Raw genomic sequence first — 115343 nt, forward strand, 5'->3', positions numbered from 1 at the left:
TCCATGCCTCGACGCCCGCGGCCATGAACTGGCACACGAGCTGGCCGCGGCCGCCTTTCTCAACATCACCGCTGTCTTCGATGTAGTAGTCGACGATCAGGCCCGGCAGGCCGTCGGCCTCGCCGAAGATCAGGCGCACCGCGCCCGTGCCGCTCACCATCGCGCGGCGGTCGGCCACGGCGCGCTGCACGCGGCGCTTGAAGAACGCGTGGTCGATCGGCTCGTTTTCGTCGAAGCTCCATACGCGCGCGCGGATCTGCGAGTGCGGGCTGTAGGCGGCGCGCCCGAGAAAGCGGCCGTCGGCCGAGCGCACGATGACGGTCGCGCCGGGCGCGGGCTTGCCCTCCACATGGTCGATCGCGTTGGCATAGACCCACGGATGACGGCGCAACAGGGATTTTTCTTTCGACGGCTTGAGGGTGACGATATTCATGATGACTTCGATACAGGGTGACGGCGCGCGCCGCATGACGTTGCATGCCGCGTGCGCCGTGGCGTTTCAGTCGCGCTTTTTCGCGCGCGGATGCGCGGTGTCGTAGACCTTCGCGAGATGCTGGAAGTCGAGCGACGTATAGACCTGGGTGGCCGAAATGCTCGCGTGGCCGAGCAGTTCCTGCACGGCGCGCAGGTCGCCGCTCGATTGCAGCAGGTGCGTGGCGAACGAGTGCCGCAGCACGTGCGGGTGCACGTTCGCCGGAATGCCCGCCGCGATGGCGGCGCGCTTCACGCGCTCGCGCACCACGCCCGGCGCCATGCGGTTGCCGCGCACGGAGAGAAAGAGCGGCGCGTCGTCGTGCTTCACGAAGGCGCCGCGCGCGGCGAGCCACGCGTCGAGCGCATCGAGCGCCTTGCGCCCGACCGGCACGGCGCGGTGGCGGTTGCCCTTGCCGTGCACTTCGACTTCGGCGGCGTCGCGTTTGAGCCAGCCCGCCGATTCGTAGCCGTCGCGCTTCACGTAGCGCACGTCCAGGCCGACGAGTTCGGCGAGGCGCAGCCCCGACGAGTAGAACAGTTCGAGCATGGCGCGATCGCGCAGCGCTTCGGGGCCGCCTTCCTGCGCGCCGGCGATGGCGGGGGCTTCCATGAGTTGCGCGGCGTCGTCGACGGAAAGCGCCTTGGGCAGCGTTTTCGCGCGCTTGGGCGCGCGCACGGCGGCCACCGGGTTTGCATCGAGTTCGATGTGGCCCGCGAGCCAGCGATAAAACGCGCGCCACGCCGAGAGCCGGTGCGCGATCGAGCGCGCCGAGAGGCCGCCCGCGTGCGCGCGCGCCACGGCGCCGCGCACCTGCGCGGCCGTGACCGTTTCGAGCGGCTTGCCGTTGGCGAGCTTCTTGAGCTCGTCGAGCTCGTACGTATAGCCGCGCAACGTGTGCACCGAGAGCCGCCGCTCGTGTTCGAGCATCGCGAGGTAGGTGGCGATCGGATCGGTCAGGTTCACGTTGGGCGGCTTCGGTTTCGGCTTCGGTCAGTGCGGCAGCAGGCGCGAGAGCGCCGCGCTCGCGAGCGCGCCGATCTGCGTGAGGAAATCGGTGGCCATGCCGTCGTGGAAGCGGCGCGAGTCGGGCGAGCCCATCACCAGCAGGCCGAAGGCGTCGCTTTGCGGCGCGTCGTTCGAGGCTTCCACAGGGGCGCGCAGCGCGATGATCGCGACCGACTGCGCCGCGCCGTCGCTGGCGTCGAGCCATTGCGCGGCCTCGAAGCCGGTGTTCGCGCCGCAATAGGGCGTGTCGAGGCTGCTCGCGAAAATGCGTACTTCCTCGCCCGTGTGGCGCGCGAAATCCGCCTGGGCGTAGGCTTCGGCCACGTCCCACACGCGCAGCGCGGCCTGCGGCATGTCGAACACGTCGCGCAGATTCTGCGTGATCGAGCGCGGCAGGGCGTACGGGTCGCGCTCGGCGATCATGCGCGTGGTCCAGCGGTTGAACTTCGCGGCGATCGAGTCGTTCTCGTGCCCGTAGCGCAGCAGCTCCGAAAGACGCCGTTCGAGATGCTTGTTCTTCTCGCGCAGCATCTCCATCTGGCGCTCCTGGAGCGACACGGCGGCCTTGCCGTGCGGATTGCCGAGCTTGATCGTCGCAAGCAGTTCGGCATGCTCAACGAAAAAGTCGGGGTGGGCGAGCAGATAGTCGGCAACTTCGCGATCGTTCATGTTGTGGACGCGTTGTAGTTGTGAGGCGCGCGCAATGCAATGAGAAACGCGCAGTCTGTCATGCGATTCAGTATGCGTGCGGCGCGACGGCTGCTGCATCGGTCGCGCCGGCGAAGGCCGCCTGTCCCTTCAGGACTCAGTCGGCCAGCTCGATCTCGCCTTCGAACACGGTCGTGGCCGGGCCTGCCATCGTGAGCGCGGCGGACTCGTCGCGCGCGCCGTCCCAGGCGATGGTCAGCACGCCGCCGTGCGTATGGACCTTCACGGGCGAGTCGAGCAGCCCGCGGCGGATACCGGCCGCCACGGCCGCACACGCGCCCGTGCCGCACGCGAGCGTTTCGCCCGCGCCGCGCTCGAACACGCGCAGCTTCACTTCGCTGCGCGAGACGACCTGCATGAAACCGGCGTTCACCTTGTTCGGGAAGCGCGCGTGCGTTTCGATGATCGCGCCCTCGGCCTTCACCGGGTAGGCCTCGACGTCGTCCACCACCTGCACCGCGTGCGGGTTGCCCATTGAGACGACCGAAATCCAGCGCGTCGCGCCATTCACGTCGAGCGGCCAGAGCGTGTCGTTGCCCTCGCGGCGGCCTTCGAGGCCCTGGGCGTCGAACGGCACGAGCGCCGGTTCGAACTCGGGGCGGTCCATGTCGACCACGACTTCACCGTTTTCCTGCACGACGAGCGTGATCGTGCCCTTCTGCACCTGCACGCGCACGCGGTTCGAGTCGGTGAGCTTGCGTTCGCGCACGAATTTCACGAAGCAGCGCGCGCCGTTGCCGCAGTGCTCGACCTCGCCGCCGTCGCAATTGAAGATGCGATAGCGGAAGTCGACGCCATCCACGGTCGGCTTCTCGACGATCAGCAGCTGGTCCGCGCCAATGCCGAAGTGGCGGTCGGCGAGCGCGCGCACGCGCTCGGGCGTGAGCGCGAGGTCCTGGCTGTAGCCGTCGAGCACGACGAAGTCGTTGCCCGCGCCGTGCATCTTGGTGAATTTGAGTTTCATGCCGTTATTGTAAGCGAGGCCAGGGCGAAAACCCGGGCCTCGCTTGTGGGTGCATTCGTGGGCGCATCTTTCAGCGCATCTTTCAGCGATACACGCTCGGTTCGCCCGGCGGCCGCGTCTTGAAGCGCTTGTGGACCCAGTAGTACTGCTCGGGAATGCGCGGAATCTGTTCTTCGAGGAAGGCGTTCATCCGGCGCGCGTCGAGCTCGTCGTCGCCGGTCGGATAATTTTCCCAAGGTTTGAACACTTTCAGCCGATAACCCTTGTAATTGGGCAGCACCTCGCCGATGAACGGCACGACCTGCGCATGCCCTACTTTCGCAAGACGCCCGACGGCCGTGAGCGTGCACGCGGGCACGCCGAAGAAGGGCACGAACGCGGAATTGCGCATGCCGTAGTCCATGTCCGCGCCGAGCATCACGGGCTTCTTGTCGCGCAGCCAGCGCAGCACGGCGCGCGCGCTGTCCGCGCGGCTCACCATCTCGGCGCCGAAGCGGCTGCGGCCGGCCTTCGCGGCCGCTTCGAACTCGGGGTTCGAAAACGGCTGGTAGAGCGAGCCGCACGGGCGGTGCAGCGAGTAGTTGAGAAACATGGAGCCGGCCTCGATGCCCACGAAATGCAGGCCGAGGAAGAGGGTGGGCGGCAGGTTCGGATCGGTGAGATCGATCTCGCTGTCGAGCTCCACGATCTTTTCGAGCTTCTTCGCCGAGCCGAACCATTGCACGCTGCGCTCCATGTAGCTGCGAATGGCGTGACGGAAGTGCAGCCCCGCTACTTCCTCGCGCTTTTCGTCGCTCCATTCGGGAAAGCACAGGCGCAGGTTGGTATGCACGACGCGCTTGCGGCTGCTCGGGATCTTGTAGAGGAGCCAGCCGAGCCCGTCGCCCAGGCGGGCGACGAAACCATAGGGCAGGATCGCGAACAGCTTGAGCAAGCCGATGGCGAAGCGGGAGCCGAGCTTGCCTAGCATGCGGCGACTCCGCGGCAAGGCTTGCGAACTGTGGGGAAGGCGACGGACGGCACGCGGGGGGACTCTGCGACAATTTAAGGAAGTCGCTATAATAAGGGCTTCGCCGAGTTAATAGACAACTTGCGGGGCGAAGCCGGAGGTCGGTCACTGGGTCTTATAGACAGACGCAGACTGACAACCGGGCAGCAAATCCGCTAAAGCGTCGCCGCTTCAAAGCTCCCGAAGCTGGCTACGTGAACATCAACCGTCACCAGCTACAGGAGCCTGACACGTGGCAAACGACTATTTCTTCACTTCCGAATCCGTTTCCGAAGGCCACCCGGACAAGGTCGCTGACCAGATCTCGGACGCGATCCTCGACGCCATCCTGACGCAAGACAAGTACTCGCGCGTTGCAGCGGAAACGCTGTGCAACACGGGTCTCGTCGTGCTCGCCGGTGAAATCACCACCACGGCAAACGTCGACTACATCCAGGTCGCGCGCGACACGATCAAGCGCATCGGCTACGACAACACCGACTACGGCATCGACTACCGCGGCTGCGCGGTGCTCGTCGCTTACGACAAGCAGTCGCCGGACATCGCTCAAGGCGTGGACCGCGCGCACGATAACAACCTCGATCAAGGTGCAGGCGACCAGGGCCTGATGTTCGGCTATGCGTGCGACGAAACGCCCGAGCTGATGCCGCTGCCGATCCACCTTTCGCACCGCCTGGTCGAGCGCCAGTCGAACCTGCGCCGTGACGGCCGTCTGCCCTGGCTGCGCCCGGACGCCAAGTCGCAGGTCACCGTGCGCTACGTCGACGGCAAGCCGCACGCCATCGACACGGTCGTGCTCTCCACGCAGCACTCGCCGGACATCGATCTGGCCACGCTGCGCGAAGCGGTGATCGAGGAAGTCATCAAGCCGGTTCTCCCGTCCGAACTCATCAAGGGCGACATCAAATTCCTCGTGAACCCGACCGGTCGCTTCGTGATCGGCGGCCCGCAGGGCGATTGCGGTCTCACGGGCCGCAAGATCATCGTCGACACGTACGGCGGCGCAGCCCCGCACGGCGGCGGTGCGTTCTCGGGCAAGGACCCGTCGAAGGTGGACCGTTCGGCTGCCTACGCCGGCCGTTACGTCGCGAAGAACATCGTGGCCGCCGGCCTCGCGTCGCGCTGCCTGATCCAGGTGTCGTACGCGATCGGCGTGGCCGAGCCGACCTCGGTCATGGTCAACACGTTCGGCACCGGCAAGGTCTCGGACGCGACCATCACGAAGCTCGTGCGCGAACACTTCGATCTGCGTCCGAAGGGCATTATCCAGATGCTCGACCTGCTGCGCCCGATCTACGAAAAGACCGCCGCTTACGGCCACTTTGGCCGCGAAGAGCCGGAATTCTCGTGGGAAGCCACGGACCGCGCGCTCGCACTGGCCGAAGCCGCCGGCACGGAGCCGGTGGGCGCGCTGGCCTGAGCCTGCGCAAGCACGCATCGCGATGACCGGCGGCCACGCCGGTCGTTGCGAAGAAAAACCCCGCAGGGCGCAAGCCCGTGCGGGGTTTTTTGTTTTGGGACTGCGCCCGGCCCTGCTGGTTTTAGTGGGCTTTATCGGGCTCTAGCGGGCCTTAGTGGGCTTTAGCGCATCGCGAAGCCGAACCAGCCTGCGCTGCCGGACGTCATGCGGCGCGGCCGGCGCGGATTGCGCGCGGTATGAACCGTGGAAGGCGCCGCGAGCGAGCGCAGCGTGGCATTCGGACGATACAGCAGCGTGCGCAGCGAGAAGTGGCGCGAGCCCGAGCGCAGGCGCAGCACGGCGAAGAACGAGTGGAACCACGTGCGCATGTTGTCGACGGGCTTCACTTCCCGCACCTGTTGTGCGAGCGCGCGCGTGCGGGCGGCGTGGTGGCGCAGGGCGCGCACCACGTGGCGACGGGCGGGGCGGGCAGCCTTCAGGGCAGTGTGGGCGGCGTGGGTCATGCGATGGGTATCGAAAAGGGTATGCATGGCGGTTGCGGAATCGGGTTCGAGGTGCGCCTTGCGCGACGCTTTGCATCGAGCAGCAAACGTGCCTGTCTTCGAGGTCGTCACGATATGGGCGGACGGCAGACGGGCCGCAGGGCGCGGCGTAAGACGCGACGGGACGGATTCTTCTGTTGGAGCGCCTTGTGCGGCAAGGCGTTCACGGCGATCCGCACGTGCGATGAGCGTTCAGCGATTGGAAACAACATGCGCGACAGACTACACGCGATTGATGACGGCAGAAAGTCGGTTAATACCCGCCCCCGCGCCGCTTTGATGCAGGCGATCGCGCCCTTTGTCCTCATGGCGGTGCGCGCGCGCCATTGACGTGCGCGGCCAGGGCCACGCGGCGCGACCCGGTGGCGCTTCCCGGCGTGCCTGCACGCTTTACAATCGGAACGTCGGCGCGCGCCGACGCCGTGGCGGTATGGTCGGAGAAAACGACGCACGAAAGCCGCGGCCCCCGCAGGCATCGCATAACGGAAGTCCCATGTCAGTCCATTCAAAGAAAGAACAGGTGCAGGCGCTGCGCGAACGCGGTTTCGTGGTGGTGCCGGGGCTCGTCTCACCTGAGCGCTGCGAGGCGATCAAGCGGGTCGCGCAGGAGCAGTTGGAGGCGGCCGCCGCGCCGCTGGAATTCGAAGCCGACTTGCGCTACCCCGGCGCGCCCGAATCGAAGGACGCGCCCGGCGGCCATACGGTGCGCCGCCTGCTCGACGCGTACTCGCGCCACGCGCTGTATCGCGAGTGGGCCACCTCGCCTGAGATTGCGGGCTGGATGGAGCTGTATTTCGGCGAGGAGCCCTTTCTTTCGCGCGCGCATCACAACTGCATGATGACGAAGCACCCGCACTACGGCAGCCTGACGGGCTGGCACCGCGACGTGCGCTACTGGTCGTTCGAGCGCGACGACCTCGTTTCGGTGTGGCTCGCGCTCGGGCCGGAGAAAATGGAAAACGGCGGCCTGTGGTTCGTGCCGGGCTCGCACGATGCGCCGTTCACCTCGGAGCGGTTCGACGCGGCGAAATTCTTCCGCGCGGACCTGCCCGAGAACCGCGCGTGGATCGACCAGGCGATTGCGCCGACGCTCAACGCGGGCGACGTCGTGTTCTTCCACTGCAACACGCTGCATTCGGCGGGGCAGAACCAGAGCGACCAGGTGAAGTTCTCGCTCGTCTTCACCTATCACGGCGCGAGCAACGTGCCGCTGCCGGGCACGCGCTCGGCAGCGAAGCCTGAAGTGAAGCTTTGAGGCGACGCTGCGTTGTCCGAACGACGCCTGATTAACGTTGGATCAACAGCGGTGGATCAACAACGGTGGATCAACTAAAGGCGGATCAACGCCGCCGCCCCGACATCGTGAGTCCGGTGACGCCCGCGAGCGTGGCGGCGATGCCGCCGCCGATCAGGATGATCGTGCGATTGGTGGGCGCGCCGGTAAAGAGGCGCGACATGTCGTTCGCGAACGAATGGAGCGACTGGCCGCCGAAGTACAGCAGGACGACGCCGCAGGCGATGAGCGCGATCGAAACCACTTTAACCATGAACAACCCCTCGCAAAGGATGGACGCCGCAGTGTAGGCGAGTGGCTGCGGCGCGTCCAGGGGGCGGCTTTTCAGGCACCGTTCCCACGCCCTTCCCGCGCATTTCCCGCATAGTGGGCATCTGCGCAACCGGGGCGGATTGGCTAACATAGCTGCCTCACGAGCGCGGCGCGCCGCACGGCGCGTTGCGCACCTCCTACGCCCACTACCCGTTTTTGCCGAGGATCCAGACCATGGCCTACGAAGCAGCATCTGAACGCTATTCGGACATGCAGTACCGCTTTTGCGGCAAGTCGGGGCTCAAGCTGCCCGCGCTTTCACTCGGTCTGTGGCACAACTTCGGCGACACCACGCCGATTTCCACCCAGCGCGAGATCCTGCGCACCGCCTTCGATCTCGGCATCACCCACTTCGACCTCGCGAACAACTACGGCCCGCCGTACGGCAGCGCCGAAACCAACTTCGGCCGCATCTTCAAGGACGACTTCCGGCCTTACCGCGACGAACTGCTGATCTCGTCCAAGGCGGGCTGGGACATGTGGCCGGGCCCGTACGGCCAGGGCGGCGGCTCGCGCAAGTACGTGCTCGCGAGCCTGGACCAGAGCCTCAAGCGCATGGGCCTCGACTACGTCGACATCTTCTATTCGCACCGCTTCGACGTGGAAACGCCGCTAGAGGAAACGGCGGGTGCGCTCGCCACGGCCGTGCAGCAGGGCAAGGCGCTCTATGTCGGCATCTCGTCGTATTCGCCCGCGAAAACGCGCGAAATGGCGAAGCTGCTCGCCGAATACAAGGTGCCGCTGCTCATTCACCAGCCGTCGTACAACATGCTGAACCGCTGGATCGAGCACGGACTGCTCGACACGCTCGACGAGGTGGGCGCGGGCAGCATCGCGTTCACGCCGCTCGCGCAGGGGCTGCTCACGAACAAGTACCTGAACGGCGTGCCGGAGGATGCGCGCGTGAACCGTCCGGGCGGCGGCTCGCTCAAGGGCGAGCACCTGAGCCCCGAGAACATCGGGCACGTGCGCAAGCTCAACGACCTCGCGCTGCGCCGCGGCCAGAGTCTTGCGCAGATGGCGATTGCCTGGACGCTGCGCGGCGGCCGCGTGACCTCGGCGCTGATCGGCGCGAGCCGCGCGGAGCAGGTGCGCGAGAACGTCGCGGCGCTGAAGAACCTCGAATTCTCGGCGGAAGAACTCGCCGAGATCGACCGCTATGCGACCGAAGGCGGCGTGAACCTGTGGGAGAAGCCGTCCACCGATCAGCACATCTGAGCGGCCGGTTTCGCCACCCAACCGCCTCCTTCGCGAGGCGGTTTTTTTTCGTCCGGGGCTTTGCCTGCCGGGCGGGCGCAAGCGGGGCACCGTTCTTCGCTTTGTCATGTGGCCCTGCTAACGTCGCGGCAGCCTTTGCCGCGAGGAATCACCATGGAGTCCATGAGCGCCGAACGCGCAGCGCGTTCCCCGTCCGCCACGCGAGCGCCCAGGCCCGCTGAGGCCGCCCGCGCGAACGCGGTGCTGATCGCCTTCGTGCTCGCGGCGCTCGGCTACGAACTCATCGGACTGCCGCTCCTCATCGACGCAACGGGCGGCCCGACACTCGCCCTGCTCGCGACGCTCGTGCCCGTGGTGCTCGCCACGCCGGCCCACTGGGGGCTGATCCACGAAGGCATTCATGGGCAACTGTCGCGGGAGCGCCGCCCGAACGAGTGGCTTGCCCGTGCGCTCGCCATCGGTTTGGCCATGCCGTTCGATGCGGTGCGTTTCGGACACCTGATGCATCACCGCTTCACGCGCGAGCCCTTCGACCGTCCCGATGTGCACGAAATTCACGATGGGCACGACGCTCGCACAGGGTCCGGCGCGCGCTGGCGCCGCCGCATTGCGTATTACGCGCGCCTGCTGGGCGGCCTTTACGTTGCCGAACTGCTGCTGCCGCTCGTGGCGTTCTTGCCGGTGCGGCTCGCGCGCAAGATCGTCGCGCGCGGCGTGGGCGCGCACGGCCGCGAGGGCGTGCAGGTGCAGCGGCTTTTCGCGAACCATGCCGCCGACCCCGTGCGCCGCCGCCGCGCGCGGCGCGACTGGCTCGTCTCGGTCGCGCTATACGCGGCGTCGTTCGTGCTTTACGGCAAGGCGTGGCCGGTGCTGCTCGCGGCGATGTATCTGCGTGGCGTATGGCTCTCGGTGGCCGACAACCTGCCGCACTACGGCGTCGCGCTCGACGAACCGGGGCGCGCGCGTGACTTTCGCGTGCCGCGCGTCCTGGGCGTGTTGCTGATGAACCACCATCTGCATCGCCAGCATCATCTGCATCCGACGCTGCCTTGGACGGCGCTGCCCGCGCTCGTGCAGGCTCATCAGGAAGCGGCGAGCGCGGACTATCTCGCCGCTGCGTTGCGGCAGTTCAGGGGTTTGCAGCCGGGTGTCGGGGCTGAGTGAATGAGAGGGCGCGAGAGGGTACGTGCGTGTGACGTCGCGCACGGCGTTTCGCGCGCCAGGCGCGACGCCATGCAACGTCACGGCGAACGCGGAAGCAGCGCATCGCGCAGGCGGCTCGTGGGCCACCATGCGCTAAATGAGCCCGTACGTTACATCAGCGCAGGCAGCGTCTCGACGAGCGCGACAGCCGCGAGAACGCCGATCAGCGCACCGATCACGCGCAGCGTGTTGTGCCTGAATTCCGTTGCGCACGGCACCGCGCCGAGAAAAAGGGCGCCGGCGAGGGCCATCGGGATGATCATCACGAAATCGCCGATCGTGAAATAACCTTCCATGCTCGTCTCCTTATCGTGTTGGCAACGAAGGCGCGCGATGCTTGTTGTTCTGATCGTCATGCCGGCGGCGTGACGCGGCGGCTTCGGGCCTGCAATCGAGTATAGGTGAGGGTGGCGAACATGGCGGCACGCATGCGTGCCGCCGTGCTGTCCTCCGGTGCGTGCGCCGCGCCGCAAAAGCCCGCCAGAAGCGCTTCGGCGTGGCACAGCGGCTCGCGCGGCCCGCAAAGCGTCAGTCGTCTTAATATTACGGATGCCTTTCTATTGCGGGCTTGTGCGGCGCACAGAAGTACAAGCGCGCATGCTGCGTGCCCGGTCGCCCCTCATGCCTGCTGAATGCCCGCTACATGCCCGCCTCATGCCGCTCCGGCGTGTTCACGCTTGCGCAGCGTCACCGCGAGCGCGAGCCCGGCGACGAGCAGGACGATCACGAGCCCCGCCACGCCGCTCCAGCCCGCGCCCGCCCAGAAGTGCCCGCCGACCGAGCCCATCACGCTCGAGCCGAGGTAATAGGCCAGCAGATACAGCGCGGCGGCCTGGCCTTTCGCTTCGCGCGCGAGCCGGCCGACCCAGCTGCTCGCCACCGCATGCCCGGCGAAGAAGCCGATCGTGAGGCAGGCGATGCCCGCGGCGATAGCGGCAAGCGGCGAGAACAGCGTGAGCACGACGCCTGCGAGCATCATCGCGAGGCTGGCGATCAGCACGCGGCCGCGCCCGAAGGTGTCGGCCATGCGGCCGGACCACGGCGACGCGACCACGCCTGTGAGGTAGACAAGGAAGATCGCGCCGATGGCCGCCTGGCTCATGTGATAGGGCGCGGCGATCAGCCGGTAGCCGATGTAGTTGTACAGCGTGACGAAGCTGCCCATCAGCACGAAGCCCATGGCGAACAGCATGGGCAGGCCGGGCCGCGCGAAATGGCGCAGCAGCGCCGCGCGATGATGCGCGAAGCCGAGGCCGCTCTTTGGCGAAAAGTGACGCGAGGGCGGCAGCAGCGCGCGGAACGCGAACATTGAGGCGAGGCCGAGCAGACCGATCACGGCCACGGCCGCGCGCCAGCCGAACAGGTCGGTGACGATGCCGGTGATCACGCGCCCCGCCATGCCCCCGATGGCCGTGCCGCCCACGTAGAGCCCCATCGAAAGGCCCAGCCCGTCGGGGTGCATTTCCTCGGCGAGCCAGGCCATGGCGACGGCGGGCACGCCGCCGAGCGCGATGCCTTCGAGCGTGCGCAGCACCAGCAACTGGTGCCAGTGCGGTGCGAAAGCCGTGGCGAGCGTGAGCAGCGACGAGGCGCACAGCGAGGCGGTCATCATGCCGCGGCGGCTCCAGCCTTCGGAGACGAAGCCCGCGACGAAGATGGCGATGGCGAGCGCGGCCGTGGTGAACGAGAGCGCGAGGCTGCTTTGCGCGGGGCTCACGCCGAAGGTCTGCGAGAACGCGGGCAGTAGCGGCTGCACGCAGTACAGCAGCGAAAACGTGGCGTAGCCGGCGAATAGCAGCGCGAGGCTCGCGCGCCAGAATTCAGGAGTGCCGCGTTCGATGTACGGAACGGCGGCGGGCGCGGAATTGCGCGTGGCGCCCGGTGAAGCAGTCACGACAGGTTCTCCAGAAGTGCGGATTATTGCAAAGCCGCAACGATACGCCTGTTATGCGATTGGTGTTGGCCAGCGCCGCAGCGCGGCCGGTATGCGTCTTCAAGCGTTAGCCGGTCATCGGTCAGCCTGGCGCGGGCGAGGTGACCGGCGCGCTGGCGGGCCGCGCGCCGCCGGCTTTGTCCGGATGCACGAGCGCATCGTCGCCGGGCAGGTCGGCCGCGTTCCAGCCGCCGCCCAGCGCCTTCACGAGCGCGACGCTCGCGGCCATGCGCCGGCGCGAGATCGCCACGGCCTGGCGCTCGTTGGTGAGCGTCGTGGTTTGCGCGACCACCACGTCGAGATAGGTGATCGCGCCGCTGCGGTAGCGGCTCTCGATCGTCGCCAGCGTGCGCCGCGCCGCGTCCACGGCGCGGTCCTGCGCGAGCGCTTCCTGTTCGAGCACGCGCAGCGTGGCGAGGTTGTCCTCGACTTCGCCGAACGCGTCGAGCACCGTCTCGCGGTACTGCGCGACGTTCTCGTCGTACTGCGCGCGCGCCGCGTCGCGCACCGCCTCGCGGCCGCCGAAATCGAGCAGCGTGCCCGCGAGCGTCGGCCCGAGCGACCAGAAGCGCGCGGGGGCGACGAGCCACTGGCTGAAGTTGGTCGCCTCCAGTCCGCCCGTGACCGCGAGCATCAGGCTCGGAAAGAACGCCGCCGTCGCCACGCCCACCTGCGCGTTCGCGGCCGCCACGCGCCGCTCGGCGGCGGCGATGTCAGGACGCCGCTCCAGCAGCTTCGACGGCACGCCCGGCGGGCTCGCGATCGCGCGCACCGTGTAGGCCGCCTTCGGCGCGACCGGCAGCGAGAAGGTGGAGGGCGACTGGCCCGTGAGGATGGCGATCGCGTGTTCGAGTTGCGCGCGCTGCACGCCGAGATCGATGGCCTGCGCCTCGGTGGTTTGCAGCTGCGTTTGCGCCTGGCCCACGTCGGCGTCGGTGGCGATGCCGCCCGCGTAGCGGTTCTGCGTGAGTTCGAGCGATTCGCGGTAGGCCTGGAGAGTGTCGTCGAGCAACTGGCGCTCGCGGTCCACGCCGCGCAGCTCGAAGTAGTCGGTGGCGAGTTCGGCCTGCATCGAGAGCAGTACCGCCTGCATGTCGGCGGCGCTCGCCTGCGCGCCGGCCTTCGCGGCCTCGACATTGCGCGCCACGCGGCCCCAGATGTCGGGCTCCCATGTGGCGTCGATGCCCACGGCGTAGTCGTTGATCGTGAGACCGGCCTTCGACGTGTACTGGAGATTCTGCGAGGTGCGGTAGCGCGAGTAGTCGCCGCTCGCGGTCACGAGCGGGAAAAAGCTCGAACGCTGCTGGGCGACGTTCGCGCGCGCCGCGCGAAAGTGCGCCTGCGCGGCCTGGACGTTCTGGTTCGCGGTCTCCACCTGCGCTTCGAGCGCGTCGAGCGTGGCGTCGCCGTAGATCGTCCACCACGCGCCACGCGACGCCTGGTCGGCGGGCTGCGCGAGCGTCCAGCCCGTGCCCTCCAGTTCCTTGTACGTCGCGGCCACGGGCATCGCCGGGCGCACGTAGTCGGGGCCGACCGTGCAGCCGCCAAGCGCAGAAAGCGCCGATACCACAGCTAGCGTGGTGAAAGCGACAAGTCGCGCGCGGGCTGGCTTCATCATTCGCCCTGCGCTTGCGCGCTGTCGCTTGCGCTTTGCGTGGCACCGGCAGCACTTGCAGCACTCGCGCCGCTCGCGGCATTCGCCGCGCCCGTCTTGTGCTCGCCGTGCGCGGGCACGATGCGCACCGGCGTGCCGTCGACGATCGCGTCCTGCGGATTGACGATCACGCGCTCGTCGCCCGTGAGCCCGGCAGCCACCGCCACGCGCGTGCCGAAGTCGGTGCCGAGCGTGACCTTCACGAGCTTCACGCGGTTGTCCGCATCGACGGTCGCGACCTTCACGCCGTCGGGGCGGAACAGGAACGCATTGCCGGGCAGCGTGATCGGCGTGGCCGCGCCGTCGAGCGCGAAGTGAACCTGCGCATACGCGCCGGGCAGCAACTCGCCGCTGCGGTTGTCCACGTCGACCTCGACGAGCATCGTGCGCTGCGTCGCATCGACCGCGCCCGCCGTGCGCGCGACGATGCCCGGAAAGCGCTTGCCCTGCGCTTCGTTGAGCGTGAGATACGCGTGCTCCTGCACGTGTATCTGCTGCGCGTAGGCTTGCGGCACGTTCGCGTACACACGCAGCCGGTCCGCCTGCGCGAGGTGGAACAGTTCCTTTTGCGCCGTGCCGCCGTTGCCGGCGTCGATCAGCGCGCCCACGTCCACGTTGCGCGCCGTGACGATGCCGTCGAAGGGCGCCGTCACGCGCTCGTACGATTGCAGTTGCGAGAGCCGCGAGACGTTGTAGCGCGCGGCGTCGAGCGTGGCTTTTTTCGCGAGCATGTCGCCGACCTTTTCGTCGGTGTCCTGCTTCGCGACCGAGCGGTTTTGCAGCATCTGCGTCCAGCGGTCGGCCGTTGTTTTCGCGAGCGCGTAGTTCGCTTCGGCATTGGCGAGATCGGCGCGCGCGGCGCGCAGCTGGTCGTCCACCTCGGGCGCGTCGATTTCCGCGAGCAACTGGCCCGCCTTCACGTGCGCGCCGATGTCGAAGTACCACTTGCGCAGGTAGCCGTTGGTGCGCGCGTAGATCGGCGTGTCGAGAAACGCCTGCACGTTGCCGGGCAGCACGAGGTCGAGCGCGCGGGTCGAGCGCTGCGGCGTGACCACCTGCACGGAGAGCGTGCTGGCCGATTTCGCTTCGCGCTCGAGCGCTGCATGTGCGCTATAACGCGACCAGATGCCTTGCGCCGCGAGCCCGAGCACGACGAGCGCGGCAAGCACGACAGGCCAGCGCCGCGCTGTGTGCGGCGATTGCGGATCTTGCGGCGACGGCGTTTGCGAATGATTCGTCATGACAGGAGATTCATGATTTGGGCACCACGTTTTCGATGGCGCGCTGGCGGCGCTCGCCGAGCTTGCGGTAGATGAGCGAGAACACCACGGGGACGAAGATCAGCGTGGCGAGCGTGCCCACCGCGAGGCCGCCGATCACGGCGCGCCCGAGCGGCGCATTCTGCTCGCCGCCTTCGCCCAGGCCGATGGCCATCGGCACCATGCCGATCACCATGGCAAGCGCGGTCATGAGCACCGGCCGAAAACGCGTGTAGCCCGCTTCGATCGCGGCGCGCGCGGCGTCGCCGTGCAGGCGCAGTTGCTCACGCGCGAAGCTGATGACGAGAATGGAATTCGCCGTGGCGATGCCGATACACATGATCGCGCCCGTGAGCGCGGGAATGGAGAGCGTGGTGTGCGTGAGGAACAGCATCCAGACGATGCCCGCGAGCGCGCCCGGCAACGCCGTGATGATGATGAACGGATCGAGCCACGACTGGAAGTTCACGACGATCAGCAGATACACGAGCACGATCGCGAAGATGAGCCCGCCCAATAATCCGGAGAACGAATCGTTCATCGTCTGCACCTGGCCGCGCAGCTTGATGCTCGACGTTTTCGGCAGTTCGGCGCGCGTGTCGTCGATGATCTTCGCGATGTCGTCGGACACCGCGCCCAGGTCGCGCCCGTCCGCGGTGCCATAGATGTCGATGGTGGTCTGCGCGTTGTAGTGCGTGACGACCGCGTTGCCCGCCACGCGCTGCATGCTAGCGAGCGAGCCGAGAATATTGCTGCGGCCATTCGCGGTGAGCGGAATGTTGGCGAGCGATTGCAGCGAATCGATCGTGTATTGCGGGGCTTCCGTGACGACGTTGTAGCTCACGCCGTTGACCGGATTGAGCCAGAACGTGGGCGTGGTCTGCTGGCTGCCCGAAAGCGTGATGAGCAGGTCGCTTGCCACGTCCTTCTGCGTGAAGCCGGCCTGCTGCGCGCGCGTGCGGTCCACGTCGATGAAGATGCGCGGAAGATCGGCGGGCTGCTGGATGCGCGCGTCGGCGAAACCGGGCACGCCGCGCAGCCGCGCGAGCAGTGTGGCCGCGAAGGCGCGGTTGCCCGCCACGTCGCGGCCCACGATCTGGATGTCGATGGGCGAGGGCATGCCGAAGTTCAGCGTCTGGCTCACGATGTCGGCGGGCAGGAAGGCGAACTGCACGCCGGGGAATTCGTCGTTGAGCGTGCGGCGCAGGAGGCGCACGTAACCCGCGGTGGGATGATGGTCCTCGTTCAGCGAGAGCAGCACGTCGGCGTCCGAGGTGCCGATGGTGCCGGTGTTGCTGTACGAGAGGTTGATGCCCGAGACCGGCAGGCCGATGTTGTCGATGATCGAATGTAGCTCGCGAGGCGGAATCAGCTCGCGAATACGCTTGTCGATACGGTCCACGAGCACGGCTGTTTCTTCCACGCGCATGCCGGTTTTCGCGCGCACGTGCAGCGCAATCGTGCCGGCATCGACCTGCGGAAAGAAGTCGCGCCCGAGAAACGGCATGAGCAGCAGCGAAGCGCCGCAACAGGCGAGAAACGCCACGACGAACCACACGGGATGCGTCACGCGCGCGGCGAGAAACACGCGATAGCGCTCGCGCAGCCGCTCGAAGCCGCGCTCGAACGCGAGGTGAACGCGCATGAACGGGTTGCGCGTCGCGCCATGCACGTGATGCAGGTCGGCGGGCTTGTGATGATGGCGCATCAGGTACTTCGCGAGCGTGGGCACGAGCGTACGCGAGAAGAAGTACGACGCCAGCATCGCGAACACCACGGCTTCCGCGAGCGGGATGAAGAGATAGTGCGCCACGCCCGTGAGCAGGAACATCGGCACGAACACGATGCAGATGGAGAGCGTGGAGACGAGCGTGGGAATGGCGATCTGGTGCGCGCCGTCGAGAATCGCCTGCTCCAGCGTCTTGCCTTGTTCGAGTTGCTGGCTGATGTTCTCGATCGCGACCGTTGCGTCGTCAACGAGAATGCCCACCGCGAGCGCGAGGCCGCCCAGCGTCATGATGTTGATGGTCTCGCCGAGCGCCGAGAGCACGATGACTGAGGTGATCATCGAAAGCGGAATCGACACCGCGATGATGAGCGTGGCGCGCCAGTTGCCGAGAAAGAGCAGGATCATGAGCGCCGTGAGCGCGGCCGCGATGAGCGCTTCGCGCAGCACGCCCTGCACCGAGGCGCGCACGAACAGCGACTGGTCCGCGACCGGATCGATATTCAGCGAAGGCGGCACGAGATTGCGCAGCGTGGGCATCATCTGCTTGATGCGATCGACGATCTCCAGCGTCGAGGTGTTGCCGCTCTTGTTGATGGTGAGCAGCGACGCGCGCTGGCCGTCCACGCGCACGATGTTGGTTTGCGGCACGAAGCCGTCGCGCACGTGCGCGACGTCGCGAATGTAGATCGTGCCGCTCGCCGTGGTTTTCACGGGAATGTCGTTGAGACCCGCTAAGGTGTCGGGACTTGCGTTCATCGTGACCGAATACTCGGTCGCGCCGATCTTTGCCGTGCCCGAAGGCAGGATGAGGTTCTGCGCGCTGATCGCCGTCACCACGTCCATGGGCGAGAGGTTGTGCTGCTGTAGCGCGCGCTGGTCGATGTCGACCATGATCTGCCGCTGCTTGCCGCCATAGGGCAGCGGCGCGGACGCGCCCGGCACGGTGGCGAGCTGCGTCTTGAGGAAGTTGTTGCCGTAGTCGAACAACTCCTGTTCGGTGAGCTGCGGCGAGGAAAGCGACAGGCGCAGGATCGGCACCGTCGAGGCGTTGTAGCGCAGGATGAACGGCGGATTGATGCCGGGCGGCAGCGAGCGCAGCTGCGCCTGCGACAGCGCGGTGACTTCAGCGAGTGCTTCCTGGATATTGGCGTGCGGCTGGAAGAAGATCTTCACCACCGCAATGCCGTTGAGCGACGTGGATTCGGTGTGCTCGATATCGTTTACAGCCACCGAAAGGCCGCGCTCGTAATTGAGCACGATGCGCTTTTCCATTTCGTCGGCGGGCAGACCCGTGTAGGTCCAGATGACCGAGAGCACCGGGATGTCGATGTTCGGGAAGATGTCCGTGGGAGTGCGCAGGATCGTCAGCGGTCCTACGATCAACAGCAGCAACGCGAGTACGACGAACGTGTACGGGCGCTTGAGCGCGAGTCGAACGATCCACATGGAACGGCGGGTTCCTTCGCTGGTGTCGGGATATCTGGCTCGCGGGGCTGGTCCGGCCGTGGTGGCGAGCGTCTCGGTTATCGGTATCGTGGCCGGTTGCGGCTTGTGCGCGCGAGGTCTCTTGCCCGCTGCGCACAGCGACTGGATCTGGCCCGGATGGGACAGGACTATAGCGCCAGTCAACGTGCATCAGCGTACTTTTTCGGGTGCTGCGCAAGCAAGGGCGCGGGGGGCGGGGTTTACCATCTGTTACAGTCAGGGTTTCGTAAGTCGTGCGCGCAGCACGAGCGAAGATGGGGCGGCGTATGGCGTAGCGCCGGTTCGGCTGCTGATGCACCCCTGTATTTTTTCGCTTTGCGTGTGCGCGCAAAAAGGCAACAATGGGTATGCCAAGGGTCGCACCGCGAAAGCGCGGTGAACAAGCAAGTGGCCCGCGGCGGGTTTGGATGCGCGCGCAACCGATGGTGCGCATCGGTTTTTTGTCAGCATTACCGACCGGACTTCCTTCGAGGAAGCCGGCGAAGGTAACGGGGAAACATCATGCAAATCGGTTCTATCGTCCGTTCCGTTCATATCGCCGTGCCACAGGGCGCGCGCGGCATCGTGATGCGCCTTCTCGGCGACATGGCGATGGTGACCTGGTATGCCGGGGAGCCTGGCGCGTCGGCGCAACTCAACACCGAGCCCTTTTTTCTCGAAGATCTGATCGATACGGGCGAGCACGTCATGCCCGCCGGCGCGAAGATTCACTGAGGAGGCACGAGGGCGCGGCTGCGAGCGTGTAGCGCGCCGCGCGCGCCTTGCACGGCGGCTCGCCTGCGCCGCCCGCAAGAGGCACAATGCGGGTATGAATTACGATCCCTCTCCGATCCCGGGTGAGCCGTCCAGCCCCGGCGATCCGCTAGCCGCGCCGTACGCGCGTCTCACGCCCGAGTGCGTGCTCGACGCGCTGGACAGCGTGCTGATACCGGCCAACCGCCGCACGGATGGCCGCATGCTCGCGCTCAACAGCTACGAGAACCGGGTGTACCAGGTGGGCGTCGAAGACGGCCCGCCGCTCGTCGCCAAGTTCTATCGCCCCGGGCGCTGGAGCAACGAGGCGATACTCGAAGAGCACACGTTCGTCGCCGAACTCGCCGTGCGCGAGATTCCGGCCGTGCCCGCGCTCACCTTCGAAGGACGCACGCTCCACGAATTCGACGGCTACCGCTTCGCGCTCTTCGAGCGGCGCGGCGGCCGCGCGCCCGACCTCGACCGCAGCGACACGCTCGAATGGCTCGGCCGCTTCATCGGCCGCATTCACGCGGTGGGCGCAACCCAAGCGTATCGCGCGCGTCCCACGCTCGACATCGAGACCTACGGCTACGAGCCGCGCACGTATCTGCTCGAACACGGCTTCGTGCCCGCCGACGTGCGCGCCGCCTGGCAGACGGCGGTCACGCTCGCGCTGGAAGGCGTGGAGGCGGCGTTCGAGCGCGCGGGCGACTTGCGTTCGCTGCGCGTGCATGGCGACTGCCATCCGAGCAACGTGCTCTGGACCGACGCCGGTCCGCATTTCGTGGACTTCGACGACAGCCGCATGGGTCCCGCTATCCAGGATTTGTGGCTGCTGCTGCCCGGCGACCGCGCGGGCGCGTCGCGCGCGCTCGCGGATCTGCTCGCGGGTTATGAGGACTTCTGCGAATTCGAGCCGCGCGAGTTGCATCTCGTCGAAGCGCTGCGCACGCTGCGCCTCATCCACTACTCGGCGTGGCTTGCGCGCCGCTGGCACGATCCCGCGTTTCCCGTGGCGTTCCCGTGGTTCAACACGCAACGCTACTGGGAAGAGCGCATTCTCGAACTGCGCGAGCAGATCGGCGCAATGCAGGAAGGGCCGCTCTGGCCGGTTTGAACCGCGCGCGCGGACTCACTGCGCGCTAGGCGGACTATCGGGCACCGAGCCCGGCGCAGACGGCTTGACGATCAACTGCGCGCGCAGGTCGCGCGCCATCGTCTCGAAGGCGGGGCGCATCTGCGTGAAATCGTCGGCGCTGCACACGTCGCTCGCGAAATGCGTGCTCCCGGTGCGCGTGACGCGCAGCACGTTCGAAGCGGTGTCGAGCGCGTACTGCGAGTTGAAATCCACAAAACGGTTATCGACGTGCTGCGGCATCGGCACGTCGAGCACGCGCATGCCCGGCGGGAGGGCAATGCGTGTGCGCTCGGTCACCACCACATTGCGGCACACGAACGGCTGCGTGCGGCGCGATTCGCCGAGCCAGTAGCGCAGGTTCGCATCGAGCCCGCCCACGAAGCTCGTGAGCGTGGGCACGGGTGTGGTCATCTCGGGATCGACGAAGCCGTCGAAGGTGCCCGTGAGCGTGAGCACGAGCGGCCCGGCGGTGGCGTCGAGCGAGCTGGAGGCGAGCGTGGCGTTGCCGCGCAGGTTGGCGTTGCGCAGCTCCCATTGCAGCGATTCCTCGCGCTGCGCGGGCGTTTGCAGGCGCAGCACGCTGCGCGTCTGCTCGGCGGACCAGCCTTGCGCCTGCAAGCGGTAGATGAAGCGCGCGGAGCCGTCGGGGGCGACCGTGATGTCGAGATCGCTCTCGCGCGTGGTCGTGGCGGTGGCGGGCGTGCGCACCTGGCTGCCGTCGCCGGCGAGCACGGCCACGCGGTCCATGTCGGTCGAGGGCAGATAGCCGAACTCGATGTTGCTCGCCGTGGAGTCGGCGAACATCTGGAGGTCGGGCAGCCACGTGATGACGTGGTTGATCACGCCGAAGCCGGGCACGCTCGGCAGCGTGTAGACCGTGCCGCTGTTCACGAGCGCCGGCGTGTTGCGCACGCCCACGGCGTCGAGCAGCGCGCCGAAAAGCGCGACATGGTCCTTGCAGTCGCCATAGCGATTGGCCAGCACTTCGGTTGCGCGGTGCGGCACGATCTCGCCGCGCCCGATGTTGATCGCCACGTAGCGGATGTTGCGGCGCACCCAGTTGTAGAGCGTTTGCGCCTTCGCGCGCGGCGTGTCGTCGTGCGCGGTCAGCGTTTGAGCGAGGCGCACGATCGCCGCGTCGCCCGCGCTCGGGTCCACCGAGGCCTCGCGATAGACCTTCGCGAACGCCGCATAGTCGGGGAACGTGGACACCATCAGGCGGTCGCCGTAGCTCACGTAGGCAATCGAGCCATATTCGAGTCGCTCGAAACTGGACTTGTCGTAGCGGTACTCGTAGCGCGTGCGGCCGTTGAGCGTGACGGGCGGCAGCACGATGAAGCCGCGCGCGTCGGCGTAAAGCGGCACCTTCTCGGGCAGGTCGTAGATCACGCGAAAATTGTGCGTGGGCGCGAGGTCCGGCGGCGTGAAGTCGCTGAACCAGCCGGGCACGATGGGCACATGCTGGGTCTTGCGCCACGTGAGATGCACGCGCGCGCCCGGCTCGACGGCCGGGAACACGATGACCTTGTCCTGCACGTCCTGAAACATCGGGGCGTCGAACGAGCGCACTTCCTGCACGTCGCGAATCTGCTCGGGCCGTACGTCATGGCGGCCGCCCTGGGCGTCCTCGGTCCAGGCCTCCAGCACCTCCACGTGCGCCATCTCGCGGTTGAACCACACGTAATACTGGCCCGCGCGCGCGATGCCGGCCTCCGTGTTCACGCGCAGCGTGAGCGTGTCGAGCTTCGTATAGGAGCCGTCCGCGTTGACGGTAAACGTCTGCGTTTCCGACTCGTTGGTATAAGGCGCCTGCGCCGCGCTGCCGGCGGGATTCACCGCGCTCGCTTCCATGGGCACGGGCGTGAGTTGCGCCACCCCTGCGCGCAGGTCGGCGGCCAGCGCTCCGGTGGCCGGGCCGAGAACGGTGAGGCAAAGAGCGAGAGCGAGGCGCATGAGGGGGCTCGGCAGGTGTCGGGTCTCGGGTGAGCGCTACTTCCGTCACTTAAAAGTCATGTTATTGGCTTGTCAAGCGGATGTCGCTCACAGGGAGCGTCGCGGGCCCTGTATCGAGTATTGAGTCTAGATTCGGGGGCGTGCAATAGCAACGGTTCTCATCTGTTGCCGTGCGATGGCACGTGTCCCAGGGGCCTGGATCGTTCTCCCAGGCGTTATACGGCGCTGCCGCCGCTTTGCTGCGCGCGCAACAATCTGCCCCGAGCGGGCCGCGCGGTCCCATATGCATCTCCGTCTCATATTGCCAAGGCCGCGCCTGGGGACTAACGTTCGGGGCAGCCGCACACCGGCACATCGTGTTCCGTGCGTTTGCACACACAAGAACACACAAAAACCACGCCTACCAACAGCCATTTCGGATGGAACCGGAGCGAGTGCCCCGCTCGCATTCCGGTTGACTCAGGAGACCCCATGAGCAGCGTTGCAGATTCGACGCGCGGTGCGCAGCCCGTACCATTTTTTTCCAAGGAGGCGACTGTCGCGCCGCCAGGCTTTTCACGCTGGATGGTGCCGCCCGCGGCGCTGGCCGTGCACCTGTGCATCGGCCAGGCCTATGCATTCTCCGTGTTCAACGCGCCGCTCACGAAGGTGATCGGCATTACGGCGTCCGCGCCCGATGACTGGTCGCTCACCACGCTCGGCTGGATCTTCTCGCTCGCCATCGTATTTCTCGGGCTTTCTGCCGCGTTCGGCGGCAAGTGGCTCGAACGCGTGGGCCCGCGCCGCACCATGTTCACGGCCGCGTGCTGCTTCGGCGGCGGCTTTCTGGTTTCCGCGCTCGGCGTGTATCTGCACCAGATCGCGCTGCTGTATCTCGGCTATGGCGTGATTGGCGGCATCGGCCTCGGGCTTGGCTACGTGTCGCCGGTTTCCACGCTGATCCGCTGGTTCCCCGACCGCCGCGGCATGGCCACGGGCCTGGCCATCATGGGCTTCGGCGGCGGCGCGATGATCGCGGCGCCCCTCTCGGTCATGCTGATGAAGCATTTCGCGAGCGAGACGAGCGCGGGCGTCGCGCAAACCTTCGTGGTGCTCGGCATTGCCTACTTCATCTCGATGACGATCGGCGCCATCGCCATTCGCGTGCCCGCGCCCGACTGGAAGCCCGCGGGCTGGACGCCGCCTGTCGTCGCGAAGAAGCTCGTGTCGAACCAGCACGTGCACATCGACCAGGCGCTCAAGACGCCGCAGTTCTACCTCATCTGGCTCGTGCTGTTCCTCAACGTGACGGCCGGCATCGGCGTGCTGGGCCAGGCCTCGGTGATGATCCAGGAAAGCTTCAAGGACACCGTGAGCGCAGGCGCCGCAGCGGGCTTCGTCGGCCTGCTCTCGCTTTTCAACATGGGCGGGCGCTTCGTGTGGGCCTCGGCTTCCGACTGGGTGGGCCGCAAGAACACGTACTTCATTTTCTTCGTGTTCGGCGCGCTGCTCTACTACGCGGTGCCGCAGTTCGCGCAGAGCGGCAACATCGTGCTCTTCGTGCTGGCGTTCTGCCTGATCCTCTCGATGTACGGCGGCGGCTTCTCGACCGTGCCCGCGTATCTCGCGGACATGTTCGGCACGGCGTTCGTGGGCGGCATTCATGGCCGCCTGCTCACGGCGTGGGCCGCGGCGGGCGTGGCGGGCCCGGTGCTCGTGAACTACGTGCGCGCCTATCAGGTCGCGCATGGCGTGGCGAAGGCCGACGCCTATACGATGACCGTGCACATCATGGCCGTGCTGCTCGTGGTCGGCTTCATCTGCAATCTGCTCGTGCGCCGCGTGCACGAAAAGCATCACATGAGCGAGACGCAACTCGCCGCCGGTAAATAAGGAGGAACGCATCATGTCTAACCAGGCAGCGACGAAATCGTCGAACAAGACGCTCTTGGCGATCTTCTGGCTCTACGTGCTGGTGCCGCTCGTGTGGGGCGTGACCAATACGCTCGCGCAGGCCATGAAGCTGTTCGGCTGACAACACCTTAACCATGCGCCTCATGCTGCGGGCCGCCGACGGGAGTCGCGGCCCGCGGCGCTTTTGGGGGTTCGCAAAGCGCCCGGACAAATTCCGGGCACAGCTTCGCCGCAGCGCAGTACGATGCTTTTTTCGTACGATGTTCCGGAGACGGCCGATGGTGCGGCTCATGATGATCCTGCTGGGCGTGGAGTATCTGCGCGCGCGCTGGCGCGGCGTGATGGTCGCGGGCGTGGTGAGCGTGCTCGTGGGCGCGGCGCTATTTATCGACGCGCTGGACGGCGTGCTGTATTTCCCCATCGCGCCGTTCGCCTGGCTGCTGCTGCTCGAAGGCCTCGCCACCCTGGCGGTGGCGTGGACGGGCATGGGCGGTCAGCGCACGCTGCGCTACGTGAAGGGCGTTGGTTTTTGCATCACGGCGGCGCTCGTGCTTTCGGGCTTCCGTCACGCCTCGTTCATCCTGTCGATGGTGTTCGCCACGCTCTTTCTCGCCGACGGCCTCTTGCAGATCGCCTCGGCGTGGGTCGTGCGCTATCGCACCTGGCGGCTCGCCGTGGCGGGCGGCGTGTTGCAGATCGCCATCGCGATCTTTCTCTACCAGCCCTATCCTACGCACTACAAGGGTACCGTGCCCTATTGCCTCGGGCTCGTGCTGATGTTCGCGGGCTGGAATCTGCTGCTGCTCGCGTATCGCGCGCGCCGTCTCGCCGTCAATCCGGCGGTGACGCAGGGCGGCGCGGCGGCGCTCATCGCGAGTGCGGTGGGCGCGGCCCAGGGCAAGGCGGCGAAGCTCGCGCAAACCGTGTTCGACGGACCGCCCGCGCCGCACGAGCGCGCGATCACGGTGCACGTGTGGACGCCGGTGGGCAGTTCGAGGGCCGAGGCGCGGCGCCAGCCGATCATCGACCGGTATATTGCCGCCGTGGATCGCGACGGCGTGATCTCCACGGGCCACGCCGCGCTCGAATCGCCCGAGCGCGTGTACATCAGCCTGTATCCGGCGGTGGAAATCGATCGGAATCCCGACGAATTCGCGCGCACGCTGCGGGCGACGCGCGAAAACGACGTGCCGGGCCTGTTCCAGCCCGACTACGCGACGGAGTCGAAGGCATGGTGCGCGTCCACGCGCCAGGTGCGCATTCGCAACTACGATCCGCTGCGGCTGGACAGCTTCTGGCAGCGCTATCGCGAGGATACGACCTACAACCTCACGCACCGCAACTGTTCGAGCACGGTTTCGCACGCGCTGGAGGCGGCGCTCGAAGGCGCGACGCCGCGCGTGTGGGGCCACGGCTGGCTCGCGTTCGTGCGCATGCTCTCGACGCCGGAGCTATGGGTGGCCGCGCAACTGCGCAAGCGCGGGCAGACCATGGCGTGGACGCCGGGGCTCACGCTCGACTATGCGCGCGCGCTGAGCATGCTGGCGGACCCGCGGCCCACGGGCTGGGCGCGCATGCTGCGCGTGCTGCGGGTGCGCATGCTAAGACGCGAGCGGCGGCGCGAACGCGAGCGCGCCCACCGCGGCGAGGGCTCGCCGCACGCGTGAAGCACCGGGTGTGCCCTCACACGTCGCAGGTCGAGCCCGCGCCCGCCGCCTGCTCGCGCGCGGCCTTGGCGCCTTCGACCTGGAGGATGGTGGGCAGCGACACGCCGTTCTTCGCCGCCGTCACTTCCGCGAGAATCGACACCGCGATCTCGGGCGGCGTGCGGCTGCCGATATAGATTCCCACCGGCCCGTGCAGCCGCGCGAGCTCGGCCTCGCTCAAGTCGAACTCCTTGAGACGCTCGCGCCGCGCCGCGTTGTTGCGCCGCGAGCCCAGCGCGCCCACGTAGAACGCGCGCGTTTTGAGCGCTTCCATGAGTGCGAGGTCGTCGAGCTTGGGGTCGTGCGTGAGCGCGATCACGGCGCAGCGCTCGTCGAGCTTCATGTCGAGCACGGTGTCGTCGGGCATGGTGCGCACGAGCGTCGTGCCGGGCACGTCCCACGTGTCGGTGTATTCCTCGCGCGGGTCGCACACGGTCACCTGGTAGTCGAGCCCCGCCGCGATCTGGCACAGGTAGCGCGAGAGCTGCCCCGCGCCGATCACCAGCATGCGGTAACGCGGGCCGTGGATCGTGAGCAGGCGCGCGTCGTCGAAGTCCACGCCGTCGGTCGCGTTCGCGGGGCCGAGCGTGGCCTTGCCCGTGGCCATGTCGAGTGTGCGCGCAACGAGTTCGCCGCGCTCGACGCTCGCGAGCAGCGCGCCGATGTTCGAAGCCTCGCTGAGCGGTTCTAGCACGAGCTGGATCGTGCCGCCGCATGGCAGTCCGAAACGATGCGCTTCTTCCGCCGTGATGCCGTATTTCACGGCTTCCGGTTTGGCGATCGTCACGCCTTCGCGGCGCACGCGGTCGATGAGATCGTCCTCGATGCAGCCGCCCGAAACGGAGCCGACCACGAGGCCGTCGTCGCGCACCACGAGCATCGCGCCCTCGGGGCGCGGCGACGAACCCCATGTCTTCACTACCGTGACGAGCATCGCGCGGTGGCCCGCTGCGAGCCAGCGCACGCTCGACTTCAGAACTTCGAGATCCACGCTGTCCATGATCGTTTCCTCTTTTGCTGATCTTCCGCGCCTTCACCTTCGCCTTCGCCTTCGCTCGCGGCTTGCGTGTCCGCCTCGGCGTTCGCTGCGCCCGCGTCCTCTTGCGCCGGCTCCTGCGCGGCGCCCCCGCCCAACTGCTCGCCGAAGCGCTTGAAGAACTCGGCGGCGATCTTGCGCGCCGCGCCGTCCACGAGGCGCGAGCCGATCTGCGCAAGCTTGCCGCCCACCTGCGCGTTGGCCGTGTAAGTGAGCGTGGTCGATTCGTCGCCGGCGGGTTCGAGCTTCACGTGCGCGTCGCCCTTGCCGAAACCGGCCGCGCCCCCCTGACCTTCGAAGACGATCGTGTAGCTGTTCGGGGCGTCGATATCGGCGAGCTGCATGCGGCCCTTGAAGCGCGCCTTCACCGGGCCTACGGAGGCGGTGAGCGCGACAGCATACGCGTTCTTGCCGTCGGCTTCGATGCTTTCGCAGCCCGGTATGCAGGCCTTGAGGATGGCCGTGTCGTTGAGCGCCTCCCAGGCGCGTTGCTGCGGCACCGGCAGCGTGTGGCTTTCGGTCAGCTCCATCGTGTGGCTCCTTGTGCCGGGCGCCCGGGCGGCGTGTGCAATGCGCGCGATGCTTGCCGCGCCGCGGGCGCATGCGCAATCGGCGTGGCTTCGCACAGGCTGCGCGCGAACGCTTCCAGGCTGTCGAGATTGTGGACGGGGTAATGCGCGTCGACGTGCGGCAGCATTGCCTGCACGCCGCGCGCCTTGGGCGCGAAATCGCGGTAACGCAAGAGCGGATTGAGCCAGACCACGCGGTGCGCGAAGCGGTGCAGGCGCGCCATTTCCTCGCCCAGCACACCGCAAGCGTCGTGGTCGAGCCCGTCGGTGACGACCAGCACGGTGGCGCGGCCGCCGAGCATGCGGCGCGCCCAGCGCCGGTTGAACTCCGCGAGCGTCGCGCCAATGCGCGTGCCGCCCGACCAGTCCGCGACCTGGGTGGCGAGCTGCGCGAGCGCGATGTCGGGGTCGCGTTCGCGCAATGCGCGCGTGGCGTGCGTCAGGCGCGTGCCGAACAGGAACACTTGCAGGCGCTCGCGCGATTGCAGCAGCGCGTGGCAGAAGTAGAGCACCGCGCGCGAATAACTGCTCATCGACCCGGAGATGTCGAGCAGCAGCACGAGCGGCAGCTTGCGCTCCACGGGCGCGCGATATTTCCACACGGTCCAGTCGCCGCCCGCGCGCACGGCGTGGCGGGCGCTTGCGCGCAGGTCGGCGTGCGTGCCGCGCGACGAGGCTTTCAGGCGGCGCGTGCGAACGGTGGCGAGCGGCAGGCGGCGCGCGCGGATCAGGTGGCGCAGCGCGCGCCATTCGTCGGCGGAAAGCGTGTCGAAGTCGCGCTGGCGCAGGCGTTCTTCGGCGCTGAAGGTGGCGTGCGCGCGCAACTCGTGTTCTTCGTGCGAGGGCGGCGGCTTTGCGCCGGGGCGAGTGGCGGGGCGCGCCGCGAGTGCATCGGCGAGGCGGTTGTTGCGGCGTGGCGGCGGCACGCCGCCTTGCACTTTCGGCAGCAGCAACGCGCGCAGCTTGCCTTCGAAATCGGGATCGCGCCAGAAGAGGGCGAAGGCCGCGTCGAAGATCTCGCGCTCGTCGGGCGCGCTCGTGAGGAGCGCGGCGAGCGCCGCATGCACGTCGTCGCGGCGGCCGAGGTCGATATGGCGCAGCGCTTCGATCGCGTCGACGGCGCGCGAGGGCGACAGCGGCAGGCCCGCGCCGCGCAGCACGCGCACGAAGTGCACGATGTTGCGCGCGAATGTGGGTGCGAGGGTGGGCGCGAGCGTGGGCACGCCCGTGGTCGATGTTGCGTGCGTCAAGGCGGCGGCCATCGTGCTCACTCCGCGAGCGCGAGCGTTTGGGCGATGCGTTGCGCGTCGAGCTGCGCGAGATCGTCCTGGTACTTCAGCAGCACGCCCAGCGTGTCCTGCACCGATTGCGGATCGAGCTCTGTCACCGCAAGCGCGGAAAGCGCGCGGCACCAGTCGATCGTCTCGGCAATGCCGGGCGCCTTGAAGAGATCCATCGTGCGCAACTGATGCACGAACGCCACCGCGCGCTGCTGCAATTGCGCGGCGGTTTCCGGCGCGCGCGCGGCCACGATTGCGAGTTCGCGCGCGCGGTCCGGGTAGCCGAGCCATTGATAGAGGCAGCGCCGCTTGAGTGCGTCGTGCACTTCGCGCGTGCGGTTCGAAGTAATGACGACGAGCGGCGGCGTACTCGCGCGCACGGTGCCGTACTCGGGTATCGACACCTGGAAGTCCGAAAGGAGTTCGAGCAGGAAGGCTTCGAACGGTTCGTCGGCGCGATCGATCTCGTCGATCAGCAGCACGCGGCGCGCGGACGGATTCTGCGCGTCGGGCTGCAAGGCCTGGAGCAGCGGGCGCTTGAGCAGGAATTCGTCGCGATACAGCGTGTCGTTGCGCGGCGTTTCACCGGCGGCCTCGGCAAGACGCAGCGCCATGATCTGGCGCGGATAGTCCCACTCGTAAAGCGCGCTCGCGGTGTCGAGCCCTTCGTAGCATTGCAGGCGCAACAGCGTCGTGCCGAGCATCGCGGCGGCGGCTTTTGCGAGTTCGGTCTTGCCCACGCCCGGCTCGCCTTCGAGAAACAAGGGGCGTTCCATGCGCAGCGCGAGAAAGAGCGCCGTGGCGAGCTCGCGGCTCGCGAAATAGCCGCGCGCTTCCAGTTGCGCGAGGGTGTCGTCGATCGAGGCGGATTGCATGAGTCTCTTTGCGAGCGCGGATCAAAGGCGGCCGGCACGCCCGCGTTTGCGTCAACGCGGGCGTGCCGGCCCTCGGGATGGCCTCAGCCGTTGGCCTTCGCCACCGCGCGCGCCGCGAGCACCGGGATCAGGTGCGCGCGATATTGCGCGCTCGCGTGCAGGTCGGTGTTGAGGTCGTCGGCGGGGATCGTCACCGCGCGTGCGGCTTCGGGCGCGAAGTTCGTCTTGAGCGCGCTTTCCAGCGCGCCCGCGCGGAACACCGAAGCCCCGGCGCCCGTGACCGCCACACGCACTTCACCCGCGAACTTCGCGACGAACACGCCCGTGAGCGCGAAGTGCGAGGCCGGATTGCGAAACTTCTCGTAGGCCGCGCGTTCGGGCACCTGGAATTCGACGGCCACGATCAGCTCGTCGGGTTCCAGCGCCGTCTCGTACATGCCGAGAAAGAAGTCGTCGGCCGCGATGCGCCGCCGGTCCGTCACCACCGTCGCGTTCAGCGCGAGCACCGCTGCCGGATAGTCGGCGGCGGGATCGTCGTTGGCGAGCGAGCCGCCCAGCGTGCCGAGCGCACGCACCTGGCGGTCGCCGATCATGCCCGCGAGGTCTGCGAGCGCGGGCAGCGTGTTGCGGATCTGCGCGTTTTCGGCGACGTCGGCATGGCACACGGCCGCGCCCACTTTCACGACTTTCGCGTCGACCTGGACCGCCTTCAGCTCGGGTATGCGCGTGACGTCCACGAGCGTGGAGGGCTGCGCGAGGCGCAGCTTCATCGCCGCGAGCAGGCTCTGGCCGCCGCCCAGGAACTTGGCGTCGGCGTCGGCCGCGAGTGTCTTCACGGCGCCTTGCGCGTCGCTTGCGCGCTGATAGTTGAATGCGTACATGGAGCGCCTCCGCTTAAGGGTGTGAAGAAGATTGCGCGGCCTGGATGGCCTGCCACACGCGGTGCGGCGTGGCGGGCATTTGCAGGTCCTTCACGCCGAGGGGAGCAAGCGCGTCCAGAATCGCGTTGATGACGGCGGGCGGCGAGCCGATCGCGCCCGCTTCGCCGCAGCCCTTCACGCCGAGCGGATTGTGCGTGCACGGCGTGCCTTTCGCGGTTTCCACCGTGAACGAAGGCACATCCGACGCATGCGGCATGGCGTAGTCCATATACGAGCCCGAGAGCAACTGGCCGCTCTCGTTGTCGTACACGCAGCGCTCCAGCATCGCCTGGCCGATGCCCTGACCCAGGCCGCCGTGCACCTGGCCTTCGACGATCATCGGGTTGATGACGTTGCCGAAATCGTCCACGGCGGTGAAGCGCTCGATGCGCGTTTCGCCGGTATCGGGATCGACTTCGACTTCGCAGAGATACGCGCCCGACGGATAGGTGAAGTTGGTCGGGTCGTAGAATGCGCTTTCGTCGAGGCCGGGTTCGAGCGTCTCCAGCGGATAGTTGTGCGGCACGTAGGCGGCGAGCGAGATTTCCGCGAAGGTCTTGGTGCGGTCGGTGCCGGCCACACGGAACACGCCGTCGGCGAACTCGATGTCCTCCACGCCCGCTTCGAGCATGTGCGCGGCGATCTTCTTCGCCTTCGCCTCGATCTTGTCGAGCGCCTTCATGATGGCCGAGCCGCCCACGGAGATCGAGCGCGAGCCATAGGTGCCCATGCCGAACGGAATGCGGCCCGTGTCGCCGTGCACGATCTCGATCTGCTCGATCGGCACGCCCAGGCGGTCGGCCACGACTTGCGCGAAGGTTGTCTCGTGCCCCTGGCCGTGGCTGTGCGAGCCCGTGAACACGGTGACGGAGCCGGTGGGGTTCACGCGGACCTCGCCGGCTTCGAAGAGGCCCGCTCGCGCGCCGAGCGCCCCCGCGATGTTCGAAGGCGCGAGACCGCATGCCTCGATGTAGCACGAGTAGCCGAGGCCGCGCAGCTTGCCCTGCGCCTTCGAGGCGTCGCGCCGCGTGGCGAAGCCCTTTACGTCCGCGAGTTCGAGTGCGCGCGAAAGGCACGCTTCGTAGTCGCCGGTGTCGTAGGTGAGGCCCACGGGCGTGGCGTACGGAAAGGTCGTGATGAAGTTGCGGCGGCGGATTTCGGCCGGATCGAGCTTCATTTCGCGCGCGGCCGTTTCCACCAGGCGTTCGACCACGTAGGTGGCCTCGGGCCGGCCCGCGCCGCGATACGCGTCCACGGGCACCGTGTTCGTGAACACGGCCTTCACCTCGGCGTAGATCGCGGGCGTGGTGTACTGGCCCGCGAGCAGCGTGGCGTAGAGGATGGTCGGCACGCTGGAGGCGAAGGTCGAGAGATACGCCCCCATGTTCGCCGTGGTGTGCACGCGCATGGCGAGGAACTTGCCGTCCTGGTCGAGCGCGAGTTCGGCTTTCGTCACATGGTCGCGGCCGTGCGCGTCGGAGATGAAGGACTCCGAACGTTCGGCCGTCCACTTCACCGGGCGGCGGATTTTCTTCGCGGCCCACGTGAGCGCGACATCTTCGGCGTACAGAAAGATCTTCGAGCCGAAGCCGCCGCCCACGTCGGGTGCTACGATGCGCAGCTTCGTTTCGGGCAGCCCGAGCACGAACGCGGCCATGAGCAGGCGCTCGACGTGCGGGTTCTGGTTCGCCACGTACACGGTGTAGCTGTCGTCGTGCGGCGAGTAGCTCGCGTTCACTGCGCGCGGCTCGATGGCGTTCGGCACGAGCCGGTTGTTGACGATGTCGAGCGTCGTCACGTGCGCGGCTTGCGCAAAGGCGGCGTCGGTCGCGGCCTTGTCGCCGTGGCCCCACGTGTAGCAGGTGTTGTCCGGCACGCTGTCGTGCACGAGCGGCTGGCCTGCGTCGGCGGCGTGCGCCGTGTCGACGGCGGCGGGCAGTTCCTCGTAATCGACTTCGACCAGCTCGGCGGCGTCCTTTGCGGCCTTGACCGAATCGGCGATCACGAGCGCAACCTGGTCGCCCACGTGCAGCGCCTTTTCATGCGCGATCACGGGATGCGGCGGCTCGTGCATGGGCGTGCCGTCGATGCTGTGGATCAGCCACCCGCACGGCAGGCCGCCCACGTTTTCGGCGGCGAGATCCGCGCCGGTGAACACGGCCACCACGCCGGGTGCGGCCTTCGCGGCGCTCGTGTCGATGCTTTTGATGCGCGCATGCGCGTGCGGCGAGCGCACGAACACGGCGTACGTTTGCGCGGGCAGGACGACGTCGTCGGTGTACTGGCCCGCGCCGGTGAGGAAGCGGAAATCTTCCTTGCGCTTCACCGGCGCGCCGATCATGCGATTGGGTTCGGGGGCGTTCATGGCGGGCTCCCGGATCACGCGGCAGTGGTCGTGCCGGCGCGCATTTCCTGCGCGCCCGCGACCACCGCCTTGACGATGTTGTGATAGCCCGTACAGCGGCAGAAGTTGCCGTCGAGGCCTTCGCGCACGTCGCTTTCCGTGAGGTCGGGCTTCGCGGCGGCGAGCGCGGTCGCGCACATCACCATGCCGGGCGTGCAGAAGCCGCATTGCAGGCCGTGGCATTCGCGAAACGCGGCCTGCATGGGATGCAGCGCGCCGTTTTTCGCGAGGCCTTCGATCGTCGTCACCTCCATGCCGTCGCACTGCACCACGAGCTGGTTGCACGACTTGATCGCGCGGCCGTTCAGGTGGACGGTGCAGGCCCCGCATTGCGCCGTGTCGCAGCCGACGTGCGTGCCGGTGAGACGCTGCTGTTCGCGCAGGAACTGGACGAGGAGCGTGTGAGGTTCGACCTCGGCGGTCACGGGCGAGCCGTTGACCGTGAGGCTAATACTGATCGCCATTGATTGTCTCCAATGTCGACCGGAGCCGGCGCTGCGTGTGACTCCGGTCCCATGCCGCGTGATGGGATAGAGACCTGCCTGGGCCCGCTTATCGCACTGAATCGACCGCCATAACCGCCCGCAATCCAACTCGCCCGTCCAACGCATTGCGCCTCATTGCGCGCGCAACGCATGGCGCCACGCAAACAACGCGAGGCGGGGCGGATCGAACAACTACGGGTGGAGCGGAATCTGGGTCCGGCTGGTGCCTTGCTGTTCAGTGAAGCCTGGGGGTGACGCCCGGACAGTAAAGCACAATTCGCCGGTTTTCGCTGCGCGGGGTTTTACCCTCCGGAAGGCTTGCGGTCCGCGATAAAAATGCGAAAAAAACGGCCCGCCTCGATGACTCGTGGCGGGCCGTTGCGTTGCAGTGCAGCGATTGTCAGCGCGCGATCGCACGCCGACGGTGGCGCGATGATCGCTCAGTGATCGTGATGCGCGTGCTCGTGCGGCGCGTGTGCGAGGCGCGAACGATGGCGCGAGTAGCCGAAGTAGACGATCAGGCCCAAACCGGTCCAGACGAGGAACGCGATCCACGTGAGCGCCTGGAGGTTGAACATGAGGAACAGGCACGAGGCCACCGCGAGAATCGGCACCACGGGCACGCCGGGGCAGCGGAACGCGCGCGGCAGGTGCGGGTGGGTCTTGCGCAGGACGAGCACGGCGATCGACACCATCGAGAACGCGGCGAGCGTGCCGATGTTGATCAGTTCGGCGAGCACGTTGAGCGGCACGAGCGCGCCGATCAGGCCGAAGAAGATGCCCACGAGCCAGGTCGTGAAGAACGGCGTGGCGAAACGCGGATGCACCTTCGAGAGCTTCGCGGGCAGGAGGCCGTCGCGCGACATCGCGTAGATGATGCGGGTCTGGCCATAGCTCATCACGAGGATCACGGTGAGCATGCCGAGCACGGCGCCCAGATCGATGAAGCCCGCGACCCAGTTTTCGCCCGCCACCTGAAGCGCGAACGAGACCGGGTGGCCGACGTGGGCGAAGCGCTGCGAGGGCACGATGCCGGTGACGACGGCCGCCACGGCGACGTAGAGCACCGCGCACACGGCAAGCGAAGCGATGATGCCCACGGGCAGGTCGCGCTTGGGGTTCTTCACTTCCTCGGCCGCGGAGGAAACCGAATCGAAGCCGATGAACGCGAAGAACATCACGGCCGCCGCGCCGAACACGCCGTTCCAGCCGTTGGGCATGAACGGGTGCCAGTTCGCGGGCGTGACGTGGAACGCGCCCACGGCGATCACGAGCAGCACCACGGTCACCTTGATGGCGACCATGATGTTGTTGATGCGGGTGGATTCGCGCACGCCCACCGAGAGCAGCGCGGTGATCGCCATCATCACGAGGAAGGCGGGCAGGTTGAAGAGCGTGTGCACGCCGGGCACGGCGCCGGGCGCGGCGGAAAGCGCGGCGGGCAGCGTGAGGCCGAAGCCCGAAAGCAGCGATTGCAGGTAGCCCGACCAGCCCACCGACACCGCCGAGGTGGCGAGCCCGTATTCGAGCATCAGGTCCCAGCCGATCACCCACGCGGCGAGTTCGCCGAGCGTGGCATACGAGTAGGTGTAGATCGAGCCCGCCACGGGAATGGTCGAGGCAAATTCGGCGTAGGCGAGCGCGGCGAAGCAGCAAGCGACGGCGGCGATCAGGAACGCGATCATGAGCGCGGGGCCGGCTTGCACGGCGCCCGTGCCGGTCAGCACGAAAATGCCGGTGCCGATGATCGCGCCGATCCCGAGAAAGGTGAGGTCGAGCGCGCCGAGCGCCTTTTTCAGGCCGGCGCCCTGGGCGCTCGCCTGCAACATGTGCTCGACGTTTTTCTTGCGAAAGAGGGACATTTGGCGGGGAACTCCACGTAAAACGCGCGAGAGCGGCAGCCGGCCTGGTGATTACCAACGCCTGCTTTCGCCGGCTTCGCGTGCCGGATGTCTGGGGGAAACCTTAAATTTTAGCGGATATGGCGTGTTTGCCGGCTTGAGCAGGGTCGCAAAGACGCCGATTGCGCGGGGGATTCCGCCGCAAACCGGGGGCGGCGCGCGCGATCCTTGCCAGGACCCGCGCGGACGGCGAAATTCATTTCCGGATCAACGGCTTATGGCGAGAAGGCCGCCTCGATGCCGCAGCGGCGCGCGCCGTTCAGACGCTGACGGTGGGCGAGAGGTCGACGAGCCGGTTGCTCATCACGTAGAAGGTCAGCTCGGCGTTGTTGCTGAGCTTCATTTTTTCGAGCAGGCGCGTGCGGTAGACGCTCACGGTTTTCACCGAAAGCGAGAGCGCGTGCGCGATATCGGTCAGGCGCTTGCCCGAGGCGAGCATGCACAGCGTCTGGTATTCGCGATCGGAGAGCTTTTCGTGCGGCAACTGCTCGCCGTCCACCAGCACGTAGTCCGCGAGGGCTTCGGCCATCGCCGGGCTCACGTACTTGCGGCCCGCGGCGACTTGCTGGATCGCGGCGATCATCTGCGCGGCGTCCACCGTCTTCGAAAGATAGCCCGCAGCGCCCGCCTTCAAGGCGCGCACGGCGTATTGATCCTCGCGATACATCGAAAACATAAGCACGGGCACGCGCGGGGCCTTCTTCTTCGCTCGCTTGAGCACTTCCACGCCGTTCATGTCGGGCAGCGAGATGTCGAGCAGCACGACGTCGCAAGCATGCTTCGCAATGGCGGCGAGCGCTTCGGCGCCCGTTTGCGCCTCGATCACTTCGCTCGCGACGCCGCGATCGAGCAGCAGCTGGCGGACGCCCTGGCGCACGACCGCATGGTCGTCGACGAGGAGGATGCGATAGGTCATGGGCGTGCGCCCTTTGCCACGATGATGGGCGAGGCGGGGGAGGCGAGCAGCGCGTCCCAGGCGAAGCGCGCGCGCACCGTCGTGCCGCGTGTCGCGGCGTGACCGGTTGCGTCGTGCGCTTGCGTGTGTGCTTGCGTGTGTGCTTCGGTGTGCGTTGCGTCGAGCGGGCTCGCGACGCCGCCGCTTGCCGTGCGCAGCGAGCCGCCGAAGGCGGCGCAGCGCTCGCGCATGCCGGCAAGACCGTAGCGGCCGCCGTGGCTGTTGTGCTTGCCGCCTTCACCATTGCCTTTGCCAGGGGCGCGGCGCGCGAGGCCGACACCGTCGTCGGCGACGGTGAGCGTGAGGTGGCGCGCGGTGCATTCCAGACGCACCTCGGCGCGCGTGGCTTGCGCGTGGCGCGCCACGTTCGCGAGCGCTTCCTGCGCCACGCGAAACACGGCGAGCGCGGCGTCGGCGGGCAGGCGCGCGAGGCGCGCGTCGTCGCTGGCGCCGGCAAAGCGCGCGGCGAGCCCGGTGCGCGCCGCAAAGCCGCGAATCCAGTTCGCGAGCGCGGGCGCGAGGCCCTCGTCGAGGTGCGGCGCGTGCAGGCCGTCGAGCACGTGGCGCATCGCGCCGGTGGCCGCTTCGAGCGAACGGGCGACGAGCGCGAGCGCCTCGGCGCATTGCGGCGGCGCGTTGGCGGGCAGCCAGGTGTGGACATTGGCGAGCGCGAAATGCGTGGCCGCGAGTTCGGCGCCAACGCTGTCGTGCAATTCGCGCGCGAGCCGGTTGCGCGCGGCTTCGTCGGCGTGGATGGAGCCGGAGGCGGGGCCGCCGGCGGGCGCACGTGTGGCGCGGTCTGCGCGCCGCGCCGCATTGCGCGCGGGTGCCGACGCGGCGATTTGCCGTTGCGCCGCCACGAGGCTTTCCAGCGCGGCCAGTGTGGCCGCTTCGGCGGCGGTGGACTGAGCGAGGTAGGCGAGACCGTCGGCGGCATGGGCGCCGCGCGGTGCAGCGGCACCCGGCGTGCAAGCGTTCGGTGCGGCGTATCTCGACGTGTCCATCGTTCTCCCGTTCAGGAACCGGTTTCGCTGTCAGCTTCGGACCGACACCGGACCTTTCCGGAGTCGCGGCTGACGGCACGGCGCAGCGTAACGAATTTTACATCCGGTAACAACCTGGCTCTGGCCCCGATGTCGTCCCGGCGTATCGATTGTTGCGCTGCGATAATATCTTAAAAAAAGAAAAACTTCAGCGTGGACAAGGCTTAGCGGTCAATCTTCAGGTGCAGCATGAAGTCGCGCGGCTTTGTCATGTAGGAAAAATACTGACAGGAAAGGTATCGACGTTGTGTGACAACTGTAACCACTCCGGGTCAGAAAAAATGGGGGCAATGCGCACTGCATGGACGAAAAAAAACCGGAGCATGAAGCTCCGGTTTTGCGTGTCGGGCGAGGCCGCGGCGCGTTAGCCGACGAACGCCTTTTCCACCACGAAGTGGCCCGGCTCGTTGTTGCTGCCTTCCTTGAGGCCGGCTTGTTCGAGCAGTGTGACGGTGTCGCGCAGCATGTGCGTGCTGCCGCACAGCATGATGCGGTCGCGCTCCGGCGTGAACGGCGGCAGGTCGAGGTCTTCGAACAGCTTCTTCGTGTCGATCAGCTCGGTGATACGGCCACGGTTGTCGAACACTTCGCGCGTGACGGTCGGGTAGTACACGAGCTTCTCGCGCACGATCTCGCCGAGGTACTCATGCTCGCGCAGTTCCTGGGTGATGAAGTCCTTATACGCGAGTTCGTCGACGAAACGGCAGGTGTGCGTGAGCACGATCTTGTCGAAGCGATCGTAAATGTCCGGGTCCTTGATGATCGACATGAAGGGCGCGAGGCCCGTGCCGGTCGAGAGCAGCCACAGGACCTTGCCGGGCAGCAGGTTGTCGGCCACCAGCGTGCCGACGGGCTTCTTGCCGATCAGAACCTTGTCGCCGATCTTCAGGTGTTGCAGGCGCGACGTGAGCGGGCCGTCCGGCACCTTGATGCTGAGAAACTCGAGATGTTCTTCGTAGTTCGCGCTCGCGAGCGAGTACGCGCGCATCAGCGGCTTGCCGTCCACTTCGAGGCCGACCATCGTGAACTGGCCGTTGTCGAAACGCAGGGCCTGGTCGCGCGTGCAGGTGAAGCTGAAAAGCGTGTCGGTCCAGTGATGGACGCTCAGAACGGTTTCTTCGGTGAATTTGCTCATGGTTCCTGAATTGCGAAACAAGGGCCGTCTGACTTCGGCGGTCCTGTCGGCCTGCTGTCCAGTACAGCGTAGCTTTGACGATATGCTCGGACCCGGCTGCCCGGCGCGACGCCGGAACAGGCAAGCCCATGGGGTGCCAGTGTTGCCTGTTCGCCCCGCTGCGAACGAAGCGCAATCCGCTATTTTACCGCGCTCGCGTCCCAAGATCCCGCCTGGGCCACGCGGCGCTGCAAAAGAGGATGGCTCGCTGCGGCGATGTGCTGGCGCCCGCACGGGACGGGCATGGCTGGCGTTGACAGCAAGGTGGCGGCCGGTAAGCCGCACCCGGCCTGGCGGGCCGGTCCGGATTCGGGCCCGGATCCGCAGGAGCGGATATTCGTCCCGTAACGCAGAGGCGCAGATGCGCCACACACACGACACGCGCCAAATGACGACGCGCGCGTGCGAATTTTCGGCTAGATGATACCCGAAGGTCTGAAGGCTCGCAGCATTGACCCTGGTGGCGGGGCAGTTTCGGAATGCGCTTTTGGGGGCCGGGTTCGGCAAAAACCGTCCCGAATCGTGCGAAATCGCGCCCGATCGCGCAAAACCGCCAGGTGCGGCGCTGTGCCGCGCCGCCGCCGCTAGCGGTCGGCCGCGAGTTTCACGCCCAGGCCGATCAGCGCGGCGCCGCAGAACGCGTCGATGGGGCGGCGCAGGCGCCGGTAGCCACGCTGGGTGCGGTCGTCGGCGAACAGGAAGGCGAGGCTGCAATGCCAGCCGAACGACATCGTGGCGACCGTGGCGAGCGCGACGCCGTAGAACCACAGCGGCGGGTGTGCGGGAAACACGGCGGCGAACACGCTGGTCCAGAACACGCACGACTTGGGGTTCGTCAGGCACGTGATGAGCCCCGCGCGCCAGGTGCGCACCCACGCGCGCCGGTCGGCGGGCAGGGGCGGCGCGGCGAGCGCTTGCGCCGCGGCGGCCAGCTCGCGGCGCACGCCCGAGCGTAGCAGCTTGAGACCGAACCAGACGAGATAGAGCGCACCCGCCACGCGCACGCCGTTGTAGAGCCAGCCGATGTGCTGGAGCACGGCGGCGAAGCCCAGCATGGCGAGCGCGGCCCACAGCGTGGAGCCGACGCCCACGCCCGCCGCCGAAGCCACGCCCAGCCCGCGCCGCCCCGCGAGCGAGAGCTGCGTCACCATGAAGAAGTTGGGGCCGGGGCTGATGAGCGCGAACAGATAGACGACTACGATCTGTAGCAGCGTGGCGAGGTAATGCATCTGAGGAGACCTGACGAATTGGGGGATGGTCGGCGCGGCGCGCGACGCGACATATTAGCGCGTGCCTGCGCGCGCCGCTCGCGGCGATCAGGGGAGTGTCGCGCGGATGCTTCGGCCGGGCGGCGTGCCGCCGCTCAATGCGTCAATCTTCGAGTCGCAGGCGCGCCATGTACGGCAGGTGGTCGGAAAGCCACGCCGTTTCCTGCGCGGGCTGGATCAGCTCGACGGGCTTGAGACCCCGCACGAACATCTTGTCGAGCGCGAGCGCCGGGGAGAAGGCCGGGAACGTGCGCGCGGGCTCGCCGAGCAGCGTCGCCACTTCTTGCAGCCCGTGCTCGGCAAAGAGCGGCACCGAGTCGTTGCGCCAGTCGTTGAAGTCGCCGGCCAGCACGAGCGGGCCTTGCGGGGCTTCCTTCACGATCCAGTGCGCGATCCAGTTCATCTGCCGCAGCCGCGCGCTGCGCGTGAGCGCGAGGTGCGCGCATAACAGCGTGACGGACTGCCCGGCGACGTTTGCGCGCGCAACGAGCAGCCCGCGCCGCTCGAAGCGGTGCGCGGAGATGTCCCAGCGTCCGCCCAGATCGAGCGGGTGCGGCGAGAGGATCGCATTGCCGTGCCGCCACGAGGGCTTGAACACGTTGGGTCCCAGGGCGATCTGGAGTTCGAGCGCGTTGGCGATTTCGGTGGCCTGGCAGTGCCAGACGTCTTCGAGCGGGTCGCCCAGCTGCGCGCCGAAGGCGGAGGCGAGCACCGGCCGCGGCAGGCGGCGCGCCATCGCTTCCTGGAGAAACCAGGCGTCGGCGTGGGTGGACTGGACCCAGCGCCGCATGGCCTGCCAGGCCTCGAAGCCGAGCGGCGAGCGGCCCTTGTGCAGGTTCCAGCTCACGGCGACGAAGTCTTTGCTCAATGACGTGTCGATGAGCGGTTGTTCTGGATTTCGCATGCGTTTGTCTAACGGATTGGGTCACAAGTCGATCATTGCCCGGCCGCCGGCGCGAGGCTTGCGCGCACCCGGTACGCAAGCGAAGGGTCCTTGTTGACGATCTGCCAGTTCACCGACTCGCCCTCGGGCACCACGAGCCCCGGATGGCTGGCGTTCACCTGACGCGGCTGCGGTGGAAGCTTGCAGCCTTCGGGCGTGGCGGGCGCCGTGTCGTTTTCGAGCGTTTCCTGGGTATCGATCGCGAGGATGATCTGGTTCGCCCGCACCTGCAACGGCGACACGGTGATCGTGCGCGACAGGTCGATGCTGCCCGCCGGCTGGTCCTTGCAGCCCACGTTGTGCGAGACGACCTTGTGGTGCGTATCGGTGCGCGCCTGGCCCACCGTCGTCGTGCCGTCGAACGAGTCGATTTGCTGGCCGTCGCGCAGCACCTCCAGCGTCCAGTGGACGGCGGCCTGCGTGACCGGCGCGGCCGTTGATGCGGCTGCGCCCGGCGGCGGCGGCACCGTCATGGGTGCCGTTGGCACGGGTTCCATCGCGGGCTGCGCCGCGGCGGGCCCCGATGCGGGCACAGCAGCCGGCTGCGCCGCGCCCGGCGCCTGCGCGCATGCGGCCGTCACCGCCAGGGCGGTGAACAGCGCAACGGCAAGGCAATGTTTCCACAACGACATATAGGCGGCTCCGTCCACAGGCGCCGCGCGAGGCGACGGCGTCGGCAACGCTACGGCGGGTAGGTTCTGACCATCGATCCTATACCGGGTTCGCAAACTCTGGACCGCAACGCACCTTCTCTGACATGGAGACGATACTGCGCCCTTCAACTGCCGCGTGTCGGGGCAGTCGTGAAGCGCGGCCGCATGGGCAGCCGTGGGTTCCGGACTGATCAGAGCGTTGTCTGCGGTCGGTCAGAGTCGGCCTGGCCGGCTTCGAATACAGTGACCTCCCTTCGGGCGTCTACTGTTCGAACGAAGCGAGGGTGATGGCCGGGCGTGCGCACGTCGCTTTTTTCGGGGCGCGCGCCGGTTGTCATGATAAGTGCCAGATCAACCGGAAATGACGTGAAAAAACTGAACAACGTGCTCGTGCCGACGCCGCATGGATTGATGGTGGTCAACCGGAACGAAGCGGCTTTCGCCTTCGGGACGGGCGTCGCGCTTCTGGAGGAGGGAGGCTACGACCCGCTCGAAATCGGACTCATGCGTGAGATCGTCGGGATTCTGCCGCCCGGGTGCGTGATACTCGACGTGGGCGCCAATATTGGTGTTCATACCCTTGAATTTGCCCGCGCGTGCGAGGCCAAGAGTGGCGTTGTCCACGCGTTCGAGCCGCAACGGATTCTGCATCAGATGCTCGCGGGCAACGTCGCCATCAACAATTACCAGAACGTTTATTGCCATCTTGCTGCCGCAGGGGCGCAACCGGGCAAGGTCAAGATGCCCCGGATCGACTACTCGATACCTTCGAGTTTCAGCGGCATCGAGCTTGGCGAAGGGCGTCAGCGCGAATTCATCGGACAAGCGCCTGAATGGAACGGCGCGGAGGAAACGGTGCCTGTCGTCAGCCTCGACAGTCTCGATCTGCCCCGCGTCGATTTCATGAAAATCGACGTGGAAGGCATGGAATGCGAGGTGCTCGCCGGGGCGCAAAAACTGATCGATAAATTTCATCCGCCGATCTATATCGAACACGCGAAGAGTGACCCGAAAGCGCTGGCTCAAGCCTTGTGGGAGCACGGTTACGAGATATTCGTCTTTAGCCACCTGGACTGGGTCGCCGTTCCCGAAGCGAACTCGCCAGTCCAGATCAATGGGCTGGAACGCCTCGCCAGATGGGATTGAGCGCACGCATGCACTGGGCGAAGGCGCTTCATCCACGTTGCTTTCCTCTCGGGTTGTTCGCCAGCGCGCGTTCGTTCGCATGAGCACCGTGAACGCGGGTTGGCGTGGCGTACAATTTTCCTCATGAGACGGCGCGCGACGCGCGCCGCCAATCCCATGGCAGAGAGGAGCGCGACGCGGCCGTCTTGACGCCCGCGCCGCGAAGGCGGGACGCAGGGACATGGACCAGATCGAATGCGCAGTAATCGGCGCGGGCGTGGTCGGCCTCGCCGTGGCGCGCGCGCTCGCCGCGCGCGGGCGCGAGGTGATCGTGCTCGAAGCCGCCGAAGCCATCGGCACGAGCACCAGTTCGCGCAACAGCGAAGTCATCCACGCGGGGCTCTACTACCCGCGCGGCTCGCTCAAGGCCACGCTGTGCGTGCGCGGGCGCGAGATGCTCTACGACTATTGCGCGTCGCGCAACGTCGCGCACGCGCGCTGCGGCAAGCTGCTCGTCGCCACCGCGCCGAACCAGATTCCGCAACTCGAGGCGATCCTCGCGCGAGGCAAGGAAAACGGCGTGTTCGACCTCACGCGGATCAGCGGCAGCGAGGCGCTCGCGCTCGAGCCCGCGCTCGAATGTGCCGCGGCCGTCTACTCGCCGCAAACAGGCATTGTCGACAGCCATCAGCTCATGCTCGCGCTGCAAGGCGACGCCGAGCGCGACGGCGCGGTGATCGCGCTCAAGTCGCCGGTCGAGTCGATCGATGCGCTTGGCAAGGGCTTCGTCATCCGAACCGGCGGCGACGCGCCGATCGACATCCGCGCGACCTGCGTGATCAACAGCGCGGGCCTTTACGCCACGCAGCTCGCAAGGCGCATGCGCGGGCTCGACGCGCGCCACGTGCCGCCCCTGTATCTCGCACGCGGCAACTATTTCAGCGTATCCGGGCGCGTGCCGTTCTCGCGCCTCATCTACCCGATGCCCAACGACGCGGGCCTTGGCGTGCACCTCACGCTCGACCTGGGCGGCCAGGCGCGCTTCGGCCCCGACGTCGAATGGATCGACGCGATCGACTACGACGTCGATCCGCGCCGCGCCGATGCGTTCTACGCGCAGATCCGCAGCTACTGGCCCGCGCTGCCCGACGGCTCGCTGCAACCGGCCTACGCGGGCATTCGCCCGAAGCTTTCCGGTCCGGGCGAGAGCGCCGCCGACTTCATGATCCAGGGCGCGGCCTCGCACGGCGTGCGCGGGCTCGTGAACCTGTTCGGCATCGAGTCGCCGGGGCTCACGGCGTCGCTCGCGATTGCCCAGCGGGTGTGCGAGATGGTGTCGTTCGACTGATCCGGGCTTGCGCCGTTCTTGCGTCCTTCACGCGCCTTTCCTGCGCGGGGCGGCACCATGTCGCTCACTTATCTCCGGCATTGCAGCCTCACCGGGGCTGGCTTCGTTGTTAAGCTTCTTCGCGACGCCGCCGCCAGAGCGGCTCAGAGGCATGCGCGGCGCGCCACACCCAAGCGCCGCGCGAAAACCCCAGCGAACGAATCGCCACAATACTGGAGTGAGTCACATGAAATCTTCCCGCCGCAGCTTTCTGATCACGAGCATCGGCGTCGCATCGACGCTCGCGCTTTCGCGCCAGGCGTTCGCCGACGCGCCCAAAGCTGCCGAATCCGATCCCACCTCCCAGGCGCTCGGCTACAAGCTCGACGCGACCAAGGTCGACAAGGCGAAGTTCGCGAAGTACGCGGCCGGCCAGGATTGCAGCAACTGCACGTTCTACCAGGGCAAGGCCACCGACGCGTTCGCGCCGTGCCCGATGTTCGCCGGCAAGCAGGTCGCGGGCAAGGGCTGGTGCAGCGCCTATAACAAGAAGGCGTGATGAAGCGGCGCGGGCGGCCGCCCGCGCCACAAGAAGCTGGACGCGCGTTACAGCCGCGCCTGCAACAGCGGCGGCCGCCGGTCGAACCACGGGCGCGCCGCCTCCAGTTGCGCGGCGAGGCGCAGCAACAGCGCGTCGTTGCCTTCGCGTGCGGCGAACTGCACGCCCACCGGCAGCCCGCGCGCATTCCACGCGAGCGGCACCGACATCGACGGCTGGCCCGTCAGATTGAACAACTCGGTACAGCCCGCCCACGCGAACGCCTTGTTCGAGGCTTCGGTCAGCAGCTTTCTCATCAGCACTTCCACCGGCATGGCAGTGACCGCGCGCATCTGCATGCGCTCGCTCTGGCTCGGCTTCAGTTCGCCGATCTTCACCGGCGGCGCGGCGAGCGTCGGGCAAAGCAGCACGTCGTAGCGCTTCATCAGGTCGGCGAGTTGCGCCGTGATGCGCTGTTGCACGTCGAGCGCGGCGGGCAACTCGCGCTCGCCGAGCTTGCGGCCGATGTGCGCCATCGCCCACGTCGCGATCTCGAAGTCCTGGCGGCGCGGCTTCGTGCCCGTGATGTCGTCGGCGTTCAGCACGTACTGCTCGGCCACCACCGACCACAGCATCAGAAACGCTTCGCGCGCCGACGCGAAATCCACCGGCAGCGAATAGGGCTCCACGCGATGGCCGAGCGAGGTGAGCAACTCGGCGGCGTCGTCGAGCGCGCCGCGCACTTCGGTCGAGAGCGTGTCCGCGAACATCGGCTCGCGCAGCAGCGCGATGGAGAGCGGCTTCGGGCCGTCGAGCGGCGCGCGCGCGGCCGCGAGAAAGGTGCCGGGCGCGCCGGGCGGCAACGCCGGGTCGCCGGCGATCAGGTCGAGCATGAGCGCGCTGTCACGCACGCTGCGCGACACCGCGAGATCGACGCCCAGCGCGCCGGGCGGCGCCGGCACATTCGAGGCGGGCTGAAACGCGCGCGAGGGCTTCAGGCCGAAGAGTCCGCAGCACGACGCCGGAATGCGGATCGAGCCGCCGCCGTCGGAGGCGTGCGCGAGCGGCAGGATGCCGGCCGCGACCGAAGCGGCTGCGCCGCCGCTCGATCCACCCGGCGTGTGATCGAGGTTCCACGGGTTGCGGCACGGGCCGAACAGATCGGGCTCGGTGTAGGGCATCTGCCCGAGTTCGGAAGCACTCGTCTTGCCGAAGATGTTCAGGCCCGCGGCGCGAAAGCGCTCGACCACGGGCGCGTCGGCGTTGGGCACGTAGTGGCGGTAATGGCGGCTGCCCAGTGTCATGCGCAGACCGGCCACCGCCGCGCCGAGATCCTTCACGAGAAACGGCACGCCCGCGAGCGGGCCGTCGCTCAGCGCGTCGACGCCGTTGCCGCCTGCCTCGATGCGCAGCGCGCGCTGGCGGGCGGCCTCGTAGTCCTTGAGGACGATGGCGTTGATCGCGGGATTGGCGGCCTCCGCGCGGGCGATGGCGGTGTCGAGTAGTTCGCGCGCGCTCACTTCGCGGCGGCGCACGAGATCGGCGAGGCCAATGGCGTCGTATTCCAGGTAGTCGGACTGCAAGTCGCGCACTCCTCGTCGTCGGGTGGGGGGCAGGCGTGGAAGCGAAGATGAAGCGGTGTCGCTGCCGTATTGAAGATCGTACGGCAGGAACGCAAACGGGCGGCGGCGAGACCGCCGCCGCCCGCGTGACGACGCTACGACAGAATTACAGGTGTTCGGCGAGGAACGTCAACGTGCGGCCGTGCGCGAGCGCCGACGCATGCTGGTTGTACGACGCGCGTACCGAGCAGTTGAAGCCGTGATCGGCGTTCGGGTACAGGTGGAACTCGGCGTTCGGTCGGCCCGTGAAGCGCTCCTTCACCTGGCCCACGGCCGACAGGGGAATGCCGTGGTCGAGTTCGGCGTAGTGGAACTGGATCGGCTTGGTGACCTTGTCGGCCAGATCGAGCTGGTTCTGGATGCCGCCGCCGTAGTAGGACACTGCTGCATCCAGCGAGCCGGATGCAGCCGCGAGGTAGGCAAGGCGGCCGCCGAAGCAGTAGCCGATCGCCGCGACCTTGCCCGTGCACTCGGGCAACGCGCGCAGCGCGGCGGCCGTCGCGCCGATGTCCTCGACGACGAGGTTGACGTCCGTCTTCTGCATGATCTCGATGCCGCGGTCGCGGTCCGCGCCCACGTATTCGAGTTCGACGCGCGGGGCCGTGCGCCAGAACACGTCGGGCGCGATCGCGACGTAGCCGTCGAGCGCGTACTGCTCGACGACGTCACGAATGTGGCCGTTCACGCCGAAGATCTCCTGCAAGATGATGATGCCCGGGCCCTTGCCGCCCTTGGGCAGCGCGAGGTAGGCGCCGAAGCTGTCCTTGCCGGCGGGAATGTCGATCCATCGAGTCGAAACGCTCATGTTGTTCTCCGTCTTCATTAATCTGTCATGCAATGAGCCGGGGCGCGGCCAGTGCGTTGCCCACGGCGCATCGCGAAATCGGGGAGCCAGTTTGCCATAGGCACGGAACCTCGGCAGCGCGCGACGTATACGCCTTGCTTGTCTGTCATTGCCGAAAGCCTGGCGTAATGACTTCGTCGGGCACGGCTATTTCTGTCACACGCACGTGGTGGATTTGAACGCCCGGTGAATCGCCCGGTGATGAGGCATGTGGACGCATGAGATCGAAGCGCGCACAACGGATCGGAAAACGGATCGGCAAACGTATCGGGATCCGAAATTAATCGAATGCTTACTTGAACAATCGATTGAACTGTCACGCACGAAATCGATGTGCTGCATGACAGCATGACTCGCAAACGTTATCGCCATCACAGCGCGATTTCATACTGCTGGATTTGATCCTGGTGTATTCCCGGAATGCGTGCGCTAACACACCAATATTTGCCGTCAAAAATCTCAAAAAAGAATCTCGCGCGTCTGCATCAGGGTTTTCCCATTAATTGGATCCAAAGTCAGAATCCCTTATTACACAAGGCTTGCGAGCGATTGTTCAGGGTTTCGAACTGTTCTTGCGGACGGCATATTGGTACTCGCACCAATATCTGAAAAAAGTCCCCCAAATTAATTTGATCACCTACACTTGCGCGCAAGTATGGACGGGCGGCTCGCCATGAACGGGCTTTCTCGCCATGCTGGCCAGGTGCATCAAGGATGCATCCTGCGTGGTCGTCCGCACGGGGAGCGACACGTTCGGGGCGCGGGAGCACTGGGCGATTACGTAGCTTTTGGGTTCGAAACTGGAGACTTACATGAATATCAAGCTTCACAAGCTGTTGCCGATCAGCGCGGCGGCCATGTTGTTCGCGTCGTTCGCAACGGTGGCGAGCGCTGACGTGACGATCAAGATCGGCCACGTCGCACCGCTGACGGGGGGCATTGCTCACCTCGGTAAAGACAACGAAAACGGGGCACGTCTCGCAGTTGAAGAGATCAACGCGAAGGGTCTCGTGATCGGCGGCCAGAAGGTCACGCTCGTGCTCGACGCACAGGACGACGCGGCTGACCCGCGTACGGCCACGCAGGTTGCGCAGAAGCTCGTCGACGACAAGGTCGTCGCCGTGGTCGGCCACCTGAACTCGGGCACGTCGATCCCGGCATCGAAGATCTATAGCGATGCAGGCATCGTGCAGATCTCGCCGTCGGCCACGAACCCGGCCTACACGCAACAGGGCTTCAAGACGACCTACCGTGTCGTCGCGACCGACGCCCAGCAAGGTCCGGCGCTCGCGAACTACGCCGCCAAGAACCTGAAGGTCAAGACGGTGGCCGTGGTCGACGACTCGACGGCTTATGGCCAGGGTCTCGCGAACGAATTCGAGAAGACCGCCAAGGCGCTCGGCATGAACGTGGTGTCGCATGACGCGACCAACGACAAGGCCGTGGACTTCCGCGCAATTCTGACGAAGATCAAGGGCGAAAACCCCGACGCGATCATGTACGGCGGCATGGACGCCACCGGCGGCCCGTTCGCGAAGCAAGCCAAGCAGCTTGGCCTGCGCGCGAAGGTGCTCGCGGGCGACGGCGTCTGTACCGACAAGCTGGCCGACCTGGCCGGCGACGCGACCGACAACATCGTGTGTTCGGAAGCCGGCATGGCGCTCGAAAAGATGCCGGGCGGCAAGGAATTCGAAGCCAAGTTCGAGAAGCGCTTCGGCCAGCCGATCCAGATCTACGCACCGTTCACGTATGACGCTGTGTACATCATCGTCGACGCCATGAAGCGTGCGAACTCGACGGATCCGGCCAAGATCCTCGCCGAAATGCCGACCACGGACTACAAGGGCGTGATTGGCGAGACGACCTTCGATTCGAAGGGCGACCTCAAGCACGGCGTGATCTCGCTGTACAACTACAAGTCGGGCAAGAAGTCGCTGCTCGACGTCGTGAAGATGTAAATCGCGCTTAGCGATTTTCGCTCACGCGATTGGAAAAGCCCGCGGGTTTCGATCCGCGGGCTTTTTGTTTTGGGGGGGCGGAAATCGATGCGCCTCAAATCCCCAGCCGCCGCAGCACCTTCGGCCCCGCGAACGCCACGAGCGCCGCGCACAGCGCCACGACGGCGAGCCCGATCGTGAGATTGGTCACCTGCGTAATGGCGCCGATCACCACCGGCCCGAACAGCAAGCCGAAATACGCGATGCCCGCCACATGCGCGAGCCCTTCGGCCGCGTGGATGCCTTTGACGCGCGCGGCGGCCGCGAACAGCACGGGCATCATGTTGGCGAGGCCGAGGCCCATGAGCGTGAAGCCCGTGAGCGCCGTGAACGAGTAAGGCAGCAACAGCGCGCCGATCATGCCCGCGCAGGCAAGCGAGGCGCTCGCCATCACAAGCTGCGGCGCGCCGAAGCGCGCGCGCACGGCGTCACCGGCGAAGCGCGCGAGCGCCATGCCGCCCGAGAACGCGGCGTAGGCCGCGCTCGCGAGCGCGGGCGTGGAAAGCACCACGTCGCGCATATAGACCGTGGCCCAGTCGTACATCGCGCCTTCGGCGATCAGCGCGATGAGCGCGATGGCGCCGAGCGCCCACAGCGCGGGCGTGCGCCAGCGGTTGCCGGTTTTCGCGTGCTCGCCGTGCGTGGCGTGCGGCACATGCGGCAGTACCGCGGGGCATGAGACGAACAGCACGAATGCCGCGAGCGCCGACGCCAGAAAGAGATGCAGCGCAGGCGCCATGCCGCGCGCGAGCAGCGCGCCGCCGATCGCCGCGCCCGCCATGCCGCCCAGGCTGAACATGCCGTGCAGCCCCGACATGATGGGCTTGCCCACGGCTTCCTCGACGGCGCTCGCCTCTGCGTTCATGGCGACGTCGAGCGTGGCCATGCCCACGCCGAAGAATGCGAGCACGACGATCAGCATCCAGTAGTACGGCACGACCAGGATCAGCGCGCCGCACACGCTCATCGTGATGCCGCCGGCGAAGCAGGCGCGGCGCGAGCCGACGCGCGCGATCCAGCCGCCGATCGTCGTCATCGCGGCGATCGAGCCGCCCGCCACGGCGAAAAGCGCGTAGGAGAGCAGCGCCGGGCTCAGATGAAACTTGTCGCGCACGGTGGGCACGTGCACGCCCCACGAGGCGTACATCATCCCGGCGACGAAGAAGAGCGCCATCGTCGCGATACGGGCGCGGTGGCGCCGCGCGGCGGGCAGCGCGCGATGATGGGTGGCGGGGCTGGCGACGGCGAGGGCCGGATCGGTCGGGCGGTCGGACACTGGGTATTCCGGGACGGGACGGCGGGGACAATGGGAGGCGGCGGAAGCCACCTGAAAGGAGTCGATTCTAGCGAAGGCGCGCGACGGCTGCCCGGTCTCGCATGCTGCTCTAATATCCAGGAGCGGCCGTTCGCGCCGCGCTCACCCGCTCACCGCCCACAGCCGCTTTCGAGGACGCACCTTGAAGATTCCCGCCCACGCTCCGCTGCATCTGCTGCACCAGGCGCCCACCGGCACGCTCGCCACGCACTCGCGCGAGCCGCGCGGTTTTCCGTATCCCACGCTGCTGCCGTTCGCGCCCGACGCGCGCCACCGGCCTGTGATCCTCGTGAGCCGCCTTGCCGAGCACACGCGCAATCTGCTAGACGACCCGCGCGCCGGCTTTCTCGTTGCCCACGCACCCGACGCGGACGTGCTGAACGCGCCGCGCGCCACGCTGCTCGGCCGTTTCGAGCCGCTCGACGCGGCCGCCCAGGAGGCGACGGCGCGCCGCTACGTGCGCTATCACCCGGACGCCGCGCGTTATCTCGCGCTCGGCGACTTCACCTTTTATGTCATGCAGATCGAGCGGCTGCGCTATATCGGCGGCTTCGGCGCGATGGGCTGGATGGACGGCGCGGATCTCGATGCGCTCGAACCGCTCGCCGCCACCGACGAAGCCGCCCTGATCGACTTCTTCGAAGCGCACCCGGCGCGGCGTGCCGGACTCGACCTGGCGGGCGTCGATCGCTACGGCGCCGATCTCGTGATCGACGGTGCGCGCACGCGCTTCGTTTTTGACTCGCCGCAATCCGGTCAGCAATCCTTGCATGCAGTGCTAGCCGATTGCATCGAGCGCCATGCATCCTGATTTGTTTTCCCGCGCATGCGTGCGGCGGCGCCGAGGGTTTTAGAGCGATGACTCATGCTGCGGTGCATCAATCGACCGGTTCAAACCAAAGTTATCATGCGATGAAATGTTTGACCTATTTCAAGGCATTTAATTTTCATCATTTGACAATTATGAGATGTGGATTTATCTGGCGAAAGTGAGATTTAGTAAAAATACCGATTTGCACCAAATGGCAATGAGTTAGAACCTTGCAGGAAGGATGTCGGATTCAAATCGGTCTTAAATTATTTTTATTGCTGTTGCGCTTCCCGGCATTCGATTTTGTGTTAATCTCGCCACCGATTTCCGAGGCACGCAGCGATCAATCGGCATACTGACGTGAGATCAGTAGCCATTATCTTTGAACCACAAGGGCACCTATGTCTTCCTACAAGGAACTCCTCGCTCAGCGAGAAAAGCTGGAAAAGCAGATTGAAGAGGCGAAGGCACGCGAATATGCCGAGGTCCTCGACGAAATCAAGCAAAAAATGGCCGACTACGGCATTACGCTCGCAGAACTGGGTGGCGGCCGCGCAGCCGGCAAGATCGCCAAGGCGGCAAGCCGCTCGCGTGCGAGCGTCGCTCCGAAGTACCGCGACCCCGACAGCGGCAGCACGTGGTCGGGCCGTGGCAAGCCGCCGCGCTGGATTGCCGGCCAGGACCGCGATCGCTTTCTGATTCAGAAGTAAGTTAATGCCGTCCCGCCGTGCAGCTTGATCGGTCGATCAGTTTGGCGGCGCCGCGCAGAAGGTCGAAGGGCGAATCTGCGGATTCGCGAAGCAAGGAGCCGCGCAGTCGGGGGACGCGCGGCTTTTTGTTTTTCTGATCCCTTGCGAAGCCGCCAGAGTATTGTCCGTTGAATGCGAATGCTTCGTGTTATTGTAGGCAACTGATTTAAAAGAGATTTTTAGGGGTATCCATAAAATCGTCGCATGCAGGCCCTACAATTGCGGTTATTCCCTAATTTGTAGATTCGCCGCGCATGACTTCTTCCGCCACCGCGCCGTTATCAGATAAACACGAGGTCGCGCGCCGGACCACGTGGGTCAGCGTCGCCGTCAATTCCGTGCTGGTGGTGCTGCAAATCGTCGTGGGCGTGTTTGCGCATTCGCAGGCGTTGATCGCCGACGGCATTCATTCATTGGCCGATCTCGTCTCGGATTTCGTCGTGCTGCTCGCCAACCGGCATAGCGGCGCAAAACCGGACGCCGATCACAACTACGGCCACAGTCGTTATGAAACGGTCGCGTCGTTATTCCTCGGCGCATTATTGATTGCCGTGGGCGTTGGCATGCTCGTGCGCGCGGGCACGCGCATCATGAATCTCGGCGATATTCCGCCACTGCACATGAGCGCGCTGTTCGTCGCGCTGCTCGTGCTCGTTTCCAAGGAAGGGCTTTTTCGCTACATGCTGCGCGAGGCGCAGCGCGTGCGCTCGGCCATGCTGATCGCCAATGCGTGGCACGCGCGCTCGGACGCGGCCTCGTCGCTCGTGGTGGCGCTCGGCATTGTGGGTAGCCTTGCGGGCGTGCGGCTGCTCGATCCGATCGCGGCGGCCATCGTCGGCTTCATGGTCGCGCGCATGGGCTGGGTGTTCGGCTGGGACGCGTTGCAGGACCTCTCCGACCGCGCGCTCGACGAAGCCGCCGCCGCCGACCTGCGCGCGCTTCTCATGGGCACGCCGGGCGTGCTCGACGTGCACGAGATGCGCACGCGCAAGACCGGCGACCTCGCGCTCGTGGACGCGCATATTCTCGTCGATCCGCTGATCTCGGTTTCGGAAGGGCACTACATCGCGGAGACGGCGCGCTCGCGCCTGCTCACCGACTCGCGCGTGCTCGACGCGCTGATCCACGTCGATCCCGAAGACGACATGCACGTGCGCTCCGTGTCCAACCAGCCGCCGCGCGACGAGGTGGCGGCGCGCCTGCGCGAAGCGCTGGCGGAGCATGACGTGCATGTGGAAGCCGTGACGCTGCACTACTTGAGCACGGGGCTGGAGGTTCAGGTGGTGCTGGCCGCCGCGGACGACGCGCGCCGCGTGGCCGCGGTGGATCTGGAAGCGCTACGCACGCGCCTTGGCGCGAGCAAGCTGGACGTGATGCAGTCGCTGGACGAGCATGGCGCGCTGGCCATGCATGGCAAACCGCGCGAGGCGAACTGAACCGCGCGGCTTTGCGGCTGCTTTCACCGCGCCGTTCGCCATATCAAAGCGGCAATTCAAAGCGGCAACTGCGTATCGAACTTGATTTCGCGCAGCACGACGCTCGTGCGCACCTGCGCCACGGCGGGAATGCGGAAGATGCGCTCGTGCAGGAAAGCGTCGTAGGCCTTGATGTCGGGCGCGACGATCTTGAGGATGTAGTCCGATTCGCCCGTGGTGCTGTAACACTCGGTGACTTCCGGGCAGGTGGCGATCTCGCGCTCGAAGGCTTCGACGCCGCCCTCGGTGTGCCGCGTGAGATGGATATGCGCGAGCGCGCAGACGTGCAGGCCCAGCTTTTCGCGATCGAGCAACGCCGTGTAGCGCTGGATCACGCCCGACTGTTCCATGTCCTTGATACGACGCCAGCATGGCGTGCTGGAGAGCCCCACCTGGTCGGAGATTTCCTGGACGGAGCGGCGCGCGTCGAGTTGCAGAAGGCGCAGGATCTTCTGAGAGAACGTATCGAGTGTCAACTGCGCCTCCATTGCGTCGCGGTATCCCTCAATGTTAGAGGTCGGGAAAACGAAACGCAATGAAAAGCGCCGATGATGAGGGAGATTACCTAATCTGCCGGTGTGCTCGCGGTATTTTGCCCTGACGCGTCCCCATCAGCGGCAAGCGCCGCCTGCTGGGCGCGCAGCTCGGCCAGCATGTTGCAGAAGAGGGCGCCTTGTTCGATGGCGTCGTCGAGCGCGACGTGCGTGTGCGGATGGTCGTCGAACCAGTGCTTCGGAAAGCGCGGCTTGATGCACTTGCGGTACGGCAGGCCCGTCATCGCGAACGCGAGCGTCTTGATGTCGAGCGCCGACCACGAGAACGGGCAGCGCCCCGCGAAGCGCATCATGTACCAGAACATGAAGGTGAAATCGAAGCCCGCCGGCATCGCCACGAACACGGGCTTGCCGGGCAGCGCCTCCACCCATTCCACATAGGCGACGAGCGCCGCGGCCGGGTCCTGGAGGTCCTTGCGGCAGGCGGCCCACGCCTCGGGCTGCGTCTCCCACCAGGCGGCCTGCACCGGGTGCGGCGCCGCGCCTTCGAGCGTCGCGAGGTTCGCCGAGAACGTGGCGATCAGACGCTTGTCGGCGGTGTAGGCCGCCGAAGCGAAGCTCAGCATCGAGTGCGGGCCGGGAATCGGACCGTCGGCTTCGACGTCGGTGCTGACGTAAATCTCCTCAATAGCGGCTTGATTCATCGTACGTTTCACTCTCATCCAGGTACGCCATCTGCTACATACGGGTTGGAGCGACGCTCTTCGCCGAACGTCGAAACCGGGCCATGACCCGGCACGAACGTGACGTCGTCGCCCAGCGGCCAGAGCTTCTCGCGGATCGAACGGATCAGGTCCGCGTGGTTGCCGCGCGGAAAGTCGGTGCGGCCGATCGAGCCCGCGAACAGGACGTCGCCCACGGTTGCGAGCCGGTGCTCGCGGCTGAAGAAGATCACGTGGCCGGGCGTGTGCCCCGGGCAGTGATAGACCTCGAGTTCTTCGTTGCCAAAGCGCACCGTGTCGCCGTCGTGCAGCCAGCGCGTGGGCTCGAACGCCTCGGCGTGGCCGAAGCCGAAGCGCACGCTCTGCTGCGGCAACTGGTCGATCCAGAAGCGCTCGTCCTCCTGCGGCCCTTCGATCGGCACGCCGAACTTCGTGGCAAGCGCCTTCGCGCCGGCGCAGTGGTCCAGGTGGCCATGCGTGAGCAGCACCTTTTCGAGCTGCACGCCCTGGCGCTCGATCTCGGCCTCGATGCGATCGAGGTCGCCGCCCGGATCGACCACGGCGGCGCGCTTCGTGGTTTCGTCGACGAGCAGCGAGCAGTTTTGCTGGAACGGCGTGACGGGAATCAGCGTGACTTTCATGCGAGTTCGTGGGGTTCGGGTCTCGCGGGGCGGCTCGCAGCGCGGCGACCCCGTCGGACGAAAGCAGTCAAAAGCTCGATTGTACCGGGGTGCATCCAGGGCCGCCGACCGCGTTCACGCCCGTCTGAATCCCTTGTCAGACAAGGGATGCCGCGCTGCAAGACGAACGGCTTTGTTACATCAATAGTGAAAAATCATGGAGTTTTGTGGGCGTCGCCCGTGACAGGAATTACTTTTGGGTATAATGCGACCCAACACGCACGGAATCCGTGCTTTCACTGGGCGATGTGACCCCCGTAAAAAAGAGGTCGCGATACATCGCCGTCAAGCAGTGCCGTCGTTTGGAGGCTGGCTAAACAGGCTGCCTTACAAGACGGCAAATCAGGTGTCGATCCGTTCGACGCCGCACGTCTTACCCAGCCAGGCGCCACGCGCCTGCAACGGCCTGCATGCCGTGACGCTGGGTGGGGCCTACGCCGCCGTTCCTGTGCGCCGTGAGTATCCGGCGCGCCTGAACGTGTTTCATCGTTCGATGGCGGCATGTGGGGTCTGGTCAGGCTGCCGGGGACAGGCTGCGCCAGACGTGAAAGATAACTAGCGGTTAGCGGCTTATTGGGGCTGCATCCGGGTATTGGCACGCGTTCGCCTTTTTCATTCCAGGCGAGCGATGGCGAAGCCATGCCTGCGACCGCCGAAGCCATCCGACAGCGCGCACGTTGCGCGGGGCTGGCTTCGAAACGTGATGGCTAAATTTATGAAATTCAGACTGACTCGACGACGACTCGGGAGTCTCGCAGCGGTGTCCGTGCTGGCCGGTTGTGCCATGCCGCCCGGTTCCCAGAACCAGGCCGCAGGCGACGCGCTTCGCACCAAGGACGCCGCATTCGCTGCGCCGCAGGGCTACGGCTCCGCGCTCGCGGCAATGCCCGCATCGGGCACCGCCCGGGACAACTCGCTCGCGAACGCCCAGGCGATCGACGAGAACGGCCCGGACGCCCATTCGTTCCATCAGACCGGCCGCGCCTCGTGGTACGGCCGCGCCTTCCACGGCCGCCGCACCGCAAGCGGCGAGCGCTTCAACATGGAAGCGCTCACGGCCGCGCACCGCACGCTGCCGCTCGGCTCGTATGTGCGCGTGAGCGTGCCCGGCACGTCCAAGTGGGTGGTGGTGAAGATCAACGACCGTGGCCCGTTCGCACGTGGCCGCGTGCTCGATCTCTCGTACGCCGCAGCCAAGGTGCTTGGCCTGCAACACGCGGGTACGGCGAAAGTGAACATCGAAGGCCTCTCGCGCCAGGAAGCGAAGGTCGCGCAAGCGGAGATGGTTGCTGCAAACTCCACCGATCACTAAGTTCACTCAGCGCGTTTGCGTGGGCGTGGCGCTGAGTGCGCCGCGACGCGCCCAAAGCCAAACCGCCTGGTGACATTGGATGCATACGCGAAGGGCCGCCCGATGAGAATCGGGCGGCCCTTCGGTTTTTCCGGCTCCGGCGGCAATGCGCCGGTGCAGACAGATGCGGCTTCAGTCCTCGTCCGCCTCTTCCTCGCCTTCCCCCTTCAATTCCAGCGCCCGCGCGTAGAGCGTATTGCGCGACGCGCCCGTGAGCGCCGCCGCGATCTTCGCCGCGCCCTTCACGGGCACTTCCTGAAGCAGCACGCGCAAGAGCGCGTCGTGATCGGCATCGCCATCCGGCTGCGCGCTCGCGCCTTCCACCACCAGCACGAACTCGCCGCGCTGACGATTGGCGTCGGCCGCGAGCCACGTTGGCCCTTCGGCCAAGGTGCCGCTCCAGAGCGACTCGTGTAGCTTCGTCAATTCACGGGCGATCAGGATGCGCCGCGCGGGGCCGAACGCGTCCGCGAGCGACTGCACGGTTTCGACGATGCGATGCGGCGCTTCGTAAAACACCATCGCCTGCGTATGCGTGGCGAGCGGCTGAAGCGCGGCCGCGCGTTGTTTGGCCTTGGGCGGCAGAAAGCCGAGGAACGTGAAGGTCGACACCCAGTCGCCGGCTGCGGAAAGCGCCGTGGCGAGCGCGCTCGCGCCGGGCAGCGGCATGACGTTCAGGCCGGCGGCGCGCACGGCGTCCACGAGCTTGGCGCCGGGATCGGAAATGCCGGGCGTGCCCGCGTCGGACACGCAGGCCACGCGCTCGCCCGCGCGCAGAAACTCGATCACGCGCTGCGCCGCCTCGCGCTCGTTGTGCTCGTGCACAGCGAGAAGCGGCTTCGAAATGCCGTAGCGCGCGAGAAGTTGGCCGGTGTTGCGCGTGTCTTCGGCGGCGATGCGATCGACGAGACCGAGCACATGCAGCGCGCGCAAGGTGATGTCGGCGACATTGCCGATGGGCGTCGCCACGACGTACAGCGTGGCGGCCGGATACTGCTGGGCCTGTGCGAGTTCGAAAGGGGACGAGAGGGACGTCATGACACGCAACGCGCGAATGCAGGAAAAGAGGCCGACATTGTGCCACGCGGGCGCGGCTCCGCCCGAGGGAAGCGGCGCAAGCGAGCGCGCACGCGCAGACAACTTTTGCGCGCGAGCGCGGTCGAATGCCCAACGCCGTGCGACAGGAGCACGCTTCGAAGCGCACGCGCTGACGTTTTTGCGGCGCGAGCGGCTCGAACTGATCGCGCGCAACGTGCACTGCCGAGGCGGCGAACTCGACCTCGTGATGCGCGAGCGCGACGGCACCCTGGTGTTCGTGGAAGTGCGCGCGCGGGCGCGGCCGGAATTCGGCGGCGCGGCGGCGAGCGTGGGGTGGCGCAAACAGCAGCGCGTGCTGCGCGCGGCGCGCCACTTTCTCGCGACGTGGCGCAGCGCTGATGCGAACGGCGCAACGGACGTTGAAATGAACGGAGAAACGGAAGAAGCGCGCCCGCCGCCCGCGTGCCGCTTCGACGTCATCGCGTTCGAGAGCGGCCGGCTCGTATGGTTGCGCGACGCGTTTCATGCGGACGCAAGCGAGAGCGAAAACTGAGGCCGATGGAAAGAAGGGTAAAAATGAACGCCCTTGAGTGCGCTAAACTTGCGGCACGCCGCACTATGCGGAAATTTTGCGATACCCGCAGTACAGATTAGAGAGTCGATGTCCGTCGAACGCATTCAACAGCACTTCCGCGATAGCGCAGCACTCAAGCTCGCGGCCATGGAAACCCTGGCGGTCCCGATTGCCGCCGCGGTCGATACGATGTTCGCCGCGCTCGCGAACAGCAACAAGATCCTCGCATGCGGCAATGGCGGCTCCGCCGCCGACGCCCAGCATTTCGCCGCCGAACTGATCGGCCGCTTCGAACGTGAGCGCCCCGGTTTGCCCGCGCTCGCGCTGACCACCGACGCCTCGGTGCTCACCGCCGTTGCCAACGACTACGCGTACGAGCAGGTGTTCGCGAAGCAGGTGCGCGCGCTCGGCCAGCCCGGCGACGTGCTGCTCGCCATCACGACCTCGGGCAACTCGACGAACGTGCTGGCCGCCATTCAGGAAGCGCACGAACGCGAAATGATCGTGATCGCGCTGACCGGCAAGGGTGGCGGCGACGTGAACGCCGTGCTCGCCGATACCGACATTCACCTGTGCGTGCCGAGCGAGCGGACGGCGCGCATCCAGGAAGTACATATATTGACGATCCACTGCCTGTGCGACGGCATCGACGCGATGCTGCTGGGCGAAGACTGACACCGTTGGACGAAGAGAGGGGAAGTTGATGAGCAGATACGGCATGACGCGCGCGCTGGCACGGACCACGCTGACGATCGGCTTCGCAGCCTCGCTCTGCGCAAGCTTGCAGGGCTGCTTCCTGGCGCTCGCGGGCGCGGCGGGCGGCACGGCGCTGGTGGCGACCGACCGCCGCACAGTGGGCTCGCAAACCGAGGACCGCGAGATCCAGGTGAAGGCGCTGGCCGACCTCGGCAAGCAACTGCCCGACACGGCGCACGTGAACGTGGCGGTGTTCAACCAGCGCGTGCTGCTCACGGGCGAAGTGCCCGACGACGCCTCGAAGCAGAAGGCCGAGAGCATCGTGCGCGCCGTGACGAACGTCGAGTCGATCGTGAACGAACTGGCGGTGCAGCCGGCGAGCTCGTTCTCCTCGCGCGCGAACGACTCGTACCTGGAAGGACGCGTGAAGGCGGAGCTGGTTGCATATAAGGACATCTCCGCGAACAACTTCAAGGTGGTGAGCGAGCGCGGCACGATTTATCTGATGGGCCTCGTGACGACGCAGGAAGGCAGTATCGCCGCCAACGCGACGGCCGGGGTGATGGGCGTGGCGCAGGTGGTGAAGTGCTACCAGTACATCAAACCGGAACAGGCGGCGGTGGCAAATGCGGCGGCGCCGAGCGCACCCGCGGCAACGCCTGCCGCCGACGAGCCGACAGTTGGGGCGGTGCCGGATTCGGGCGTGACTTCGCAGCCTATCGAGCATCAGGCGCCGGCGCCTGTGACTAATTCTTCGGCTACGCGACCGGGGAATACGGGGGCTATGTGATGGGGCGTTTTGTTGGTCGTGCTGTTGCTGCGGGGTTGGTGGCGGGGGCGGTGGTTGCCGGGTTTGCTTCGCCGGCTTTTGCTGCGGTGGACGATGGGATGAAGGTGGCTCAGACGAATGCTTGCATGGGATGCCATGCGGTGGATCGCAAGCTGGTTGGTCCTTCGTTCAAGGATATTGCCGCGAGGTACAAGGGCGATGCTGCCGCGCAGGCCAAGCTGGAGAAGAAGGTGCGTGACGGCGGTGCCGGGGTCTGGGGGGCGATTCCCATGCCTTCGCACCCGGGGATGAGCGCCGCCGATATCCATTCTGTTGTGGGTTGGGTGCTCGCTGGGTCGCCTTCGAAGTGAGTTTGCTTAGGGTCAAATTTGACGCTTGGCAAAACGGATTTTGTGTGTGTAGAATCAGTGGTTCGTTGGGGCGGTAGCTCAGCTGGGAGAGCGTCGCGTTCGCAATGCGAAGGTCGTGAGTTCGATCCTCATCCGCTCCACCAATAAAATCAAAGGGTTACAGGCGATTTGCTTGTAACCCTTTTCTGTTTCTGCGGACCGTGTAACCACCGTGTAACCGGATTTGGTCCACCCGAATCCATATAGATCCTTCTGCCGAGCAAGCTATGGAACCGCTTGCGGTTCAGGCGGATCAGGTGCGCTTGTTGTTACGCTGGCTGTCGTTATCCGGCGCTGCAAGGCCGGCTTCGGCTATCGCTTCATTGATTTGCCGAATGCTCAATCGAGCTCAGTTAGTCCTAGTCTCCATGATGCCCCGCAGATCCGGAGCTCTTCGTGCTTGCGGCCCTCAACTCGGCGCGGCCATTCGGCAGCAGGCGCAGCTCCACCTTCCCGCCAGACTCGATGCCCAGGTGCTGCAATACCTTTTTCGTCAACGTCACCTGGCCCCCCGCGTTGACAGCTAGCGTGCTCATGACATCGCCTCCACCGATTGCCGTCACATGGTGACGCAAAAATTCGCCCCCCTCGAATGTTTCTCGGTCGCTTCGGCCCTGTATCCCACCCACTTTAAGCCGATCCAGGTAATCTGCCCAAGCCTGCATCATCGCGATCCGATCCTCGATAAAGCGGGTGCGGTTGTAGGCGTCACCAAGCGCACCGGGTACGCGGTGCGCCAGTTGGTGCTCGATGACGTCGGCAGGGAAGCGGAGACGCTCATGCAGAATTGTGCGCGCCATTGCGCGAAACCCATGGCCGGTGATTTCTGTTTTTGTGTCGTAACCGAGTCGGTGGAGCGCGGCATTGATCGCCGCACCGCTCATCGGCTTTCTTCGATCGCGGCCCGGGAATACGTAGCGCCACTGCCCGGTGAGCGCCTGCAATTCTCTCAGCATCTGGACTGCCTGCGTAGCAAGCGGCACCAGATGCTCAGTCTTCGTCTTAGAAACGGTATAGCGCCATTGGCCCTGCTCAAGGTCAATCTCCGCCCATTCGGCCAGCCTCAGCTCGCCTGGCCGCACGAACAACAACGGCGCTAACCGCAGTGCAGCGCGTACGACAAGCGTGCCCGAAAAGCCATCAAATGCGCGGAGCATCTCGCCGACCTTTGCGGGATCCGTGATCGACGCGAAATGAGTATGCCGATTCGGTCGCAGCGCACCGCGTAGGTCGGCACTGACATCGCGGGTGGCGCGTCCAGTCGCAACGGCGTAGCGGAACACCTGCCCGCAACTCTGATGGAGCCGATGCGCGGTATCGTGAGCCCCTCGCGATTCGGCCCGCCGCAGCACTTCGAATACTTCCGGCGGAGTAATGTCCGCAATCGGCCGCGAGCCAAGCCACGGGAACAGGTCCTTCTTCAGGCGCCCCATGATCTTCTCGGAATGGCTGGCCGCCCAAGCTGGAGCCTGTCTCTCAAACCACTCCAGCGCAACCGCCTCAAAGGTCGCCGCCGCGTTGAGTCGGGCCAAGCGCTTCTCCTCCTTCTTAGCCTGTCCTGGGTCAACACCGTCCGCCAACATCGCACGCGCCTCGTCGCGCTTGCGGCGAGCATGGGCGAGTGTTACGTCAGGGTAGACGCCAATCGCCAGCCGTTTCTCGTGGTCGAGGAAACGGTATTTGAGGCGCCAGTACTTTCCTCCGGTGGGTGCGATCTCGAGATACATTCCACGACCGTCCGAGATCCGATACGTCTTTGCTCGTGGCGCTGCCCGGCGAACTTCCAGATCGGTGAGTGGCATAGGCATCTCCCCTGGCGTAGGGGCACGGATTTTCGGCGATACGAGAAAACCGGCCGATGCCTTTAAAGCTGGATCAGCGAGCCCCGGCTGTCAACGACATTCACGGAGGAGCAGCCCTGTGGCTATGCTGCGCGCGGACTTGCGAGCATTTTCCGAGCTACGTGGATGTCTCGATGGTAGGTAGGGCGGCTCGACGTCAAGTTCGACGAGGCTCGGGATGAGCTCTTCGCCGGCCGCAAGCTCTCGTGGAGGGAGCGCCATTACCACCACGATCATCAGCAGCATGACGATGAGAGTTGAGAGCACAAACGCGCGGCAAGGGCACCGTCTGAATGAGGTTCGCCAACAGACGTCGGAGGGCTGCAAGATTGCCGAACCGCGTATCGTAGAGCGTACAACAAGGCGCTTGCTGTGGCTGAGCTTCCCACGTTACGTTACACGGCTTCGACGGTGGTTTGGGCACGTTGTTCGAGTGAGTCAGAGTGTCGGTCGGCGTTGTCGTTCAGACCCAGAGGCACAAACCGTCCGCAATTGCCGAGAAGCACTATCACCGCCGTCCGATTCACCTGTCGCGCGAGTGCCATGACAGCATCGAAGCGTGGATTTTGGAGCAGGCCGGGATTCCGTTTCAGGTCAACGCCGCGTGATCTACGAGAAAGCGGTACCGCTCAGGTTTCCATCATCGACCCACGGCGCGATAAAATTCACGACTCGAGGCAATCGCCGCTGCAAATCGACTTACGAAGCCGGGGATATGACAGAAGACCGAACACCACAAGAACGCATCGCTGCCGCCAGGCAGCTTCATGCCGTATTGAAGGACTACCTCGCCCGGCCGACCTGGACGCCCATCGATGGGACGTTGATCGTGTCAGGTATTCATCCACCGCCCGACTGCGCCGAGATTCCTAATGGCGGCGTAGGACTTGATGGTCAAGTCTTCACGGGCGGCGGCAACGAGCGCTTTTCCGACGCCCGTCGAATCTGGCGTAAGTGGACATGGCGCTGCGAAGACGATCAGGAAAACGGCGAAGTCACGCCGGTCGAACTGAAGCCGCACAAATTCCTGATCTGGTGCGATGACATGGACATCGAGACCGAGTGGATCCGGCTTTGTCGCGCCTTGTACGGCGACAAGACGAATGCCGGTCAGGTCGATTTCATTCCTGAGGAGATCGTCGAATACGCGACGCAATCCGCGAGGGTGATTGACGCGCTCACTTCCAGACTCGTTGTTCAAGACGCCAACGCGACCGCCAAGACGGAGGCCAGGAAGTCGTTGGCCCGATCGCCAATGCCCTTGCCGGAGAATCGCGAACACCTGTCGACTGAGGAGTTCGCGGCGGTGCTGGCGGTCGAACCTCAGTCCGTCAGAAAACGCTATTCGGAAACGGGCACTTATCACGGAGTGCGGCCCACCAAGCTCCCGAATCGACGCGTAATTTGGCCAGTCGAGGCAGTCAAGCGCCTACTCAATGGCGATAAAATTAATAGCTGAGCGGCCATTTGAGTTGGGGTGACGCCGTGAATAGCCACGACGCCAATGCGGACCTGATTGACTCTCCGGCGCCCCGGCGCCGGAGAGTCAATCAGCCGGAGTGGAGAATCCGGGATGTCTCTTCCACCGCGTGACTCTTCAATGCGGGCGGCCCAAGCTTCTTCCGGATTACAGACTCCCTTGCGAGAGTGCGCTCTTGTCGCGATTGGCGTGGGGTCTGAAAGTGACGCACGCCGCGTACAGTTCCGGCACAAAACAAATAGCACATGTCCAACGAAAATCACTCGCCTGAATCTCGGGAATCGGGCGATCTCGAAAGTGGCCTACACATGGAAGAAGCATCCACAGTCGCTCTAGTGCCAGCAACTCCAACTGCTTCGGACTCTAATCAGGGTGCCAGCAATGAGCCTGTTGGTGGCGAGTTCGGGGAGCGTAGTCCGCTGCAGAGCAAAGGCAGGCCCCGATTCCCAGATTTCGAATCAGAGAGCGAGACGTTCCCTTGGCGGATGCTTCCCGAGACAATGAGGGGCGCCGTCATTGAAATTTGCAAGAACGACAAGGTCGCCGTGCCGATTGCTGTCCAAGCCGTATTGTCGGCGGTCTCTCTTGCCTGCCAAGACCTCATCTGGGTAGACCGCGGAATCGAGAAAAATGAAAAAACCGTGTGCTCGCTTTACATGTTGGCGGTTGCTGATAGCGGATCGCGTAAGTCCAGAGCGGACTCGGTTGTGACGTCGTCAATCGAGACCTATGACAGGAAGAAGAGGTCTCACTATGTCGAACAGAAAGAAGTTGGCGATTACGAGCAGAAAGAACGGCTACGAAAGAGGCGAGAGCTGGAAAAGGCTTCGGGAACTTTGCGGCGTAAGTCACATACCCTGGCGATTAGCGATAAACCAAAGGCCAGCGAACTTGCTCAGACCGCAAGAGAGAAGCTTGAAGACGTTGAGCGAGAGATTGCTGATTTGCGCGAGCAAGATCTCGCCTATCGCGAGCCACGCTTACAGCGAGTCTTATATTCCAAAATCCCCATTCGTCAACTTGAACAGAACCTTGCCGAGAATTGGCCGTCGGCAGGACTCTTCTCCGATGAGGCCGCAGGAATTCTGAATGCCCGAGGCGAATCCGATATGTCGAGCCTCGACAAGCTTTGGGAGGGAAAAGCAATTGACGTCGTTGGTCGAACAGCGCGCGAAAGCTTTTTCGTCGAAGATGCGCGATTGACTATCTCGTTGATGGTACAGCCCATCGTCTTTGACCGATTTCTGGAAAGCAAAGGGGAGCTTGCAAAAGGAATTGGATTCATGTCGCGCGTCCTGCTCTGTCGGCCAGATACGCCTTATGGCAAGCGACAGATTAATAGCTCGGAGCCGAAACGGACAGAATGGATCGAGCTCTTCAACAAGCGCATCCTGGCAATTCTCGCCCATGCCCACTCTCATCCGGATATGGCCCGTCGAAACGAGCACAGAAAAACGCTGCATTTCGCGCCGGCTGCCCAGCAAGCCTGGGAAAAGGACTTCAACGAAATGGAAGCGGCAACCGCTGATGGAGGGGTGCTGGTTTACGAGCGCGAATTCGTGAACAGATACTCCGAGCACGTCGCGCGTATTGCAGCTCTGTTTCATTTCTTTGAGAATGACGTACTTGCCGGTGCCGGCGGGCACGTCGACGGGGATTCAGGCGACCTTGCCATTCCAGAGTCCACCGTCACGTCCGCAATGCGTGTTGTTGAATGGTACTTGCACGAATTCAAAAAGGTATTCAATCCAGAGGCGGTCATGAAAGAGATGGCTACCTACGTCATGAAGAAATTCAAGAGGATGCTGGAGGATCGAAACGGTGGCCCACTGGAGGCGCCCACCGGCGGCCACCTCAATTGCCGCATTCCTTTTCACGATCTCCGGTCGAATTGCAATCGATACGGTCTGAGAAATACTGAAAAATTAAGGACTGTGCTGGTTTGGTTGATCGCCAGGGGCGACATCTTAGTCCGAGCGAAAGAGGTGCGGCGCAAAGAGATGGCCGGCAATCTAGCGTACCTCGAACCAGAAATGGTCGAGATCCAATTTACGCCCCTCGGTCCACAGCGCTTCAGATTCCATTTCGAAGTAACGGGCTGATTCCCATCTGACGACGCGGTCCGAACCGATTGCCCAGGCATCGCCTCGTCATGAGCAGAGCGTTTCAACAGTGGGGGAACCGAGCCGCCCAGAGGAATGCAAGGCCGCCGCGATAGGCTCTCAGCTGCCCGGGGAATTAATTTTTTTGCATCACCGTGCTGACGTCATCACCTTTTTCACCTTTAAAGGTGAAAAAGGCATGCTCGAACAGAGGAAGGCAGAAAAATACATTTTATCGCACGGTCATTCCAACCGTTCCGTGGCTGCTGCGGCTCAGGGCGCCCTGTCGCATCGGCGACGCCCAACACACGTGTGGCGCGCGACGATAGGGCACGAGCCGTCCCGGTATCGCCCGCACATCAGTGAGGAAACGCTGTAGCTCTGCTCTCCGCTGCCTGCAAGTTTGGCACGCTAACTTGACTAGGGCTATTGAGCTGGAAATGGTCCATTCTCTCGGGCTTCGAGAAGCGAATAGCGCCATTTTCTCGGTTGACGACGGCCTTCCAATTCCGGATCTAACGTTGTTATATCTGAATTATTCACATGTCAAGTTGGCGTTCCTCTATCTCTTCTCTTTCTTGTGAGCCACAAGTTAGCACTCCACTCTCTCCTTTTCCAATCTCTGTTTCATTCGTCTGTTACTAGGTCCTCATTGATAGAGAGTCGAGTTGGAATATCCCTTCTCGCTTCCCATGCTTCAATGAATGGCGGGTTCGGCAATCCTTGTCACTGACGCAGTGGCAGGTACCAACTGGAGAGCGGACGCTCCTCACTCATCTCTCTCGGCATTCCCATCCTATTTCCTTGTTCTATTCTCTTTCCCCTTAGCCATGCTTCGGTAGATCGTTGATTTTCATTTGTCTGTCTTCATGTCATATCGGTGATCCTCTCAAGTGATCGCTTTCATGCTTTTTCTCTCTTGTCCAAGTTAGGGTAAAAAATACCTGTCTGATGAATGCTACGAGCGAGTAGTGCTCATTGCTGAAATGAGCCTGCGTCGTTGAGAGGATCGAGTCGATTTGGATGAGCGACGAGAGCGTATTCATGTAGCCGGGAACAATCAAAATGTACGAGAAGAATTGGAATGCAGTAGAAGCGAATCACGATGAATCATGGGGCATCGCTCCCTATGAGGCGCGACACTTCGAACTTAGGAAGGGCAAGGTGGTTCCGGAGAGTAGTTTAATCACGGGAAGCATAGCGAGTGACGTGGACTACATCACACAGTGCGTGATGAAGATCATCGACTCGAATCGTCAGCTATTTACGACAGCGCCAGTGACCGAACTCGGGTCTCCAAAAGGGAAGCTCGGAATCAAATTGTCGAAAGCAGGTGTGTGCTTTATCAGGTGTCTGAGGATGGATCTTGATCACATCGTAAACAAATATCCGAGCATTGAGACGTATAACCGCTATTTTGGCATCTTCTGCAAAGCTGTAATGCGTGACATTGAATTCGAGGAGGACAGGGCGCCATTCGTGCTGTTTGCGAAAGAGGAGTGGCTGGCTTACAGGGACTGGGAAACATGTTCAAATGGGATGCTCACGCGGATCGTCAGTCATCTAAATACTGTCGTTGATGAGATCCGTCGAGAGGGCCATAGCGAAGCGTTCAGGGACTGGAAGGGGAGGTTGCTGCGACAGCCTAATGAAAATGAAGAGCGACTCTGGTCGCTGGTGCTCGCCTGTTTAAGCGTCAATCACCACATCAACGTATTGCGGGTTGATCTGGGCTATGCGCAGTACTATTGCGATCGTGAGTTGTCGGGAGAGAATGCGATTGAATACCCTGACGTACGGGCGCATCGGATTGCATTGAGGCGATTCCTGAAACGTGATCTCAAGAAATACGTCAAGAATCCAGCGGCATGCAGAGGAATGGCTTTCGCGATCAAGATGGAGTTCGGCCTCGACAAGACGTATCACTTCCATGTGATCGTAATTCTCAATGGCGATGTCGTGGGACAGGATGCGAGTGTCGCGCAGGCGATCTGCGACTACTGGCAGGAAGTGATTACCGGCGGCAAGGGTGGTGCATATAACTGCAACAGGGCCATCTACACGGACTGCGGCATTGGCTCTATTCGCTACCACGACGAAGAGAAGCTGGATAATCTGAAGACGATTGTCGTGCCGTATGTGACGAAGGTCGATTATTACGTTTCGATGACCAAGCCTGAAGGTCATCGCTCATTCTGGATGAGTCATCCACCAAAGATAGAGGCGAAAAGAAGGGGTAGAAAGCGCGGTAAGGGCGTCGTTACGAATGAAGCGGCGACAAAAAGGAGGAGTGTTACAATGTAAAAGAAAGGGAATGGCGCTGATGGCCATTCCCTAAGACCGGCTTATTCCTTGATCCGAAAGACTTCCCGATCCGGCGCGTCCTTGATCCAGCTGGGCGGCTGACCGCGTCCAGTCCACGTCTGGTCGCTTTTCGGATGTCGGTACTGGGGTTTGCCGACAGTGCCCGAGGCGCTCTTGGCGCTTGCGGCTGCTTTGCCGGACTTGCCGCTGTTTGCCACAGTGAAGCCGAGATCTTCGGCGCTCAATTCGTATTTGGCAATCTCGGCCTTGATCCGCGCGATGGCTTCAGGTTTTTCTTTCTCGCGCAGTTCATGCGCCCGCTTGGTGAGTTCTTGGGCCTTCTGCAATAATTCTTCGAAGTTTTCCGACATCGATTCCTCTCCCCGTAGCTGTCTGAATCATCGGTCAGGCATTGTCGCATGAGACGTCTTCTTCAGAAAGCGAGAGTCGCTTGGCAATTCAATCGGAAGGTCCTGAAAGCCATTGCGCAATCTCACTTCGATTCAGTCTGCCGGATTGCGAAGGGGCGCTGTCGCTGATTCCCGCAACTACCCTCACTCACTGATTACTAGTGGAGTCTCGCGTGCTTCATTGCGCCTTGTGCCCGCCTGCAAGACGCTCGGAGGCTCCGGCTGCTACCTCGGGTGGCGGTGGAATGTGACCCCATTCTTGCCCTGTATTGAGCTCTGAAGGGGATCGCTATTGTGCTCGATTCCGTTGCCTTGATCGGATCGCTTCAGTAGGCCAGTGCCGATCTCTGAAGGCGGCCTTGACCAATGCCAGGGCTTCGTCAGCAGTCCAAGCCCATCCGGAAGGAATGAGTTGGCCGGATTGGCGCTCATTGTCGACGTTGGTTCTTACCATGTAAGGTTATACCGCCGGAAGAGCTTGTGAAAAAACCATACTGCGTTTGCTTGTGCGTTATTTCAAAGCAACTCCGACGCGCCGAATCGATAGATCTCGTATCCGGCTAGTTTCAGGTCCCGGTCTGCCGCAGCCATCTGCGCATAGCGGTACACATCCGCCCGACGGGTATCGGGGGCACCGCGGTGATGCAAGCCATCCACCTCAATCACGATTCGGATGCCGTGAGGAAGCAGCAGGAGGAAGTCCATGCGAAAGCGCAAAAGTGCGTCTGCGCCTCGCGCTCGCCACACCCAAGAGCATTACCGAACCTCAAGATGGGTTGCCCGGCCGCTTGCATTTGAACTTTTCTGATCTCTTGAATGAATCTGCCCGGGCCCGACGAGCGTAGCTGGACCGCGACGCATCCCGGGCGCGGGCCGTTCGATGCGTGTCGCGAATTTGGCGAAGACGAAGCAACCGATGCCCCGATGTCCTGCATCACCGGCGACATCCGCCCGTCTGTCCGGAGTCCATTGAAGTGACCGCCTTTAAGGTGCTGTTGTGCAGGTCAGCGCATGCTGTACAACTCGTCGCGGACGACGTTCAGCGTATCGCCGCGCTCGACGGTTATCCGAACCGGGATCACCAACTCGACGACGTTTGGCAGATTGGATGCATGGGCCTTGAGCCGAATGACGCCAGACGCTTTTCCCACAGATGCGGGGTCTGGCCGAAACAGAATTTCCAGCTGATAGGGTTCATGCTGGTGCCGGAACTCCTCGCATTCCAGCGTCCATTCCGTCGCTTCGGTAGTCGGGCGATTCGGCTCCCAGTAGAAACTGCGAGGGTCGTGGCGTCGCTCGCCCAGGATGGCGGTGATGTCAGCGGCGATACCGCGCCCTTCGCGCGGCTTATAGAAGTCGGGAACTGCCGTCATCCGCATGAAGCGATCTGCGACGCTCACGTACGCGCCGGACGGTGGCGTGGGCGGTGCCGTCAGCAGCGGCCTTGCGTTGTCGCTTTCGTCGTCGTTGCGTTTCTTCTCTGGTGCGCCGAAGACGAGCGAGCCTTGTGCCTCGACGGTGAGCAGCAGGTTCTTCGCCGGCTGCTGCCCCCTGTTTTCGAGCATCAGTGTCATTCGCGAAATCAGGTCAACGTTCAGCCTGTGATGGATGTTTGCCAGCTCGGATCTGATCTGTTGTAGCCATTCCGGGTAGGCCTTCTGCTGGTAATGGGCAACTGCCTGCGCGCTGGCAGGCTCCCATTGATCGAATTGATGAGCCAATACGGTAGCGAGCGCGGATATCCTGTCATCCTCTTGGACGGGAGGCTCGGTGGGAAAGCTCGTCTCCATCGCGAACTGCGCCCGGATCGTGTCCATTAGAGCTTCAATATCGGCGTCGCTGAGTTCCGGGAACAGCGTAACCGATGCGGAAACCCGATTGTCTGGTGCGTCGGGGAGAACGAAGACGAGCTCTGGTTGCTGACTCGACAAGGCTTGAACCTGCTTGCGCAACTCGTCGATTGTCTTGTCCCGATCGTCGTTCTCGGGCGGGAGCATCCATTCCTGTGGCGGTCGCCGGAAAGGAAGACGCTGCGATTTTGCTGTTGTGAGCGCAGCTGTGTCGTTCGACAAAAACGTTACCGTCGTGCCCGTGCGCTGTTGCTGCACGACCAGCGCTTCGGCGACGATCTGGTCATCAGTGTTAGCGAGATAGAGATCTGGAAAGTCGTCCGCCCTGATCTGCGGCATCAGTAGCTCAAGGCTAATTGTGACGCCCTTGACCTGCGATGTAATTCGATCGTCTACGGAATCGATGACTTGCGCAAAGAGCCCGCACGCTTTACGCGCTCTCGAGGCCCGGCGACCGTTGCCACCGTCCTTGTGGCGGTCAAGCTCCCTTTGGACCGCTCTCGGCACTGCGATCGTGATGGCCATTTCATCCGTGACCAGCGACCAGTCGAGCATTGCGTAGTCGAAACACTGCAGGAAGAAGTTGGTGTCTGGAACGAAAATGTGCATGGCGCCTGCAATTTATGGTGGTGTGGTCTGTGGCGCAACGGCATAGCGCCTTTACGCCGCTTCGCACGAAGGCGACGGCCATTACAACAGTATCGGGCGGAGCGCGTTGCCGCCATTGCGTCTAGACGGTATCTGTCGCGAGTGCAGGCAATACGGCGGCCGAAGCTGCTGAATTAACTACGCGAGATGGATCTACGCCTGCTGCTCCTTCGCTTGCGCCGGCCTTCGTTCGCCGCTTCCGCGGCTTGGGGCTCGCTTCCGATTGAATGGGGGACTGTTGATCGACTTCTGAAAGTGGGAGCGGATAAACCGTGTCGGTTTTGAGCAATCGGCTAGCTGCATCGGCTCGTAACGCTGCGTTTAACAGCACTGGCATGGCGATCAAATCGAGCGAGAGTAGTGTGGCCACCATGATCGGCTCGATAAATTTGAAAACGACGCCGACGAATACCAGCGCGACATAGGGGGCGACGGCAAACAGCATCAAGATCTGAAAGAGCTGTTGAAGAGACAGCCTAGGCTTGGTTCGCGCGTCCTTGAAGCATCTCTCTCGAGGATGGAATTTGACGTGCGCGCCCGCTTGCTGGATGTTGCGAAGCAGCGTCAGTGGACTGTCACGCTCAAGCGCGAATCGAATGGTATCGCCGGGTAGCTCGATGCCGAGCATGTCCTTGACGGCGATTTGCAACGCTCCCGAGGAGGCGCTGCGACCACCGTTCTTCCGGTTCATGATGTCGTAGAGGCGTTTGGTACGCCCCTGAGACAGTCTCAGATTTCCATTGCGAAATTTGGTCAGGGTAACCCCGAAGACAATCGGAGCAGTCACGACCGACAACACGCCTATTGCAAAATGGCTACGCAAAATCATGTCGAGGATGGTGGTTATTGTGCTCATACTCGGCCTCTAAAATGTACGAATTTTGTCACTCGACCCCAAGGCGGTGATCTAATCGTTTAAGGATGCGGATTTGCCGCGAATGCTAGGCAGTTCACGCTGGCGCATCGGACGCGAAGCGCCTCGGTCTTAGGACCCAAGTGGCAACTGCGACGGCCGGCAGACCACCAGTACCTCTGAGATACCAGGCAATGAACGGAGCGCACGAATTGTCGTGTCGTGATTTTGCACACTGCTTGACTCATCGTAGATGAAGACGATGACTTCGCTGTAGCGCTCGGGCGTTTTGAGGTAGGGCACCAGATCTTGCAGCACTTCCTTTTCTATGGTCTTGAAGTCACCGGCAGACCGGGCGTACTTCGCCTCAATGAGCAGGCCCAGACTGGGAATTCCGAAATCAGCACGGTATGTAGAATGCCCGAATTTTGGCAAAGTATCTTCGTCTTCGAGATCGTCGAAGATCGGTCGTAGGATGAGCCAAAGGATGTCCTGGACCTCACGCTCGCTTCTGATGGGCCACCGGATCGGTTTCTGAAGTTTGTCCGAGTCCCACCGCCACCTCTTCATGGCCGTCTCAAAATTGCGCAGTGCGTGGACGACGGTCGCTGGTGAGCGGAGTGCATCCGACGTCGTGTCTGAGACGGCATTGCGGATGCAACTCCATATCAGGGCGCTTTGATGAGCGGGATAACGATCAAGGGACGCCGACAGGGCGTCCTGAACGACGGATTCATGCACTTTCGTCAATTGTTCGTGGGGCGCCTTGCTAATCTCGCTGGGCAGGCGGAACCACCAGGCGAAGGCCGCCCTGGATTCCACCGGCGACTGCATATCGAGCGTCGGTGCGAGAGGATCCTTGGTACAGAGGTGGCACGCGTAGCAGGTCAATGCGTCCGTACGTCCGCTCGGCGTCTGAGCAAGTTGTCGTGCTACTGAAAGGCACCAGATGGCATAGCTCTCCGACCGATTTCTCAACAGTTGCGCGCCAATACAAAGACCAAGCAGCACACCGATGTCATGCAGGGCCGTTCCATGCCCCGCAGCCGCGGGATCGCGGGTTGTTGCCCGCATCAGACCGTTCTCCAGATCGGCAAGATATGTTCCGTCTCCCGTTGCGTGGATCGTGTAGGCGAGAGCGGCTACGCACGCAAGATTCGACGCATCGTAGACGTCATGCATCCATGTCTCATTGCAGTTCACGTCCCATTCGATGTTAAAGCGCGGGTCGCCGGAGAGCAGGTGCCTGGCAAGTAACCCGCCGACGTTGCCTTTGCGGTTCGCACCGGTTACGTTCGAGCGGAGTTGCTCAAGCGCCGTACCTATCCATGTGGCGGTCATAGAAACCACCTGCTCTCGCGCAACCGTGTAGTGAGAATGTCCGGATTCCAGTTGGGTACCTGCCGAAGATTCCCGAGCAGTTGCACGACGAAATTGGGATACGAAATGGATACCGGCCGCGACGATGGCATGACGGTGCGCCACGACATGAAGCTGAGGTCGAAGACCTGTTTTGCAATGTAGTCCAGACTCTGGAAAGTCGAGTCCCGATGAATAGCGACGAGAACCGGACGCGGGCAGCCTTGTGCGTCGGATTTCAGCTGACGCGGACCCGTCAAGGTGACCAAGGCCGCGTACGGTCCAAGAGGGACGATCTGTCCGCGATCAGGCACTGCCACGCCTTTCACTTTTCTGCCGGCTGCCACTCCTTCGCTGGTGGGATCAAACAGCTTCCAGTCGTGCTCATCGCTGACTTGCACAAAGGCATACTCGACCTGAAAATCCGACAGCCGTTTTACCAAATCGGAAACTGCTGCGGCCTCAGAATCCTTGTATCGCTTGAACGACTGGTGAAACACGATGCGAAGTCGGTCACCCTTTTGCCAGCCAAATCGCCGCCGCAGCTCGGCCAGACTAGCCTCAAGCGAAGCAAGGAGCGCTTCCTGATAGCGCACAGCTTCGACTTCTGCGGTTGCATTACCCAGCAGGTAGTTCCCGTCGCCGCTGAATACCGTCGTGATCCCGACGAGACGTTCCCGCTCACTTAGCCGGTCGAATCCGACTCTCGCGCTGCCAATCCCGACGATGACTTCGTGAACCATCTTCTGTTGCAAGGCGAGGGTCCATGGGATACCACCGAGCTTGGCATACAGCGCAACCGCGATGTTGGTAAGCGTGAAGGCCAGACTCCCAGGAGGCTGCAGAATCGTCTCGATCCGGACCATCTGGACCGGTATGCCTTGGGACATGAGCGCGGCCTTCGCGACGTAGTACGGACTGTCCGCGCCATGAAGGCCCTTGTCGTTCTCGGTGATGACCACGATCGCGACGTCTACTCCCCGGCGGGCGGTTTCCAGCGCGGCTTCCTTATAGGTGCTTGCTCGGCTGCTACTGCCAGCGGACTTGACTGGCGTCCAGGCGAGGTCAACCGACTGAAGACGGAACTTTCGTAACAAGCCTTGGGAAAACGGCTGCGGCTTTCCGTTGGACGGCATCCCGTCGCGTAGCGTGGCTCCGAACTGCTCGACGTGTCCGCTGTGCTCGGCGGGAAAAATAAACCCGATCGTGACGCGCTTTCGTTCAAAGCTGTCGCAGTCAAAAGGCCCGTTCGATTCGATTTGTGGGTCAACTGGCCATGGGACCGTGATGGAGCCGCCCGGCCTGAGGCTGCATTGTGGTGCCGGGAAACGCCGGGACATGCCCACGCCCATGCCTGGTTGGACTTCCGTGAGGTGACCGTCCAACTGGATTGTCAGGCCGTTACACGCGACAAGCTCACCCTGAATATCCTTGAACTCGAACATTTTCTTCAGCCGTGCCAGTTGTTGCTCGGCACCGGATATTTTGCTGATGCACGTCTGCAATTCGTGCTGGAATGCCTTGTACCGATTCCCCAAGAGTTGTCCGCCCAGCCGCTCGAATGTGGCTGTGCTCGGTTCGACCCACGCCGCATCCAGCGCGATTCGGTCGACCCTGCAGTCGTCCAGAAACGCATAACCATCTTCGACTCGCACCACCCGGCCCGCCAGTTTGCGGTCGAACATGGGCAAAATGTATGGATCGTCGGTTTCGTCGCCAGCCAGGAGGTACAACCCGACCAGTGAGGCGCCGCGTTTATGCAGCGCCGCCGCTGTCGGGCGGACAAGTAGTCGAGCTCCAAAGTTGATGACGACGCCATTGATCAGCGCGCCGTCTTGCGGCGCAAGTGGCCGTACGTCGAAGCTGTACTCGGGCAGAACGGAGAATGTGTCCGATTCCGGCCCGGACAGCAGGTTCTTGGTAGTGTTGACAAACCGGACAGGTCTCAACCCAGAGATCTGGCGGCTGTTGTTGAAAAAGGATCGAAGCAGTGCATTCCGTGCGAGGGCGTTGGCGATCGCGTGGTCTTCTGTGATGTCGAAGGTGCGCGGCGTTCCCTTGCTCTTGCCGACAGCGGGATAGGGGAACTGGGCGATCTGGTCGCCAACGCGTAGGCAGAAATGCGTAGATCGAAGTTCCCGTCGTAAGGCGCGCAGCTGATCAGCGTCCGTATAAGGTATCAGGTAGCCCGAGAAGGCCTGACTGGAGAAGCTGATAGGCAAATGGTTAAGCAGCATCCGAGCACCCCGCGAAGACTTCCACTAGTCACTATGGCTTTTCTTTGCTTGCAAACGCAACCGGCTTGGACATGATAATACCCAGGAACAGGTGATTACATTGGCTGGCGAGTCTCTTGACGAACGGCACTTCCCGGCATTGTGGAAGAAATGGCTGAACTGCTTGCCCAGCATAAGCTCGTTCCCTTCTTGGGTGCTGGTATCTCAATGCAACATCTGGATATGGCTGCTGCTGAACTTGCGAGGGAAATGGCGGAGGAAATTTGCTGCGCGCCAGAGACGCGGTTATCTGACGTCGCTGATGGATACGTGGGAAAATGTGGTGAAGCGGCGTTTGTTGACTATATGCGTCGAAAGCTCGTCGTGGCCGAGTTGGACAATCGCAAGGTGCCGTCTCATCGGCTATTGGTTAGCGCTCCACGTGCTTATCGACGACGATGTTCCACTTGCGATTCATCGCTGCAAAAACTGAATCGAAATGATCGTCAGGAAATTGGGCGATCTTGCCGAACTGATTGGTCGCATCCATCAGTACCTGCAACGCAGTTGAGACTACTGCCTGAACAAACTCGGGTGCATCGTCCTGCTTGTAGACCATGCTCTCTTCGCCCTGGTGCCGGAGCGCCAGGACAGCCAGGTCGTTGTGAGAAAAGGCACACAGCATCGAATACGGTCCAACCAAATGCCACAGCCCCGCAGTTCCGAGGTCGTCGCTGATTTTTTTCGGCTTGTAGCCCGCCGCCCGGAAGTCCTTGCACTGCGCGTCGCAAGCGCTGTAGCTCTCCTTGATCGGCTCCTTCAAGTCTTCGGGAATATTGGGATCAGCAAGTATGCCTTCGTAGACACGTCGCTCGCCTCTCGACTTCTCGTACCGCATCTGGTCTACGTAGGTGCTATCAGTCCCAAGCATTTTCATCGCCACGAGTGCTTCGATCATTGATCGAACATGGGTCGCAGAATGCGTACTCATGTGGGAATTCGCCAGTAGCAGCGCTGCTTCGAACTGCTCGGCGATGGTTAGTACCAGGCCGACTCGCAGACGGTCCGGTCCACCCTTCGGAGGTCTTGAGCGAACAATGAGGCTTCGAAGATCGTCAAGAATTTTTTCCGACGTCGTGAGAAGTTGTGCGACGGTTATTGTGCTCATCTTCTAAATGCCAATGGTTCAGTCCAACACGAATCCCTTTCCGGACATGTATGCATCGAAGAGTTTGAGATGCTCGTCGTCCGGGGGAGCTGCCGTGAAATCGAGATGACGGATGCTGTCGGCAACATCGCGACGGTTGATATAACCCATGCTGTACTTGCCGTTCTCCAGTTCGAAGTCCAGCGAACCGCACCAGGTGTTGATCCGTCCATAGCCGGGCATCAGCGCCGCCTGTTTTGGATTACCACTGACTTCGTGTTTTGCAAGCGACACCCGAATCCATTCCAGACGTGTGAAGGCGATGTAGGTATGCCGAAGCTGCCTATCTAGTTCGGCTATTATCGCGTCGTCGTTGAGTACCAGCTCGATGTTCTCAATCCTGATTCGCAACCCAAAATGCGAACCAACCTTGTCCCGTTCTTTCAGAGCCTTCAGTTTGTGTTCAAGTCCGCCGTTCGCGTGCCACTTGACAATTTCACTCGCTCGTTGCCTCCAGGTTCGCAGCAGTTCATATGCGGCGAAAATCCACATTTGCGACTGCGCCACCAGAAAGTAAGTGCTTGCGGGTGTGGAATCTGTCTCAGTTAGCTCCCGTAGTACCTTGTACTCCAATGGCATGAGAAACTGATCAACCAGGTTCAGGTTTTGCGCCTGCGAACGTAGGTACATGTCGTCGGAAAAGAAGACGAGATTCGATAGCGCTTGGTAGAGCGCCATGCCGCCGATGGTCTCAGGGTCGGCGTATCGCGGACCTTCGTCGTGTTGCTCGAAATCCTCATCCATGTTCGATGCTCCGGGATTGCTGGCCAAAACAGACGTGCTCGTTCTTACGTCTATTCTATCCGGCGACGATACTGCCGCAGGTTTCATCCCGGCCTTTTGCGAGACAGCCGTGTATTTCCAGCGAAATCCAAATCATGCGTCGCCCGGGAGTTAGCGCACGATGCTCCGTTTCTTCACTCTCCATACCAGAACATCTAACCCGGTCAGTTCAGCCCATCGTGACGCTCGTTCACACGTTCTCGCGACGATTTAAAAGAATCTGAGCCATATATAACCGTTGCGAGCCCGGCTATTACCGCGGCTCGCCGGTGCAACCCTGCATCGGCGTTCTCTTCCAGGAGTTCGCGATGCTGTATCCATCTCCCATCGAGTACCTGACAGCCTTCACCCTCGCCTTCGCCGGCGGAGCACTCTGTTCAACCTTGCTCCACAAGCACGTCGACAGGGTTCGCAAGGAGGCGAGCACGCATGCATGACCGTCCCCCATTCATCCCGTTCGACGAGGAGGAGGAAGGGTGGCCGTCCGGTCCGCTGCGACTACCCCAGTCGGATGCCAGCGAATCGCCGCGCTTTCGCTCGAGCACTGCCGATGGTGATTATCCCTGTCCGCAATGCGAGTCGCCCCGGACAGTGCAACGCCACATCGCGAGGCGGATTTTTGGCGCCGTTGGTGCGGCGGCGGGCGTGACCAGCACAGTCGCTGCTGCACTCTCGGGCGCAGAGGCAGGTGCAGTCCTTGGTGTGGTCGGCGGCCCGATCGGCGCAGTCTGCGGCAGCATCGCAGGCGCCATCCTCGCCGGACTCGTCGCCGGAGTTGCGGGCTGTGCCACGGGCGCGGCGCTCGGCGAAGCTCTGGACCAGAAGGTCCTCCTAGGCTGGCGCTGTCTTGCCTGTGGACGCACCTTCACCGTCCGTTCCGACTGAGTTGTTCCGCCTCTTTCATCCCCTTCATTTTCACTTGTCCTGCCCGGCCTTGCGCCGGGCTTTATGCCTTTTTATTCTAACTAGGAGTCAACATGCATCTCGTGCAATCGATGGCCTACGTCGGCCAGGAACCGTGGCATGGCCTCGGTAACAAACTCGCTCCGAAACAGCCGCTCGAAACGTGGGCCAAAGCTGCCGGGATGGACTGGAGCATCGAAGAGGCAGAAGTGCGCTTCGTCGCCGGCAACGAAAACCTCGGTTCGATCCACGCCTTTCCCGAACAGAAGGTCCTCTACCGTAGCGATAACAAGACACCCTTGTCCGTCGTCTCGGCCCGCTATCAGGTCGTCCAGCCTGCCGAGATTCTCGACTTCTACAAGGACCTCACCGAGTTCTCAGGATTCGAACTCGAAACCGCAGGCGTGCTCAAGGAAGGCCGAAAGCTCTGGGCGCTCGCAAAGACGGGTCAATCGGCCACGCTCAAGGGACGCGATACCGTGAACGGCTACCTTCTTCTCGCCACGGCCTGCGACGGATCACTAAGTACGACTGCTCAATTTACGAGTGTGAGGGTGGTCTGCCAGAACACGCTCGCTATCGCGCTGGGAGACAGCACTGGCTGCGTAAAAGTGCCGCACCGCTCGCAGTTCGACGCAGCGGCTGTCAAGCGGCAGATGGGCCTCGCCACCTCGTCATGGGAAGCGTTCATGGTTCGCATGAAGGCGCTGTCGGAGTGCAAGGTGTCCGATACGGTTGCGGAGAAATTCCTGCGCCGCGTGCTGACCTATTCCACGACCAACACGGCCGATCGCGATGCGATTTCGGTCAACGAACGCGCAATCAAAGCGGTTGGTCAGCTTTATGCCGGTCGTGGCATGGGTGCCGACCTCGCTTCGGCATCCGGCACTGCATTTGGACTCCTTAACAGTATAACCGAGTATGTGGACCACCATCGCCGGGCGCGCAGCAACGACACTCGCGTCGACGCTGCGTGGTTCGGTGCCGGTGCCGCACTCAAGCAGCGAGCCCTGGATGAAGCACTCAGGCTCGTCATGTAATCCATCCACCTTTTCCGTTCAACACCGGCCCGGTCAGGTTCGCCTGCAGGGCCTTTGCACACCTGGAGGTATGCATGTCCCAACCTGAAACAGCCGGGCGGCGCAGAAACCGTCCTGCATTACGCCTCGTTGAAACGAAGCATCTGGAGCGCGACGACTGGCTTGCCGTCCGTCGTACTGGCATTGGCGGCTCGGACGCCGCTGCCGCCGTGGGGCTGAATCCGTATCAGAGCCCCCTGGAGCTCTGGCTTGACAAGACAGGGCGCTCAGAAGGCCTGCCACGTCCGGCTCCGGACGACACAACCTCGCCCACGTATTGGGGTGCGATCCTCGAACCAATAGTCGCTGCGTCGTACACCAAAATGACCGCGAATCGCGTGCGGCGCGTCAATGCCGTACTGAGACACCCCACGATTCCTTTCATGATCGCCAACCTCGATCGGGAGATCGTTGGTGCACGTGATGTGCAGATTCTCGAGTGTAAGACGGCGGGCGCTTTTGGTACGCGGCTGTGGCGCGATGGCCCGCCCGAGTACGTTGAATTGCAGGTGCAGCACCAGCTGGCAGTGACAGGTAAACAGGCAGCCCACGTCGCCGTGCTGCTCTGCGGCCAGGCGCTGGAAGTGTTCCGCGTCGAGCGGGATGACGCACTCATTGCCCGGCTCATCGAACTCGAAGCGCGGTTCTGGCATTACGTCGAGACGGATACTCCGCCGCCGGCCGATGGCTCGGAGTCAGCCGATCGAGCGCTACGTCACCTGTATCCGGGGAACGGTGGTACGGTCGATTTCACAGACGATCGGCGTCTGTCGTCAGTGTTCTCCGACCTCGTAGCCGTGAGGGACGAAATTGAAGCTCGCCAGACAATCGAAGCGCAGCTGAAACAGCAAATCCAGCAGGCGATGGGCGACGCCACGCGCGCGATGTTCGAAACCGGCGAAGTGTCGTTCAAGCGCAGCAAGGATTCATCCGCCGTCGACCTGAAACGATTGCTCCTCGATCACCCCGAGTTCGAGGCGAAGTACGCACTATCGAAGCCCGGTTCCAGGCGCTTTCTTGTCTCCACCTGATTTCGCATTGCCCTTTCACTTCTATTCGGAGAACCACCATGCTTAAAGGTTTGGCGATCACACCGCCTGTTGTAGGGCGCATCTCGATCGGCAAAATTTGCGAGAAGAACGGCAAACGTCTGCCGGAGAAGGATGATCAGTTCACGCTCACGACGCAAGTGCAGAACCGCGATGGCTGGATGCTGCATCCCGCAGATCAGGCTCTGAGAAAGGCAACGACAGGCAAGCTGAGGTCGATTCCGGTTCGCGTTCTGTTCAATGACCCTGACCTCAACCTGCGCGCCGACTACAGCCTGTTCGACCGAAATACCGGACGACCGATTTGTGTCGGAAATGGTGAAACGTGCCGGCGCGTCGGCAAAGACGGGAACGGCATCGAGAGTCTGTCCTGCCCGTCGCCCGATGGTTGTGCGTTTGGTCAGCAAGGTGGCTGCAAGCCGTATGCGCGGCTGAACGTGATCATTGGCGAGGAAGACGAGCTCGGGTCGTTCATCCTGAGGACGACGTCCTGGAACTCGATCCGGGCTCTCTCGGCCAGGCTCCATTACTTCCGCGCCGTGTCCGGCAACCTTCTCGCCTGTCTCCCGCTTGAACTGAAAATTCGGGGCAAGAGCACGGCGCAGAGCTACCGGAGTCCGATCTATTACGTCGATCTGGGCGTGCGTTCAGGTAGCACGCTGGAAGACGCGCTGAGGCAGGCGCAGGAACTCGGTGCGCGACGGCGGGCCGCCGGATTCGATCAGGCGGCGCTCGATGTGGCGGCTCGCGCCGGGTTTGCCAATGGCGCATTCGAGGACAGTCCAGACGAGCAGGCAGCGGTCGCCGAAGAGTTCTATCCCAACGCTACCCCTGATCGTGAGGATGCGACGGACGGGGCCTCGACCGATACATCCGCCCCAGCGCCCACGACGCTGCGCGACAAGCTGGAGCGCAAGGCCGTGCTTCTGGGTGGGGCGGCGGCATGACGGCCATGTCCCGCTGGGCGGTTGCACTAGCGATCGGCACCACAGGCACAGCAGTCAGCCTCTCGGTTCTGGCCGGGTTGCAGCGTGGCGGCACGCTGCCCGAAAGGGCTGTCTTGATAGCACTCGGCATCGTGCTCGTCGTGAGCGCCCACGTGCTGCCGGCCCTCACACGTGGAGCGTCGGCGGTCGCACGCAGCGTGGGCAGCGTCCTGTGGCTCGCATGCTTCGTGGCCGTGTGCTACGGACATGCAGGCTTCTTTCTGCTCGCTCAGCGGCATGCGGGAGCACTTCGGGCATCGACCGTGACAGCTTCACCTGTCGTCACGACCGGCCGCAGCCTGTCGGTCGTCATGGCAGATCGGGCGACCATGATCGCGCAACTCACGGCTATCGACGCCAGGCGTTGCACGGGTGACTGCCGAACGCTGGATGGCCGTCGCACGACGCTCACTGCGAAGCTCGACGCGCTCAACGCGGAGGCTGACGATGTGCGACGCATCGAAGCCGAACGCGACCGGGTCACCACGCAGCGCGACGCGTTACTCGCCGATCCGGTCACGTCGCGACTGGCGGCGTTACTCGGCACGACGACTGCGCGCGTCGACCTGCTATCGGGACTGGCGTTCGCAGCTGTGCTCGAGGGCGTCGCCTGCCTGCTGTGGACGGTCGCGCTTCGGCAGTCGCCATCAGCGGTATCGGTCACCACCGCTACTGGCGTGACTGCGCCAGGAGTCGCGCCGCTCGCAGACGGCCCTGTTGCGTCTCAGCCCGAAGTAACAGCGGTCACTGCGAATCACGCGAGCGAGGCGGCAAGTCGCGAAACAGCGGGAATCAGTCACGCGTCCCCTGACGATCCCGTCACGCCGTTACCGGTTGCCGACTCGACCGATGACGACGTGGCGCGTATCGCCATGGAAGTCGCGGCTGGGTTTGTGCGGCCAACCGTGGCCGACATTCGGCGACGCCTCAATTGTTCCCAGGCGCGGGCGGTAGCGCTGCGCCGTCAACTCGCCGAACGCAACGTGACGGCATAAGCGCCGGGACTCGTGCCCGGCATTTTCCTTTCAATGCATTCCAGTACAAGCGACAGGAGGCTCATGGACACCACAACCGATCTCGTCAAAAGTATCAGCATCACCAATCTCGCCAACCAGCGCGTCGCTGTCGTCGATCGCATCCACTCCGCCCTCGATCTGCTCAACGAAGCCGAACAGATTGCTAAGACAGCGCATCTTGGCTTTCCGAGGCTTGTGCTCGACGACGCCTACGCCTGTCGCGGCAGGCCCACCGTTACCGGAGACTATGCAAAACGCGACGAAGCCGAAGCCGCCATCGTGAGCGTAATCGACGTGCGTGGCTGGAGCTACCTGCTGTCGGAATCGGGCCTGCGCACCTTCATGGACGCACAGGCCCGCGAACAGTGGGACAGGCAGCTTGCCGACGGCGACGTGCCCGAGTTGACCGCCGCCAACATCGAAGCGACCTTCACGCAACTGTACGGCGCGCGCGGCGACATGTTCGAGCGCGGCGTACTCGCGTGCTTCCGCAGGCTGTCGTGGGATTACAGGACCAACCAGCCGTTCAGGTTCGGCAAGCGGATCATCGTCAAGTACCTGCTCTCGCAGGGCAGCACGAATCACCGTGTCACCAATGAGCTGGACGACCTGCTCCGGGTGTTCCGTGTGTTCGACGGCAAGCCTGAGCCGGATCACCGGCACGGCGCATATTCGCTCATTTCGGACGCGCGGCGTGAACGGCGTACCGAAGCCGAAAACGACTACGTGCATCTGCGCTGGTTCAAGAACGGCAATGGCCACCTGACGTTCAAGCGGCTCGATCTGGTCGAGAAGATGAATGTGATTCTCGCAAAGCACTACCCGAACGCGCTTGCCTCAGAAGTGCGGTAGTAAGTGCGGTAGTTCCCGGACGTGTCCTGCGTCCCCCGTCTCAATCCACTCCCTTGTTTCAACAACCGTGCATCCGGCTTTGCCGGAGGTTCGCGCTCGTCCTTTATCTGGAGGCTCCATGCCCGCAATCCGTTTCATTCATCTCCCGCCACGCCCTGGCCCGCTCCTGAAAGGGCTGGGCTTCGTGACAGGCGTCACGGCCATCAGCATCGCCGCAGCCCTCTGCTACGAGCAATATAAGAAACGCGAGCTGGTACGCACGCTCGCGTCGATGCCCGGGGCTGGCGACATCCTGCCCGCGCTTCGGACCCACTCGGAGATGGTACTCGCCCAATTCGGCGTGGGAGTCGCGCCAACATCCGACACCGACGGCTCGTAACCCGACCCGCCACCTATACCCGGCGCCTCGCGCCGGCTTCCTTTCCTTTCATCGCGCGCATCCGGCCAGTTCCGGAGGAGCGTGCTCGCTCATTTTCAGGAGAAGTCCCTCATGAATCTGCCTTCGACTCACCACGCCGGCCCGCGCTTCAAGCTCGGCCGGATCTTCGCCACGCCGGACGCGCTGGAAGTCATCGCTAAGGCGCACGTCTCGATCATCGACTTGCTAATTCGCCACGTTCGCGGCGACTGGGGCGAACTGTCCGAGTCCGACCGCCAGCAAAACGAACTGTCGATTGAGGCTGGACTGCGCCTGCTGTCGAACTATCACCTGCTGGACCAGACTCGCATACTGGTCATCACGGAATGGGATCGCTCGCACACCACCATCGAACGGCTTGATGAAGTCGTGGTCACCAGTAGAAAGACCGCCCCCGCCCGACGCTAGGACCATTCGGGCTGGCCCGTCGTTACCTACGTGAGGGATGGGTATGCATGAGCAACTACGCGAGCGGGCCGCGCTGCCTGACGGGGCGGCCCGTCCTCACACCAAGCGCTAGACTACGCTTAATGCAGCCGGCATCGAAGCAGTGCTGCTGCTCGCTCGGCATATTCTCGGGGACTGGGGCCATCTTGGCACTGAAGATCTCACAGCAAACGAATTGTCTTATGGGGGGGCGAGTACGGACAATACGTCGTCGCCATTGACGCATAACACTTCGTTCACCGACGGTGCTGACCTCCACTACAACCGTGATGGTGAGATCTACCGCAACATCTGACAGTACGGCCAGCGGTAAACCTTGGCCTGTAGGCACAGTGGAACCCTTGGCAACTCAGGTTCCTTTTTTTTGCCATCGCACCCAATGTCAAGCCATCAATCGAGTCTCTTCAACCGAAAACCGTTGACGGAATTTTCGCGGCATCGAGGCGACGGGACGGACGCCTAGGGCCAGCGTAAGCACATCTCCCGAATCGCTTTTCGAAATATGGTCATCGGCGAGATGTCTGATGAGAGCGCTCTTTACAGTGCAAAACTATCGGCGTCGTATTATTAAATAAGGGTTACTAATTACATGCAAATGCACTTTGAAAGTGGCGATCTCGTACGGTCGTAAGGTCGGACGACCAAAGGGGCCATAGGTCCTGAACTCTGTTGTCTGTGTGGCTTGCGCGATTGCCCGTGCAAGCATCGCTCTCGGGGTTCGGTGGTTGATTGTCGCTAACGTCGACGCCGGAGTTGCATCGGTTGATTCGCTTCCCCTCTTGCTTATTGACGTCGCCGATTCGGGAGGCTTCGCTTAGAGTTCGCGCTTCAGGCGTTGATGAAAGAGAAAACCCAGCGAGCATCGTCGAGGCTCTTTCCACATGGCGTGAGTCCCCGATCGTTCGCCGTCACGTCTGGCCCTCCATACGCCTCCGTTGTTGTTCTGGAGCTACATATCTTCCATTGCTAAGGCCCATATCTGCTCCAAGGCGGTCAACTTCCTTCCGATAACTGCGACACTGTGAAATAATTCAATGTGTAGTTTTTCGAGCCGATTTTTCGAGTAGAGGCGCAGTTATGGGACACAAGGCAATCGTTGTAACGAACTGCACAAACCGAAAGCGGGTCAACAGCGGACTCTCTCTCTCGGAGATCGAGATCAGCGGTCCGCTAGCATCTGTTGCTGGACGCTGGGCGAAGGCCATCGGCAAGGTGAGTCCGTCGAGGCAAGCCCAGGATGTGTACGCGGGACGATCATTTGTCGAGGCACGGCGTGTAGCAGAAGTATTGAACGGCACGCTTCACGTGATATCTGCCGGACTTGGCGTGGTAGATGCCTCGGATTCGATTCCGTCGTATGACCTAACGGTTGCAGGTGGGACTGGTTCGTTGAAACCCCTCCTCGCCCGCTTGAGTAAAGAACCCGCCGACTGGTGGTCGGCGTTGACAGCAGAGTTGGGGGAGCAAAGTTCCGTTCGTGCGTTGCTCGGTCGGCATGCGGATTCAATGGCGTTCTTCGCGCTTCCAGGAAGTTACGTCGAGTTGATCGAGCAGGATCTGGCTTCCTTGACTAAGTCCCAAATCGGCAGGATCCGCATCGTTACCTCTGACCGTGGGCAAGAATTGGTGCCAGATGCTGCCCGGGACGTCGTGCTGCCTTATGACGAACGCTTGGAGGGGTCCTCATATGCGGGGACCCGAACCGATTTTGCACAACGAGCGCTGCGGCACTTTATCGAAGTACTGGGCGGTCATCGACTCTCCGCCGCAGAGGGACGGGTGGCAGTAGAAAAAGCAATGCGCTCCCTGCGAAAGCCAGTTGTTCCAATTCGGGAAAGGAAAACCGACGTGGAGATCATGACGCTTCTGAGAAAGAACTGGCACCGTTTCGACGGCAGTTCAACGCGATTGCTGCGTTATCTGCGCGACGAGGCGATGGTTGCTTGCGAGCAGGGGCGATTCCGTGGGCTGTGGTGCGTTCTTCAGCGCGATCTCGGCACGAAGCGGAGCCACTGATATGGGTAAAAAAGAGATTGTGGTGCGCGCGCTACGCACGACTCAGGGCGAAGGGCTGGAAGTGTATGCCTTTTTTATTCACGGGTCTGACATCGTGAAGGTGGCCGACATATCTAGGGTAGAACGAGATGACTTGGATGTGCTCAAGGGCTTTCAGCGTCCCGAGATCCGGACCCACGTTAAAGGGATCGTCGACTACCTAAACCAGGGTAACGTGCTGTTCCCTAACGCGATCATTCTTGCAATGTCACCTGCGGTACACTTCGCAGCCGCCCGCGGCACTAGGCCCGCCGGCGATCAGGGAATTGCGCAGGCGGGCACCCTGACCATTCCTGTCTATGACGAGGGGCAGCGGGTCGCATGGATCGTAGACGGTCAGCAGCGTTCGCTAGCATTGGCACAGGCGGCGAGGAAGGGGATTCCAGTACCAGTCGTTGCCTTTGTCTCGGACAACCTGGAAGTCCAGCGTGAGCAGTTTATTCTGGTTAATAAGGCGCGGCCGCTCCCGACCCGGCTAATTAATGAACTTCTTCCTGAGACTCGGAGTATTTTGCTGCCTCGCGAATTAAGCGCACGCAAGGTTCCGTCTGAGATCTGCAATTTGCTTAACCGTGACTCTGAATCGCCATTTCACAGGCTGATCAAACGTATCTCCGAAAAAGGTAGCAACACGAGTGTCATTACGGATACTGCGGTGATTGCCATGATCCGTAACAGCATGAACAATCCACTGGGTGCACTTGCCCCTTTTAAGTTATCTGGTCGCGATGGTGTCGATGTCGAAGGGATGTATCAGCTTTTGCGAACCTACTGGTCCGCTGTCCGGGACGTATTCCCGGACGCTTGGGGGGCCGATCCGAAGCGTAGTCGTCTAATGCATTCGGCAGGCATCGAAGCCATGGGCGTCCTGATGGATAGGATTTACGCCCGCCTCTCCGGGCAAGGAGAAGACTACAAGACAGTTCGAAAAGAGCTCGAGAAGGTCGCGCCTGCTTGCCGCTGGACAAAAGGTACATGGGAAACGCTGGGCGTTGCTTGGAACGAGATTCAGAGCACACCTCGAGACATCAGAAAACTTCAGGACGCACTGGTTCGAGCCTATACCAGTACGATAAAGAAATGAAATTTCTCTATTCGGATACTCAGGATTATGTTGATCCCGAGTACGATTTTATTAACGACCGCAATGCTCCCGGCCGCCGTCGCTACTGGGATGACGTCTATGCGCACGAACTCATGATGCCGGCGCCATATGACGGTTTGCTAGTATCGATGAGTGCTGTGCGACAGGCTGCCGGCGTCGCAAAATCGAAAGTACGATATTCAACGGCTGAAGAACAACGGATGTTGCGGGACGGTGTTCGTAAGTTCCTGAGGTATGGAGGTCCCAAGTTCAAGGGCGCCATGGTGTTGGGAGATTGCGGGGCATTTGCCTATGCGGACAGCAAGACACCTGCGTACCCGCCTCAAGAAGTGGTGGATTTTTATCTGGACGGTGGCTTCAGCCATGGGGTATCGCCCGACCACATTATCTTCGATTGCCTAACGGACAATCCCCCTGCGCGCGACGTTGCGCCCGGTGTTATTGAACGTTTCAATATCACACTTTCCAATGCCGAAGAGTTTCTGCGTCTTACAGGCGCGGAGGGATACCCATTTGAACCGCTCGGAGCAGTGCAGGGTTGGTCGCCGAAGAGTATGGCAGATGCCGCGGTTCAATTGGAGAAAATGGGATATCGCTATTTGGCTATCGGAGGCCTCGTTCCGCTGAAGGTTGATGTCATTAAGCAGGTTCTACATGCGCTGCGTAGCGCTATCAAGCCTGAAACGAAGATTCACCTCCTCGGGTTCGCTAAAGCCGATTCGATCCATCAATTCACGAATTTCGGTATCACCAGTTTCGACTCTACGTCTCCGCTTATTCGCGCTTTCAAGGATGCGAAGGCGAACTACTATATGGAATCGCCCGAAGGCGGACTTGACTATTACGCGGCAATCCGCATACCTCAGGCAATCGAAAATCCCCGTTTGATGCAGGGTATCAAGCGAGGGATTTTTAGCGCCGAAGATTTGCAACGTCGCGAAGGGAAAGCACTTACGGCACTGCGCAACTTCGATGGTGGTAATGGAAAGATGAAAGATGCGCTCGAAGCCGTCATGGATTACCAGCGATTTCTGACACTGGGTGATGGACACCCTATGGAGAAGTACGAAAAGGATCTCGAGAAGATGCGCTCGTTAGTAGAGCGCACCTTGGAAGATGCGCCGTGGAAGCGTTGCAATTGCTCGGTGTGCAGCAAAGCCGGTGTCGAGGTCATAATCTTCCGATCCAGTAACCGAAACAAGCGCCGTGGATTTCACAACTTGGGCGTCTATCACAAACACGTACAACGAACTCTGGAGAAAAAGCGGTGAGCGTTTACCGATTTAAGGCGATTCGGGCTGCGCAAGCTCCCGAGCACGACGTATTTACTTTCGCTGCCACACCTGAGCAGATCTGGGGTTTTGCGGAGATCGAGCGTGTAGGGCGGGAAGACAATGGCAACTTGCGTGGTTTTCAACGCCACCAGATCGCGTCGCATATCAAGGAAATTCGCGACTATTTGCGACGTGACGACGCGCTGCTTCCCAATGCGTTGATTGTCGCCTTCATCGGTGGGGTGAAGGTGAAGGATAGGGGGGATGGTGTAGTTGACGTTGAGATCAAGGCAAGCGACGTAAAACCTGGCTTTGTTGTCGATGGGCAGCAGCGACTCAGCGCGCTGTCAGGGGTCGCAAAGCCTGGTTTTCAGGTGTTTGTGTCCGCACTAGTTTGCAAGGATTACAACGAGTTGCGTCAGCAATTTGTGTTGGTTAACAACACTCGGCCATTGCCGAAGACGCTTATCTACGAATTGCTTCCGACGGTCGAAGGCCTGCCGGAGCGGTTCACCGCGCGTAAGTTTGCTGCACGGATTGTTGATCGCTTGAACTTCACTCGTGGCTCTTCGTTGCGTGGAGAGATTCGTCAACACACGAATCCTAAGGGTGTGCTAAGCGATACGGCCATGCAAAAATTGGTGATGAACTCCGCCTCTGATGGTGCCATTCGTGAGTTCATCAAGGACGGTGATTTCGAAAATCGCGCCTATGATTTCGTCAACGCTTTCTTCGGAGCCGTGGAATCAGTTTTTGGGAGTGAATGGATTGGGATGAGTCCGAAGACCTCGCGCTTGCGGCACGGGGCAGGCATTGTGGCAATGGGGTTCGTTATGGAGTTTTTGTATTCGAGCGAAGGCGCCACAACTCGTCCCGAATTTGAGCGCAGCCTTGAATTGTTGAAGAAATACACGGCATGGACAAGTGGACAGTGGCGTCTTGCGCCGGATGACGAACGGCCGTGGAACGGCATTCAAAACACGCCGAGCGATATCGATTTGTTGACCAACTATTTGGTTCGCTCAATGAAGCGAGCGCTCCGTCAACCACGACAAGTAGCTAACTCCTAGCCATACGAGGTGTCATGAAAACTCGCGCGATGGTTCTCTTTTCCGGGGGGCAGGATTCTACGACCTGCCTTGCATGGGCGCTTGATCGCTACGAGCATGTGGAGACAGTCGGATTCGACTATGGTCAACGCCACTCCGTCGAGCTTGAATGCAGACCGAAGGTGCTTTCCAGATTTCGCGAACGGTTCCCAGACTGGGCAAGGAAGCTCGGCGACGACCACATGCTTGATCTTTCAATTCTTGGGCAGATCAGTGACACGGCGCTCACCCAAGGCAAGGCCATTGAGATGGAAAAAAGTGGTTTGCCGAACACCTTTGTGCCAGGAAGAAATCTGCTGTTCTTCACGCTTGCAGCCGCTGTCGCTTATCGGCGCAGTCTCCAAGTATTGGTCGGAGGGATGTGTGAGACAGATTACTCCGGCTATCCGGACTGTCGGGATAACACACTAAAGGCACTCCAGGTCGCGATTGCGCTTGGCATGGATCAACCGCTGGTTATCGAGACCCCGTTAATGTGGATAGACAAGGCCGACACTTGGAGAATGGCGCAGCACCTGGGCGGCCCGGCACTCGTTGACCTGATACGCACAGAGACTCACACCTGTTACGTGGGCGATCGCGCGACTCAGCACGATTGGGGCTTCGGATGCAGCCAATGTCCTGCCTGCGAATTGCGCAGGAAGGGATATGATTCGTTTCGCCAGTTCGCGGCCTAGAGGGCACGGCGCCGCGGCCCGTGGCCGCGGATGAATGTAGGGGGATTCGAAGTGGCACCAGAACTAATGAACTACGAACTCAGTCAGAAATTCTATTTCGAGGCTGCGCACACGCTTCACCGGGAGATCGATGCTGAAGGCAGTCGTCGCGTTCATGGGCATACGTATCATGCGCAGGTTTTCGTGCGCGGTTGTCCTGATCCGACGACGAAGATGGTGGTCGATTTGGGGCTGCTGCGCAGGGAGATTGAGCGTGTCCGCGACCAACTCGATCACCGCTTCCTAGACGAGGTTCCTGAGTTGGGCGCGGCGACGCTAGAAGGCTTGTGCGCGTACATTTATCGGAAGCTGTCGTGCGTTCTGCCGAATATCTCTAAGGTGCGGGTCGAGCGGCCCGCGAGCGGAGACTGTTGCGATCTAGATCCGGCTCTGCCACTGAATTGATCGTTGGCTCGGGTATCCCGTCGGCTTTCTCCCTTGTCGGCGGTGCCAAACTTTGGGCCGGCGTTTCACGCATGCCTGTTCTCCATGCCCCATCGACTCACGGAGCGTCATGCCCACGCTCGACGTGCTGTGCGACCCATCTGATCGCATCGCCAAAGTCACGGGCTTTGTACGAGGCCTCTCGCGCGCCTCCAACGCGATTCCACGATGGAAGGAAACGGCTGGGCACTAAGACGGTCTCGCATCCCGCCCTCTTTGCGGGCTCTATATCTCTGTCCGGTTGATCGCCCACCATTACGGTTTGCGCGGGATGAAATCGCTGACGAAGGCGCTCGAACTGGGATTGCGTTTTCGTTATTTCAAAGATTGCCTCGATGTAATGCGTAAGTTTGTGATGCGTGATGATCTGCTTCTGCTTATCGATGCGTCCCTCCGTAACGACATAGAGCGGAATGCCCTCCTCGCGGGCGAGCTTTAATCCGTCTTTGACCGTCGGAAGCAACTCGGGCAAGGTACTCAGCAAGCCAAGAAAGTCGGCCGCGAGTTTCTGCGCTTCCGACAATGAAATATGAGCGGATCGATGCCCGGCAATGACCAGCGTTGCAGCCTCATCGGGGGCTCGTCCGGTCAGGCCCTCGGCGAGGGCTATGACAAGCATCACGGGGGGATACCGCAAATGGAGGTGATGCCTCGACGCCAGAGCTTGATCATAACGTCTGACGTACTCAATCCGATCGGACAGGTCACTTAGCCTATCAAGGCGTGTCTCAAGGACGTCGAGTAGTGTTCGCTGCGCCGTTGCAAAGACCGAGTCCGTGTCCCATAGCGTGTTGTCCGCGTCGCACAGTACAACCGGTTTGGTCATGGCCGTGTTCCCTTCGTTAATGCTTAAGTAACCTCACTGTATCACTAGCGGCACTGGCGGCTCCGACCGGCCCGGCACTCGATGCGTGGATATTCTGAGGTGGGCTAGCCGGTCCCTTTGAAACCACCTCGTTAGGGGCAGCAGCAACGGCGGGCGATACGAACTCAGTGCCGGACAATAGAGCTTGGTACGGGTAGCAGATTGGCGTGATGACCGACGACGTTGTCTGTTTGTCGGACGGCTTTTGAATCCAGACCACAACGACAAAAAGCAGTAGCAACCAGATCAACAGGATGCGGATTGCACACTGCAGAAGTTGCTGCCCAGGTTGCAAGTACCGCAACTTATCCCCGAGTTTCGCCGCGACTAAATAGGCTTCGGAGATGTAGTTCTTGTAATAGATCAGAGTGAGTTTGTCCGCGGCGTCTTCGGTAGTCGTATTGTCCACAAACGAACGCGACCATCCCACCGGGTCGGTGCGAAATATGCTTTGAAAAAATAAAAATGAGTTCGCCTTGTCGTACCGTGCCTCATCAGATTTTTCTTCGGGCCACACGAACCGAGTCTGGGTCGCATGAAAGATAACTAGTGCGCCGCATGCCACGAAAATCAAAAAAAGTCCAAACAGACCATATACTACGGAAAGGAAAACTCCTTTTCCTGTTGATTCTGCAAATATCTGATGGATGGGGTATACGTCCAATATCTTGGCAAAAAGAGCGCCGGCCGCGGCCGTCAGAAAGGCAACGATGGTCAAAAGACGGGCGGCTTTTTGATCTTGGTACTCGGTGAGATCCTTGACCTCCTTCAGAGACTCTTTTGCACGGTCTAGATATCTTTCGTCAATTTCTTCCAAGGTATCCAATTTTTTAAGTTCCTCCGACATCTTGGGTAAGTAGACATCGGGTGCGACCGTTTCATCGTTTTGGCGCGGATAATGATCAATCCTCCTCGATTCAAAGGTAGCCTTCTTGGATTGTGGGTCAACTCTCCTGACTGGAATGAGTGCGTGGAAAATTGCGGTCAACATGCGCAAATTTTTGTCGTCGTTGTTGGATTGGTCGCGAATCATGCTCGTTACATTTTTAAGGGGTTAAATATAGCCAATCGTAAAAAAATAGTGCGATCATTCCGGGGTGCGTGACGCATGTGGCGGGAATGTAGAGTAATTCACTGATCTAGAAAAGTCGCGTGCTTCTGAGCAAACGCAGTAAAGTCTTATGCGAATAATGGTTGGTCCCTTTTGCCTCTCGAGTCGCTAAAGCACGGAGGATGCTTCGACTGGGCGGATCGCGCGGAATTCTCGGACGGTGCGTAGTCTCACAGCATTCATTCGCACGACGGATTCCAATCCCGCTATCGCACTGGCTTTCGATCTGCTGTTTTCGTCACGCAAACCGATCGTCTGAAAAGCACGATCGAATGGCCTTGACCGATCCGATCGTGCGTCGTCTATCGCGCAGCGTTGAACTGGCTGATCACGCTTTCCACGATTCTCGTCGTGCCAGTGCCCTGCACCTGACAGAGCGCGTCTGGGTCGCGTAGCGAATTCTTGATGCAATAGAACGCTTGGTGTGTGGCGACGCTAGACACAAAAAATACATAGTCTGCGTGGCGCGTATGTTGACGCAAGCGAGGCGTACATTCCGTGTCACTATTCGCCGTAACCTTCAGCCCCGGACTCAGTGTCCGCAGTACGTCAATCGCTCTTTGCGTTGATTGGCTGTCGAGGCTGTAGAGCATTATCTTGGCTTGTGTGGAGACGTCATGCGGTTCATCGAATTTCGCGACCGCCTGCTTGTCGAACTCGAACGGAAGCGATGCTTCGTTCGCTAGAAGCAGCAACAACGCCTTTTGCGCATTGGCGAGTCGGGCCAAGTATTCGCTTCCAGCGCTGAGAATGGCCACAATCAACTGGTTGCGTGCCTGCTCGTTGCGCGTCGGCGCGATCATCAGTGCATCGGCAAGATCGAGCGCCCAACGCATGACGTATGGAGAACGAACCAGCGTGAAAATCTCGAGGAGCCGTTGCATTAACTGTGCGTACTGGTCGGGCGTAGGCCCAGCCATGACGAGGTGAAGGGCGGCCTGCTTAATTAGATCTAGTTCACTTTCGCCATAGCGGTCACGCACCGACATAGTCTCGATCAGGCTGCTGTACAAGGGAATGAATGGCGAGTGTGGCTTCGTTCGCTCGACGATCCAGTCGAACCATATAGGCAGGAGCGCGTCGAATGTGCTCGAATTGCTCAGTGCCTCGTCTTCCATGCTCTGCACGAGGCGTTGTGCCATCACGTCGTCGATTTGACTGAGTGCGTCTGCGTTCGCCAGTTCGCGCCAATGTTCGACGACATTTTCGGCGGCGTGATCGCCTTCAGGCTGAACTCGAAGTTGTGCCTCTAGGCTCTCAGGTGGTTTCGCAGCGGCCAGACGTATGACATCTTCAAAAAGGCGAGCGCGCTTTGTTTGCACGCTGCTCAATACGGCGTCGGCACTTGAGCGCACTCGAGTCACGGTTTGAAAAGCGCGCATCGGATCGTCGATTTCTTTCGCGCAGCGCAGTAAGGCAGTAAGCATTTCCACGCTATCTTCGAGAGCCCACAGCAGATCGTAGGCCTGTTCGTAGCGCTCGAACTCCATGTCTTCCCGCGCGGCCTCGAAGTCACGCTTGGGGGTAAGCGCCTGAATCATCTCGACGACAGCGGCGGTAGCGGGCCCGAACGCGCCGTCTCCGAGTTCGGCGAGTCGCTGCGCGCACAGGTCCGCGGACGGCCGTGCTTGCGATAACTCGTGGAGCACGAACGCCTTGAGTGCGGCGGGCCGACGTGATCTGCCGAGAGAGCGCAGCAGATTTCCGGCGGCGGGTCGAACGTTCGTCTCGAATGCAGCGATCAACCGCGCGGCATCGCCTGCCTGCTCGATCGGACGCACCCACGTTTCATAGAGCGCCTCCCAGATGTCGCCGAAAGTCTCAGGTGGCAGACGTAGTTTAAGTAGGTACGTAAAGTTGGCGTGCCCCAGCACCTCGTCCCAGCGTCCGAAGGCTGCCGCGATACGGATGTCGAGAAATGCCCGGTTCTCGGCGCTCAGCCCGTGCTGCTCGCGGAGCGCCGCGACTGTCGCGCGAGCTTCACTCTCATTCTTCGCAAGAAGCGCCCAATCGAGGGCCGCGCGCAGTTGTGTGAAGGTACGGTGTACAAGCGTGCGGCGCAGCGGCCGGCGTTGCAGTAATGACCAGTAGATTCCCCATTGCTCGACGATATTTTTGTCAAAGGTTGGCCGGGTGGCCCGGAACCGCACAACGTAAAAGGGGTGTCGTTCGAATATCTCGTCCGCGTGCGTCCGTGCGACGATCGATGAATCGAAATCCGCATAGCTGGGGCCGATGAAGGCATGCAGATCGGCACGCACTGCGCGCGCTCCCTGTTTGTCGCGCGAGCAAGCGTACCAGGTGGTCACATCATCGCGAGAGCTTCTGAACGGCAGAAGCATAGGGAGGTCGGCACCTCCGTTCAGAGAACGACGAATCGCGTCGAGAAGTGGTTCGGGTAGCGGCTCGGCGTTCGATCTGCCGGAATCGCGCTGCTGCGCTATGAGAGAGCCGCTGAACGCGTTGGGGGCCTCGAAGAAATCCTTCAGACACGCAGCCGCCGCTTGAGCATGTTCCGACTGGGCTTCAGATGCCATGATCGTAGAACTCCATCTTGGCTTGAGCGATATGCTGCGGATCGAAATCCAGCGTCACAACTTCTTCGTTGAGCGCGATGCCTCGCTCCGTGAAGTTCATCGACCCAGCGATCAGCACGTGGTCGGTCAACAGGCTCTTTGTATGCAAGGTACTGTTCTCTTTCCAGTCGCATTTGTCCTGCAGGCCGGAATCCGCGAGCGTGCTGAATAGGCGCTTCTCGAAGGGCTTATTGTGATTGTCCGGGCGCACTCGGATGACGAGCTGGGTGTCGTTAGAAGCAATAGCCACAAGGGTGTCGATCAAGCGAATTTCACGCCTATCCCACTCCGGGTTCAGGCCGCTGAAGTTGCCCACGCTGTTGTCGAAAATGACGATGTTGCTGATCCAAGGTGTCAGCAGATGGACGGTCTTGCTGGGCGCCAGCAGCTCCTCGGCAAAGACGGCAGCCAGCGCGTCGCGCGCCGCTTCGGGCGCGGAGGTGGCCGATTTAAAGATGCTTCGGGACAGGCTCATGCGGATTCGGGAATTGAGAAGTGGAGCTCGATGAAGTCGTCACGACGCTTCACCGACGACAGCGTGGCGAAGACGTTCAGATAATCGAAGTGGATCGGCTCGACGGTCAACGTGCGGACCAAGATTGGGATGATTTCGCGCGCTTGCGAAGCAGCCACAGCGAACACCGTCTCGCACCGCGTGGCGAGTTGCTCGCGCGCGAGTTCCTGCCAGCCCGGCTGGGTTGGATCGATCGGCGTCGCGCGCTGGGTCAACCACTGTCCGAGCAAGAGGCGCTCGGTCGCGACGGCCGGAGCGAAGCGGTTCGATAGCGGCAAGTTGACGGCGCGCAGTGCGTGGCCTTGCGGCCACAACAGACCCATCAGTACGCCAAAGCGCCAGCTCTCGCGGTCGCTCGTCGGCAAAATCAGGCCCGATGATGCGAAGGCGGCGTCAAGACGCGCGTCGCCGCTGAAGACGGCGCACATCACGCGGACATCGATCTCGACGCCGTGAGCGCCTTCAAGCGACTCCCAGTGACCGTGGATCTCTGCGATCAGCCTGTCCAGTTCTTCGGGGCTGCCAGGCCGCAGCATGCGCAGGCTCAGCGCCACGGCGTAGCCGTGAAACACTGCTTGCCCCCGCCGGACGAGTTCCGCGCGCAGCTTGGCGAACTCCAACTGCGCGGTGATCGGGCTACCCGCGTCGCGCACCCGCATGACCGCTTCAACGAGCGCGACGTCACGCGCTTCGCCACCGATCCAACCGAGCAGCTGCTTCAGTTGCATGCTCGTGCTTTCCAGATCGCTGGCGCTGAGCGCGGCTTCCACGTGCTTGTAGAAGCTATCGGGCCGCGATGCGAGCAATTCAGTGACCTGTTCGATCATGCCGTTGCCACCTGGGCTGGTTTCGGAAATCCAGACCTCTGCTCGCTCCGGTGCGACACCATTCAGACGGATGCCCGGATCGATATCCACGATCAGCCCTTCCGGGTCCACCTGCGGGCAGGCCTGCTGAATGGCTTCGAGGCAGGCGGCGCCGAGTGTCGCGCGCACCGTGCGGGAGAGCCAGTCTTCCCATTCCGCGTCGATAGGGGTGACGAGTACACGAGCGGCTTCGCGCGCAGCATAACGGACGGTCTCGGACTGCAGCGCTTCGTCGAGCGCGCGCCGCAGTCGGTCCGGGCCGTCCTCGCCGGCCTCGGCTTCGGGCAACTGGAAGACAGTGGAGAGCACGCCGAGCAGAACATCCATGCGCGCGCCGTTGGCCACTTCGTCGAGCGCGGCGGTCAGCGACAACTGCTCATTCCGGGCTACGAGGATCGCCGCGATCTGAAAAATCTGTGCAATCCAGCCGCGTAGGAACGGGTTGGCGACTGCCGCGATGAAGCTCGGGCAATGCTGCGCCTCCCAGTTGTAACGGGCGGCACGCGCGGCGCGTCCGCGGGACAAGTCCGACCAGTCAATGCTCGCGTGTAGTGCGGGCGGAAGATTCAGCACGATCAGCAGCGCGTCCGCATCAATCTCGAAGCCCACACCGCAGGGTTGATCCTCATGCATGAAGCTCCAGTCGACTGTGAGCCGATGCGATTCATTGCCAATACGCATGCGCATGTCCGCGCGCGATGCGATCGCGTACCGGCGCACCACGGCGGTGGATTGACCCGCATGCGTATGCGCAACGATTGACCGAATGAGGCGGCCTACGCCGACACTTACGGGGGGGAGGAACTCGGTGCCGTCGCGCGGCGCTTCCAGATGCGAACTCCACTTGAGTTGCGCGTTGGAGGTGTCGCTCAACTCGGGCAATCCGGGCTGGCGTCCGGGCGCGGCCTGTAGACGGGCCGTGGTCGGGCGATACGCACGGTACGTGACGACCTGCCCGTCTTCGAGCAAGTGAAAGGGCCGCTCGCTCTGCGTCTCGTACCACTCTCCGATGTCCGCATCCTGTTCCAGAATGGCGTGCCCCATGCCGAGATACGTGTTGAGCGTCTGAGATGAAACGCCGAGCCAGAGCGCGTCATCGAAGCGGCGCGAGACCTTGCCGGGCGCGAACTCGCCCAGACCCTGCTGTACCGGCAGATAGTGCCCCTCGCCCTCGCTTCCGGGCAGCGCGAGATGCATTTCCGGCAGGCTAAGGTCGTCGAATAGATTGGCCGGTACATAGTCCGGCAGCGGATGCCCCGCACGATAATCCGAGTGCTCGCCATCTTTGCCACGCCAGTCGAGCGCGAGGCGTCGCATGGCGGTGGGCACGGCGCCGAGCAGCAGCGGCCGCGGCTGATTCCACAGCAGGACGTCCATTTCTTCGCGGGAAATCGCTAGGCGCTTCTGTAGCGAGGTGGCGAGTCGGTAGCCGGCGTCCTCACTGCTCAGAAAGCGTTTGAGCACGGCATGAAGGCGCCGGTGAGCCAGCCGTGTCTTCAGCCAGTTATAGCCCGACCACTGCATTTCCCTCCCCCGGTCTTGCGGCGCAAGCGCCCGCGCTTCACTGAGCAGCCCTTGCGCGGCTGAAGCAAGCTCTTCGACCGACACCTTTCGAACCAGTCGCTCGAGTGCACGTCGGCTGGGTTCGTCCCATTGCTTGATCTGCGAGTCGTCGGCCGGGCCCTTCATGTCGCGCCAAACCTGTATCTTGAGTGGATCCGCGTGGGTCATGTCGCCGAGTTCGTCGAGCAGCGCGTAGACCAATTGCATTCGCTGGACATAGCGATTCGACAGCGGCAACTGACGCGCCGGCAACTCGGGATCGAAGAGCTGATCGTAGGCCTGGTAGGCAAGGCGGTCGCGGCCATAGTCGGTGAGGACGACCATCGTCCAAGGCCGCATATGGCGCGTGCGTCCCGCGCGGCCCTTGCGCTGCAGGAACGAGGCGATGTCGCGCGGCGCCTTGTGCTGTACCACCACGCCGACGGCAGGATCGTCGAAGCCGACTTCCAGCGCCGCGGTTGCCACGACGACTTCACTCCGTGAACTCACCCCCGAGTCATGAGCAGTTGTACGGGCGACTTCGAGCCGCGCCGTCAGATTGTGGCCAATGTCCTGCGGCACGCGCCAGTCCTGTCCGGCCTCATGGCGGCGTCCGGGCGGATCTGCGCGCTGACGCAAGCGTGCAAGACCGCCCTCGGGGTGGCGCACAATGTTCGCGCGACCGTAAAAGTTCCGGCCTTCCGCGTCCTGAAGATTGCGGAACAGGCGGTTGGCGGCGTCCAGTTGGTCGGTAAAGGCGAAGGCGCGCCAGCCGAAGAACGGATTGCGGTTCTTGTCGAAGCGCTCGCGCAGGTCGAGCAGGCGCGCAGCCAGCATCAGCGTCTGGATGGTCGTCGACAGCAGGGCTGCCTGTGAAACGGGGTCGCCGCGCAAGGCGAGCAGATACTCCGCGCCCTCGTCGTCGATGTCCTTCTCCTGCGGCTTGATTTCTTGCACGACCGACTCATCGAGGCCGGTCAAACTTGCGAAGAAGCGCCGTCCTTCGGAGATCGTCGCAGACAGGCCGACGAAACTCGAGCGTCTGCCGCTAGCGCTCCACCATCGGCGCATCAAATAGGCGACCTGTGCACCGTAGGTGCCGGAGTACAGATGCACTTCGTCCATGAGCACGAGGCCGGGCGCCTCCGTCGCATTCGGGCCGACGCCGAAGAGATGACGCAACTTCGGATTGGACAGATGGCGGTTGAGCATCTCCACCGACGTGAAAAGAACGTCAGGTGGTTCCTCGGCCATTGCCGCGCGCGTGAACGCGAGCCGGTCGGACTGGACAATGTGTCCGCACGACTTACAGACGAGGCGTTCGACAGCACGCGTCCGGTCTTCGCCGAGCGCGGCCATCTCGCCGCCGCAGCCTGGCTCGGGACAAGTGAAGAAAGGGCAGACAGACTCCTTCGCGTTGAAGCGCCAGCCGCGCTGTTTCAACGCGCCGTTGAACGACTCGGGAGTTTCGCCATAGAGCACGCCGACGCGCAGCGGGGAACCTCCGTGGCTTGCGATCCAGTCATCGAACTTGCGGCATTGGTCATAAACCTCCGCTAGCTGATCCTTAAGCAGTTCGTTGCGCGGATAGAGCGCGAGCACGCGAACCGACGGACCTTTCTTCGACTCGATGCGCTGTTGGGCGAGCCACGCGAGCGCGGGCAGATAGAAGGCGAGCGTTTTGCCGCTGCCAGTTCCGGCGGAAACGAGCGTGCCCGTGCGCGTATGGCTTGTCAGTCCGCCGAGAATGCGCGCAGCGGCATCGACCTGAAAACGGGACAGGCCAGCGTTCGGCGGTAGTTGGCCGAGCCAGTGTCCGACGGCTGCGAGCAGCGTGGGATCGTTCACCACTTTGTCGATGACATCCATCACCGCTTCACTTTGCTGATCGCGGCGAGGGTAGCGCCGCGCGCGACGCAGAAAGCGATAGTCCGCGACGAGCGTGGGCGCCGACGCCCATTGCGCGCTGCCTGCGTGCTTCGGAAACAGTTGACGCAGTCGCGCGATCAGACGCACGCCTTCGGCCATGCGCGTACGCCAGCGCGGGCCGTCATTCGAACAGCCGACGTTCAAGGCGGGTACTTCAAATAGCATGCCGAGTGTGGCGAGTTGGTCACGCAAGTCACGGGCGGTCGCGATGTTGCAGGCTACGTCGTTGCGCAGCGCGGCGTTGCGTTTATCGTGGAGGACGCTGTTAAGCGCCTCGTGGACTTCTTCGTTGCTGAGGGCGTTGTCGACTAGACCCCAGACGAGGGCGCGCGCCTCGATCTGCTCCAGTTTGTCCAGTGCGCGTTCGGCCAGCGTGAGATCGGGCGTCAACGCCATGGCTGTTCCGTCCGTGTCTTGATGACGAAGCGCGTTGCATCGTCATATTGCTTCAGCCACTCCAGCACTTCGGCGGTTAGCAGTTCCAGCGATGCTCCGTTTCCCTCGACTGCCTTGAAGAACTTCTGCACTGCTTCTGGCGCGGACACGAGCGTGGAGATAATGTCTCGCAACTGCGCGACGTAGTCGCGGAGGTCTGCTGCCGACTGGGCGTTGGCGGGCGCCTCCGCGCGTGCAAGCGCCGCGTACTTGTTGTGGATAAGACGGTAGTTGTTCAACACTGGTTCGTTGGCGGGCGTAGCCGGCACGCGCGCGGCGAGGGCGTTGGGACTGTCTGGACTACCAAGTCCCGATACATAGGCGCGCCAAGTGCTGCGGATCGCCTCTTCGCAAATCGAATTGGCTTTTTCGGCTGCCTGTAGGAGCCGCGTCCACAGTGCGTCCTCGGATAGGACGGAAACGTCTTGCGCTTGCTGCAGGAGGTCGCGCGCCCGGTCGCAAAGGGCGCGGGCAGCCTCGTTGGCTCTCAACATATCCGCGCTTTGAGCGTCGGCGGTCGCGAGGTATCCCGTCCGTTCGAGCAACTGGAGGCGCTTGCGCCTAATGTTGTCCCATTCTCCGGAACGAATCTGGATGGCTTGCAACTGGTGCCGCAACTGATTCGCAACCTGCACTTTTTTCAGTCCGGCGCGGACCTGCCGCGCCTGTTCGAGCAGGCTTGTCATCACTTCTCCCACGCGAGGTTGGTCATTAAGTCTTCATGCGCGTGGATCGCGGCCTGATCGTCGATCGATGTCGTCTGCTGATCGACGCTTTTGCCGAGCGCACTCAGAAAGTTTCGCAGGAGCATGACATCCTGATGAATCGCAACGAGACGCGGCAGCGGCACCGCCGATAGCGCTGCAAGCTGCCGGTGCGTATCCGTCGATTCCCCAGTCGCTTGCATCTTGCGCAGACGCGCAACGACCGAGTCGACGCCATCCACCGAAAGGCGGTCAATCGCCGCGCGCACGGCGGGCTGACCGAAATCGCCGGGCGGCCAGAAGGACAGAAGCACCGCTTGATCAACGACGCCTTTCATCTCTTCGCGCCAAGCCACGCGGCCATGCTCAGCGTCGAATGCATCCGCCGTCTCGGGCAGACAGCAGTTTACGGCAGCCGCGAGTTCGCGCAACAACATGTCGATAGATTGCGGCGACAGGCGTTCCAGCGTGTCGAGCACATCGTCGCTGTCCTTGGCGGCTCGGCCCTTTAGCGCGAACGACCACTTCTGCTCCAGTTCACGCTTGCTCGCGAGGCGCAAGCGCTCGGTGTCGATGGCCAGCACTTTGTCGCCTAGATTGCCCTGATAGCACGCCAAGTACTTTTTGAGGCGGTCCTGCAACTGCGCGCGGCCACCCATGGCGCGCTCACGGCGATCGAGCGCCTTTGTCGTCACCGAGTCTAACGATTTCGCGTCGAACTTCACTTCTGTAGGCATGGCGGTGAACAGGTCCTTCAGGCCCGGATTGTCCGGACGGGACGTGATGCCCAGAAGCAGGTTCTGCCGATGCAGTGCATGCATGGCGATGCTCGCATCGCGGATCGATTCGTCGAACATCAGATCGAGGACTTTGCGCTCGAGTTCGACGAGCACCGCATCGGCGGATGCATAGTCGTCGTCCCCGCCGGGATAGTCCCACGTCTTTCCCTTGACCTCCCAGCGATCCAACGCCTTCAGACCCGCGATGAGGCGAGGCGGAATCGGAACGTCCGGCGGTGACAGACGGATCATCGGAGCCTTGGACGGGTTGTTGATGTTGTGCGCAGGTGGTAGCCAGAACCAGCCAGCTTCCACTTTCTGGCCGTGCAGACACCAGTCGTCGGGATCGAGACGCCGATTCAGCGCGTCTGCGAGAAGGTTGCGCGTTCGGCGCGAGGCGTCGTTGGTCAGGCGGTGTTCGATGTCCCAGGCTTCCATCGCCAGCGCGTAGTCGCTGGGTCTCTCCGCGGGCGCCGTGTCGATCGGCTTGGGGGCCTGCTCATCCTGTTTGTTGTCCGTATCCGGTTCGACGCGATCCTGTTTCTCTTTCCTGTGCTGATCCTCCTCGGCTGCTTCCTGTACGTTGGTCTTGTAAGGCAAGGGCAACGAGAACGCCTTGAACACCTCGGGAGAGAGCGATGTAGCCTCGGACAATGTCTTGGGGTCGCCCGCCCAGTGAAACAGCAGCGATTCCATCCGTCCTTGCACCTCCGTGCCCAAATGCAGATGCTCCAGCGCTACGCTCATCTCCGCACGAAGTTTCGTGTTGCGGAACCGGGCGGGCGGAAAGGCGGCTTTTTCGAAGCTGTCACGCAGACTGAGCGTCTTGGTCAACACCTCGTTGATGAAGGCTCGCGGATTGAACCGCCATGCGTTGTCGACCTTGAGCACGGACGCCCCAAGCGAACGTATCGACGCCTTGTTGAAAGGGAACAGACTGTAGCCCGCCGCACTGCGTCCAAATTCGCGAAGTTGCGTTGAGGCTTGCGCATCGATCACGGGTTCGAATGTCGGCACCCACGAGTAGAGATCCGCGGCATTGCGCTCCGCGGTCTCGAAGTCGTCCTTCAGGCGTTCGATACCCCAGCGCGCGGCGTTCAGATAGCGGCCCGTCAACTCGACGAGCAGACGCACCACAGTCGCCTCGTCGATACCCTCGCTAGGCACGACCCATTGCACCTTCGCGCGTGTGAGCACTGTCTGCCGGCCGATCAGAAAACCGTCCGTGACCGCCACCGCGGTGCGGATCGGGGCGCGCACCCGCAGACCCTTCTCGTCGCACTCGGCGATCATGATGTCAAGCAGCGGTTGCTGGATGCCGGAAAGCGCGGCCAAGTCCTCGATCAGCAGGACGAGTTCCTTGCCGTCCGCGAGCAATTGCGTGCGGATTTCACTAACGACTTCGCCGATAGTGCGTTGCTTGAGCGCCTCGGTGAAACGAAATATTTTGCGTAGCGCGGGGTCCAGCACTTCCTGCAGCACTTTCGCCGCCGTCTCGCGGTGGATGCCGTTCGCGCTCGATAGGTGCGCGAGCGCGCGATTGACGACATCGCGCAAGTCTCCGCCCGCGCTCACCGCATCGGGCGCGATGAAATCAGATGGCTGGAACTGTCGCAGTTCGGGCTCGCCCGTTCCCTCGAGACTCGACCTGACGATGCGCTGAAGCACGTGCTTGAACCAGCGGTCCAGAATGTCCGGATCGCGAATGAGATTGCGCAGATGGTCGGCGACGACAATGCGCGCGCCTTCCGCGAAGTTCTTCGTTGCCTTGCTCTGTTCCTTCAATTGGAGCGCCAGAATCTCTAGTTCCTGCGCGAGCGCCGTGCCCAACATCTCGGAGGCGCTCGCCATGTCGAGCGACTCGGCCGCTCGGTCCAGTTCCTCGCGCATCGCGACGTACTGCTCACCGCGCAGCGGCTTGAGAATCAACTGAACGACGCGCCGGAGGCTTGCGGTCTTGGGAATTGACACGACGATGAGATCTTCACGGCGCGGATGACGGTCGAGTTGCGCGCCGAGCCACCGCACCATGTGCGATTTGCCGACGCCCGACGCGCCCGTGATCGCGACGATCACCGCGCTGCCGTCGTTGACGGGGCGCATGAGTGCATCGAGCAGATCGTTCTCAGTGGCCGGCTCCTCAGTACCCGATTGCGCGGAGCGCTGCCTGAGCGTGACTGTCTGGTGGACCGCAAGCAGCAGCGCCTGATCGACGGTTTCCGCCTCGGTTCGCAGACACGCCGCGATCCGCTCGGAGGAGGGCCAGTATTCGGACAAGGGATTCATCGTGTCGCTCATCGTGCGGCTCCAGCCTTGGGGCGGGCGATCCAGTGGAAGGTGAGGTCGTTTCGGGCACCGTTCACGCCTGTTGGCGTTATGGCGGCTCCAAGGTCCGACCGGACGTGCAATAGCAACTCGCCCGATTGCCTCAAATTCAGAATGGCGCGCGACAGTGCAGTCGAAAGCTGGTCATGCCGGAGACGGCTGAGTTCGTTCGAATCGACGACATCCAGCACCTCTTGTCTCCATTCGCCACCGTCCAATACCGGAAGGAGGCCGGCGAGTCGCTCGACGAACTGCGGCGCGTCCATTTCTTCGCCTTCGTCGAGAATCTCGGGCAACACATCGCGCACGGCGACGGTCGGGTCGATATCCGCGTACGCTTCCTTGCTGAAACCAAGGAAGCGTGCCCAAAACTGCAGTCCGCTGCGCCGCGTGGAGTTAACGAACAGCCGCCGGTCCTGATCCCGGATCTGCCGGGATTCCTGCTCTTCGAACTTGCCGAAGGCCGTACGGTAAATGTCTTGCGCCAGCATCCAGGCGAGACCGCGCGTGAGATCGGCGGCGAGCGCACCTTCGGACGCCCAGAACTCGGGATTGTTCTCTCGGGCGACGACGTGCGCGCACGCAGTACGGCGGGTGAACGCCATCATCTGATGCGGATTCGACAGGCGGCCTTCGGGTCGCTTGGTTACGTCGATCTCGCCGTTCACTTCGTTGAAGAGGCCGAGTTGGGTCCAGCGGTTGAGGGTCTGGCGCGCCATCTTGCCGCCGTCGCCGACGACAGCAGACGGCGCGACCGTCTCCAGCAACTCGTCCCTCGGGATGGGCTTGCTGGCGCGCAGCACCGTCGCATGCAGTTGCGCCAGGATGTTGGGCAGTCCGTCGTTGGTAATGTTGAGTAGGCTCATGAGGTTAGTGCCTGAATTGCGGATTCTTCGTCGATATGGGATAGCACGCTCGGCCACGCGCGGTCCGGACGATCGGGGTCCCGGATGGTGCTGGACATAATCACAACGGTCATGGCGGCGGCCGAGCCTGCCAGCAGCAGATTCAGTGCGGTCGGCATAACTTCTGACGGCCAGATGAGCAACCGCACTTCGTTCACGCCACCGGGCGGCAGATCGGATGCGCTGGCATCGAACATGTCGATGAATGCGTCTGAGTGCAGGCGCTTCAGGCGCGCGCGCATCATGGTCAGAAGGCCGGCCGGCGTGCCACGCATCATCGCGATGGTGTGAGGACACAGGCGGCTGATCAGTGCGTCTATCAGACCCGGAGCGCTCTCATGTAACACGCGCTCGATATCATCGACCACGACGAACGCCAGATTCGGCAGTTCGCGCGGGAAGGCGGGCATCGCCTCCTCGAAGCCAGGACGCGAGGCGAATTGATCCAGACGCGCCACGAAAGGCCGGGGCGTGACCGGGTCCTTCACACGGTCCTGCCAGTGATGCCGACAGCCGCCACAATACGCCTTGACCGGTCCCCACGCGATGGGCATGGTCAATCGGTAGAGTTCCCGGAGCGCGTCCTCCACGGGGCGCTCGCTGCGCGCGATCGAAAGCATCAATTCGAAACCGACGCGCGCCGCGCGACGCGATTCGGCGCGGGCGCGTTGCATCCTGACCTCGAAGACCGAACGAGTCCGATGATCGCCATCCGGAAGACGCACGGCGGCGTACGCGATGGCGGTATCGGACTCATCTAGGTCGCGTTTCGTCTGTTGCGAAGGGGCCGGCAGGCTGGCGCTCAAGGCGCAGATTTCGACCAGACCCGCGGATGCCATGAGATTGAGCGTGCGAAGATTCCACGCTAGATTCGAGCGTCCCCGTGTATTGAGGCTAGGCCGCAACCGGTTCAGGTCCACCCAGATTTCACCGTCGTCGGCGCGACTGGGGATTGCGTGATCGATCATGGCCGTCCAGCGCTGGAAGCCGAGTTCGTTGCCGATGTGCCGCGTGTTCGCGAGTTGCAGGGCCTGCTTCGCGTCGTCGTTCGTGTAGAGGAGAAGACTCGCAGATGCAATACCATCCCGCCCGCTGCGGCCCACCTCCTGATAGAAACGATCGAGCGATTCCGGGAACGTCGCGTGCACGATGGTGCGCACGTCGCCCTTGTCCACGCCGAGACCGAATGCCGATGTCGCGATCATGCCATCGAGTTCGTCGCGTTCCCACTGGCCGAGCAACGTCTTGCGGGCGTCCGCGCGGGTCTCACCAGTGAAGTTCGCGATCCGCTGGAAGCCGTCCGCCCGCAGCAACTGGAGCCATTCAACCGCTTCGGATGGCCGCGTGACATAGAGGATGAACGGCCGTGGCGCGGCCCTCAGAGCTTCAATGACGCGTGCCCGTTTGTCCGCGAGCGACGAGCACAGGGCAGCCGCATAGCGCGGTTCGGGGCGCAGATACAAGCCGCAGATGAGCCGGGTTTTTTCGACCGGGCCGAACTGCCGCTGGAGCATCTGCACGGTATGCGTCGTGAGTGTCGCCGATGCCAGCACCACGCGGATGGGACGGGGCGTCAACGCGCGTAGCCGAGCGATCAGCGCGGGGATCAGCTGGAATGAGGGCCGAAAACCGCTGCCCCAGGTAGCGACGAGATGCGCCTCATCGACGACGACATGGCTGAGGCCGCCCGCCTCGGCGCAGCTTTCCAGCAACGAGCGGAGCGAACCGGTTGCGGCCTCGGGCGAGGTGAACAATATGCGCTGCGAACCGTTTGCGACCGACCGAAATACCGCGGACCGCTCGTCGGCCGTGAGCCCGCCATGAAAGGCCAGCGGATGCTCGTCCCAGTCCGGGTGCTTCTGCCGCAGCCACTTCGCCATGCGACGGCCCTGATCTATGGCGAGCGCGACCGTCGGCATGATCGCCAGCGTCAGTTCGCCGTCGCCGTTCAGCAGAGGCGGCAATTGCGCCAGCAGCGACTTGCCGTTGCCGGTCGGGAGCGCCGCGATGAGCGTGATATCGGCGGGCATCTGGAGCAGGGCACGGGCCGCCTCGCGCTGACCGGGGCCGGTGAAGGAGTCCACATTCGGTAGCGCGCCCGCAACGACCGGTTCGGCGGGCATCCAGTCCGGCGTTAACGCCTTCAGGCGGTCGTGGGCGTCATCGAAGAGATCGCTCTGATTGCCAAGCCAGGCGAGCCGTGGCCGCATCGCCTGAATCTCCAACTTGCCGCTGTACGACAGCACGTTGAATCCCGCGCCTTCCCAAAATCGCCGTTCCGGCCACTTTGACGTCGTCGGCACCCTCAGCCAGGGCGCGCCGGCATTCTTCACTTGAAACAGCAGCCATTGCCTAAGCAGCGCAGCCAGATCGACATGCGAGGGAGGGGGCGGGCCATCGGCGTAGAGTGCGAGCACCTGCCTCAGTCGCTCGAGTAGCCCGGTGGCGCCGGACGCGGCGAGAGAGGCGCAAGCGTTCGGCCAGTCCGCCAAGCATTCGCGGAGTTCAGCGTCGCCAAAAGAGGAGCGGCTCATTGCTCGAACGGATGATCGGAGGCCAGGAAAAGCGCGCCCGCGACATCGAGTTCGAGGGTGGGTTCGGAGATCGCGCTGCGCATCGCGGCGTAGCGGGCTTCGTCATGCTCGAGTTCTTCGATCTCGCGCCGCCGTTGCACGCTGTCGAGCCGTGCTAGCCGCGATTCCGCCTGCGCTCTCCGCAACCGAAACTCGTGATCGAGCGCCTTGAGCGCGTGCTGGATGTGTTCTTGGCACGCGTCAGAGGCGAGCGCCGCGATCGCCGCCTGCCCGCGCGCCTCGCCGCATGTGCCCGACCAGTTGCGCATCCAAGTCGACTGAACGGTGGACGGCAGGGCGCGCCATCGGGCTGGATTGAGATTGAAGTCGCGCCGGCTCCCCTGCCAACTGTTCTGATACGGCGAGCTCATGAGGGAGTTCGGACCGGGTACGATTGCGCCCGTGCCATCGACCCAGATGCGAACGAAGACGGGCGGGAAGAACGTCTGCATCTTGCGATCCAGCGCGCGGCCCTCGATGCAGTACGCGTTAGGCGCCGAACGCGGCCGTTCCGTTCCGACCGCTGACGGGTGGATGATGAAGTCGAAGCGAAAGAACAGATCCGCGCCGCTCGGGTCCGTCACGTCGTATTCGCGGTCAACGCGCCACATCGCGAAGGCGCGCCCGCGATCGTCTTGAGCGCAGAAATCCTCGAGCGCGGTGACAAGGGGGTCGCCGACTCGCAGTACGCGCACGGCCTGAGCGCGTGCCGCACGCGTGAGCGCATTGCGACGGTTGAAGACATACGGATATGAAAGCGGCGCGCGCGAACTTCCGTTCGGTGCGTCCACGTCGACGCTTTGCAGGAAGGTGCGCAGATAGCCACCCATCGGGATGAGAGTTACAGCGGAGTCGTCCTGATGTACATAGCCCACTCGGAACACTTCATCCGCGCCGTTAGCCGGTTGAGAGCCTTCCCAGCGCACGCGAAAGCCGAGAGCGCCGATGGCGAAGTCCGAGAAGGCGCCTCTCCAATCGCGCCACGCCTGGTCGAAATCCGTGAGCGGATCGAGCGTATCTAAACGAGGTTCGTCGAGCGAATCCAGCCTGTCTTGCAGATCGATGTTCTTAAGCTCGGTGGCGACGCGGCCGTTCGGCCCGGAGAGCGACGCACAATGATCCTCGATCGCCTCCGTCCCGCGCAATAGCCAATCTTCCGCAAGTTCACCGCAGGTGGACTCGATCAAGTATTGAAGGCTCGCAACCGACCGGTTGAAGACGTCCCAGCCCGCGTCCAGCGTATCCAACCAAGCGATCTCATCAGCGTTGAGTTCGTCCTGCAAGGCGATCGAGTTGACCGCATCGCCCACGCCGAAGCGGTCGAGACGGCCCATGCGCTGTTCGCAGCGATTGGGGGAGCCGGGCATATCGAAGTGGATTGCGATCTTCTTGCCGCCGTGTAGATTCACGCCTTCCTCGGCACTCGCGTCGCACACGAGCACGCGCACCTTGTTCGGCGCGGACAGGAATTGTTGCCACGGCATCGCCGTGTCGTCTTCGTCGTCGCCACGCAGTTCGTGGCGGACGATCTGCGCGCCGAACGAGTGCCTAAGGCGTTCCGTCGCGCGATTGGCATCGGCGCGCTGGGTGCAGAACACGACAGCCTGAGCGTGGGGCGTCGCCAGCACTGCCTCGACCGCTCGCGCGAGCGCGTCGAAGCGCTCGTGGCCTTCGCGCAGGCGAAGCGAACTGCTGTCTAGTGCCGTCGCGATGTCGACCGCCGCGTCGTCGCTGATGTCGTGTTGCTGTAACAGGTCACGCATGGAGGCCGTTTCGCGTGAGTTCACCGCGGTGTTGAGCAGCGCGCTGCGCAGCGGCGCGGGAATCGGCCCGAGTTCCCCCAGACGGTAGCGCAGTTCGTCGATGCGGTGGCGCCAGCGTTCCGTCGCTTCAGCCTTGAACGAGATGCGCGTGAGACCGGCGCGCCCCGGCGTTGCCCATCCGACCGTCTTGCGACGATTGCGCAACATTCTCCGATGTAGTCGGTAGCACTCGGTCAGGTGTGTTTTCAGGTCGTCGAGCGCCGCGATATAGGCTTCGTCGTCTTCTTCGGGGAACGCGGCGATGACGACCCGGAGCGCGTCGATCTTTTCCCGCAACACGATGTCTTCCCCAAAGGCGCTCTGCAGTCGGTCTAGTTCCTGGGGTAGACCCCACAAATTGCCCGGGGCCAGCGCCGCGACGACCTCGGCGACGATCTGGCGCGTATCGATGCGCTGGCGCAGGGCGTCGAGGTCATCGAGAGGGAACATCACCGGATCGAGCAGATGCAGAACGCGCAGAAAGCCCGCCGGGTCGGAGAGCACCGGGGTGGCCGACAGCAGGAGCAAGCGTGGAATGCGCGGCGTGTATTCCTGCAGTAGGCCGTACAGTCCCGCGTCCTCGTCGTCATCCGAGCGCGACAGATGATGCGCTTCGTCCACGACGAGCATGCCGGCGGCCGGAAGCAGTTCTTCGAGGTCGTCCAGTTCGTCATGCGAGACTACGTGCAGGAAGTCGTCCAGCCACGGCGCGAGCCCGAACTTGCCGGACAGTTCTCGGCGCCATTGCGGCACCAGCGTGGCAGGGGTAAGGATGACGGCACGCGCGGTGTCAGCCGCATCGAGGAAATACTGGCGGACGATAATGCCTGCCTCGATTGTCTTGCCCAAGCCGACTTCATCGGCGAGCAGATAGCGTTGCACCGGGTCCGTGAGCACGCGCTTGACCACTTCGAACTGATAGTCGACGAGTTCGATGGGCGGCGAAAGCACCGCGGTGATGCCCGACGCCGCCGTGTATTGAAGCGCGACCTGGCGCGCGAAGGCGCTGCGCGCGTCTGCGAGAAAGGGGGTCTCCGTCGCTTCGCTGATCAGCAGCGGCAGCGGATCTCTAAGCGGTTGGTTCCACCTGACCTGGAGATCGGCTGCCTCGACGTTTACCGATTCGCCATTCGGAAACTGAACGGTAAGTGCTTCTGCGTCGTCCTCCAGCACTCGTCCAACTTGCCAGCGGCTTGCGGCGTGTCTTCGGTAGACACGTGTCTGCGCTGGCAATTTGGAACGCTTAATTTGCTCCAAAGGGATTTCAGCTATCGCCGCTGTCTCTGCGCCAGGGGCGTCGAAATATTGAACGCGCCCCAGCCTTCCTTCTGCTACTCCAAGGAATTTCCCGGTTCCCCAGTTAGCGTACGGTTGAATACAAACATGTACGAAGGCGCCAACCTCCAACTGGTGATGGGATCGCTCACCGTAATTTGCCATCCTGCCCCCCGTAAGACCTAACTTTTATTAGCCAATGGATCAAGGGCTCATTGTAATTATTTCGTAATAACGCGGAGCCGTCTTTGAGGCATGGACGCAACGATTCTCGCACATTCCTATATGCTACCGGCAGCTCGGACAGCGCATGTTAGATCGTGAGCACCCAGCGCCAAGGTTCGCCCGCAGCAGGTCGCGTGGTCGTTGGCAGCAGCGCACGTTGTAAGTGCTAGCTCATGGTAAGCGTGGCCGGTTGGGGACACGCTTACGGTTCACTTGAGCAGTGAACCATGACGGCCTTCCGTCCAAAAGGCGTGTGACAATCGACTTGCTACCGGTGGAAGACCGGCCGGATGGCATTGACGGGAAGAAGTACATTCGGCTTTTGATTCAGTGACCGAGGGGGTGGGGATTCAACATCGGCGGCATGAGTGGCAGCCTAATCTTTGGAATCGCTGGGCCTCCGAAAGGGATGGCCTACAATTTCCGTCTGATTGATATCCAGAGCGCATGGAATAGCCGCGAGTGCGTTGTCCGTTGCACCGCGCGGCCGTTCTTCTTGGATTAGCGGGCTTGATAAAGCAATGAATGCAGTCGGATGAGTGAACGGGCCAATAGTCCATCGATACGAAAGGGAACATGAATTCAGCCAGGCACGAGCTTGAATCGTTTAGCAACAATGCAAGCGAGAGCGAACAGATGTTTGCTGCGTGTCGTCGTGTCGTTGAGGCAGGCATTTGGCTTATCCGGCATGGTTACGGTCGGATGGGGCTTCTCCCGTATTCCGGGGCGGTGGGATGCTGGCGGTGTGAATTTCACTTGCCTCAGCGGCCAGACAAAGAGTTCTTTCGGTACTCAGCTTCGCAAGTATGGCGGTACCTTGAGAACCATGCCGGGGGGACTCTACGGAAAGACGTTAGTCCGGAAAAGCTCGCGCAAGCGATCATGATGTCGGTGCCTGACAAGATAAAAGCGGCGTGTTCAGGACCATGCTCCTCCGAAACCGAACGGTGGTTGGGCATGCTGGAGGGGGCAATTGCGGGCCGGTATTTGCCGGAGGCCTTTCACGAGTACACATCTGATCACTCTCGATGGAGGTTGCTGCGGATTGATAGCGGGCAAGAGTCGCACATTCCGCCGCAACCAGGCTATGTGCGACCGGGCGAAGCAAGAAGCGCGATCGATGAGTCCGACTGGGCAAACTGGGAGCGCTATTGGGACTCGTTGGCCCGAAGCCGCCTCATCTCGATTTCTACCGCGCTACTCCAAGATACCGAATTTGCTTTCGACTTTGCCAGCAGACTCACCGATGCTCTCGAAGATGTGAGTTCGTTTGATCGCATGCGGGTGCTGCGAGCAGCCATCGCTTCGGTCCAGGCGCGATCTCACGACGGTGGCCCGGTAGGGTGGCGTGCAACTGTCTCAACGTCATCTTCGAGTGACCCAGTCGTAAGGCGGGCAACCAGGCTGCTATCGATGGTTCATGAACTGCACAAGGTTGGATATCAAAGACTCCGTATTTGCGCTGGTCGCTCGGTAACCGGTGGCGAGTGGCGCTTGCATATCGTGCCGGCTGGTGAAACGACTGCTGATGGGTGGACGCCGAAGGATACAGAGAGATGGCCGTCGTACACTTCTGATGACGGGAAGAAATTCTTCGGCTGGACAGACACGGATGTTGATGATGCTCGCTGCTTGGCAAATAAGTTCGTTGCGCGATTCCCAGAAGTCGCGGTAGCGGGTTTAGGCCAGGATTGGATGTACGCGGGGTGGTTTACTGAAGTGCTGGGGCGCGCTGAGCACGATCGATTGCCAGCGTTTTATGGTGGTTTGGACTTTTTTCCAGCGGACGACGAGAGTCTGCCGCCGCTGGCATCGGGCTTCAGCATTCCATCACCCGGTAACGAACTGATTGTTGACCAAGCGCTTAAGATTGAGATGCTTCCGCCTCCGGGAGCGTCATATGAACTGCTTGAACCGTTCTGCCTGACGTACGATGGGTATCGCGGTGGGTTGCGAACTATCGAAGACTGTTTCGCTGTCGCGAAAATGGTCGAATCGCAAGGGGTGACGGCATCATCTATAGAGAACCTGCGGACGGTTGCATTCATCTATCAACGGAAGATCAAGCATAACTCGGAGTTGATGGCCGCAGATGTCAGAGATGTCCGGGTGATTCGCGAGGTTGTCGAAGAGTTGCGGCGACGGCTGACGGCACGCTAATTGTTTCAAAGGGACGGGTCGAAGCGTGCAAGTCGTTATATGACGCTGTTGATCATCTGCGCAGTTGCATCTGCAGTGCTGCGCTATCCAGCGAAAAGTAGGTGTCGACCGTCGCGGTGTTGAGCGGAATCGTCTGCGCTTGGGCTGGTGGAATTTCCGGTTGGCGGCCAAGATCTGAGCAGTACGCGGAAGCTTGCCATTTGTCCACGGTGATGTGACGGGAAATGGACCATAAATGCACAGGAGAGCATGATTGGGGGCACTTTTGGGGGCATCTTAGCCCGCTTAATGTGGTGGGCAGTTTGCTGTATCACGGTCTGGAGTTCGATCCTCTATTTTCTGTGGAGCGACTCCGGAAGCAGTCGCTGAAGAGGCGTTGGGACTAATAGCAGCGGTAATTTTTCGGTCGGGTGGAAGACACATGGCACATAGATGGCACTGTGCCGGCGCCTTCCCCCACGTTCCTAATGTTTGCCTTGCGCCCAATCTATCAGGTCTTGGAATCGAAAACCTGGCTCTCGCTTTGGCAAAAACCTTTCAAAGTGATCTCGTAACCGAAGTGGATCTGGCAGACTCGTCGCCTTCGCATCCTTTCGGACTTGACGTATGCGTTCGCGGCGCTGGTCGCGAGGCAACGCTGCAAGTTGCCATGTTGCCAGCGTTACCGCCCGTTCTACACGTGCGGTGCGGCCTTTACCTGTGCAGGCGTTCTTAATCAAGCGTCCGAGCGCATGAACGACGAGGTGCTCCGCAATGAAGTGCTTGCATGATCGAACGTGGGTCACCGCTCGGTCGAGATCATTTGTTTCACACAACGTTCGATAGAACTTTGGCATTTCTACCCTCATGTCGACGCTGTATAACTCTTCTTGCGAGCCAAGCAAGAAATAAAAGGGTGCCGGGCGGGTGATCTTGACCGGCTGTAGAGAGAACAAGCCGTGGCAGACGACCATCACGACGCCCAGATTGCACCCTGTGGCCAGGTTCAGTTGCCGCAAGACGGGTTCTAGGAGTGGCCATGGCAGTAGTTCGCCCCTTGCGCCCACGCGAAGCCCATCATTTGTGCCGTGACACTCTATGTGAACGATCGGACGAAGCCCCAGCGCTCGAGACATCTCAGTGATCTCTCGTATCGTGTCTAGAAACTGTGCTCCGTTCTCCACAACGCATCGGTCTACATGTTGCAGAAGGTCCGGGAACTCCATCTTGAGATCGCGAAGTTCTTCATACAGGAGATGGTTGCCCCTGACGGGGTCGTCCGGGCCGAGGCCATCAATGATGAACACGCTGTTCAGCGCAAAGCGAGCGGCAAACGTGAAATCAACCATGGGTATCCGAGTTGTCTTGTCGCAGTGATTATATTCTTGCAACTAATGCGCTAGGCGTCAGAGCTTTGCTTGGTCGGCGTTGACGGAGCCGAATCCTACTGTCGGCAATTGTTCCAAAAATCTAGGTGAAGGCATAAGCTGGCGACTCCAATAGAGATAGGAAAACAGGACAATGTCCATTGCGAAGAGACTAGAGAACGCAGAGGTTGAAAGTTTGTACTCGGGAGCGAATTCATCTATCTGGCGCTCCCACGCGCGTGCACACGAGCTCGCAAAAAAATCCGCAAGAGAAGAGGATTTCGTGGCGACACTGGTGACGGACGGCGTTCCCTTGCTAGAGGAGCGATGGCGCAAAGTTCTTGGCGGAAAAGGAATTGACGTCCAGGTCGCAGGTGTCTTCTGTCACGGACATCCGCAGGTCGAATTTGATTATCCAAATGGGCGCGTTGAACTCGCCGATCTGCTCGTGGTGCATCGACACTCAGAGGGGAGATCAGACGCCACGCGAGCCATGCTCATACAGGCGAAGATGTCAGTGGACGGAACGCATAGGCTAGATCCGAAAGATCCGCAACTCGCGTTGTATACGACTTGGCCAGATTTCGAGTTCGTGACCGGTGGACTGAAGACAGGGCTTCGACAAATCAATGAAAAGGGAAAAGGCTCCCGATATTCGTTGGTACTGGCTCGTGAGGCCTATCCGGAGGATATTGAATGGGCCGATCAGTGTCCATGGAGTGGCACTCCGGCGGCTGTTAACTTAACTGCGTCTCGTGCCCTGTCGAAATGTCTCGGCGATATGTTGCTCGGCAAGGATGGGCGACTAGTCCACTTTGGATCGTCGACGGATCAGTGGTCGATGATGATCAAAGAGCTACTGGAGGTGACTGCGACTAGGACATACAGTAGGCGCAATATAAGCCGAGAGGACGTGCCGCGAGGGACCGTGTCTGCCGGGGCGATGCATTTCTCGGGCCAATTGAGGTTGCTCCAGATCGGCGAGAAAAAACGCCACCCACGGTCACTAATCAATCGATTTTTTGGCGGTATTCCCGTTAAGCAAAACGGCGACGGAGGCAACCAAGCTCCAATAGAAAAGCGGGTTGATCTTCCGGAGGGTGGCATATCTTCGCTGATAATCCAAACGATGGCGCGGGGGTAGCAGGGCGTTGCGCAAGTGTTTCAGCGGTAATTCGGGAAAGGAGCGAGTGCCGCGCGCCAAAGGGATTGCGCATTCCGATGGTT

General features: G+C 62.7%; 96 protein-coding genes and 1 tRNA gene (1 of these 97 cut by a window edge). 43 read left to right on the forward strand and 54 right to left on the reverse strand.

The window, feature by feature from the left end:
• The 5 genes from C7402_RS01555 to C7402_RS01575 all read right to left on the reverse strand — a co-directional run.
• Positions 1-433, reverse strand: partial view of a class I SAM-dependent rRNA methyltransferase gene (locus tag C7402_RS01555; RefSeq protein ID WP_116609407.1) — the 5' portion only. It extends 782 nt beyond the left edge of the window; only the first 433 of its 1215 coding nucleotides appear in the window; it begins with the start codon at positions 431-433; the stop codon falls past the left edge of the window.
• A 66-nt stretch (positions 434-499) separates the two neighbouring features.
• Positions 500-1402, reverse strand: a complete 903-nt coding sequence (gene xerC / locus C7402_RS01560; protein ID WP_244314731.1) for a tyrosine recombinase XerC — start codon at positions 1400-1402, stop codon at positions 500-502.
• Positions 1403-1465: 63 nt separating this feature from the next.
• A complete protein-coding gene (locus tag C7402_RS01565) occupies positions 1466-2149 on the reverse strand; it encodes a DUF484 family protein (protein ID WP_112170124.1) in 684 nt (227 codons plus the stop codon).
• 136 nt (positions 2150-2285) lie between these two features.
• On the reverse strand, positions 2286-3152 hold the full coding sequence (dapF, locus tag C7402_RS01570; RefSeq protein WP_116609408.1) for a diaminopimelate epimerase: 867 nt from the start codon (positions 3150-3152) through the stop codon (positions 2286-2288).
• An 82-nt stretch (positions 3153-3234) separates the two neighbouring features.
• On the reverse strand, positions 3235-4122 hold the full coding sequence (locus C7402_RS01575) for a lipid A biosynthesis lauroyl acyltransferase (protein ID WP_112170126.1): 888 nt from the start codon (positions 4120-4122) through the stop codon (positions 3235-3237).
• 271 nt (positions 4123-4393) lie between these two features.
• On the opposite strand from C7402_RS01575, the gene metK reads away from it, so the two are divergent.
• Complete coding sequence (metK, locus tag C7402_RS01580) at positions 4394-5581, forward strand: methionine adenosyltransferase (RefSeq protein ID WP_112170127.1); 1188 nt, start codon at positions 4394-4396, stop codon at positions 5579-5581.
• Between the two features lie 161 nt (positions 5582-5742).
• On the opposite strand, the gene C7402_RS01585 is transcribed toward metK, so the two are convergent.
• A complete protein-coding gene (locus C7402_RS01585) occupies positions 5743-6111 on the reverse strand; it encodes a hypothetical protein (RefSeq protein ID WP_112170128.1) in 369 nt (122 codons plus the stop codon).
• Here C7402_RS01585 and C7402_RS46705 point away from each other — a divergent pair.
• Together C7402_RS46705 and C7402_RS01595 are read left to right on the forward strand one after the other, a co-directional pair.
• Entirely contained in the window at positions 6088-6453 is a 366-nt protein-coding gene (locus C7402_RS46705; protein WP_165841754.1) for a hypothetical protein, read from the forward strand. The genes C7402_RS01585 and C7402_RS46705 overlap by 24 nt on opposite strands.
• Positions 6454-6616: 163 nt before the next feature.
• Positions 6617-7378, forward strand: coding sequence for a phytanoyl-CoA dioxygenase family protein (locus C7402_RS01595; protein WP_112170130.1), 762 nt, complete (start codon positions 6617-6619; stop codon positions 7376-7378).
• 85 nt (positions 7379-7463) lie between these two features.
• Here C7402_RS01595 and C7402_RS01600 read toward each other — a convergent pair whose 3' ends face one another.
• Positions 7464-7670 carry a DUF3185 family protein gene (locus tag C7402_RS01600; protein WP_112170131.1) on the reverse strand — a complete coding sequence of 69 codons (207 nt, stop codon included), beginning with the start codon at positions 7668-7670 and terminating at the stop codon, positions 7464-7466.
• Between the two features lie 233 nt (positions 7671-7903).
• Between C7402_RS01600 and mgrA the strand changes: the two genes are divergently transcribed.
• Both mgrA and C7402_RS01610 read left to right on the forward strand, forming a co-directional pair.
• Positions 7904-8947 carry an L-glyceraldehyde 3-phosphate reductase gene (gene mgrA / locus C7402_RS01605; protein ID WP_112170132.1) on the forward strand — a complete coding sequence of 348 codons (1044 nt, stop codon included), beginning with the start codon at positions 7904-7906 and terminating at the stop codon, positions 8945-8947.
• 153 nt (positions 8948-9100) lie between these two features.
• A complete protein-coding gene (locus C7402_RS01610; RefSeq protein WP_244314715.1) occupies positions 9101-10111 on the forward strand; it encodes a fatty acid desaturase in 1011 nt (336 codons plus the stop codon).
• A 149-nt stretch (positions 10112-10260) separates the two neighbouring features.
• Here C7402_RS01610 and C7402_RS01615 read toward each other — a convergent pair whose 3' ends face one another.
• The 5 genes from C7402_RS01615 to C7402_RS01635 form a co-directional block, all read right to left on the reverse strand.
• The gene (locus tag C7402_RS01615; RefSeq protein WP_028203177.1) at positions 10261-10446 is read right to left on the reverse strand and encodes a hypothetical protein; all 186 of its coding nucleotides are present in this window, start codon (positions 10444-10446) and stop codon (positions 10261-10263) included.
• A gap of 356 nt (positions 10447-10802) precedes the next feature.
• A complete protein-coding gene (locus C7402_RS01620; RefSeq protein ID WP_224045260.1) occupies positions 10803-12044 on the reverse strand; it encodes an MFS transporter in 1242 nt (413 codons plus the stop codon).
• 121 nt (positions 12045-12165) lie between these two features.
• The gene (locus C7402_RS01625) at positions 12166-13698 is read right to left on the reverse strand and encodes an efflux transporter outer membrane subunit (RefSeq protein ID WP_372460556.1); all 1533 of its coding nucleotides are present in this window, start codon (positions 13696-13698) and stop codon (positions 12166-12168) included.
• A complete protein-coding gene (locus C7402_RS01630; RefSeq protein ID WP_116609411.1) occupies positions 13698-14978 on the reverse strand; it encodes an efflux RND transporter periplasmic adaptor subunit in 1281 nt (426 codons plus the stop codon). The genes C7402_RS01625 and C7402_RS01630 overlap by 1 nt, the downstream gene beginning before the upstream one ends.
• Positions 14979-14988: 10 nt before the next feature.
• Positions 14989-18171, reverse strand: a complete 3183-nt coding sequence (locus C7402_RS01635; protein ID WP_116609412.1) for an efflux RND transporter permease subunit — start codon at positions 18169-18171, stop codon at positions 14989-14991.
• A gap of 540 nt (positions 18172-18711) precedes the next feature.
• On the opposite strand from C7402_RS01635, the gene C7402_RS01640 reads away from it, so the two are divergent.
• Positions 18712-18924 (forward strand): hypothetical protein, encoded by a 213-nt coding sequence (locus C7402_RS01640; RefSeq protein WP_112170137.1) that lies wholly within the window; start codon positions 18712-18714, stop codon positions 18922-18924.
• Between the two features lie 94 nt (positions 18925-19018).
• Positions 19019-20062, forward strand: coding sequence for a serine/threonine protein kinase (locus C7402_RS01645; RefSeq protein WP_116609413.1), 1044 nt, complete (start codon positions 19019-19021; stop codon positions 20060-20062).
• A 15-nt stretch (positions 20063-20077) separates the two neighbouring features.
• On the opposite strand, the gene C7402_RS01650 is transcribed toward C7402_RS01645, so the two are convergent.
• On the reverse strand, positions 20078-22036 hold the full coding sequence (locus tag C7402_RS01650; protein WP_425273758.1) for a DUF3857 domain-containing transglutaminase family protein: 1959 nt from the start codon (positions 22034-22036) through the stop codon (positions 20078-20080).
• Between the two features lie 471 nt (positions 22037-22507).
• On the opposite strand from C7402_RS01650, the gene C7402_RS01655 reads away from it, so the two are divergent.
• From C7402_RS01655 to C7402_RS01665, 3 genes are all read left to right on the forward strand, one after another.
• Positions 22508-23908: an L-lactate MFS transporter gene (locus C7402_RS01655; RefSeq protein WP_112170139.1), complete on the forward strand. Its 1401-nt coding sequence runs from the start codon at positions 22508-22510 to the stop codon at positions 23906-23908.
• Positions 23909-23921: 13 nt separating this feature from the next.
• Entirely contained in the window at positions 23922-24050 is a 129-nt protein-coding gene (locus tag C7402_RS01660) for an MFS transporter small subunit (RefSeq protein ID WP_112170140.1), read from the forward strand.
• 157 nt (positions 24051-24207) lie between these two features.
• Positions 24208-25596, forward strand: a complete 1389-nt coding sequence (locus C7402_RS01665) for an HdeD family acid-resistance protein (RefSeq protein ID WP_116609414.1) — start codon at positions 24208-24210, stop codon at positions 25594-25596.
• A 16-nt stretch (positions 25597-25612) separates the two neighbouring features.
• On the opposite strand, the gene C7402_RS01670 is transcribed toward C7402_RS01665, so the two are convergent.
• The 14 genes from C7402_RS01670 to C7402_RS47560 all read right to left on the reverse strand — a co-directional run bounded on the left by C7402_RS01670 (position 25613) and on the right by C7402_RS47560 (position 40961).
• Positions 25613-26635 carry an XdhC family protein gene (locus tag C7402_RS01670; protein WP_112170141.1) on the reverse strand — a complete coding sequence of 341 codons (1023 nt, stop codon included), beginning with the start codon at positions 26633-26635 and terminating at the stop codon, positions 25613-25615.
• Positions 26608-27201 carry an SRPBCC family protein gene (locus C7402_RS01675; protein WP_116609415.1) on the reverse strand — a complete coding sequence of 198 codons (594 nt, stop codon included), beginning with the start codon at positions 27199-27201 and terminating at the stop codon, positions 26608-26610. Before C7402_RS01675 ends, C7402_RS01670 begins: the two co-directional genes overlap by 28 nt.
• The gene (locus tag C7402_RS01680) at positions 27192-28502 is read right to left on the reverse strand and encodes a vWA domain-containing protein (protein WP_116609416.1); all 1311 of its coding nucleotides are present in this window, start codon (positions 28500-28502) and stop codon (positions 27192-27194) included. The genes C7402_RS01675 and C7402_RS01680 overlap by 10 nt, the downstream gene beginning before the upstream one ends.
• Positions 28503-28507: 5 nt before the next feature.
• The gene (locus tag C7402_RS01685; protein WP_112170144.1) at positions 28508-29395 is read right to left on the reverse strand and encodes an AAA family ATPase; all 888 of its coding nucleotides are present in this window, start codon (positions 29393-29395) and stop codon (positions 28508-28510) included.
• A gap of 83 nt (positions 29396-29478) precedes the next feature.
• Positions 29479-30276, reverse strand: a complete 798-nt coding sequence (locus C7402_RS01690; protein ID WP_112170145.1) for an FAD binding domain-containing protein — start codon at positions 30274-30276, stop codon at positions 29479-29481.
• Between the two features lie 13 nt (positions 30277-30289).
• Positions 30290-32680 carry a xanthine dehydrogenase family protein molybdopterin-binding subunit gene (locus tag C7402_RS01695; RefSeq protein ID WP_116609417.1) on the reverse strand — a complete coding sequence of 797 codons (2391 nt, stop codon included), beginning with the start codon at positions 32678-32680 and terminating at the stop codon, positions 30290-30292.
• A gap of 14 nt (positions 32681-32694) precedes the next feature.
• The gene (locus C7402_RS01700) at positions 32695-33183 is read right to left on the reverse strand and encodes a (2Fe-2S)-binding protein (RefSeq protein WP_112170147.1); all 489 of its coding nucleotides are present in this window, start codon (positions 33181-33183) and stop codon (positions 32695-32697) included.
• A gap of 461 nt (positions 33184-33644) precedes the next feature.
• Positions 33645-35066 (reverse strand): branched-chain amino acid transporter BcaP, encoded by a 1422-nt coding sequence (bcaP, locus tag C7402_RS01705; RefSeq protein WP_112170148.1) that lies wholly within the window; start codon positions 35064-35066, stop codon positions 33645-33647.
• A 298-nt stretch (positions 35067-35364) separates the two neighbouring features.
• Complete coding sequence (gene rqpR, locus C7402_RS01710; protein ID WP_112170149.1) at positions 35365-36021, reverse strand: response regulator transcription factor RqpR; 657 nt, start codon at positions 36019-36021, stop codon at positions 35365-35367.
• The gene (locus C7402_RS01715) at positions 36018-37064 is read right to left on the reverse strand and encodes a sensor histidine kinase (protein ID WP_116609418.1); all 1047 of its coding nucleotides are present in this window, start codon (positions 37062-37064) and stop codon (positions 36018-36020) included. The genes rqpR and C7402_RS01715 overlap by 4 nt, the downstream gene beginning before the upstream one ends.
• Positions 37065-37467: 403 nt before the next feature.
• Positions 37468-38238, reverse strand: coding sequence for a ferredoxin--NADP reductase (locus C7402_RS01720; RefSeq protein WP_112170151.1), 771 nt, complete (start codon positions 38236-38238; stop codon positions 37468-37470).
• A 623-nt stretch (positions 38239-38861) separates the two neighbouring features.
• On the reverse strand, positions 38862-39506 hold the full coding sequence (locus C7402_RS01725; protein ID WP_112170152.1) for a LysE family translocator: 645 nt from the start codon (positions 39504-39506) through the stop codon (positions 38862-38864).
• A gap of 142 nt (positions 39507-39648) precedes the next feature.
• Positions 39649-40449, reverse strand: coding sequence for an endonuclease/exonuclease/phosphatase family protein (locus tag C7402_RS01730; RefSeq protein ID WP_112170153.1), 801 nt, complete (start codon positions 40447-40449; stop codon positions 39649-39651).
• 32 nt (positions 40450-40481) lie between these two features.
• Positions 40482-40961 (reverse strand): hypothetical protein, encoded by a 480-nt coding sequence (locus C7402_RS47560; RefSeq protein WP_425273762.1) that lies wholly within the window; start codon positions 40959-40961, stop codon positions 40482-40484.
• Between the two features lie 546 nt (positions 40962-41507).
• Here C7402_RS47560 and C7402_RS01740 point away from each other — a divergent pair.
• The 3 genes from C7402_RS01740 (at position 41508) to C7402_RS01750 (ending at position 44152) form a co-directional block, all read left to right on the forward strand.
• Entirely contained in the window at positions 41508-42287 is a 780-nt protein-coding gene (locus C7402_RS01740; RefSeq protein ID WP_165841762.1) for an FkbM family methyltransferase, read from the forward strand.
• A 220-nt stretch (positions 42288-42507) separates the two neighbouring features.
• Entirely contained in the window at positions 42508-43614 is a 1107-nt protein-coding gene (locus C7402_RS01745; protein ID WP_116609420.1) for an NAD(P)/FAD-dependent oxidoreductase, read from the forward strand.
• Positions 43615-43840: 226 nt separating this feature from the next.
• Entirely contained in the window at positions 43841-44152 is a 312-nt protein-coding gene (locus C7402_RS01750) for a high-potential iron-sulfur protein (protein WP_112170156.1), read from the forward strand.
• Positions 44153-44199: 47 nt separating this feature from the next.
• Here the strand turns inward: C7402_RS01750 and C7402_RS01755 are convergent, their stop codons facing one another.
• Together C7402_RS01755 and C7402_RS01760 are read right to left on the reverse strand one after the other, a co-directional pair.
• The gene (locus tag C7402_RS01755) at positions 44200-45714 is read right to left on the reverse strand and encodes an amidase (protein WP_116609421.1); all 1515 of its coding nucleotides are present in this window, start codon (positions 45712-45714) and stop codon (positions 44200-44202) included.
• Positions 45715-45859: 145 nt separating this feature from the next.
• Positions 45860-46558 carry a dienelactone hydrolase family protein gene (locus C7402_RS01760; RefSeq protein ID WP_112170299.1) on the reverse strand — a complete coding sequence of 233 codons (699 nt, stop codon included), beginning with the start codon at positions 46556-46558 and terminating at the stop codon, positions 45860-45862.
• 851 nt (positions 46559-47409) lie between these two features.
• Here C7402_RS01760 and C7402_RS01765 point away from each other — a divergent pair.
• Positions 47410-48555 (forward strand): branched-chain amino acid ABC transporter substrate-binding protein, encoded by a 1146-nt coding sequence (locus C7402_RS01765; protein ID WP_116609422.1) that lies wholly within the window; start codon positions 47410-47412, stop codon positions 48553-48555.
• A 94-nt stretch (positions 48556-48649) separates the two neighbouring features.
• Here C7402_RS01765 and C7402_RS01770 read toward each other — a convergent pair whose 3' ends face one another.
• Complete coding sequence (locus tag C7402_RS01770; RefSeq protein ID WP_112170159.1) at positions 48650-49870, reverse strand: MFS transporter; 1221 nt, start codon at positions 49868-49870, stop codon at positions 48650-48652.
• A 181-nt stretch (positions 49871-50051) separates the two neighbouring features.
• Between C7402_RS01770 and C7402_RS01775 the strand changes: the two genes are divergently transcribed.
• From C7402_RS01775 to C7402_RS01785, 3 genes are all read left to right on the forward strand, one after another.
• Positions 50052-50720 carry a HugZ family pyridoxamine 5'-phosphate oxidase gene (locus C7402_RS01775; protein WP_116609423.1) on the forward strand — a complete coding sequence of 223 codons (669 nt, stop codon included), beginning with the start codon at positions 50052-50054 and terminating at the stop codon, positions 50718-50720.
• Positions 50721-51121: 401 nt separating this feature from the next.
• Entirely contained in the window at positions 51122-51430 is a 309-nt protein-coding gene (locus tag C7402_RS01780) for an H-NS histone family protein (protein ID WP_112170161.1), read from the forward strand.
• Positions 51431-51723: 293 nt separating this feature from the next.
• Positions 51724-52905: a cation diffusion facilitator family transporter gene (locus tag C7402_RS01785; RefSeq protein ID WP_116609424.1), complete on the forward strand. Its 1182-nt coding sequence runs from the start codon at positions 51724-51726 to the stop codon at positions 52903-52905.
• Positions 52906-52961: 56 nt separating this feature from the next.
• Here the strand turns inward: C7402_RS01785 and C7402_RS01790 are convergent, their stop codons facing one another.
• From C7402_RS01790 to C7402_RS01800, 3 genes are all read right to left on the reverse strand, one after another.
• Positions 52962-53432 carry an Lrp/AsnC family transcriptional regulator gene (locus tag C7402_RS01790; protein ID WP_174479506.1) on the reverse strand — a complete coding sequence of 157 codons (471 nt, stop codon included), beginning with the start codon at positions 53430-53432 and terminating at the stop codon, positions 52962-52964.
• Between the two features lie 77 nt (positions 53433-53509).
• Positions 53510-54142 carry a 3'-5' exonuclease family protein gene (locus C7402_RS01795; protein WP_112170163.1) on the reverse strand — a complete coding sequence of 211 codons (633 nt, stop codon included), beginning with the start codon at positions 54140-54142 and terminating at the stop codon, positions 53510-53512.
• Positions 54143-54156: 14 nt separating this feature from the next.
• A complete protein-coding gene (locus tag C7402_RS01800; protein WP_112170164.1) occupies positions 54157-54801 on the reverse strand; it encodes an MBL fold metallo-hydrolase in 645 nt (214 codons plus the stop codon).
• A gap of 754 nt (positions 54802-55555) precedes the next feature.
• On the opposite strand from C7402_RS01800, the gene C7402_RS01805 reads away from it, so the two are divergent.
• A complete protein-coding gene (locus tag C7402_RS01805) occupies positions 55556-56152 on the forward strand; it encodes a septal ring lytic transglycosylase RlpA family protein (RefSeq protein WP_112170165.1) in 597 nt (198 codons plus the stop codon).
• A gap of 171 nt (positions 56153-56323) precedes the next feature.
• Here C7402_RS01805 and rsmI read toward each other — a convergent pair whose 3' ends face one another.
• The gene (gene rsmI / locus C7402_RS01810; protein WP_116609425.1) at positions 56324-57229 is read right to left on the reverse strand and encodes a 16S rRNA (cytidine(1402)-2'-O)-methyltransferase; all 906 of its coding nucleotides are present in this window, start codon (positions 57227-57229) and stop codon (positions 56324-56326) included.
• Between rsmI and C7402_RS01815 the strand changes: the two genes are divergently transcribed.
• The 5 genes from C7402_RS01815 to C7402_RS01835 all read left to right on the forward strand — a co-directional run bounded on the left by C7402_RS01815 (position 57228) and on the right by C7402_RS01835 (position 59782).
• Positions 57228-57782: a YraN family protein gene (locus C7402_RS01815; protein WP_116609426.1), complete on the forward strand. Its 555-nt coding sequence runs from the start codon at positions 57228-57230 to the stop codon at positions 57780-57782. The two genes, rsmI and C7402_RS01815, sit on opposite strands and share 2 nt — an antisense overlap.
• Before the next feature lie 108 nt (positions 57783-57890).
• Positions 57891-58478 (forward strand): phosphoheptose isomerase, encoded by a 588-nt coding sequence (locus C7402_RS01820; RefSeq protein ID WP_112170168.1) that lies wholly within the window; start codon positions 57891-57893, stop codon positions 58476-58478.
• A 28-nt stretch (positions 58479-58506) separates the two neighbouring features.
• Positions 58507-59289: a BON domain-containing protein gene (locus C7402_RS01825; RefSeq protein WP_112170169.1), complete on the forward strand. Its 783-nt coding sequence runs from the start codon at positions 58507-58509 to the stop codon at positions 59287-59289.
• Positions 59289-59639, forward strand: coding sequence for a c-type cytochrome (locus tag C7402_RS01830; protein WP_116609427.1), 351 nt, complete (start codon positions 59289-59291; stop codon positions 59637-59639). Before C7402_RS01825 ends, C7402_RS01830 begins: the two co-directional genes overlap by 1 nt.
• Before the next feature lie 67 nt (positions 59640-59706).
• Positions 59707-59782, forward strand: a tRNA-Ala gene (locus tag C7402_RS01835).
• Positions 59783-60037: 255 nt separating this feature from the next.
• On the opposite strand, the gene C7402_RS01840 is transcribed toward C7402_RS01835, so the two are convergent.
• Positions 60038-61480: a phage integrase central domain-containing protein gene (locus C7402_RS01840; RefSeq protein WP_116609428.1), complete on the reverse strand. Its 1443-nt coding sequence runs from the start codon at positions 61478-61480 to the stop codon at positions 60038-60040.
• A 482-nt stretch (positions 61481-61962) separates the two neighbouring features.
• Here C7402_RS01840 and C7402_RS48150 point away from each other — a divergent pair, with 482 nt between their 5' ends.
• The 4 genes from C7402_RS48150 (at position 61963) to C7402_RS01860 (ending at position 67405) form a co-directional block, all read left to right on the forward strand.
• Positions 61963-62127 carry a hypothetical protein gene (locus C7402_RS48150; RefSeq protein WP_208948877.1) on the forward strand — a complete coding sequence of 55 codons (165 nt, stop codon included), beginning with the start codon at positions 61963-61965 and terminating at the stop codon, positions 62125-62127.
• Positions 62124-62978: a hypothetical protein gene (locus tag C7402_RS01850; RefSeq protein ID WP_244314717.1), complete on the forward strand. Its 855-nt coding sequence runs from the start codon at positions 62124-62126 to the stop codon at positions 62976-62978. Before C7402_RS48150 ends, C7402_RS01850 begins: the two co-directional genes overlap by 4 nt.
• 266 nt (positions 62979-63244) lie before the next feature.
• Positions 63245-65101, forward strand: coding sequence for a YfjI family protein (locus tag C7402_RS01855; protein WP_116609430.1), 1857 nt, complete (start codon positions 63245-63247; stop codon positions 65099-65101).
• Positions 65102-66166: 1065 nt separating this feature from the next.
• Positions 66167-67405 (forward strand): inovirus-type Gp2 protein, encoded by a 1239-nt coding sequence (locus tag C7402_RS01860; protein WP_116609431.1) that lies wholly within the window; start codon positions 66167-66169, stop codon positions 67403-67405.
• A 41-nt stretch (positions 67406-67446) separates the two neighbouring features.
• On the opposite strand, the gene C7402_RS01865 is transcribed toward C7402_RS01860, so the two are convergent.
• The 8 genes from C7402_RS01865 to C7402_RS01900 all read right to left on the reverse strand — a co-directional run bounded on the left by C7402_RS01865 (position 67447) and on the right by C7402_RS01900 (position 76692).
• Positions 67447-67776 (reverse strand): H-NS histone family protein, encoded by a 330-nt coding sequence (locus tag C7402_RS01865; RefSeq protein WP_116609432.1) that lies wholly within the window; start codon positions 67774-67776, stop codon positions 67447-67449.
• A 555-nt stretch (positions 67777-68331) separates the two neighbouring features.
• On the reverse strand, positions 68332-68520 hold the full coding sequence (locus tag C7402_RS01870) for a hypothetical protein (RefSeq protein ID WP_208948878.1): 189 nt from the start codon (positions 68518-68520) through the stop codon (positions 68332-68334).
• 299 nt (positions 68521-68819) lie between these two features.
• On the reverse strand, positions 68820-70274 hold the full coding sequence (locus tag C7402_RS01875) for a PIN domain-containing protein (RefSeq protein WP_116609433.1): 1455 nt from the start codon (positions 70272-70274) through the stop codon (positions 68820-68822).
• 121 nt (positions 70275-70395) lie between these two features.
• Positions 70396-71169, reverse strand: coding sequence for a hypothetical protein (locus C7402_RS01880; protein WP_116609434.1), 774 nt, complete (start codon positions 71167-71169; stop codon positions 70396-70398).
• A 129-nt stretch (positions 71170-71298) separates the two neighbouring features.
• Complete coding sequence (locus C7402_RS01885; protein WP_133254403.1) at positions 71299-72507, reverse strand: PD-(D/E)XK nuclease domain-containing protein; 1209 nt, start codon at positions 72505-72507, stop codon at positions 71299-71301.
• On the reverse strand, positions 72504-74762 hold the full coding sequence (locus tag C7402_RS01890) for an argonaute/piwi family protein (RefSeq protein ID WP_116609436.1): 2259 nt from the start codon (positions 74760-74762) through the stop codon (positions 72504-72506). The genes C7402_RS01885 and C7402_RS01890 overlap by 4 nt, the downstream gene beginning before the upstream one ends.
• Before the next feature lie 409 nt (positions 74763-75171).
• Complete coding sequence (locus C7402_RS01895; RefSeq protein ID WP_133254404.1) at positions 75172-75909, reverse strand: DUF5677 domain-containing protein; 738 nt, start codon at positions 75907-75909, stop codon at positions 75172-75174.
• An 18-nt stretch (positions 75910-75927) separates the two neighbouring features.
• Positions 75928-76692 (reverse strand): hypothetical protein, encoded by a 765-nt coding sequence (locus tag C7402_RS01900; protein WP_116609438.1) that lies wholly within the window; start codon positions 76690-76692, stop codon positions 75928-75930.
• Positions 76693-77160: 468 nt separating this feature from the next.
• Between C7402_RS01900 and C7402_RS47340 the strand changes: the two genes are divergently transcribed.
• From C7402_RS47340 to C7402_RS01970, 14 genes are all read left to right on the forward strand, one after another.
• The gene (locus C7402_RS47340) at positions 77161-77616 is read left to right on the forward strand and encodes a hypothetical protein (RefSeq protein ID WP_208948879.1); all 456 of its coding nucleotides are present in this window, start codon (positions 77161-77163) and stop codon (positions 77614-77616) included.
• A 92-nt stretch (positions 77617-77708) separates the two neighbouring features.
• The gene (locus C7402_RS01910) at positions 77709-78674 is read left to right on the forward strand and encodes a DUF932 domain-containing protein (RefSeq protein ID WP_116609439.1); all 966 of its coding nucleotides are present in this window, start codon (positions 77709-77711) and stop codon (positions 78672-78674) included.
• 74 nt (positions 78675-78748) lie between these two features.
• Positions 78749-79744, forward strand: coding sequence for a YqaJ viral recombinase family nuclease (locus C7402_RS01915; RefSeq protein WP_116609440.1), 996 nt, complete (start codon positions 78749-78751; stop codon positions 79742-79744).
• A gap of 38 nt (positions 79745-79782) precedes the next feature.
• Positions 79783-80709: a recombination directionality factor gene (locus C7402_RS01920; protein WP_116609441.1), complete on the forward strand. Its 927-nt coding sequence runs from the start codon at positions 79783-79785 to the stop codon at positions 80707-80709.
• Positions 80706-81743: a hypothetical protein gene (locus C7402_RS01925; RefSeq protein ID WP_116609442.1), complete on the forward strand. Its 1038-nt coding sequence runs from the start codon at positions 80706-80708 to the stop codon at positions 81741-81743. Before C7402_RS01920 ends, C7402_RS01925 begins: the two co-directional genes overlap by 4 nt.
• Before the next feature lie 63 nt (positions 81744-81806).
• Entirely contained in the window at positions 81807-82616 is an 810-nt protein-coding gene (locus tag C7402_RS01930) for a DUF4942 domain-containing protein (protein WP_116609443.1), read from the forward strand.
• A 118-nt stretch (positions 82617-82734) separates the two neighbouring features.
• A complete protein-coding gene (locus C7402_RS01935) occupies positions 82735-82995 on the forward strand; it encodes a hypothetical protein (RefSeq protein WP_116609444.1) in 261 nt (86 codons plus the stop codon).
• Positions 82996-83106: 111 nt separating this feature from the next.
• A complete protein-coding gene (locus C7402_RS01940; protein WP_116609445.1) occupies positions 83107-83442 on the forward strand; it encodes a hypothetical protein in 336 nt (111 codons plus the stop codon).
• Positions 83443-84558: 1116 nt separating this feature from the next.
• Entirely contained in the window at positions 84559-85497 is a 939-nt protein-coding gene (locus tag C7402_RS46145; protein ID WP_133254405.1) for a hypothetical protein, read from the forward strand.
• Between the two features lies 1 nt (position 85498).
• Positions 85499-86620 (forward strand): DGQHR domain-containing protein DpdB, encoded by a 1122-nt coding sequence (dbpB, locus tag C7402_RS01950; protein ID WP_116609447.1) that lies wholly within the window; start codon positions 85499-85501, stop codon positions 86618-86620.
• Positions 86617-87912 carry a tRNA-guanine transglycosylase DpdA gene (gene dpdA, locus C7402_RS01955; protein ID WP_116609448.1) on the forward strand — a complete coding sequence of 432 codons (1296 nt, stop codon included), beginning with the start codon at positions 86617-86619 and terminating at the stop codon, positions 87910-87912. The genes dbpB (C7402_RS01950) and dpdA overlap by 4 nt, the downstream gene beginning before the upstream one ends.
• Entirely contained in the window at positions 87909-88985 is a 1077-nt protein-coding gene (gene dbpB, locus C7402_RS01960; protein ID WP_038712930.1) for a DGQHR domain-containing protein DpdB, read from the forward strand. Before dpdA ends, dbpB (C7402_RS01960) begins: the two co-directional genes overlap by 4 nt.
• Before the next feature lie 14 nt (positions 88986-88999).
• The gene (queC, locus tag C7402_RS01965) at positions 89000-89701 is read left to right on the forward strand and encodes a 7-cyano-7-deazaguanine synthase QueC (RefSeq protein ID WP_116609449.1); all 702 of its coding nucleotides are present in this window, start codon (positions 89000-89002) and stop codon (positions 89699-89701) included.
• 66 nt (positions 89702-89767) lie between these two features.
• The gene (locus tag C7402_RS01970) at positions 89768-90145 is read left to right on the forward strand and encodes a 6-pyruvoyl trahydropterin synthase family protein (RefSeq protein WP_038712926.1); all 378 of its coding nucleotides are present in this window, start codon (positions 89768-89770) and stop codon (positions 90143-90145) included.
• Positions 90146-90242: 97 nt separating this feature from the next.
• On the opposite strand, the gene C7402_RS01975 is transcribed toward C7402_RS01970, so the two are convergent.
• The 10 genes from C7402_RS01975 to dpdE all read right to left on the reverse strand — a co-directional run bounded on the left by C7402_RS01975 (position 90243) and on the right by dpdE (position 110550).
• On the reverse strand, positions 90243-91010 hold the full coding sequence (locus tag C7402_RS01975; protein ID WP_116609450.1) for an HAD family hydrolase: 768 nt from the start codon (positions 91008-91010) through the stop codon (positions 90243-90245).
• 16 nt (positions 91011-91026) lie between these two features.
• Entirely contained in the window at positions 91027-92082 is a 1056-nt protein-coding gene (locus C7402_RS01980; RefSeq protein WP_116609451.1) for a Pycsar system effector family protein, read from the reverse strand.
• Between the two features lie 380 nt (positions 92083-92462).
• Positions 92463-94697 (reverse strand): protein DpdD, encoded by a 2235-nt coding sequence (gene dpdD / locus C7402_RS01985; RefSeq protein WP_116609452.1) that lies wholly within the window; start codon positions 94695-94697, stop codon positions 92463-92465.
• Positions 94687-95211, reverse strand: a complete 525-nt coding sequence (gene dpdK, locus C7402_RS01990; protein WP_038712918.1) for a phospholipase D-like domain-containing protein DpdK — start codon at positions 95209-95211, stop codon at positions 94687-94689. The genes dpdD and dpdK overlap by 11 nt, the downstream gene beginning before the upstream one ends.
• Entirely contained in the window at positions 95208-99983 is a 4776-nt protein-coding gene (gene dpdJ / locus C7402_RS01995) for a protein DpdJ (protein ID WP_116609453.1), read from the reverse strand. Before dpdJ ends, dpdK begins: the two co-directional genes overlap by 4 nt.
• The gene (locus tag C7402_RS02000) at positions 99974-100708 is read right to left on the reverse strand and encodes a hypothetical protein (protein WP_116609454.1); all 735 of its coding nucleotides are present in this window, start codon (positions 100706-100708) and stop codon (positions 99974-99976) included. The genes dpdJ and C7402_RS02000 overlap by 10 nt, the downstream gene beginning before the upstream one ends.
• Positions 100708-103803, reverse strand: a complete 3096-nt coding sequence (dpdH, locus tag C7402_RS02005) for a protein DpdH (protein ID WP_116609455.1) — start codon at positions 103801-103803, stop codon at positions 100708-100710. Before dpdH ends, C7402_RS02000 begins: the two co-directional genes overlap by 1 nt.
• Positions 103800-104696, reverse strand: a complete 897-nt coding sequence (gene dpdG, locus C7402_RS02010; protein ID WP_116609456.1) for a protein DpdG — start codon at positions 104694-104696, stop codon at positions 103800-103802. Before dpdG ends, dpdH begins: the two co-directional genes overlap by 4 nt.
• Positions 104693-107269 (reverse strand): protein DpdF, encoded by a 2577-nt coding sequence (gene dpdF / locus C7402_RS02015; RefSeq protein ID WP_116609457.1) that lies wholly within the window; start codon positions 107267-107269, stop codon positions 104693-104695. Before dpdF ends, dpdG begins: the two co-directional genes overlap by 4 nt.
• On the reverse strand, positions 107266-110550 hold the full coding sequence (dpdE, locus tag C7402_RS02020; RefSeq protein WP_116609458.1) for a protein DpdE: 3285 nt from the start codon (positions 110548-110550) through the stop codon (positions 107266-107268). The genes dpdF and dpdE overlap by 4 nt, the downstream gene beginning before the upstream one ends.
• 1473 nt (positions 110551-112023) lie before the next feature.
• On the opposite strand from dpdE, the gene C7402_RS46150 reads away from it, so the two are divergent.
• Positions 112024-112770: a hypothetical protein gene (locus C7402_RS46150; protein WP_133254406.1), complete on the forward strand. Its 747-nt coding sequence runs from the start codon at positions 112024-112026 to the stop codon at positions 112768-112770.
• 464 nt (positions 112771-113234) lie between these two features.
• On the opposite strand, the gene C7402_RS46155 is transcribed toward C7402_RS46150, so the two are convergent.
• Positions 113235-114098: a hypothetical protein gene (locus tag C7402_RS46155; protein ID WP_133254407.1), complete on the reverse strand. Its 864-nt coding sequence runs from the start codon at positions 114096-114098 to the stop codon at positions 113235-113237.
• A gap of 172 nt (positions 114099-114270) precedes the next feature.
• Here C7402_RS46155 and C7402_RS46160 point away from each other — a divergent pair, with 172 nt between their 5' ends.
• Positions 114271-115260, forward strand: coding sequence for a hypothetical protein (locus tag C7402_RS46160; RefSeq protein WP_133254408.1), 990 nt, complete (start codon positions 114271-114273; stop codon positions 115258-115260).
• Positions 115261-115343 lie beyond the last annotated feature (83 nt).

The organism is Paraburkholderia unamae, from assembly GCF_003096875.1.
In the GTDB taxonomy this organism is placed as follows: Bacteria; Pseudomonadota; Gammaproteobacteria; order Burkholderiales; family Burkholderiaceae; genus Paraburkholderia; species Paraburkholderia unamae.

Excerpts from the sequence above, each read along its gene's own strand:
- xerC (WP_244314731.1), bottom strand. The coding sequence starts at position 1,402 with ATGCTCGAACACGAGCGGCGGCTCTCGGTGCACACGTTGCGCGGCTAT.
- C7402_RS01565 (WP_112170124.1), bottom strand. The coding sequence starts at position 2,149 with ATGAACGATCGCGAAGTTGCCGACTATCTGCTCGCCCACCCCGACTTT.
- dapF (WP_116609408.1), bottom strand. The coding sequence starts at position 3,152 with ATGAAACTCAAATTCACCAAGATGCACGGCGCGGGCAACGACTTCGTC.
- C7402_RS01575 (WP_112170126.1), bottom strand. The coding sequence starts at position 4,122 with ATGCTAGGCAAGCTCGGCTCCCGCTTCGCCATCGGCTTGCTCAAGCTG.
- C7402_RS46705 (WP_165841754.1), top strand. The coding sequence starts at position 6,088 with ATGGGTATCGAAAAGGGTATGCATGGCGGTTGCGGAATCGGGTTCGAG.
- C7402_RS01585 (WP_112170128.1), bottom strand. The coding sequence starts at position 6,111 with ATGCATACCCTTTTCGATACCCATCGCATGACCCACGCCGCCCACACT.
- C7402_RS01595 (WP_112170130.1), top strand. The coding sequence starts at position 6,617 with ATGTCAGTCCATTCAAAGAAAGAACAGGTGCAGGCGCTGCGCGAACGC.
- C7402_RS01600 (WP_112170131.1), bottom strand. The coding sequence starts at position 7,670 with ATGGTTAAAGTGGTTTCGATCGCGCTCATCGCCTGCGGCGTCGTCCTG.
- mgrA (WP_112170132.1), top strand. The coding sequence starts at position 7,904 with ATGGCCTACGAAGCAGCATCTGAACGCTATTCGGACATGCAGTACCGC.
- C7402_RS01610 (WP_244314715.1), top strand. The coding sequence starts at position 9,101 with ATGGAGTCCATGAGCGCCGAACGCGCAGCGCGTTCCCCGTCCGCCACG.
- C7402_RS01615 (WP_028203177.1), bottom strand. The coding sequence starts at position 10,446 with ATGGAAGGTTATTTCACGATCGGCGATTTCGTGATGATCATCCCGATG.
- C7402_RS01625 (WP_372460556.1), bottom strand. The coding sequence starts at position 13,698 with ATGAAGCCAGCCCGCGCGCGACTTGTCGCTTTCACCACGCTAGCTGTG.
- C7402_RS01630 (WP_116609411.1), bottom strand. The coding sequence starts at position 14,978 with ATGACGAATCATTCGCAAACGCCGTCGCCGCAAGATCCGCAATCGCCG.
- C7402_RS01635 (WP_116609412.1), bottom strand. The coding sequence starts at position 18,171 with ATGTGGATCGTTCGACTCGCGCTCAAGCGCCCGTACACGTTCGTCGTA.
- C7402_RS01640 (WP_112170137.1), top strand. The coding sequence starts at position 18,712 with ATGCAAATCGGTTCTATCGTCCGTTCCGTTCATATCGCCGTGCCACAG.
- C7402_RS01645 (WP_116609413.1), top strand. The coding sequence starts at position 19,019 with ATGAATTACGATCCCTCTCCGATCCCGGGTGAGCCGTCCAGCCCCGGC.
- C7402_RS01650 (WP_425273758.1), bottom strand. The coding sequence starts at position 22,036 with ATGCGCCTCGCTCTCGCTCTTTGCCTCACCGTTCTCGGCCCGGCCACC.
- C7402_RS01655 (WP_112170139.1), top strand. The coding sequence starts at position 22,508 with ATGAGCAGCGTTGCAGATTCGACGCGCGGTGCGCAGCCCGTACCATTT.
- C7402_RS01660 (WP_112170140.1), top strand. The coding sequence starts at position 23,922 with ATGTCTAACCAGGCAGCGACGAAATCGTCGAACAAGACGCTCTTGGCG.
- C7402_RS01665 (WP_116609414.1), top strand. The coding sequence starts at position 24,208 with ATGGTGCGGCTCATGATGATCCTGCTGGGCGTGGAGTATCTGCGCGCG.
- C7402_RS01670 (WP_112170141.1), bottom strand. The coding sequence starts at position 26,635 with ATGGACAGCGTGGATCTCGAAGTTCTGAAGTCGAGCGTGCGCTGGCTC.
- C7402_RS01675 (WP_116609415.1), bottom strand. The coding sequence starts at position 27,201 with ATGGAGCTGACCGAAAGCCACACGCTGCCGGTGCCGCAGCAACGCGCC.
- C7402_RS01680 (WP_116609416.1), bottom strand. The coding sequence starts at position 28,502 with ATGGCCGCCGCCTTGACGCACGCAACATCGACCACGGGCGTGCCCACG.
- C7402_RS01685 (WP_112170144.1), bottom strand. The coding sequence starts at position 29,395 with ATGCAATCCGCCTCGATCGACGACACCCTCGCGCAACTGGAAGCGCGC.
- C7402_RS01690 (WP_112170145.1), bottom strand. The coding sequence starts at position 30,276 with ATGTACGCATTCAACTATCAGCGCGCAAGCGACGCGCAAGGCGCCGTG.
- C7402_RS01695 (WP_116609417.1), bottom strand. The coding sequence starts at position 32,680 with ATGAACGCCCCCGAACCCAATCGCATGATCGGCGCGCCGGTGAAGCGC.
- C7402_RS01700 (WP_112170147.1), bottom strand. The coding sequence starts at position 33,183 with ATGGCGATCAGTATTAGCCTCACGGTCAACGGCTCGCCCGTGACCGCC.
- bcaP (WP_112170148.1), bottom strand. The coding sequence starts at position 35,066 with ATGTCCCTCTTTCGCAAGAAAAACGTCGAGCACATGTTGCAGGCGAGC.
- rqpR (WP_112170149.1), bottom strand. The coding sequence starts at position 36,021 with ATGACCTATCGCATCCTCCTCGTCGACGACCATGCGGTCGTGCGCCAG.
- C7402_RS01715 (WP_116609418.1), bottom strand. The coding sequence starts at position 37,064 with ATGGACACGTCGAGATACGCCGCACCGAACGCTTGCACGCCGGGTGCC.
- C7402_RS01720 (WP_112170151.1), bottom strand. The coding sequence starts at position 38,238 with ATGAGCAAATTCACCGAAGAAACCGTTCTGAGCGTCCATCACTGGACC.
- C7402_RS01725 (WP_112170152.1), bottom strand. The coding sequence starts at position 39,506 with ATGCATTACCTCGCCACGCTGCTACAGATCGTAGTCGTCTATCTGTTC.
- C7402_RS01730 (WP_112170153.1), bottom strand. The coding sequence starts at position 40,449 with ATGCGAAATCCAGAACAACCGCTCATCGACACGTCATTGAGCAAAGAC.
- C7402_RS47560 (WP_425273762.1), bottom strand. The coding sequence starts at position 40,961 with ATGACGGTGCCGCCGCCGCCGGGCGCAGCCGCATCAACGGCCGCGCCG.
- C7402_RS01745 (WP_116609420.1), top strand. The coding sequence starts at position 42,508 with ATGGACCAGATCGAATGCGCAGTAATCGGCGCGGGCGTGGTCGGCCTC.
- C7402_RS01750 (WP_112170156.1), top strand. The coding sequence starts at position 43,841 with ATGAAATCTTCCCGCCGCAGCTTTCTGATCACGAGCATCGGCGTCGCA.
- C7402_RS01760 (WP_112170299.1), bottom strand. The coding sequence starts at position 46,558 with ATGAGCGTTTCGACTCGATGGATCGACATTCCCGCCGGCAAGGACAGC.
- C7402_RS01765 (WP_116609422.1), top strand. The coding sequence starts at position 47,410 with ATGAATATCAAGCTTCACAAGCTGTTGCCGATCAGCGCGGCGGCCATG.
- C7402_RS01780 (WP_112170161.1), top strand. The coding sequence starts at position 51,122 with ATGTCTTCCTACAAGGAACTCCTCGCTCAGCGAGAAAAGCTGGAAAAG.
- C7402_RS01785 (WP_116609424.1), top strand. The coding sequence starts at position 51,724 with ATGACTTCTTCCGCCACCGCGCCGTTATCAGATAAACACGAGGTCGCG.
- C7402_RS01790 (WP_174479506.1), bottom strand. The coding sequence starts at position 53,432 with ATGGAGGCGCAGTTGACACTCGATACGTTCTCTCAGAAGATCCTGCGC.
- C7402_RS01795 (WP_112170163.1), bottom strand. The coding sequence starts at position 54,142 with ATGAATCAAGCCGCTATTGAGGAGATTTACGTCAGCACCGACGTCGAA.
- C7402_RS01800 (WP_112170164.1), bottom strand. The coding sequence starts at position 54,801 with ATGAAAGTCACGCTGATTCCCGTCACGCCGTTCCAGCAAAACTGCTCG.
- C7402_RS01805 (WP_112170165.1), top strand. The coding sequence starts at position 55,556 with ATGAAATTCAGACTGACTCGACGACGACTCGGGAGTCTCGCAGCGGTG.
- C7402_RS01815 (WP_116609426.1), top strand. The coding sequence starts at position 57,228 with ATGACACGCAACGCGCGAATGCAGGAAAAGAGGCCGACATTGTGCCAC.
- rsmI (WP_116609425.1), bottom strand. The coding sequence starts at position 57,229 with ATGACGTCCCTCTCGTCCCCTTTCGAACTCGCACAGGCCCAGCAGTAT.
- C7402_RS01820 (WP_112170168.1), top strand. The coding sequence starts at position 57,891 with ATGTCCGTCGAACGCATTCAACAGCACTTCCGCGATAGCGCAGCACTC.
- C7402_RS01825 (WP_112170169.1), top strand. The coding sequence starts at position 58,507 with ATGAGCAGATACGGCATGACGCGCGCGCTGGCACGGACCACGCTGACG.
- C7402_RS01830 (WP_116609427.1), top strand. The coding sequence starts at position 59,289 with ATGGGGCGTTTTGTTGGTCGTGCTGTTGCTGCGGGGTTGGTGGCGGGG.
- C7402_RS01840 (WP_116609428.1), bottom strand. The coding sequence starts at position 61,480 with ATGCCACTCACCGATCTGGAAGTTCGCCGGGCAGCGCCACGAGCAAAG.
- C7402_RS01855 (WP_116609430.1), top strand. The coding sequence starts at position 63,245 with ATGTCCAACGAAAATCACTCGCCTGAATCTCGGGAATCGGGCGATCTC.
- C7402_RS01860 (WP_116609431.1), top strand. The coding sequence starts at position 66,167 with ATGTACGAGAAGAATTGGAATGCAGTAGAAGCGAATCACGATGAATCA.
- C7402_RS01865 (WP_116609432.1), bottom strand. The coding sequence starts at position 67,776 with ATGTCGGAAAACTTCGAAGAATTATTGCAGAAGGCCCAAGAACTCACC.
- C7402_RS01870 (WP_208948878.1), bottom strand. The coding sequence starts at position 68,520 with ATGGACTTCCTCCTGCTGCTTCCTCACGGCATCCGAATCGTGATTGAG.
- C7402_RS01875 (WP_116609433.1), bottom strand. The coding sequence starts at position 70,274 with ATGCACATTTTCGTTCCAGACACCAACTTCTTCCTGCAGTGTTTCGAC.
- C7402_RS01880 (WP_116609434.1), bottom strand. The coding sequence starts at position 71,169 with ATGAGCACAATAACCACCATCCTCGACATGATTTTGCGTAGCCATTTT.
- C7402_RS01885 (WP_133254403.1), bottom strand. The coding sequence starts at position 72,507 with ATGACCGCCACATGGATAGGTACGGCGCTTGAGCAACTCCGCTCGAAC.
- C7402_RS01890 (WP_116609436.1), bottom strand. The coding sequence starts at position 74,762 with ATGCTGCTTAACCATTTGCCTATCAGCTTCTCCAGTCAGGCCTTCTCG.
- C7402_RS01895 (WP_133254404.1), bottom strand. The coding sequence starts at position 75,909 with ATGAGCACAATAACCGTCGCACAACTTCTCACGACGTCGGAAAAAATT.
- C7402_RS01900 (WP_116609438.1), bottom strand. The coding sequence starts at position 76,692 with ATGGATGAGGATTTCGAGCAACACGACGAAGGTCCGCGATACGCCGAC.
- C7402_RS47340 (WP_208948879.1), top strand. The coding sequence starts at position 77,161 with ATGCATGACCGTCCCCCATTCATCCCGTTCGACGAGGAGGAGGAAGGG.
- C7402_RS01910 (WP_116609439.1), top strand. The coding sequence starts at position 77,709 with ATGCATCTCGTGCAATCGATGGCCTACGTCGGCCAGGAACCGTGGCAT.
- C7402_RS01915 (WP_116609440.1), top strand. The coding sequence starts at position 78,749 with ATGTCCCAACCTGAAACAGCCGGGCGGCGCAGAAACCGTCCTGCATTA.
- C7402_RS01920 (WP_116609441.1), top strand. The coding sequence starts at position 79,783 with ATGCTTAAAGGTTTGGCGATCACACCGCCTGTTGTAGGGCGCATCTCG.
- C7402_RS01925 (WP_116609442.1), top strand. The coding sequence starts at position 80,706 with ATGACGGCCATGTCCCGCTGGGCGGTTGCACTAGCGATCGGCACCACA.
- C7402_RS01930 (WP_116609443.1), top strand. The coding sequence starts at position 81,807 with ATGGACACCACAACCGATCTCGTCAAAAGTATCAGCATCACCAATCTC.
- C7402_RS01935 (WP_116609444.1), top strand. The coding sequence starts at position 82,735 with ATGCCCGCAATCCGTTTCATTCATCTCCCGCCACGCCCTGGCCCGCTC.
- C7402_RS01940 (WP_116609445.1), top strand. The coding sequence starts at position 83,107 with ATGAATCTGCCTTCGACTCACCACGCCGGCCCGCGCTTCAAGCTCGGC.
- C7402_RS46145 (WP_133254405.1), top strand. The coding sequence starts at position 84,559 with ATGGGACACAAGGCAATCGTTGTAACGAACTGCACAAACCGAAAGCGG.
- dbpB (WP_116609447.1), top strand. The coding sequence starts at position 85,499 with ATGGGTAAAAAAGAGATTGTGGTGCGCGCGCTACGCACGACTCAGGGC.
- dpdA (WP_116609448.1), top strand. The coding sequence starts at position 86,617 with ATGAAATTTCTCTATTCGGATACTCAGGATTATGTTGATCCCGAGTAC.
- queC (WP_116609449.1), top strand. The coding sequence starts at position 89,000 with ATGAAAACTCGCGCGATGGTTCTCTTTTCCGGGGGGCAGGATTCTACG.
- C7402_RS01970 (WP_038712926.1), top strand. The coding sequence starts at position 89,768 with ATGAACTACGAACTCAGTCAGAAATTCTATTTCGAGGCTGCGCACACG.
- C7402_RS01975 (WP_116609450.1), bottom strand. The coding sequence starts at position 91,010 with ATGACCAAACCGGTTGTACTGTGCGACGCGGACAACACGCTATGGGAC.
- C7402_RS01980 (WP_116609451.1), bottom strand. The coding sequence starts at position 92,082 with ATGATTCGCGACCAATCCAACAACGACGACAAAAATTTGCGCATGTTG.
- dpdD (WP_116609452.1), bottom strand. The coding sequence starts at position 94,697 with ATGGCATCTGAAGCCCAGTCGGAACATGCTCAAGCGGCGGCTGCGTGT.
- dpdK (WP_038712918.1), bottom strand. The coding sequence starts at position 95,211 with ATGAGCCTGTCCCGAAGCATCTTTAAATCGGCCACCTCCGCGCCCGAA.
- dpdJ (WP_116609453.1), bottom strand. The coding sequence starts at position 99,983 with ATGGCGTTGACGCCCGATCTCACGCTGGCCGAACGCGCACTGGACAAA.
- C7402_RS02000 (WP_116609454.1), bottom strand. The coding sequence starts at position 100,708 with ATGACAAGCCTGCTCGAACAGGCGCGGCAGGTCCGCGCCGGACTGAAA.
- dpdH (WP_116609455.1), bottom strand. The coding sequence starts at position 103,803 with ATGAGCGACACGATGAATCCCTTGTCCGAATACTGGCCCTCCTCCGAG.
- dpdG (WP_116609456.1), bottom strand. The coding sequence starts at position 104,696 with ATGAGCCTACTCAACATTACCAACGACGGACTGCCCAACATCCTGGCG.
- dpdF (WP_116609457.1), bottom strand. The coding sequence starts at position 107,269 with ATGAGCCGCTCCTCTTTTGGCGACGCTGAACTCCGCGAATGCTTGGCG.
- dpdE (WP_116609458.1), bottom strand. The coding sequence starts at position 110,550 with ATGGCAAATTACGGTGAGCGATCCCATCACCAGTTGGAGGTTGGCGCC.
- C7402_RS46150 (WP_133254406.1), top strand. The coding sequence starts at position 112,024 with ATGGTTCATGAACTGCACAAGGTTGGATATCAAAGACTCCGTATTTGC.
- C7402_RS46155 (WP_133254407.1), bottom strand. The coding sequence starts at position 114,098 with ATGGTTGATTTCACGTTTGCCGCTCGCTTTGCGCTGAACAGCGTGTTC.
- C7402_RS46160 (WP_133254408.1), top strand. The coding sequence starts at position 114,271 with ATGTCCATTGCGAAGAGACTAGAGAACGCAGAGGTTGAAAGTTTGTAC.